The organism is Mesorhizobium sp. M0139 (assembly GCF_040322455.1).
Taxonomy (GTDB): Bacteria; Pseudomonadota; Alphaproteobacteria; order Rhizobiales; family Rhizobiaceae; genus Mesorhizobium.
Map to the genome: position 1 here is coordinate 1 of NZ_JAMYTN010000020.1, position 97,682 is coordinate 97,682.

The following is a 97,682-nucleotide window of genomic DNA, read 5'->3' on the forward strand; positions in this document are numbered from 1 at the left end:
CGCCACAGGATGCGTTCCTCGTCGGTCATCGCCGCGCGAAGCCTTTGCGCAGACTGCAGCTTGAATCGATCGAGTTTTGGCATGGAACGTCGCGCCGCCACCCCCACCCGCCGCTTCGCGGCGACCTCCCCCATCAAGGGGGAGGTAAAGGAGCTGCATGACCGACTACAAAACCCTCATCGACGCCGAGACCTGGGCCTTCATCGAGCGCACCAATTCCTATTATCCGCCGGACACGATCGACTACACCATCGCTCAACAGCGTGTGATCTATGACCGGATGTGCCGCGAGTTCTTTGCCGGCTATCCCGACGGCGTGACGGCGGAAACGACAATCATTGCGGCGCACGACATCCCGATCCGCATCTATCGCAGCGCAATCCCGAACCGGGCCGCGATCGTGCTCTACATTCATGGCGGCGGCTTCATTCTCGGCGGGCTCGACAGCCATGACGATGTCTGCGCCGAGCTATGCGCCCGGACCGGCTTCGATGTCGTCTCCGTCGACTACCGCCTGGCGCCGGAGCATCTGCACCCGGCCGCCTTCGACGATGCGCTGCACGCCTTCGAATGGGCGGCCAAAACCTACGATCAACCTGTCCTGCTCTGCGGTGACAGCGCCGGCGGCAATCTCTGCGCGGCCGTCGCCCACGCAACGCGCGGTCATGCCAAAAGACCGATCGGCCAGGTGCTGATCTATGCCGGCCTTTTCGGCGACCGTTCGAAGGGATCCTATGTGACGCATGCCGAGGCACCGATGCTGACGGTGCGCGATATCGAGTTCTACAAGCACATCCGCACCGGCGGTGTGGATCGGACCGGCGACGTCACCTTGTCGCCACTGGCCGACGCCGATTTCACCAATCTGCCGCCGACAGTGCTGATCACCGCGCAATGCGACCCGCTGTCATCCGACGGCGAGGCCTATCGCGACCGCCTTCTCGCTGCCGGCGGCCATGCCGCCTGGTTTGAGGAGCCGGGGCTGGTGCACGGCTATCTCAGGGCCAGGCACACGGTCGACCGGGCCCGCGCCTCCTTCAACCGCATCGTCGAGGCGGTCGCCGTGCTGGGCAAGGGCGACTGGATCTGGTGAGCCGCTCAGCCGCGGACAAAGGCGATCAGCGCCTCGGCCATGCGATCGTTGAACTCGCGGCGAAAGCGGTTTTTCTTCAGCCATTCAGGGTTTGAGCCGACGGTCTTGTTGGCATCCACGACAACGCCTTTGCCATCGACAATGAAATAGTCGATGGCGCCGAAGTCCAGGTTGAGCCGCTGCCGCACCGCCAGCACTTCCGGTGGCACGGCGCCGCCCACCTCATTGCTCAGGATTTTTGAGCCGGCGCACAACACATCGTCGTAGACCTGCCGCATGTTGATCTCGGCGCCGAGCAGGAACATGTAGCGGTGCTTGACGATGGGCAGGTCGAGGGTATCGAAGGCGAATTTCTCGACCATCAGGCGATTGTTACGCCATACATCCCGCGGAACCTCGCCGATCGTCTGGTAGACTTGATAGGGCGGGCACAGGCGGTCCTTGTAGCCGGGTTCAAAGAGCTTGCGGATGACATGCGCGCTCCTGGTCAGGCCGTTGCGATGCTGCCACCAGCGCTGCTCTGGCCGACCCCTGGAGTTGAGGACGGTCTTGACGACAACCGGCCCCTTGTGACTGTCGCCTGCCTCCAGCTTCAGCGTCGAATAAAGGTACCGGTGGATGGACAGCGCGCGACCATTGATGGTGCGGTCGTAGAGGTGGCCGAGCCCGCGGTACGTTGGCGGGACGACTGTCAGGTCGACATGCAGAAAGGCCGCCGGCGCCCTATCCTGGCCGGCTGGCCGGTCGAGCAGGCGCACTTTCAATCCGGCCTGTTCCAGGTAAGGCAGCAGCTGCGCGATGCTGTAGCTCCGCACCAAGCGGAAATTGCGCAGGCTCTCCACATAGACATCGAGATCGGCCGCTGACACCGAACGCTATTCCCTGATATCGACGCCCGAGAAATCATGGTGATCAAAGGGGTCCATGACATAGCCCGTCACCTGTTCGCGCATCGGCATCGAGACCACGGAGTGGGCGATAGCGACCCACGGCATCTGCTCCCTGAAGATCGCTTGCGCCTGCGAATAGAGTTTTGCGCGGGCAGCGGGATCGACGATCCCGGCTGCCTGCTTGAGCAGATCGTCGAAGGCCGGAAAACACCAGTTGGCACGATTGGTGGTGCCGACGCCGGCACAGCCAAGCGGCACCGACAGGAAGTTGTCGGGGTCGCCATTGTCGCCGGTGAAGCCGAACAGCATGGCGCCGTCGCGGTCGCGTGACTTCGAGCGGGCAAGGTATTCAGTCCACTCATACGTCACGACTTCCACGTTGACACCGATCTTTGCCAGGTCGGACTGGATCATTTCGGCCATACGCTGCGCATTCGGGTTATACGGACGCTGCACCGGCATCGCCCAGATCTTCATGTGCAGGTCTTTTACGCCGGCATCGGCGAGCCCCTGCCTGGCGGCAGCGGGGTCGAAGACATGATCGGGGCTCGTCTTGTCATAGGCCCAGGAGGTTGGCGGCAGCGGATTGCGTGCGACTTCGCCGGTGCCGCGGAATACGACGTCGACCAGCGCCTGCGTGTCGATGGCAATGGCGATCGCCTTCCTCACCCTTGGATCGTCGAAGGGCTTCTGCAAGGTGTTGAAGGCGAGGTATCCCGTATTGAGGCCCTCCTGCCGCATGACCTTGATGCCGGGTGTCGCCTTGATCGCCTCCAGGTCGGCCGGATTTGGATAGGGCATGAGATCGCATTCGCCGGCGCGCAGCTTTTCCATGCGAATGCTGGCATCGGTGGCAATGGCGAAGACGAGATCGTCGATCTTCGGCTTGCCGCGCCAGTAGTCCGGATTGGCCTTGTAGCGGATGACTGCATCCTGCTGGTAGTCGACAAGCTGGAATGGACCCGTCCCGACCGGCTTCAGCGCCAGGTCGAGCAGCCGCTTCTCGGCGACGAGCTTGTCGGCATATTCCTTGGAAACGAGCGAAGCGAAATCCATCGCCAGGTCGGCAAGCATCGGCGAATGCGGCGCCTTCAGCGTCATCACCACAGTATGGTCGTCAAGCTTGCGCCAACCGGCGACAAGATCCGGCATGCCGATGCCGTCGAAGTAAATGTACTGGCGTTTGGCGTAATTGTTGAACGGGTTCTGCGCGTTGGCCTGCCGGTCGAAGGTAAACAGCACATCATCGGCGTTGAAGTCGCGGCTCGGCGTAAAACCCTCGACGCTGTGGAACTTCACGCCGTGCCGCAGGTGGAATGTGTAGGTGAGGCCGTCGTCGGAAATCTCCCAGCTTTCGGCAAGGCCGGGGCGCACCTTGGTGGTGCCGGGATCGAACTCGACCATGCGGTTGTAGAGAGCGGTGGCCGAGGCGTCGCGGGATCCGGAGGCGAGTGCGGGATCGAACGTATCGGGGCTAACCTCGGTGCAGTAGACCAAGGTCTTGGCTACGGATTGATGGACCGGCAACGCACATGGAAAAAGCGCCGCCAGCAAGAGAACGAAGTGCCTGCGTGTCATGATCCCCCCAGGGTTGGGAAGACGCTAGCAGAAGCCGGCACTGACGGTAAGTAAGCCGGCCGGTCTTTCGCGCGCCAAGACTGTTTTCCACCTTGAGTTGACACAAGGAATTGGCCGCGCCTATGTGAAATGGCGGACAGACCCGGCCGCCGTTTTGCATGAACCTTTCCGCTTCAGCCTGCGACTGACGACCAGGCGCCGCATGGTGCGGGCCGGAAAGGATGCCCCCATGACCAGGACCCCAGAGGCTCCACGGTCTCCGGGACCAACGCAAGCTCAGCGCGACCACCGCCTTCGGGATGGAGTCGATGCGCTGGGCTTTCGGCTGATTCCGTTGACCCTGCGCAGGAGCAGGCGTATCGTGAAGATGAGGAAAGCAGACAATTCGATCAGGGACGAACGTGCCGGAACGCCGCGCCTTGCCCTGTTTCGCGCGGCCGGACCGGATGTTCCTCCCGAAAACTTCGGGGGGAGTTTTATGTCCTGCGATCGCGGCGCGTCCATGTCGTCTCCAAGCGGCGGTTTGCGCCGTTCGCTCCATCTGGCCGGCGGTTTGCTTGCCCTGGCGCTGAGCGCCACGCTCTGGTTGGACACAGCCGCCCAAGCGCAGGAAACCCAGATCATCTATCCCGGCTCGATGGCGGTCACTGGATTTTCCGGCACCGTCATTCCCAATTTCGACTCTGCCGATTCCGAAAGGGGGGGGCTGCCGCCCGGCGTCGACCCGGTCGACGAAACCTTCATCGACACGACGCGCGCCACCTTGCGCGTCTTCGACGTTTCGGCGCTCGGCGGACCGGCTTCCGGCCAGCTCGTCTACACGCCGCCGCCTTTCGAGGTGACGGCCGAACAGATCGGCCAGGTATTCGCCATCACCTATGATGACGGTGTGCGCGACGGCGTTCCCTCGGGCGTCCCCAACCTCTATGCCGGCGCTACCTCGCTGCACGGCATCCGTATCGTCACCCCGGACGAAGATGCCGACGGTCGGCCCGAGCGACAGCGCCGCGGAACCGCAGGCGCCGTCTTCATGGACGGCCAGTTCGGCACCGAAAGCGGTGGCGGTCCGGGCACGATCTGGAAGATCGACGGCATCACCGGCGCGGTCTCCAAATTCGCCGACATTGACACCAACAGCGGTTCCGGCATCGGCGACATCAGCTTCGACAGCAATCACCGCGAGTTCTTCGCCAGCGACCTCGACACGGGCTTCATCCACCGCTTCGACGCCAACGGCACGCTGATCGACACATTCGATCACGGCGTTGCCGGGCGGCCGGCGCATGGGCTGGCTCCCGTCGCCGATGACGGTGCGGTGATGGACATACAGGGTGCTGCCTTCGACTCGGAAGACCCCGACACATGGGGCTACACGCAGGACGAACGCCGCGTCTGGTCCGTCGCCTATCATGGCGGCCGGCTCTATTATTCGGTCGGCGAAAAGGCCGAGATCTGGTCGGTTGGCATTGCCCGCGATGGCAGCTTTGCCGGTGATCCGCGCTGGGAGCTGACGGTCAAGGCCGACAAGGACTACGCCGTCACCGACATCGCCTTCGACAACCAGGGCTTCATGTATCTGGCGCAGCGCGGCCCGGTCGAGAATCGCTACGATTACAGCCAGTTCGCCGATTCCGGCAAGGGCGAGGTCATCCGCTACTGGCGCGAAAACCCGGACGATCCGGCGACGGAATCGGTCTGGGTGGAAGAGCCGCAGGAATATGCAGTCGGCTTCCCGCAAGGCAACCGGCAGTCGGCCGGTGGGCTCGACCTGCAATATGGCTATGACGCCGACGGCAATCTCGACACCGGCGTGTGCACCGACACGCTGGTCAACACCGGCGACAAGCTGCGCGACAACCTGACACTTGCCGACCAGCTCGCCGCCGGCGGGCCGCTTGCCGTGCACGGCGTGCAGATCACGCCGACGCCGTTGGTCAAGCCGGCCAACGTGCCGCCTTTCGGCTCGTGGTTCGTCGACTTCGACGGCTATTTCGAAGACCCAGAAGTGGAAGGCCATGTCGGCGACGTCGAGGTCTGGCACCCCTGCGACGGCCGTGCCGGCTATTATGAAGAGATCCCAGGCGGTTATCTGCCGCCGTTCTATCCGCCGGGCTTCCCACCGCCCGGCGATCTGCCTCCGTGCATCGATGTCGAGGATGTTCAGTTCTACTGCACGCCTCGCGGCCTCCAGGCCGACCTCTATCTCCATGACCATGCCGGCTTTGGCGGCGATTCGATCAAGGTCCAGTCCATGACACCAGGCGTCGGGGTGACATCACCCCAGTCGCATGCTCCCGGTAAGCCTTACACGGTCGACATCACCGGCCATTCTCCGGGCGACAGAGTCGATGTTGGACTTTGCTTCTACAGGCAGTCCGACAAGGACAAGGGTGGCTACTACCCTTGCTGCAAGATGACTTTGCCGCTCAGAACCCCAGCCGTCAGCTGCGAACGTTGAGGAGGGGAAGATGAAAAATCTCGCACTTTGCCCGACCACGAACAGCAGTCAATCCAACGTCATGGAGACCATCATGAAACCCCTGTCATATGCCAGGCGCGGCGCGCGCTGGCTGATGGCGGCCGGTATCGCGGTCGCCATGTTCACCCCTGTGGCAAGCCACGCCGAAGATGCAGTCCCGATCACTCCGGAACTGCGGCTCGACCTCGACAATTCAAAAATCGTCAATCCGAGGCCGGAACGGATCGTGCCGTTCTTCACCAAAACAGGCACACAGAGGAGCTGCGACTACGTCGTCTACTCCCTGAGCTTTGGCCTGCGCGGCGACTCGCAAGGCTTTGCCGACCCAAGCTTTTCGGCCAGGCTGAAGAAACTCCAACTCGACTTCAAGGATCAGCTTCCGCACGGTCTTGCGATCGTCAACGTCAACGTGTCCGGCGACGGCACGGATGCGTCTGGCGGACCGCTGCCGGGTGCGACAATCAGCACCTCGGCTAATCCGAACGATACGGCAACGGTTTCCGATTTCCGGATTTCCACCACCGATCTCGACGGCGCTGGGGCTGGCAATGAACGCGTCATCAATTTCAAGATCACCGCCAAGATCGACCATGCGGCGTTTCCTTCGCCGACCATCGTCGACAACCAGGGCATGATCAAGGTGACGCCGGGCGTCGGCACGGGCGCCATCATCCCGTCGCAGGATCCGGGCAAGCCCGACGACGGCGACTACAAGACCGGGGCCAAGACCTCGATCAAGATCGACCTCACCAACTGTGACAAGCGGCCTCCGCCTCCCGACCGGGAATGTTTCAAGGTGGAGCGCGGCACGGTCGATTGCGTGCAAGGCGGCGGCGCGTTCATCTACCACATGCCTGTCGGCCCGGAGATGGGCGGCAAATGGGTGCAGGTATCGACGACGACCCCAGGCATCACCATCATCCCCGACACGCAATTGGTGCCGGCGGGCGGCGGTGTGCTGAACTGGAAGATCGTCGGTGCGTCGCCCGGCGACGTCATCCACCTCATCGTCACCGGCATCGAGACCTATGCCGGCCCGAAGGAGGGCTGGGGACTATGCTGCACGCAGACCATCGACATCGTCATCCCGCGTGACTTGAGATGTCCGCCCAAGGACAAGGAACCGGACCTCAAGGTCGAGAAACGCGCCGACGTGACGCGTTGCACGATGGGCGGCGGCTGCGACTTCACCATCAAGGTCACCAATGTCGGCGACGGGCCGTATCACGGCAAGATCGTGCTCGACGAGGTGACGCTGCCGGCCGGCTCGACTCTGGATTCAGGGCCCAATCCGCCCTGGGTATGCATGCCCGGCGTGACCCCGATGACGTGCACCTATCCGGTGACCACGCTCAATCCGGGGGCCTCCATCAACCTCAAGCTCGGCTTCAAGCCGGCGGGTGGTTGGCAAGGCAGCGCGCTGCGCAACTGCGCCACCTATAACTACGGCGCCAGCGGCAAGCCGCTGTTCGGCAGCCAGCAGAACGATCGCGGCTGTGCCTCGATCCCGATCTGCCGGCGTGGCGACCGCGACCGCGATTGCCGGCCCCCGGTCGACAAGAAGGTCGACCTGATCCTGAAGAAGCGTGCCCGCATCCCGGTCTGCACGCCCGACGGCATCTGCTACTTCGTGATCGACATCATCAACAATGGCAGCGTCCCCTATAATGGGCCGCTGACGGTTATCGACAATTACCCGGGCGGCGCGCCGGCCTCTTCGACCTTCGGCCCGTCTCCGCCCTGGACATGCGGACCGAACGGTCCCGGCCAGTTCCGCTGCGACAATGCAGGCATCGTGCTGATGCCGGGCGCCTCGACGCCGATCGTCGTCAAGGGGGTCATGCCGGCCGGCTACCAGTCGGATTCGGTCGAGAACTGCGCGGCGCTGAAGCCCGTCCCCGGTGAGGTCGACCTCACCAACAACAAGGCCTGCGCCAAGGAACGCTTCCGTCATCCCAATGGCGGCAAGCCGACCCTACGCATCACCAAGGTCTGCAATGGCTCGCTCGCCGGTGCGGCGGTGGTTTCCTGCCGCATCACCGTCATCAGCCTTGGCACCTCTGCCCCCACCGGTCCGGTGCGGGTCAACGATGCTGCCACGCTGATATCGGGTGGCGCGCCGGTCCAGATCCAGACCGTCACACCCGACGGTGCGGAATGGGCCTGCGGAGCGGTTCCGGCCAATGCGCTGTCATGCCAGATACCCGGCGCCGCGATGACGCCCGGAACCTCCAGGCACTTCGACGTGACGGTCTTGGCCAATGGCGCGTTCGAGAACTGCGCACGCGGCTCATACGGCCCGGCCCCTGGAGACGATATCGTCTACCCGATCGGCCATGCCTGCGCCAAGGGCGGCGGCACGTCCACCATTAGCGTCAAGAAGACCGGCGATGCCGAGTGCCAGCCGGGGCAACCCTGCTCGTTCGAGATCACCATCACCAATGATGGCCAGACCGCCTTCTCCGGTCCGGTCCGCATCGGCGATGCGATCGGGGTGGACGGGCTGGGGCGGCTGCAAGGCGTCGCGATCACCTCGATCGAACCGCCCTTTGGCTGCTCGCCCGAACCGACGACCTTGCCGTTGACCTGCATTGCCAACCTGACGCTCGGCGCCGGGGAAAGCCATGTGCACAAGGTCACCGTGGTCCTTCCCGACGCTCCCCTGGTCAATCTGCGGGGCAACGTCAGCGGCCAGAACTGCGTCGGCGTCTTGTCTCCCGACACCAGGGTGCAAGGCGGCGGCGACGTACTGCCCGGCGACCTGACCAACGTCCAGGGCGATCGCGGCAAGGCCTATGCCTGCCATCCGTTCACCATCAAGCGCGAGGTGAAGAAGGAATGCTCGCCAGGCTTCGTCATGAACGATGCCGGCCGGTGCGTGTGTCCGGAAGGCACGACGTTCCGCAACGGCCAGTGCTCGCCCGACGGCGGCGTCATCATCCAGCCGAAGGATCCGAGGCCCTGCGTGCTGCTCAAGGGCCAGATCCGCACCGAGGATGGACGCTGTGTCTGCCCGCGCGGAACCGAGCTTGAGAACGGCGCTTGCGTCAAGACCGACAAGCCTGGCTGCACCATCCCCGGTTCGGTCCCGACGTCGGACGGCAATGGCTGCTACTGCCCGGAAGGTACGCATCTCGACCGACAGGCAAATGCCTGCGTGCGCGACAAGCAGAAGCCCGAGCAGTGCGGCATACGCGGCCAGGTTCATGACGCCGATGGCGATTGTGTCTGCCCGCGTGGGACAGAGGTGCGCAATGGAGCCTGCCGGCCGATCCGGCCAAAGCCTGAACAATGCTCGATCCGTGGTCAGATCCAAAACGCCAATGGCGATTGCGTCTGCCCGGACGGCACAGAAGTCAGGGGCAAGGTCTGCCGGCCGATCCGGCCGAAGCCCGAGCAGTGCTCGATCCGCGGCCAGGTCCACGACGCCAACGGCAATTGTGTCTGCCCGCGGGGTACCGAGGTGCAAGGCAATGCCTGCCGGCAGAAGAAGCCTGTGCTGGAACAGTGCGACATACGCGGCCAGGTGCACAACAAGCGCGGCGAGTGTGTTTGCCCGCGCGGCACCCAGGTGATCGACGGCGCATGCCGCAAGCCGAGGCCGCAGGTGGGAGACTGCGCCCCGGGCTCGCAGATGGTCGGCGGCCAGTGCGTGCCGATCATCAAGCGGCGCTGCCCCGAAGGCACGGTTGGTCGGTTCCCGAACTGCAGGGCGATCCGGCAGCAGCCGTCGCTCGATCCGACTCTGTTGCTCAATCCAGGTGTCCTTCAGCAGTTCATACCGAAGCGCACGCCGCAGACGCAGGTACAGCCGCAAAGGGATCCGGCGGCCAACTTCAAGCCATAGGATCTGATACGAGTCAAAATTCAGAACCCCGCCGGAGCGATTCGGCGGGTTTTTTTCGTCAGCGCGATCGGGGTCCGCCGCATCTCGTCGTTGAATTGCCGGTGCAATCTTCCTCGGACACCAGCAAGCCGCTGTCGCCCGACGGTCCCTCGATAAAGCCGTCCAGCGACGTCAGCATGGAAGAGACGGTCTTTCCCGTCTGAGCTCTCCTTTCTGTTTTCGCCAATTGGGCCATAACCGGAAGCGAGGCCGAGCAGGTAAGGCATCAGCCGGGCCGCTCCTAGCACAACAAATACCGACTTTCCCTTTTCGGGATCATGGTCTAGGCAGACGTTTGGATCGCGCCCGCAAACAGGGCGCCCAAAGGGGCCGCATCATGAGCAGGAAGACCCTGATCGCGCCATCGGTGCTGGCGTCGGATTTCTCGAAGCTCGGCGACGAGGTCGAGGCGGTGACGGCGGCCGGCGCCGACTGGATCCATCTCGACGTGATGGACGGGCATTTCGTGCCCAACATCACCTTCGGCCCGCCGGTGATCAAGGCCATCCGCAACCGCACCAAGGCCTTTTTCGACTGCCATTTGATGATTGCGCCGGCCGATCCTTATCTGGCCGCCTTTGCCGATGCCGGCTGCGACGGCATGACCGTGCATGCCGAGGCCGGACCGCATCTCGACCGCTCGCTTCAGACCATCAAGGGTCTCGGCAAGAAGGCCGGCGTATCGCTCAATCCGGCGACGCCGGAAAGTGCGATCGAATATGTGCTCGACCGGCTCGACCTGATCCTGATCATGACCGTCAATCCGGGCTTTGGCGGCCAGGCCTTCATCCCGGCCATGGTCGACAAGGTCAAGCGGGTGAAAGCGCTGATCGGCAACCGGCCGATTCGCATCGAGATCGACGGCGGCGTGTCGCCGGAAACCGCCCCCCTGGTCACATCAGCCGGCGCCGATGTGCTGGTGGCAGGCGCCGCCATCTTCAAGGGCGGCAGCGTCGAAGCCTACCGGGCCAATATAGAAGCCATCCGAACCGCGGCCGACCGGGCTGCCGGCTGACATCAGTTCCAGGGCAAGTTCCCGGCTGGTCGGTTCTCCTCGGCCTGATCTCCCTGCCTGATCCTTCGATCTCCCAAAAAGCCGTCAACGGGTGGCAGCCGCAAGGGCATCGCGGCAAGCGACAGGATCGCGGCATCCGGCACTAGTTTTGGCCCATAAATCTAGTGGATAACTGCCGAAGGGATCTGCATGCGGGGAGAGGTCAATCCGGCGGCATGACGCGCGTTAAGAAAAAATTATCCGTATTCGGGATCTCGAAGCTGTTTCTCGAGGGCACCTGCCATGCTGGCAGACAAACTTTCTTCAGAAGAACAAGTTTTTCACGATTTTAGTTACTTCCGGCGGATAAGATGCGGTCAACCTTCCTCTTTAAGTCGAATATCGTGATCTTTCGCTTGAGGGGCGGATGCCTTAGGAGTTACAGTAAATTTACAGGGGAAATCGTTTGCTTCGCGAACGGGCTAGCGGAGCATGGGAGAGCTACAGGAGTCATATTGACCTACGGATCTGCCGATGTGAGCGAAGGCGCGGGACCCAAGAGCACACTCGCTAGTACGGTCTATCAACAGCTTCGCGACGATCTCCTGCGCGGCGTGTTTGAAAGTGAAAGCAAGCTTCGTGTCGAATGGGTGGTTTCCCGTTACGGCGCCGGCGCCTCACCGGTTCGCGAGGCCCTCAACCGACTTGCTTCGGAAGGCCTGCTCGGCCGCCACGACCAGCGCGGTTTCTTCATCATGCCGGTCAGTGCCCCGGAACTCGAGGAATTGACGCGCACTCGCTGCTGGCTGGAAGAGCGGGCGCTGCGTGAATCCATTGCCAACCGCACCGGCGAATGGGAAGAGCAGCTCGTGCTGGCCTTGCATCGCCTGGCGCGTGCCCCGCGCCGCTTGCCGGAGGATCCGTCCTCGAACAATCCGGAATGGGAAAAGCTGCACCGCGCCTTCCATCGGGCACTGATCGCAGGCTGCCGCTCGCATTGGCTGACCGGCTTTTGCGACCAGCTTTCGGATCAGGCCTCCCGTTACCGGCTGATCTCCCAGGACGGCAGCGAGCGCGACGAAATCAGTGAACATCGGCTGATTGCGGAGCGCACGGTGGATGGCGATGCCGATGGCGCCGTTGAAGCCCTCCTCAGCCACTACCGTCTGACGGCAGCCATGTGCATGGAGCGCTTCAACGACAGCGGCGATCCACGCGTGAGCGCCACCAAGGCGCTGCGCAGCCGCAGATAGAAGCGCTTCCGGTCCGCTATCCAAAATCCGCCCGCTATCCAAAATCGCCCGTTATCCAAGTCCGCTTGCCTCCATCTGATCGGCGGCAAACCCGATTTCACGTTTTTGCCGGACGGAGGCGAAATCGTTTCCTTTGTTCCAAGGCCATCCGGCTTTAAATCAAAGGGATAGAGCATGATGTCCTCCGAAACCGCTTCACACTTTTCGGCACCATCTCTAGGAAATGCGCATGACCAATCACCTGCTCGACGCGTTCCGCGGCCGGATTTCAGCCTCCAAGCGCATCCTGATGTCGACCGATGACGGACGCGCGATCGCCTATGGCGACACGCTGGCGCAATCGGCACAGCTGGCACATGCGCTGAGGCATTTCGGCCTCGAGCCGGGCGACCGCGTTGCCGTACAGGTCGAAAAAAGCCCCGAATGCATTTTCCTTTACCTAGCCTGCCTGCGCGCCGGCGCGGTCTTCCTGCCGCTCAACACCGCCTACACGCTGGCCGAACTCGGCTATTTCTTCGGTGATGCCGAGCCGCGGCTGGTCGTCTGCGACCCGGCCCGCGCCGGCGCTATCGAGCCGTTGGCGCACGCGTCGGGTGCTGCCACCTTCACGCTTGGCAGCAATGGTGAGGGCTCGCTGACCGAACTGGCGGCACAACAGCCCACGGATTTCGACGCCGTGGCGCGCGGGCCGAACGATCTGGCCGCAATCCTTTACACATCGGGCACCACCGGACGCTCCAAGGGCGCCATGCTCAGCCACGAAAACCTGGCCTCCAATGCGCGCGTGCTGGTCGAGCAATGGCGTTTCACCGGGGATGACGTGCTGATTCATGCCCTGCCGATCTTCCACACGCACGGCCTGTTCGTCGCCACCAACGTCACCCTGATGGCCGGCGCCTCGATGCTGTTCGAGCAGAAATTCGACGCCGGCCGCATCGTCTCGCTCTTGCCCCGCGCGACAGTGCTGATGGGGGTGCCGACCTTCTATACCAGGCTCCTGCAGCAGGACGGGCTGGATGCCCAGGCGGCGAAGAACATCCGCCTGTTCGTTTCCGGCTCGGCGCCGCTGCTCGCCGAAACGCACAACGCCTGGCGCGAGCGCACCGGCCACGCCATTCTCGAGCGCTACGGCATGACCGAGACCAACATGAACACGTCGAACCCCTATGAGGGCGAGCGTCGGGCCGGCACGGTCGGCTTCCCGCTGCCCGGCGTTTCGCTGCGCATCGCCGACCCTGACAGCGGCGATGCGCTTGGCCAGGGTGAAGTCGGCATGATCGAGGTCAAAGGTCCGAATGTCTTTTCCGGCTATTGGCGCATGCCGGAAAAAACCAAGGCGGAGTTTCGCAAGGACGGCTTCTTCATCACCGGCGACCTCGGCATCATCGACGCGGACGGCTACGTCCACATCGTCGGCCGCGGCAAGGATCTCATTATCTCCGGCGGCTACAACATCTATCCCAAGGAGATCGAGAGCGAGATCGACGCCGTTGCCGGCGTCTTGGAAAGTGCCGTCATCGGAATTGCCCATCCCGATTTCGGCGAAGGCGTCACCGCTGTCGTGGTGCGGGCGCCGGCATCGCAGATCACCGGGGCCGAGATCGTTGGCGCCATTGCCGGCCAGCTGGCCAAATACAAGCACCCGAAGCAGGTGATCTTCGTCGATGAGCTGCCGCGCAACACGATGGGCAAGGTGCAGAAGAACCTGCTGCGCGAGACCTACAAGGGTCTCTACGGCTAATCCATAGCCGGCTAATGTCTTTGCCCAAGCGCTTCGCCTGGACATCTGTTCGCGGTTCGGCAGTGGCGCCTTTTACCTGCGCGGCTTTTTCACCCGAGTGCTGGAACCCCACAAAGCGCGGTTCAGCAGGCTGCGTTTGCGCTTGCGCGGGATGAGGTCGACGTCGCTGACGAGCTTGGCGCCGCCCTCGCGCCGCTCCAGGGTGATCTTGCGGCTGTGGAAGGCTTCGAGCTCCGCACGATGCGCCACGCTGATGATGGTGACGTCAGGCAGTTCGCGGATCACCGTCAACATCATCGTGTCCTGGCTCTTCTCGTCGAGCGCCGAAGTCGCTTCATCCAGCACCACGATATCGGGGCGATGCAGCAGCAGGCGCGCGAAGGCGAGGCGTTGCTTTTCGCCGCCCGACAGCGTCTGGTCCCATGGCGCCTCTTCCTTGATCCTGCCGGTGAGATAGCCAAGCCCCACCTTGTCGAGGGCAGCCTTGATTTGCTTGATGGTCCACTTGTCCGCCGCCGCGGGATAGGCGACCGCGCGGCGAAGCGTTCCGGAAGGGATGTAGGGGCGTTGCGGCAGCATGAACAGGCGCCTGTCGGTGTGGAAATTGACGCTGCCGCCGCCCCATGGCCACAGGCCCGCGACGGCCCGCACCAGCGTCGACTTGCCTGAACCGGATTCGCCTGAAACCAGCACCCGCTCGCCCGGCTCGATCACGACCTCGGTTTCCTTGACCACGGAGGTGCCGTCGTCGAGTGTCACGGAAAGATTGTCGAGGCTGAGGATGGCGCCGTCTTCGGCTTCGCCTCGGTTGATGCGTCCGAGCGCATCGCTCTGCTCGGCGCGCTCGAGCCCGTCTAGCGACATCATCAGCGAGGCAATGCGCCGCGCGGAGGCGTTCCAGTCGGCAAGGCGCGGATAGTTGTCGACCAGCCAGCCGAACGCGCCTTGCACGATGCCAAAGGCAGACGCCGCCTGCATCACCTCGCCAAGCGTCATCGAGCCTTCGAGGAATTTTGGCGCGCACAAAAGGATCGGCACGACCGGCGCAAACAGGCTCGATCCCTGCGACACCGCCGCCGTGCGCATGTGCTGTCCGGTCAGCAGAGCCCATTGCCTCAGCACGTGGCCGAAATTTCTGTCGATGCCGCTGCGCTCCTCGTCCTCGCCTCCCAGCAAGGCGATGCTCTCGCCGTTTTCGCGCACGCGCGTCAGCGTGTAGCGCAGTTCGGCCTCCGCCTGGTTCTTCCGCTCGGAGAGCTGGACGAAATCGCGGCCGATGACCACCATCGAGGTCGAGGTGATGGCGGCATAGATGATCGCGGTGATGACCAGAAAGCCGGGAATGGTGATGCTCTCACGGCCGATCGGCAGGGTGAGCGCGCCGCCGATGGTCCACAGCACGACGATAAAGGTCGAGGCCGACAGGAACGCGTTGAGGACGCCGGCGGTGAAATCGACCGGCGACTCGGTGGCGATGCGCAGATCCTCGGTCATGCGGGCCTCGGGGTTCTGGTGGTCGCCGCCCACGAGGTTCAGCTGGTAGTAGCGGCCGTTTGCCAGCCAGCGCGCGACGACCCCGGTGGTCAGCCAGGAACGCCAGCGGCGCTGGATCGTCATGCGCAGGTAGACCTGCGCGACGACAAGGCTGCCGCTGCAGATCACCAGCGGCACGAATACGGCGCTGAGGAGATAGACCGTGCGGGCGTTGCGCTGCTCGAGGGCATCGAACATCGAGCGGTTCCAGACGTTGATGCCATACTGGAAACCGATGTTGATGCAGATCAGCAGCAGCACTCCGATCGTCAAAGGCCAGGCGAGCTTGTCGCCATGCCTCCCCCAATAGCCGCGCCCGCTGATCCAGAAACGCCGCAGCAGATATTTCTTGCGCGCCTGCTCGGCCTGCTCCGGCGTCAGCTTGGGATCGGGTTCGACGGCATCCGGCGGCGGCGCAGCCTCGCCAACGGGCTCGGACGCGGCTTCGGCGGCCGATGCTTTTTTCTCGCGCGGCGTGCCCTCGCGCGGTCCATCTCCGCGCGTTTGCCGTGACGGCTTTTCCCGACGCGACTTCGTGGCATCGCGCGCTTCGATGCCGTCGGCCGGTTTCGATTTGGGTTTTGCCTCGGACATATGCCCCGACAACGACCTCCATATCAAAAGGTTTCATGGTATGCGCCTGCCCGACGTTTCAGGAAACGCCCGTCATTGCTGATATAAAAGCCCAACGACATGTTCTGCGATGGCGAGGCTGGCGGTAAGGCCAGGGCTCTCGATGCCGAACAGATTCACGATCTGACCGCCCCCGTGGTCAGCCGGTCCCCGGATGACGAAGTCGGCGGCCGGCTGGCCTGGACCGGACAGTTTCGGCCTGACGCCGGCATAGGCCGGTTGCAGGGCGCCGTCCGCCAGGCCGGACCAGTAGCGCCTGATTTCGTCGTAGAAGGCATCGCCTCGTGCGGGATCGACGGTATAGTCGACGCGATCGATCCATTCGACATCCGGGCCAAAGCGCGCGCTCCCCGACATGTCGAGGGTCAGATGCACGCCGAGGCCGCCATGGACTGGCACCGGATAGATCAGCCGCGAAAAGGGCGAGCGACCGGAAAGCGCGAAATAATTGCCGCGCGCCAGCCACAGCGGCGGAACACGGTCTTGCGGGAGGCCTTCGATGCGGCCGGCGAGCGCCTGCGCGTCGAGGCCGGCGGCGTTGATGAAGGCGCCGGTCTTCAAGGTGAAACCCTCGCCATCGGCGTCGCGCGTGTCGATCCGGATGCCGTCGGCTTCGATGCTCGCGCCTGAGACAACGGTGAGCAAGGCGAAAGATGCGCCGGCCGCTTCCGCGTCTCCACGCAATGACAGCATCAGCGCCTGGCTGTCGACGATGCCGGTCGACGGCGACAGCAGCGCGCCGGCGCAGCTCAGCGCCGGTTCCAGGCTTTCGGCCTCTGCGCGCGTCAAAAGCTTGAGGTCACCGACTCCGCATTGCGCCGCGTTGATCTGGATCGCCTGCAGTTTGTCCAACTGGTCGGGTTCGACGGCAACGATCAGTTTGCCGGTGCGATGATGGGCGACGTCGTGCTCGCGGCAATAGGCATAGAGACGCTCGCGGCCGTTGACGCAGAGACGGGCCTTCAGGCTGCCCGGCGTATAATGAAGCCCGGCATGGATGACTTCCGAATTGCGCGAACTGGTGCCCGTGCCGATGGCTGCGGCCTTCTCGACCACCAGCACCTCGCGGCCCGACAGCGCCAGCGCGCGGGCAATGGCGAGGCCGACAACACCGGCTCCGGCGACAACGCAGTCGACATCATGCATGGGTGGACTTTAGCGCGGACTGTCCGCGCCTGCAAAAACCTTGTCGCCGCCGATCCAGACGCCGTTGACGTCGAGGGCGTCCGACAGAGCGACGATATCGGCAGCCGTGCCATTGGCGAAGCGGCCGAGCCGGTGGGCCTGGCCGACCGCCTGCGCCGGATAGAGCGAGGCCATGCGCAACGCTTCCGACAGGTCCAGCCCGACGATCCTGTGCATGTAGCGGACGGCCGAGATCATATCGAGATCGGCGCCGGCCAGCGTGCCGTCGGCCAGCCTCAGGCTGCCATCCTTGCGATAGATGATGCGGCCGTTAAGGGTGAACGACGTCATGTCGGTGCCGATCGTCGCCATGGCGTCGGTGACCAGCACGATCCTGCCCGGCCCCTGCTTGGCGCGCAGCGCGATTGCCATGGTGGCGGGATCGACATGGATGCCGTCGGCGATGATCCCGGCCGACAGACTGCCTATGTCGATGGCCGCACCCGCCAGCCCCGGCTCACGGTTGCCGATCTGGCTCATGGCGTTGAACAGATGTGTGACCACGCTGGCGCCGGCATCGGCAAAGGCTCTGGCCGTGGCGTAGCCGGTGTCGGAATGGCCGAGGCTGACAATCACACCGGCCTTGGCCAAGGCCGCAACGCGGGCAGGCTCGACGGATTCAGGCGCTATCGTCGTCAGCAGCACCGGCAGGTTTTGGCGTGCCGCGACCAGCGCCGCTTCATCCGCATCCGTCATCGGCCGGATCAGCGCCGGTTCATGCGCGCCCTTGCGAGCGACGGAGAGATGCGGCCCTTCGAGATGCAGGCCGAGAAATCCCGGCAGTTTTTGCCGTGCCGCCCCGGTGCCGGCGGCAATGGCCGCGGCGGTGATGTCAGGCGTATCTGTGATCAGCGTCGGCAGCAGTGCGGTCGTGCCGAACGGCGCATGCGCCCGGCAGATTGTTGCCAGCGAGGCGACATCGGGATGGTCGTTGAGCATGACGCCGCCGCCGCCATTGACCTGCAGGTCGACAAAACCCGGCACCAGCATGCCGCCCCCGGCGTCGATGCGGGCAACGCCCGACGGAATGGCGCCGACGGGATGAATGCCTTCGACCACATCGCCGTGCACGACAAGGGCGGCGTTGTCATGCCAGTCGTCGCCATCGAAAATTCGGGCGCCAGTCAGGGCAAAACGGTCGCTCATACGGTTTCCGTCACCTTGCGCAGATTGCGCGGTACATCCGGATCGAGGCCGCGATGGCGGGCGAAGGCTTCGACGAAGCCGTAGAAGGAGACGATCAGCGTCAGCGGGTCAGTCAAGGGATGACCGGTGGCGACATGCGGCAGCCGCGCCGCGCTCTTGGCTTTGTCCGAGGTTACAAAAACTGCTGCACCCTTGCCGGCAAGGTTGTCGGCAGCCTCTGCCACGGACGGCTCGGAGGCATCGCGGGCGGCGAGCGCCAGCACCGGGAAGCCTGGCCCGACCAGGGCCAGCGGGCCGTGCATGACTTCGGCGGCGCTATAGGCCTCTGCATGCATGCCGCAGGTCTCCTTGAATTTCAGCGCCGCCTCGTTGGCCATCGCCGCCGACGGGCCACGTCCCAGGATGAACAGCGATTGCGGCGTCTCCAATGCGCCGGCCAGCGCCATCCAGTCGCAGGCGATCGCCTTGCTGAAATGCTCGGGCAGGCGGGCAAGGGCGGCCAGCAGTCTGTCGTCGCCGGTGCAATGCGCCATCAGCGCCAGGCCGGCGACCGCCGAATTGACGAATGTCTTGGTCGCCGCGACGCTGCGCTCGGGGCCGGCCAGAATGTCGATGGCAAAATCCGAAGCCCGCGCCAGCGGCGAATCGGCGGTGTTGGTGATGGCGACGGTGAGCGCACCGCCGGCTCGTGCCGTCTCGGCCATGGCGACGATATCAGGGCTTTTGCCGGATTGCGAGATGGCGAGGCAAGCCGAACCGGCGAGCTTGAGCTTGGCGCCGTAGATCGAGGCGACCGATGGGCCGACCGAAGCGACGGCCAGGCCGGCGGTCAGTTCGACGGCATATTTCATGAAGGTGGCGGCATGGTCGGACGAACCGCGCGCGACGGTAACGACGAAGCTCGGATCGCGCTCGCGAATGCCGCGTCCGGCCTCGGTCAGCACCGCCGCCGAGCCATCGAGCAGGCGAGCGACGGCTTGCGGAATTTCGTCGATCTCGCGCCGCATATGGGTGGTCTTGGGGATCATGGTCGGCCCTCTTCGCTCGGCCCTGTCAGGCGCAATTCGGCGACGAAATCATAGGCATCGCCGCGGTAGATGGAGCGGGTGAACTCGATCACCTTGCCGCTCGCGAGATAGGAAATGCGTTCGATGTGCAGGCCGGCAATGCCGGATGGCACTTCGAGCAGACGCGCATCGGCGTCGCCGAGATTGGCGGCCGATATGCGCTGCACCGCCCGCACCGGCCGGTTACCGGTCAGTTGCAGCGCCGCATAGAGTGACGAGCCTATCCCGGCCGGATCCGGCAGCACGCTGGCCGACAACGAGGCGCGCTCGATGGCCAGCGGCGTGTCGTTTGCGATGCGCAGGCGCGCCACGCGCGCCACCAGCTCGTTCGACGACAGGCCGAGCACCATCATCTCGTCGGGCGAGGGCGGGTAGAGGTCGCGATCGAGCCAGGCTGAACGCACCGCCATGCCGCGCCTTGCCATGTCCTCGGTAAATGAAGTGAGCCTGGAGAGCGACTGCTCGACGCGCTCCATGCGCGGCGCGACGAAGGTGCCGGAGCCGTGGCGCTGCACGAGGATGCCGCCCTTGACCAGATCCTGCACCGCCTTGCGCACGGTGACGCGCGAAATGTCGGCCTTGGTGGCGATGTCGCGCTCGGAAGGCAGCGCATCGCCCGGCCCGATCAGGCCGCGATTGACGGCGTCCTCGATGCTTTTCCTGAGCTGCAGATAGAGCGGGGCGCCGCTCTGCGACGACTGCTTCAGCGTGGCGAAGATCTGGTCGGCGGCGTCGCTCATCGCGTCGCCTCCGCTTTGGCGAAGATGCGGGCCGCCATCTGCACGGCGCCGCCCAGCGCATCGTCGAGCGGCGCTTTCACCAGCGCCTGGTAGCGCTGGGAAAGGCGCGGCCCATAGAGCGGCGCCAGCCCGCCGAGCAGGCAGAGCGGGGCGTCATCAGAGAGGTCGAGCGCGTGGAGCGACTCCTCGACATCGGCAACCGACTTGTCCACGATCCAGTTGGCGACGCTGTCGCCCTTCTCGGCATGCTCGAAAACCTTGGGCGCGAAGCCGCCGAAATCGCCGGGCTTGGCATTGGTGGTGAACTCGACCACGTCTTCGGGATTGTTGCGGAAAATGCCCATCATGCTGTCGGTCAGGACTGAGCGCGGCCGGACGCCGTCATGGGCGAGCAGCGTCTGCTCCAGCAGGTCGCGGCCGATCCGGGCGCCGCTGCCTTGATCACCGACCTGAAAGCCCCAGCCGCCGATGGCGCGCGACGTGCCGCCCTTGCGCGCCATATAGGCGGTGCCGGTGCCGAGGATGGCCATGGCGCCGTCACCAGAGCCGACTGCCCCTTCGAGCGCGATCTCGGCGTCCGTCTCGACGCGGCTGATGCTGAACGGCAGGATTGCTTCAAGCTGCTGGCGGTAGGTGCCGACATTGGCGCCGGCAAGGCCGAGAATGGCTGGTGTCTGCGGGATCAGGTCCGGATCTTGCCCGGCGGCGATGAAGGCCTGACGAGCAGCCTCGACGATGTGGGTGCGAGCGCCGGTGAGATCGGTGCGGATGTTGGCGGCGCCGCTTTTGGCACGGCCAATGACAACGCCATCGCCTGTCGCAAGGGCTGCCCTGCAGCTGGTGCCGCCGCCGTCGATACCGAGCACGAATTTCACGCGATGTCTCCTCCGGGCGGATAATACCAATAAAATACCAATAGCCAAGGGATTAATTTCCGTTTCAAAAAGATTAAGGCGTATCAGGTTGAAAAACCCGGGAATTTTGCCGGCTCAACGATTTCCAGTTCGCAATTTCGTTAATGCGTGTGGACAAGTGGTATTTTTTTGGTATTGTTCTTCCATCGGAGGGACAGGGATGACCGAACCGCGCACCGAAGCGCTTCACAGCAATGCCGAGGGACTGGACATCCAGGCCCCGGACGCCATCCTTTCTTCTTTGGTCAATGCGCAGATCGAGGCCGCCAAGGCTGTGCGCGACGCCATTCCCGCCATCGCCGCCGCAGCCGAAATCATCGCCGAGCGGCTGAACGGCGGCGGCAAGCTCGCCTATGCTGCGGCCGGCAGCTCCGGCCTGATGGCGCTGGCCGACGCGCTGGAGTTGCCCGGCACCTTCGGCATCAAGCGCGAACGCATCGCCATCCTCATCGCCGGTGGCGACGACGCTTTCAAGACCCTGGCCGGCGGACCGGAAGACGACACCGACGAAGCCTCGACGGCAATTGCCGGCGCCGGCATCGGCAAGGGCGACTGCCTGATCACGATTTCGGCCAGCGGCTCGACGCCCTATGCGGTGCAGGCGCTGAAGGATGCGCGCAGCCGGGGCGCGGCAACCATCGCCATTGCCAACAACAAGGACACGCCCCTGCTCAGGCTGGCCGACGTCGCCATCCTGCTCGAGACGCCACCGGAGGTGATTGCCGGCTCGACGCGCATGGGCGCCGGCACTGCCCAGAAGATCGCGCTCAACATGCTGTCGACGCTTACCGCCATTCATCTCGGCCATGTCCATGACGGCTACATGGTCAATCTCACCGCCGACAACATCAAGCTGCGCGACCGCGCGGCTCGCATCGTCGCCGCTATCAGCGGCCGCGACCGGCAAGACGCCGTGCGGCTGCTCGAAGCGAGCGGCGGCGTCGTCAAGACAGCCATTCTGCTCGCCGCCGGCGCTGCCAACGCCGTTGCGGCCGAGAAGATACTGGAAGGGACCGGCCAGAAGCTGCGGCCGGCCCTTTCCGCGATCGAGGGGAACAAGGGCGCGAAGGCCCCTGTTCTCAAAACCGAACCTGAAAAAGGTCAACAGGGAGACTAGCATGACAACGAAATTACTGACGGCACTGCTTCTCGGCACCAGCATTCTCGGCACCGCCGGGTTGGCTCACGCCGATGACGTAACGCTCAATATCGAAAGCTGGCGCGGCGACGACCTTGCCATCTGGAAGGACAAGCTGATCCCGGCTTTTGAGGCCAAGAACCCGGGCATCAAAGTGGTGTTCGCACCGTCGGCGCCGACCGAGTATGACGCCGCACTCGGCGCCAAGCTCGCCGCCGGCTCGGCTGGCGACCTGATCACCTGCCGCCCGTTCGACAAATCGCTCGAACTGTTCAAGAAGGGCAACCTTGCCGATCTGTCTTCGCTGCCCGGCATGGAGAACTTCTCACCGGTCGCCAAGGCCGCCTGGCAGACCGACGACGGCAAGGCGAGCTTCTGCGTGCCGATGGCCTCGGTCATTCACGGCTTCATCTACAACAAGGACGCCTTCGACAAGCTCGGCCTCAAGGTGCCGACGACGCGTGACGAGTTCTTCGCCGCGCTCGACAAGATCAAGGCCGACGGCACCTACATCCCGATGGCCATGGGCACCAAGGACCTATGGGAAGCCGCGACCATGGGCTATCAGAACATCGGTCCGAACTACTGGAAGGGCGAAGAGGGCCGCGCAGCGCTGATCAAGGGCGACCAGAAGCTGACCGACAAGGACTGGGTTGCTCCCTATGAGGAACTGGCCAAGTGGAAGCCTTATCTCGGCGACGGCTTCGAGGCCCAGACCTATCCGGACAGCCAGAACCTGTTCACGCTTGGCCGCGCCGCCATCTACCCGGCGGGATCGTGGGAGATCGGCCTGTTCAACACCCAGGCGCAGTTCAAGATGGGCGCCTTCCCGCCGCCGGTCGAGAAGGCCGGCGACACCTGCTACATCTCCGACCATACCGATATCGGCATGGGCCTGAATGCGGCGTCGAAGAATGCCGACGCGGCCAAGACCTTCCTGTCCTGGGTCGCCTCGCCGGACTTCGCCACCATCTACGCCAACGCACTGCCGGGCTTCTTCAGCCTGAATTCCACCCCGGTGAAGATGGAAGACCCGCTGGCGCAGGAATTCGTCTCCTGGCGCGACAAGTGCAAGTCGACGATCCGCTCGACCTACCAGATCCTGTCGCGCGGCACGCCGAACCTCGAGAACGAAACCTGGGTTGAATCGGCCAACGTCATCAATGGCACCGACACGCCGGAAGCTGCCGCCAAGAAGCTGCAGGACGGCCTCGACAGCTGGTACAAGCCGGGCAAGTAAGAGCTCAGACAACAGACAGGGCCCCAAGTGGACGGCCCTGCGTTTTTCGACAGCATCATCGACTGCGAACGACGGCGCCGCCCCTCATCCGCCTGCCGGCACCTTCTCCCCGTATAGTGACGGGGAGAAGGATCAGCCGAAACGCAGGCGCCCCCTCTCCCCGTCCTTCACGGGGAGAGCGTGAGGGTGAGGGGCAGCGCTGCCGTCGAAGGCATTGCTAAACCTGATCGGCGGGGACCGCACTCATGGCCGCACAAACACGACCGAAACGACCGTTCCGCTGGCATATCGGCGTCTTCCTGGCGCCGGCGCTGTTGGTCTATACGGCGATCATGATCCTGCCGCTGGCCGGCACCTTGCAGCTGTCGCTGTTCCGCAACGTCGAGCAGCATCAGGTGTTCGTCGGTTTCACCAACTTCCGTACGTTGTTCGGCGACCCCAACTGGTCGGTGGGTTTCTGGAACGCGCTGAGGAACAACACCTGGTTCTTCATCATCCACATGGTGGTGCAGAACCCGATCGGCGTGCTTCTGGCCGCACTTCTTTCCAGCCCGAGGCTGAGGTTCGCCGCCTTCTACCGCACCGCGATCTTCGTGCCGACCATCCTGTCCTTCGTCATCGTCGGCTTCGCCTGGAAACTGATCCTGTCGCCGTTATGGGGCGTGGCGCCGCATCTGATGGATCTGGTCGGCCTGAAAAGCCTGTTCACGCCGTGGCTGGGCAAGGAACGATATGCCCTGACCGCGCTCAGCCTGATCTCGGTGTGGCAGTTCGTCGGCATTCCGATGATGCTGATCTATGCGGCGCTGCTGTCGATCCCCGAAGAGGTGATCGAGGCGGCCGAGTGTGACGGCATCACCGGCATGTCGCAGTTCTGGAAGATCAAGCTGCCGCTGATCCTGCCCTCGATCGGCATCATCTCGATCCTGACCTTCGTCGGCAATTTCAACGCCTTCGACCTGATCTACACCGCGCAAGGGGCGCTGGCCGGCCCGAACTATTCGACCGATATTCTGGGCACTTTCCTCTACCGCGCCTTCTTCGGCTTCCAGCTGCAGACCGGCGATCCCAATATGGGTGCGGCGATCGCCACGATGATGTTCCTGATCATCCTCGGCGGCGTCTGCGTCTACCTCTTCTTCGTCCAGACGCGCCTGCGTCGCTACCAGTTCTGAGAGGCAGACATGTTACGGCTAAACACCCCCCTCTGCCTTGCCAGGCATCTCCCCCTCAAGGGGGGAGATCAGATGTCATCGTCGCTTTCGCCAATCACCAGCGTTGCAAGGTGGACGGCAAGGTCAACGCTGCCAATCTCTCCCCTTGAGGGGGAGATGTCCGGCAGGACAGAGGGGGGTGCCTTGGTGCCGACCTCAACAGTCATCGCTCGTCAGGAGACCTTCCAATGAGCACCGCCACCCGTTCGCTGCCCCGCACCATCGGCGCCCACGCGATCCTGTTGACCTACACGGCGATCGCGCTGTTTCCGGTGATCCTGGTCATCATGAACTCGTTCAAATCGCGCGCCGGCATCTTCAGCGAGCCGCTGACGCCGCCGACGCCAAAAACCTTCGACCTGATCGGCTACACCACGGTGATCGGCCAGGGCGACTTCATCCATTATTTCCGGAACAGCCTGGTCGTCACCGTCGCCTCGCTGTTCTTCGTGCTTCTGTTCGGCGCGATGGCGGCGTTCGCGCTCTCGGAATACCGCTTCCGCGGCAACACGCTGATGGGGCTTTACCTCGCGCTCGGCATCATGATCCCGATCCGGCTCGGCACCGTCGCCATCCTGCAATTGATGGTGGCGAGCGGGCTGGTCAACACGCTGACGGCGCTGATCCTGGTCTACACCGCGCAGGGGCTGCCGCTGGCCGTCTTCATCCTGTCGGAATTCATGAAGCAGGTGTCCGACGATCTGAAGAATGCCGGCCGCATCGACGGCCTGTCGGAATACACCATCTTCTTCCGGCTGGTGCTGCCGCTGGTGCGGCCCTCGATGGCGACGGTCGCCGTCTTCACCATGATCCCGATCTGGAACGATCTGTGGTTCCCGCTGATCCTGGCGCCGTCGGAAGAGACCAAGACGGTGACGCTCGGCGCGCAGCTTTTCCTCGGCCAGTTCGTCACCAACTGGAACGCCATCCTGGCGGCACTCTCGCTGGCGATCATGCCTGTGCTGACCCTCTACGTCATCTTCTCGCGGCAGCTGATCCGCGGCATCACATCCGGAGCCGTCAAGTGAGCGGAGCCCTACAAATCTCTGCTGGAGCCTTCACCCCACCCGGCGCTGCGCGCCGACCTCCCCATCAAGGGGAGGTAAAAGGTCGTGGCTTCATTCACGACCGCCAAAGGGCGACTTTCGGAGAAGCTTCTTTGGCAGTGAGGGTGTTCGCGCCAACGTCCTACCTCCCCTCGATGGGGAGGTCGGCGCGAAGCGCCGGGTGGGGTGACACCCTCTCAGAAGGAACAACTGGAACATCTGGAGTAGTTAGGTGACCTCTAAATCGCCCCTTCGCGTCGTCGTCGCAGGCCTCGGTAATATGGGGCGTAGCCATGCGCTGGCCTACCACACTAATCCGGGCTTCGAGATCGCGGCCCTGATCAACCGCTCCGACGTGCCGTTACCGGACGGGCTGTCGGGCTATGGCATCAGGCGCTCCTTCGACGACGCGTTGCGCGATGAAAAGCCGGACGTCGCCTGCATCGCCACCTATTCCGACAGCCATGCCGACTATGCGGTGAAGGCATTCGAGGCGGGCTGCCATGTCTTTGTCGAAAAGCCGCTGGCAACGACGGTCGCCGACGCCAAGCGCGTCGTCGCGGCGGCCAAGGCCAACGGCCGAAAATTGGTGATCGGCTACATCCTGCGCCACCACCCCTCCTGGGTCAGGCTGATCGCCGAGGCGCGCAAGCTCGGCGGCCCTTACGTGTTTCGCATGAACCTCAACCAGCAATCGTCAGGCCCGACCTGGCAGACGCATAAGCAACTGATGCAGACGACCTCGCCGATCGTCGATTGCGGCGTGCACTATCTCGACGTGATGCTGCAGATCACCGACGCCAGGCCGGTCGAGGTGCGCGGCATGGGGCTGCGGCTGACCGAGGAAATCGCGCCGACCATGTACAATTACGGCCATCTGCAGGTGCTGTTCGACGACGGCTCGGTCGGCTGGTACGAAGCGGCCTGGGGACCGATGATTTCGGAAACGGCGTTCTTCGTGAAGGACGTGATGTCGCCCAATGGCTGCGTGTCGATCGTCATGAAGGAAGGTGTGAGGTCGGACGACATCGACACCCACACCAAGACCTCGACCATCCGCCTGCACAGTGCGGCGACCGGCGCGGACGGCAAGTTCGCCAGGCCGGACGAGATGCTGTCCATGGACGGCGAACCCGGCCACCAGGACCTCTGCGATCTCGAACAGGCCTTCGTGCTGAAGGCGATCCGGGAAGACATCGACCTGACCCGCCACATGGACGACGCGGTGAAATCGCTCGCCGTCTGCCTTGCCGCCGATGAGAGCGTGCGCAGCGGCGCCCCAGTTAAGCTCTAGTAGGGCAAACTCTAGAACAAGGACGAAGCCGTGGGCTCGCTGGTAATCGAGAATGTGAAGAAGGCCTTCGGGCCGGTCGAGGTGCTGAAAGGCATCAACCTCGAAGTGACCGACGGCGAATTCGTCGTCTTCGTCGGCCCATCTGGCTGCGGCAAGTCAACCTTGCTCAGGGTCATCGCCGGGCTGGAGGATTCGACCTCCGGCAGGGTGGTGATCGACGGCGCCGATGTCTCGGCCACGCCCCCGGCAAAACGCGGTATTGCCATGGTGTTCCAGACGTACGCGCTCTACCCGCATCTGACGGTGAAGAACAATATGGGCCTCGGCCTCAAGCAGGCCGGCACGCCCGCCCCGGAGATCGAACGCCGCATCGGCGTCGCCTCGTCGATGCTGTCGCTGGAACCGTATCTCGAGCGGCGGCCGGCGGAACTGTCGGGCGGCCAGCGCCAGCGCGTCGCCATCGGCCGCGCCGTGGTGCGTGAGCCAAAACTGTTTCTCTTCGACGAGCCCTTGTCGAACCTCGATGCAGCGCTTCGCGTCAACACGCGACTGGAGATCGCTCAGCTGCATCGCCGGCTGAAGGCAACGATGATCTACGTCACCCATGATCAGGTCGAGGCGATGACGCTGGCCGACAAGATCGTCGTGCTCAACGCCGGCCAGATCGAGCAGATCGGCGGCCCGATGGAGCTTTACAATTCGCCGGCAAACGAGTTCGTCGCCGGCTTTATCGGCTCGCCGAAGATGAATTTCATCGACGGCGCCAGATTGGGCGAGACGGCCAAGACGATCGGCGTGCGGCCGGAGCATCTGACCGTGGATCCAAGGTCCGGCGCCTGGAAGGGAACGGTGGTGCATGCCGAACATCTCGGCGCCGACACCAACCTCTATCTCGACTGCGAAAAGGCCGGGCTGATCACGGTGCGCATTTTCGGTGTCTACGACGCGGAGCCGGGCGCGACGCTGTATGCGACGCCCGAGCCGGGGAAGACTTATCGATTCGGGGCGGACGGCAAGACGATCAAGTAATCCGCTGCGGGCAGTACCGCGATCATACCGTACCGAGCAGCACCGCGCCGTGGATCGCCGCCTGCCAGCCCAGGGCCGCCCAGCGTATGTCCAGAGGCTCTACAACAAGCGAATGCGGCAGGCTGTCCGCGATGCGCTGCTTGAGCGTCTGGCGGGGATAGGACTTCATGTCGACAATGCCGCCACCGATCAGGATCGCCTGCGGGGAAAACAAAGCGGCTGCCGTTGCGATGGTCACCGCCTGCTGCCAGACGATCTCATCGAGCCATTCGCGCAGCGATGGCGGCTGCCCGGCCGCCGAAAACAGATCGGCCACCGGGATATCGTAGTCTGTCGCGAGTTCGACAAGCGTTGCCCCTGAGGCGTAGGTCTCGACCCGGTTTGGCGGTCCGCTTTCGTCAGGCCGGTAGATCGGCATATGGCCGATTTCCAGCGCCCAGCCGCCGCCCCTGAAAATGCCGTCCTTGCCGAGATAGGCCGCACCGATGCCGGTGCCGAGATAGACCGCCAGCACCTCCTTTTGCCGCTTCACCGCGCCGGCAACGCTTTCGCCCAGCAATTGCAGCACGACGTCGCGTTCGAGCCGCACGGGAACGCGGAGCCGCGATGCCAGTTCCGTACCCAGCCGGATACCGTTCAGTTCGGGAATGTTGGCCGTGTGCAGCACCGTGTCGAAGTCGCGGTCGATGAACCCAGGCACCGTCGCAACGACCCGTGCAGGTTTGAGCCCGGCATCGCGGCAGGCTGCGGTGACCGCATCGGCCAACCCCGCCACAGGCGCGCCCTTGCGCAGTTGCGCGGTCGGGTAGGTGCGGGCGAAATCCACCGGGATGCCGTGGTCGGCAAAGCCAACTTTGACCGACGTGCCGCCGATCTCGACCACGGCGATGGTCTCATCCGTCGTTTTGTCGGTCATGCGAGCGGTTCCAGGAATTCCGAAAGACAGGCGCGGAATTCCAGCCGGTAGGCGGCGCGATCCTGCGATTTGGCTGTGATGGTGCAAAGCCGGGCCGACGGAATGAGTCCGGCCAGCGTCTGTGCGTCCTCCAGTCGATGGACGAGGTCATGGTCATGGCCGATGACAAGAGTCGGCACCGCGATAGCGCGGATGTCCGCCTCGCTCACGCCGGGACCATCGCCGGCGATCGCCGAAAGCAGCCTGCCGAACAGAACCGGGTCCGGGCGAGTGAAGAAGCCTTGCAGGCTGCCGAGATTGTCCGGCGCCAATCTGGCCAGTTCGCCGGCAACAGCGCTGTCATCGAACAGACGCCTGGCGTCTTGGGGCGAATGCCGCATCAAGAGATCGCCGACCACGGCATAGGGCCTCATATTGGCCGGTGCAGCCTGGGATACCCACGCAGGCCGGGCGAGCACCAGCGCCCGCACCCGCGCCGGCCTGTGCACCGCCAGGCGAAGCGCCAGCGCCGCGCCCATCGAGATGCCGCCGACGACGGCCGGGCCGAGGCCGAGATCGTCGGCCAGTGCATCGACGTCCTCGGCAAACGTCGCGATCGAAAGCTGCTCGACAGGCCCGTAGCCGGATCCGCCCTGGCCACGGCATTCGAGCGTCACGCGCCGCGTCACCGGCAGATCGGGAAACACGTCGGCCACCTGCGCCTCATCGCCGCCCAGCCCATGCTGGAAGATGACGGGAAGGCCCGTGCCGACCTCCCGGTAGGCAAGGTCGACGCCATCTCGGCTGAAGGTCTTTTTCACGTGTCGTCGCTCGCTTCCAGGACATTGCGCAGGAACGCGCCGACGCCGGGCGCCTCGGCCTCTGTCAGGCCATGCGTGATCAGGGGGCCGTCGAACCCGGCGGCTCTTAGGCAGCCGATGAAATGCGGGAAATCGACGACGCCCTGTCCGGCGGCGGCAAAACTGCCATCGGCATTGCGGTCCTTGGCATGGGCCATGCCGATCTCCGCAGCCAGCAGATCGACGGCCTCGTCGATCAGGCGGTGACGCTCCGCGCTGTCCGCCACTTCGAATAGATTGGCCGGGTCGAGCACAATGCGCAGCCGCGCGCTGTTCATCTCGTCGAGCAGCCGGCGAGCGGCCCGCGCGCTGGAGACGACATTGGCCAGTTCCGGTTCGATGCCGAGCTCGATGTCGAAGCGCTCGGCAATCGCGATCGCCGCTTCCATCTCCGTCCGCAGATCGCTCCATGCCGCCTCGCTTGCATTGTCGGGATGCCAGCGCCACGGATCCTGTGCATCCCTTGTGCCGGTGCACAGCGTGATCAGGCGCGTGCCCATGTCAGCGCATGACGCAGCCAGCACCTCCAGCCGAGCAAGACCTGACACACGAACCGAGCGATCCGGGTGGATCATATTGTAGGTTCCAGACACGGCCGCGATCGAAACGCCGGCCTCGCCGCTCGCCTTAGCGACGGACCGGGCCGCGCCGAGCTCAATGCTGTCCGGCATCGACGGCAGTCCAAGGCACGCCATGTTGAACTGCGCCGCCGTGTAGCCGCCGTCCGCGACCGCGCGCAGCACCGGCAAGGCGCCGGTGGTGGCGAAGGTCTTGGCGAAAATCCCAAGCTGCATCACACGACCCCGTCGACATCGGCCAGACGGACGGCGCGGCCGCCGGCAGCGGCCGAGCGGGCGATGGCCGCCATGCCCCTGACCGAGGCGATGCCGTCCTCGATGCTGGCGCCGATCATGGGCGCGCCATTCAGCACGACATCGGCAAAGCCTTCGAGCTGCCGGCGATAGAAGTGGCCATCCGCGCCAAGCGTGCGATGCCAACTGCCATCGGCCTCGCGGAAAATGTCGACCTCGCTGCTCTTGTAGTACCAGGGGTTATACGTCTTCGCGAGAACGCTGCCGTTCTGGCCATAGATCTGGAACCCTTCGTGCCAGTCCATGCGCACGGCGACCGTCAGGTCGAGATGGCCGATCGTGCCGTCGGCGAAGATGGTGGTGATGAACCAGCAATAGGCGCCATAGCGCTCGGTGAGCCGGGCCTCGACCGCCTCGATCGGCCTGTGCAGATGGCGCGCCGTATCGAGGAGATGGCTGCCATGCGCCAGCATGTAGTATTGGCGCAGATCCGCCTTGGGATTGACGGCAGGCTTGCGCGCCTTGGCGCTGGTGATGATCAGCGGTTGCACCGCATCGGTCATCGGGTAGCGGTGGGTGCTGTCGCAGTACCAGCCCTTGAACGCCAGCCGCTCGCCCATTTCGTCGTCGACGAAAGCCTTGGCCGCCTGGATGCCGGGATCGAAGCGCTTCATATGGCCGACCTGAAGCACCTTGCCGCTCTTGTCGAGCGTGGCCCGCAAGCCTTCGACCTCCTCGACCGAAACGCCCAGCGGCTTTTCGCAAAGCACATGCTTGCCGGCATCGAGCGCCAGTTCCGCGGCCTTGACGTGAAAAATGTCCGATGTCGCGATGATGACGGCATCGAGATCGGGATCGGCCAGCATCAGTCCGTAGTCGGCATAGGATTTTTCAGGCGCGTAGGTCGCCGCCATCCTGTCGCGCAGATCGTCGGCGACATCGCAGATGGCATAGAGATCGGTATTGCGTGCCTTGGTGCAGGATTCGAAATGCGCCGCCTGGGCAATCGGACCGCAGCCGAGCACGCCGACACGCAGCCGCTTTTCGTCTTTGCGAGGCATGGAATCTCTCCTGATTAGCGCGCGGCGAGGCCGCGAAGTTGAAATTGCGGATCGCCCGACAAAGCTGCCTGATGCAGCAGACAGGCAGCGCCCAATGCCGGACCGTCGGCCCCGACGCGCGACAGTTCGACCGTAGGAACGGGGTAACCTTCAGCCAGGAACTCCAGCAAGAAAGCTTCCACCTGCTCGGCGACAAAGGGATAGACAGCATTGACGGAGCCGGAGAGGATGATGCGCTCCGGCTGCAAGGTGCAGGCAAGTGTCGCCAGGCCGCGGCCGAACCAGAGCGCCCAGTCGCGCGCGGTGGCAACGGCTGCCGGATCGCCGGCGGCCAGCGCTGCGACAAACTCATCCACGCCGGCGCGCAGTCCGCTTATGTGCAAATAGCGAGCCAGTAAAGCATCCTTGCCGACATAGGATTCCAGTCGGCCCGGGCGCTTCGCGTCGAAGACAAAACCTTCGTCGCCGATGCGCAGATGCCCGATTTCGCCGGCGCCGCCGAGCCGGCCGCGATGCAGCCTGCCGGCATTGATGATGCCGCCGCCAACGCCGTTCTCGATCAGGATGACCAGAGCATCCTCATGGTCCTTGCCCGGCTGCGCCCGGTATGTCTCGGCCACCGCCACGGCATTGGCATCGTTTTCCAAGAGGATTGGAAAGTCCGCGCCAAAGGCAGTGCGCAAAAGCTCCGCCAGATTGACCCCGTGCCAGCCAAGGATGGTGGCATGGTATGAAATCCCGTCGGCGGCGGGGAAGCCGGGCACGGCGACATTGAGCCCGTAGGGGCGCGTGCCCGCAGGCAATTGTGAGCGGATCTCGGCGACGAGTTCCCCGATGATGTCGACCGCGGCTTCGGGCGTGCTACCGGGGCCGGCAAATGCCCTAGAGGCGCTCGCACGCCGCGCGCCGGCAAGGTCGACAGTCACGACTGCGATCCAGTTGACGCCGATATAAGCGCCAAGGAAGAAGCCGCCATTGCCGTCGATCTCGACCAGGATACCGGGACGGCCGACCCGACCCTCGCTATCCTGCTCGTCATCCGCTCCATCCGACCGCTCGCGCGCCAGACCGGCTTCCGTCAGCCCCAGCACCAGGGCGCCGGTGGTCGACCGGGTCAGGCCGAGATCGCGTGCGAGCGCTGCCCGGCTCGACGCGCCGGCACGAAACAGCGCCGCAAGTGCCCGCGTTTCGTTCGGCCGAAGATCGGTCGACACCAGCACGTCGTTCTCCACAATTTGTTTGCTCGACATACTAATAGAATTTCTAGGCGGTTTGAAAGAACTAGGTTGGGTGCATTGCAATAAATCTTCAGCATCTCCAAGCCCATTGACCCAAGTTTCAAACGATGATTTGTATCAGAAACTTACAAATTGGCATGGGAAGATGCGATGACGGTTCTAGCGCGTCTCGAACATATCGTGAAGGATTTCGGTGCCGTTCGCGCGCTGGACAATGTCTCGCTCGACATCAATGAGGGCCAGGTTCTCGGCCTGACGGGCGACAATGGCGCCGGCAAATCGACGCTGGTCAAAACCATCGCCGGAAATTTCCAGCCGACGTCAGGCGCCTCCCAAGCCTGTCCTCCGGCCGCATCGGCCGGGGGACATCTCCTCGAAAGAAGGCTTGTCAGTTGCCCGCTTCGCAATCAGAGACTGCTTGCGTCTCTCCAGCAGGCGATCAGATGACCGTCGCCGGCCTGCCTGACGGGTGGTTGCGCCTTTCGGCAATCGGGCAGCGCGACAGGACAGCGGGCGGCAAAGGAGCATCCGGAGGTCTCGGCATCGTGTGCCGCGACGTGGAGCTGAGCCGGAGCCCTCGGCGCCGTCTCATCCGAGGACGCGGCCAGAAGCAGCTTCGTGTAGGGGTGGTTGGGGCCACGGAAAATCTGCTCGGATGACCCCGTCTCGACCAGCCGGCCGCGATAGAGCACGCCGATCCTGTCGGCCATATAGCGCACCACCCTGAGGTCGTGGCTGATGAACAGATAGGTGGTGTCCTTGTCGCGCTGCAGGTCGTTGAGCAAATTGAGCACGGTCGCCTGCACGGAAACGTCGAGCGCAGAGGTCGGCTCGTCCAACACCACGAGCTTCGGCACGCCGGCAAAGGCGCGCGCAATCGCCGCCCGTTGGCGCTGGCCACCAGACAGCGATCTCGGCTTCTGGTCCACGGTCGTAGCGGCAAGACGAACCGAGGCCAGGAGATCGGCGACACGCTGCTTCACCTCGCTGCGGCCAAAGCCGGCGAGCCGCCGCAGCGGACGGCCGAGGATCCTGCCGATCCGCTGGCGCGGATTGAGCGTGCGGTCGGGTGACTGGAACACCATCTGCACGTCGCGCCGTTCGCTCAGGCTTCTTTTCTCGACGCGCGGCGCGACAGTGCTGCCGAACAGCTCGACCGACCCAGCGTCCGGCGTCTGCAGGCCGGCCACGATCCTGGCCAATGTCGACTTGCCGGAGCCGGATTCGCCGATCAGCCCGAATGTCTCGCCCTGGGCTATCTCCAGGCCGATATCGTGCAGGACGGGCTGGGGGCCGAAGGCGTGGCTGACGCCTTTGCAGGCGACGGCGATCGGACGCGCGGCTTCCGGTTGATCGCTGCGGACAGGCTTCGACGGGCCGGTTGTGTGCATCTCAGCCAGCCTGCCGTCGCGCTTGGTAAAGTTGAGCGCCGGGATCGAGGCGATCAGCGCCTTGGTGTAGGCATGAACAGGGTTTTCGAAGACATCGTTGGCGACGCCGCTTTCGACGACTGTTCCCGACTGCATCACGGCCACCCGGTCGCAGGCGCGGCGGACCATGTTGATGTCGTGGCTGATCAGCAAGACGCTGGTTTTGTGGTCGCGGCGCAAATCCTGCAGGATGGCGATGATCTCGGACTGGACGCTGGCGTCGAGCGCCGTCGTCGGCTCGTCCAGCACCAGCAGCGACGGGTCGAGCGCAATCGCGATGGCAATGTTGGCGCGCTGCTGCATGCCGCCGGAGAGTTCATGCGGGTAGAGGTCGAGCACTCGTTCCGGATTGCTCACCCTGACGCGGCCAAGCAGCTCGGCGGCGCGGGTGCGTGCTTCGTCCTGCCGAACCGGGCGATGCCGCATGATCGTTTCGGTGATCTGCCGGCCGATCGTCATGGCCGGATTGAGTGCGGCGCCCGGATGCTGGTAGACGGCGGCGATGCGGTCACCCCTTAGCCGGCGAAGCTGCTCGCTGGAAAGATCGCGGATCTCGCGGCCCTGGAATTCGAGCGCCGACGCGGCGATCCGGGCGTTACTCGGCAGATAGCGCAGAATAGCGAGAGCCACCGAGCTCTTGCCCGATCCGGACTCGCCGACAAGGCCGAGCGCTTCGCCTTCGCCGATGGCGAGCGACACGCCGTTGACGGCCGGATGCGATCCCCGGCGTCCATCATAGGCGACGGTGAGCTGCTCGACGTTCAGAACCGATGACGACATGTCTTGCTGAAACCACTTTCTTTCGGCGCGGTCTTCGAGGGCAATCGCTTCCGCTTTCGCGCCGCACAATCTCTATAAAATTACTCGAATTAAGCTGGAGCGCAATCTACCTTTCACCGCTCAGGAGAGATTGTCGCAGCCGGTCGAGGCATCGCGACGGTCGCCTGAAGCAGTTCTGCAAGGAGACCGGCATGGCACGCGACCACATGATCCTCAGCGCGTTTTTCTTCAATCCGCAGGGCGATCATCGCATGTCGTGGCGCCATCCGCGCGCGCCGGGCCGCGAAGTGCTCGACTTCGACTTCTACCGCGATCTCGTCCAGTCTGCCGAGCGCGCCAGGATCGATACGATCTTCGTCGCCGACCATGTCGCGATCTGGGATTCCGTACAGAGCGGCGTAGCCCATTACGCCAATGCCCGCTTGGAACCGCTGACGCTGTTGTCGGCGCTTGCCGGCGTGACCAGGCATATCGGCCTCATCACCACCGCCTCAAGCTCCTACAGCGAGCCCTACAATGTCGCCCGCATGTTTGCCTCGCTCGACCATATCAGCAAGGGCAGGGCGTCTTGGAATGTGGTGACGTCGGCCATGGACGAGGAGGCCCGCAATTTCGGCCGCGACGGCAATATCGAGCACGCCTTTCGCTATGAGCGCGCCACCGAATTCCTCGATATCGTCAAGGCACTGTGGGACAGCTGGGAAGACGAAGCTCTGCTTATCGACAAGGCATCGGGCTATTTCGCCGATCCCGACAAGGTCCATGCGATCAACCACAAGGGCCCGCACTTCAAGGTGCGCGGACCGCTCAATGTCTCGCGCCCGCCGCAGGGCCATCCGCTGATCGTCCAGGCCGGCTCGTCCGAAGACGGCAAGAATTTCGCTACCGCGCACGCCGATGCGCACTTTGCCATCTACAGCACCAAGGAAGACGGCACCAAATATAGGCAGGACATCGACGAGCGCCTCGCCCGTTATGGCCGCAAGCCCGAGAGCTTCAAGATTCTGCCGGGCATCCTGCCGATCGTCGCAGCTTCCGAAGCGGAGGGACGCGAGCGGCAGGACTATCTGCAGAGCTTGCTTCCCGATCGGGTCGGCATCGACCTTCTCTCGAGCTGGAGCGGCGTCGATCTCTCCGTATATCCGCCGGACGGCCCGCTGCCGCCGCTGCCGGACGAGAGCACCTTCAATGGCGGCCGCACCTCGCTCAATCGCGTCAAGGAATGGTCGAAGCAGAACCTCACTCTGCGCGAGATCGCTCGCAAGCTCGCCAACAGCGGTTCGGTGCCGACCGTCGTCGGCACGCCCAACCAGATCGCCGATCAGCTGCAGGACTGGTTCGAGGCAGGTGCCGCCGACGGCTTCAACCTGATGTTCCCGCTGCTCCCGGAGGATTGGGTGAATTTTGCCGAGCAGGTCGTGCCGGAACTGCAGCGCCGCGGCGTATTCCCCACCGAATATGCGCCGGGGACGCTGCGTGACCGTTTCGGCCTGGCTCGGCCGGCCAACCGCTTCGCCGAACAGCGCGACAATGTGCGCGCCGTATCCTGACTTGGGGCAACTGATATGACCGCAGCGCCAAAACTTCAGCCCCGCGAAGCCACGGCTCCGCAGCTCATCAATGTTCTGCACAGCCCCAAGCGCATTCGGGTCAAATTCGCCGGCCGCACCATCGCCGACAGCCGCAACGTCCTGGTGCTACGCTCCAACCATTTTCTGCCGATCTATTTCTTCCCGGCCTCCTCGGTGGACCGCTCGCTCTTGAAGCCGTCCGAGCATCGCCAGCCGCATCCAGTCGGCGGCGAAACCACCTATTGGGACCTGGAGACGGGATCGAAAGCTTCTCCCAATGCGGCCTGGTCGCTTGTCGCGCCGCCGGATGAAAGCCTGTCGCCACTGGCCGGCCGCATCGCCTTCACCTGGAAAGCGGTCGACCAATGGTTCGAGGAGGAGGAAGAAGTCTTCGTCCACGCCCGCGATCCATACGCACGCATCGATGTGCTGCAGAGTTCAAGCCACGTCCAGATCTGGTTCGACGGCGAACTGATCGCCGACAGCCATCGCCCGGTGCTTCTGTTCGAAACGCATCTGCCGACGCGTTTCTATTTGCACCCGGACGATGTCAGGCTCGACCGGCTGACCGCTTCGGACAGCACGACGCGCTGTCCCTACAAGGGCATCGCCTCCTACTGGTCGGGCCGGCGCGCCGACGGCTCGGTAAGCCCCGATGTCGCCTGGAGCTACCGCGATCCCATTGCCGAAATGCCCAAGATCAGGGGCCTCATCGCCTTTTACCCGCAAGCCGTCGACCGCATCCATCTCGACGGCGAACCAGTCGCTTAAGCCATTCAACAGTCATTTCAGACAGGGGTTTCAAAATGACCAAACGCAACGACATCGATACGCTTCGCAATCTGTCCGGCGACATCTGGAACGTCGCCGTCGATGAGCACCAGGCCGGCTTCCTCAAGCGCCGCGATCTGCTGAAATACGCAGCCTTGATCGGCCTCACCGGCTTTGCCGCCTCGCAGGGACTTGCTGGTTTCGGCACGGCGCGCGCTGCCGGCGCCGGCGGCACGGTCCGCGTTGGGCTCGGACAGCCGACCAAGGCGATCGATCCCGTCTCCATCACCGATCCGGCCAGCATCGGCGTCATCAGCCAGGTCGGCGAATATCTCATCCTCGACGATCCCAAGGACGGTCTGCAGCCCAAGCTCGCTCTGTCGTGGGAGGCCGACGAGACCGCCAGCCGCTGGACCTTCAAATTGCGGCCGGGCGTGAAATTCCACGACGGCCGCACCGTCACCGCCAAGGATGTGGTGGCGAGCTTCGAGCGGCTGGTCGATCCGGCCAGCGGTTCGTCCGCTTTGTCGGCCTATAAGGGCATCCTGTCCAAGGGCGGCGCCAAGGTCGTCGACGACCAGACAGTCGCCTTCGACCTCGACGGGCCCAACAGCAACTTCCCCTTTTATGTCTCCTCCGACGTCTACAATGCCGTCATCCTGCCGGCCGACTATGCCGGCGATTTCGAGAAGAATTTCAACGGCACCGGCCCGTTCAAGCTCGAATCCTTCCGCCCCAAGCAGGGCGCCAGCTTCGTGCGCAACCCTGACTATTGGGGCGACAAGGCGCTGCCCGACCGCGTCGAAATCAAGTTCTTCGACGACGAGCAGGCGCAGGTGCTGGCGCTGCAGGCCGGCCAGCTCGACGTCATCCCGAGCACGACCCGGCTGGAATTGGCGATCGAGGGCAATCCCAACTTCAAGCTGCTCAGCGTCCAGGCAAGTTCGCATGACGAGGTGCATCTGAGGACCGACCAGGCGCCGTTCACCGACAAGCGCATCCGCCGCGCCTTGGCGCTCACCATCGACCGCGAGGCGGTGGTCAAGGGCTTGCTCAAGGGCCGCGCCATCGTCGGCAACGACACCCCGTTCGCGCCGATCTTCCCCTCGGCCGATCCGTCGGTACCGCAGCGCAAGCAGGACATCGCCGAGGCCAAGCGCCTGCTTGGCGAGGCCGGCGTGCCGAACGGCTTCCCGGTGACGCTGACCACCGAGCGCGCCTATGACATTCCCGATTATGCCGTGCTGATCCAGAATTTTGCCAAGAAGGCCGGCATCGACATCAAGCTCAACGTGCTGCCGCAGGACGCCTATTATGGCTCGGCGAAGTTCGGCTCGTCGCCATGGCTCGATTCCAATCTCGGCATTACCGATTTTGGCCATCGCGGCACGCCCGACATCTTCCTCAACGCGACGCTGAAGAGTTCGGGCGCCTGGAACGCCGCGCATTTCAACAACCCGGCCTATGACGGGCTGCTGCTCGAATACGGCAAGGCCCGCGACCTTCAGGCGCAACGCCTTGCCGCGGGCAAGATCCAGACCTTGCTGCTGGACGAGACGCCGCTGATCATCAGCTACTTCTCGCAATACAGCCGCATCGTCTCGTCGAAGGTCGAGGGCGTCCGCTTCACGGCAATCTCGCATCTGCTGCTCGATCGCGTGACGTTCGCCCAGGCATGATTGCGAGACGTCCAGCCACTCCGGGCACCAAAATCCGATGCTGACCGGCCGCACTGTGTCGGTGCGGGCAGCCTCGCTTCTGCTCACGCTGTGGCTGGTCAGCATGCTGGTGTTCTTCGCCGGGCAGGTTCTGCCCGGCGATGTCGCCCGCCTCATGCTCGGGCCGTTCGCCGATGCCGAGGCCGTCGCGGCGCTGAACAGGCAGCTCGGCGCCGACCAGCCGGTGCTCGTGCAATACTGGCACTGGTTCAGCAGCGTGCTGTCAGGCGACTTCGGCACCTCCCTGTCGTTGCGTTTGCCGGTGGCGCCCTTCGTTCTGGAAAGCCTCAAGCGCTCGGCGGCCCTTGCCGGAATTATCCTCGTCTTTCTGTTGCCGCTGGGCATCGGCGCCGGCATCGTCGCCGGTCTCAACCAGGGCCGCTTTGTCGACCGCCTGATCGTACTCGCCGGCGTGTCCTTCGGCATCGTCCCGGACTTCGTCTCCGGCCTGCTGTTGCTCATCGTCTTCGGCCTGTGGCTGAACTGGTTCCCGATCACCGGCGCTGCTCCCGATGGCGCCGGGCTGTGGGTCAGTGGCTATTATCTGATCCTGCCGGCGCTGCCGCTGGTGCTGAACCTTGCCGGCTACATCGCCCGCATGACGCGGGCCGGTGTGATCGAGGCGCTGGCCGCCGACTATACGCGCACCGCCGTCCTGAAAGGCCTTGAGCGTCGCGAAATCCTCATCCGGCACGTGCTGCGTAATGCGCTGACGCCGACCATCGCCGTGCTGGCGACGCAGACCGGTTACATGCTTGGCGGGCTGGTGGTGATCGAAGCGCTGTTCGGCATACAGGGTCTCGGCAATCTGGTGCTCAACGCCGCCAAGTCGCGTGACTTCCCGATGCTCGAAGCCGGCGTGCTGGTCATGGCGACCATCTTCGTGCTGTCGGCCGCGGCAGGCGATCTCGTGAATGCCTTGCTCGATCCGCGGCAGCGCCGCCGTGTTTCGCCATGATGGAACTGATGGAATTGCCGGAGCGCCGTACGCTGGGCTGGCGGGCAGCAAGTCGCATCCGCGAGACTGTTTCGCAGCTGCCGCCCTCGGTGATCGTTGGATCGCTGATCCTGCTGTTCTGGGTCGGCTGCGCCGTGTTAGGCAGCCTGTTTGTGCCCTACGATCCCTATGCCGAGGATTTCCTCGTCATGCTGGCGCCGCCTGATGCCGCGCACTGGTTCGGCACCGACCAACTTGGCCGCGACGTGCTGTCGCGCATCGTCGTCGGCTCGCGTGACATCCTGCTGGTCGCGCCGGCAGCAACACTGCTCGGCGTTGCCGCCGGCAGCGTGCTTGGCCTCGTGCTCGGCTATTTCGACGGGCTGATCGACGCCATCGGCGCCAGGCTGCTCGACACGCTGATGGCCTTTCCCTTCATCGTCCTCGTCACCATGGCGCTGGTCGCGCTTGGGCCATCGAACCTCACCGTCATCCTTGTGATCGGCATCGCCTATGCCCCGCTGGTGGCACGGACGGTGCGTGCCGCCGTGCGCGAGCAGCGCGAACGCGACTATGTCAGCGCCGCTCGTCTCGGCGGCGAGAGCGCTCTTTCCATCATGTTCCTCGAGATCCTGCCTAATGTCAGGGAAACCATCCTCATCGAGCTGGTCACAAGGCTTGGCTACGCCTTCTTTTCGATCGCCACGCTGAGCTTCCTCGGCCTCGGCATCCAGCCTCCCTCAGCCGATTGGGGACTGGCGGTCGCCGACGGCTACGGCTTCCTGACCGGCGGCAAATGGTGGGTGGTGATCTTCAACTCCGCAGCCATCGTTTCGCTTGTCATGGCAACCAATCTGATCGCGCAAGGCATGGGGGCCTTCGAAAACAGCGACCGGTGAAGAGCGGAACGCTCAGCAAAGCTGACGCGCAATCGCGGACCGTGCGCTAAAATCGTTCCTCGTGATTCGGCTCTGACAGGGCCTCAAAGCAAGGAACGGCATGAGCAAGGCCCTCATTACATTCGCATTGGTCGCGGTGCTCACCGCATTGCTCATGGCGCTCAGCCTGGCGGTCGCCAGGCACGGCTATCCCTATGGCGCGATCGGGGTGAGGCGGCTGGACGGCATCGCCGATGCCGGGTCGTTCCTGCCGCTCGCCGCCGTCTATTTTTTCGGCGCCATGCTGATGATGATCCTGCCGATCCGCGCCGCCGGCATCGTCTTGACCCATGCTGCGGATGCGCTGTTCTGGGCGGTGATTGCCCTGTTCGCCACAATTGTCGGCTGTCTCGTCGCCCGCTGGGCTTTCGGCCAGAGCAGCGTGCTGTGGGCGCTCCTGAACTGGCGTTTCCTGTTCGCCGCGGCCATCGTTGGCAGCCATTTCACCATGAACGAGCTGCGCCGCAACATCCTGCTCAGGAGCTTGTTCTTCGTCATCTTCGCCGCGGCGACGCTGGCTTGCCTGTTCTGGACTTTTCCGACCTGACAGGGCCGCTTCATATTGTCCATCTTGAGGTCGCGGCTTTCATAGCCGCGCGCCATCGGCTATCCAGTCCGCAGCTAGATTTCAGCCCTCACAGTGTCGTCATTTGTCTGATAAATGATTCAGGCATACGGCACCCCCAGCGAACCAATACAAGGAAACCGCGACATGAGCCTGTTTCGTAAAAATCTGATCGATGGCGAGTGGGTGGGCGAGGCCGGCTCGCGCAACATCAATCCCTCGAACACGGGCGATGTCGTTGGCGAATATGCCTCGGCCGGCGCCGAGCAGGCAAAGCAGGCCATCGCGGCGGCCAAAGCCGCCTTCCCGGCCTGGTCGCGTTCGGCGCCGCTGGTGCGCCACGCCGTGCTGAAAAAGGCGTCGGACGAGATCATGGCGCGCAAGGACGAGATCGGCCGCGCGCTGTCGCGCGAAGAGGGCAAGACGCTGGCCGAGGGCATTGGCGAGACCATCCGCGCCGCCCAGATCTTCGACTTCTTCGCCGGCGAGACGCTGCGCCTGTCGGGTGAATTGGTGCCCAGCGTGCGCCCGGGCGTCGGCGTCGAGATCACCCGCGAAGCCGTCGGCGTGGTAGGCATCATCACCCCGTGGAATTTCCCGATCGCCATCCCCACCTGGAAGATCGCGCCGGCGTTGGCCCACGGCAACACCATCGTCTTCAAGCCGGCCGAATTGGTGCCGGAGAGCGCCTGGACCATCGTCGACATCCTGCACCGCGCCGGCCTGCCGAAAGGCGTGCTCAATTTGGTCATGGGCAAGGGCTCGGTGGTCGGCCAGGCCATGCTTGACAGCCCCGACCTCAACGCCATCACCTTCACCGGCTCGGTCGGCACCGGCAAACGCGTCGCCGCCGCAAGCGTCGAGCATATGCGCAAGTTCCAGCTCGAAATGGGCGGCAAGAACCCGATGGTCGTGCTTGATGACGCCGACCTCGCCACGGCGGTCGAATGCGCCATCAACGGCGCCTATTTCTCGACCGGCCAGCGTTGCACGGCCTCTTCTCGCCTGGTGGTGACCGAGGGCATTCACGACCGCTTCGTCGCCGCGCTCAAGGAGCGCCTGGAAAAGCTCGTCATCGGCGATGCGCTCGACACCAAGACCCAGATAGGACCGGTCGTCGATGCGAGCCAGCTCAAGCAGGACGAGGATTACATCGCCATCGGCAGCAAGGAAGGCGCCAACCTCGCTTTCGGCGGCGAGCGGCTCGATCGCGAAACGCCCGGCTTCTACCTCAGGCCGGCACTGTTCACCGAGAGCACCAACGCCATGCGCATTTCGCGCGAAGAAATCTTCGGGCCGGTCGCCAATGTCATCCGTGTCAAGGATTATGACGAGGCGCTGGCGGTTGCCAATGACACCCCCTTCGGCCTGACGTCCGGCATCTGCACCTCGAGCCTCAAGCATGCCACGCATTTCCGGCGCAACTCCGAAGCCGGCATGGTGATGGTCAATCTGCCGACGGCGGGCGTCGATTTCCACGTCCCGTTCGGTGGTCGCAAGGGCTCGAGCTACGGCCCGCGCGAGCAGGGCCGCTATGCCGCGGAGTTCTACACCACGGTAAAGACGGCCTATACATTTGCCGGCTGATCGCGGGGGAACCGATGACGGCGGCGAAAGAGGACCTGACCTGGCTCAACCCGCCGCCGCATCATGTTGTCGGCGACGACACGGTGCATGTGCGCACCGGCAAGGAAACCGACTTCTGGCGCGAAACCTTTTACGGTTTCTGGCGTGACAATGGCCATTTCCTGTATCGGCCGGTCGAGGGTGACTTCAGCGCCGAAGTCACCGTCAAGGGCGACTACAAGGTGCTCTACGACCAGGCCGGGCTGATGCTGCGGCTGAGCGAAACGCACTGGATCAAGGCCGGCATCGAATACACCGACGGGCTGGCGTATTTCTCTGTCGTCGTCACCAACGACACCTCCGATTGGTCCCTTGTAGCCATCGCGGCCGGCCCCGACGGCGTCCGCATCCGCCTGACCCGCCACGCCGAGGCGATCCGCGTCCAGTATCTGGACTCCACCGATAGTCACTGGAAGCCGGTGCGGCTGGCCTATTTCCCGGTCTCGAAATCCGTCGATGTCGGCATGATGTGCTGCTCGCCGCAGCGCGAGGGTTTCGAAGTCACCTTTTCGGGCTTTACGGTCGGCCCGCCGATTTCCAGGCAGTTGCACGACTGAGGGCGATACCTAGCCGTCCGCGCGGTGCTGGAAGAACTGTAAAAACAGTTCTCTTTCGGTGGTGATGTCGAGCTTCTCATAGATGCGGCGGCGGTGGTTCTTCACCGTGCCAACGGTGATGCCGAGCCGCTCGGCGATGTTGGCGGTCGGGTGACCCGCGAGGATCAGCTGCACCAGTTCGCGCTCGCGCAAGGAAAGCTCCGGCCACAGGCTCGCAGGAATAGTCGGCTCTTGCCGGGGCGAGGCGCCGGGGCCGGTCGGCGCCGATGTGCGGGAGAATTCCGTCCCCCGCGCCTCAATGTCGAGTGCATGCAGCGCCTCGAACACCGGCAGCCGCTCGTCCAGCAGGGCGATCTCGCTCTCCTTGAAGGTGGAGGTCGAGCGGTCGAGGAAGATGCCGAGGCACCAGTCGCCGCCATCGGCCAGCATGATGCCGACCTCGTCGCAGATTTCCGACTGCGCCAGGAAGCCCGCTATGTACTGGCCGCGCTTGGCCTCGTCGTCGGCAAGCCGCTTCAGCGGCAGGATGCCCAGCCGGCGTTCACGCCGCCACGAGGCATAGAACGGGTCGAAGACGTAGTAATTGTCGAGATAGCGCCGGACCATCTCGTCGGAGAAGCGCCGGTGCTTGATGAATTCCGGCGTCTGCGTCGCCGAATATCGGGTCACGGTGACGAGATCGTGCTCGATATCGGCGCCGATCAGGTCGATCAGGCAGTCGACATGCCTGTCCGTACCGGTGGCGGCAATCGCCCTGGCGAGCGGCCCCCAGATATTGCCCATGCGCATGCCCTTTTCTCGGCGATCCCGGTCCGGCGGACATTGTGTCTTTTGGCATATGGCGCAAGGCCGCCCAAGGAATCTAGCTTGAGCCATCCTACAGCAATCCTGAGGCGACCGTGACCCAACCCAACCTCACCAGCCCCATCGTCGGCAATCCAATCGTCATCGGCATCGACGCCGGCGGCACCATGACCGACACGATCCTTGTCGACCAGGACGGCCACTTCAAGATCGGCAAGTCGGCAACCACGCCGAAGAACGAGGCCGAAGGCTTCCTCGCATCGGCCGAAGACGCGGCCGACGCCTGGGGCATCTCGCTGGAGCAGCTGTTCTCCGGCGTCAACGTCGTGCTCTATTCCGGCACCGGCATGCTCAACACCCTGTTGTCGCGCACCGGGCGCCGGCTTGGCCTGATCACCACCAAGGGTCTGGAAGACATGATCCTGATGGGTCGCGGCCTGCAGGCCTGGGCCGACTATTCCTATGCCGACCGGCTGCATGCGGTGACCCACCATCATCCCGATCCGCTGGTGCCGCGCCGTCGCACCCATGGCGTCACCGAGCGCATCGACCAGTTCGGCGACATCGTGCTGCCGCTCTACGACCATGAGGTCTCGGCTGCGGCCAAAAAGCTGATCGCCGACAAGGTCGAAGCGATCTGCATCATGACCATCTTCTCGCACGTCAATCCGGTGCACGAAAAGCGCATCGCCGAGATCTGCCGCGAGGAGGTGCTGAAAGCCGGCGCCGACATCCTCATCTACACCAGCCACGAGGTCCGCCCGGTCATCCGCGAACAGTCGCGGCTGAACTCGGTGCTGATCGAAGCCTACGCGACGTCGCGCGGCCGCAAGCAGCTCAAGAGCATCGAGGACGTTTCGAAAAAATACGGCTTCAAATACGGCGTGCAGACGCTGCTGTCCTTTGGCGGCCTGACCTCGATCAACCATCCGCGCCTGCACGAAACCATGATTTCCGGCCCGATCGGCGGTATTCTCGGCGCGGCCTATGTCGGCAAGCTGATCGGCAACGACTCGCTGATCTGCTCGGACATGGGCGGCACCTCCTTCGACATGGGCGTCATCTCGCGCGGCCAGACGCGGATCGAGAACGAGCCGCTGATGGACCGTTTCAAGCTCAACGTGCCGACGCTGCATCTCGACACGATCGGCGCCGGCGCCGGCATGATCCTCAAGGTCGACCCGCTGACCAAGAAGGTCTCGCTCGGGCCGGAAAGTGCCGGATCCGATCCCGGCCCCATCTGCTTTGCCAAGGGCGGCACCGAACCCACCATCGCCGATTGCGACGCCATCCTCGGGCGCCTCAACCCCTATTATTTCCTCGGCGGCAAGGTCGTCTTGCACGTCGAGAAGGCGCGCAAAGCGTTTGAGGAAAAATGCTCCAGCATCCTTGGCGTCGGGGTCGAGGAGGCTGCCGAAGGCATGATCGACATGCTGGAAGCCGATGCCAACAACGCGCTGCGCCGGGTCATTTCCGGCCAGGGCATCCATCCCTCGGAATTCACGCTGCTGTCCTATGGCGGCTCGGGTCCGCTGCATCTGGCCGGCTGCTCCAGGGGCATCGGCTTCAAGGACATCATCACCTTTCAGTTTGCCGCCGCCTTCTCGGCCTTCGGCTGCACCACCGCCGATTTCATGCGTCGGCATTCGGTGTCGACGCAGCACGACATTGGCGCCCGCGCAAGCGATGACGAGCTGCTCGCTTTCGGCAAGAAGGTCACCGACGTCTGGAATGATCTCACCAAGGCGGCGGTCGACGAGATGATCAGCGACGGCCATATCAGAGACAAGATCAAGACCGTGCCGTTCCTGATGATGCGCTACACCGGCCAGCTCGAGGATGTCGAGGTCATGGCACCGCTTGCCGAGGTCAATTCGGCTGACGACATGCGCAGGGTCATCGACGAGTTCGAGGCGGGCTACGCCAAGGTCAACCATCGCGTTTCGCGCTATGGCGAAGCCGGCTTCACCATCACCGAGCTCGGATTGATCGCCACCGCCGACAAGGTCAAGCCGGTGCTCTTGAAGCGCCCGCTCGGCAAGTCGGCCCCGGCAGCAGCGCACAAGGGCGTGCGCGAGGCCTATATCGGGGGACGCTGGCACAAGGCCAATCTCTACGAGATGGACCTACTGCAGCCCGGCCATGAGGTGATCGGTCCGGCCATCATCGAACATCCCGCGACGACGCTCGTCGTTCATCCGCAGGACCGTGTCCATGTCGATGAATGGACGCTGCTGCACTACACCCATTCTTGAGAGGGCACCGCCATGTTGGACAAACCTGCCTCGGCCCTGCGCCTTCGCGAACGATTGCTCGATTCAGAACGGCTGATGGAAGAGACCGGCTGCTATGACGGCATCACCGAGCTCACCTTGCGCAACCAGGACCCGCTGAAATTCGAGACGCTGCACACCAAGCTGCGCGCCTATTGCGTCTCGGCCCGCGAAATGGCCCGCCGCATCTCGGCCTCGCCCGGCGTGCGCGAAGTCGGCGAAATGGTGGTGGCGATCTATACGCCCGAGGGCGATGCGATCGCGCTGTCCAACGGCATCATGGTCCACGTCCACACGATGAGCCGCTTCATCAAATGGATGATCAAGAACAATTACGAGGAAAACCCGAAGATCCGCGAAGGCGACATCTTTGCCAACAACGATGCCTTCATCGGCACCGTGCAGGTGCCCGACGTCATGGACGTGGTGCCGATCTTCCATCAAGGCACGCTGGTCGGCTGGGCCGGTGCGGTCTGCCACGAGCTCGAAGCCGGCGGCATCACGCCCGGCGGCGACGTCTGCTTGGCGCAGGAGCGCTTCACCGAAGGCCTGTTCGTCTGCGCCGAGAAGATCGGCGAGAATGACGAGATCCGCCGCGACTACGTCATCCGCTGCGAGCGCAATCTACGCATGCCGATCTACTGGGTGCTCGACGAGAAGGCCAAGGTCGCCTCCTGCATCGACATGCGCGAAAGCGTCAAGCAGCTGATCTCCGAGATCGGCCTCGACTACTGGATGAAGGTGTCGAAGGAGTTCATCGAGGAGGGCCGTCGCGCCCAGCTCGCCCGCACCCGCCAGCTCACCGTGCCCGGCATTTATCGTGGCCACACCTTCTACGGCCATGTCACGGCGGGCAAGCCCGGCTTCCAGCTGCTTGGCGATCCCGACTGGCTCTACAACATCCCGATCGAGATGGAGATCACCACCGACGGCAAGATCACCATGGACTTCGAGGGCACGCAGCCCTGGGGCTACCATTCGATGAACTGCACGCCGGCCGGCATGGATGGCGGCATGTTCGTCACCTTGACCCAGCACATGAATTTCGAGGGCCTGGTCAATGACGGCGCCTGGATGGCGACCGAGCTGAAGCTGCCGCACGGCACCTGGACCAACCCCGACAATGAGATGGTGGCGACCGCCACATCCTGGGCGCTGCTGCTGCCGGCCTATGGCGTGTTCCAGCGCCTTTTGTCGCGCGGCTTCGTCGCGCGCGGCTTCGTCGAGGAGGCCTTCGTTGGCCAGGTCAACAGCCCGATGATCGAGATGGGCGGCGAAAGCCAGTACGGTACGCCGTTCGGCATGGCGCATTTCGAATGCGCCGCCGCCGGCTCCGGCGCGCTGGCCATCGCCGATGGCCTCGACACCGCCTATGTCGGCTGGAATCCGGAATCCGACATGGGCAACATCGAGGTCTGGGAACAATCGATGCCGATGGTCTATATCGGCCGCTCGATCGTCCCCAATTCAGGGGGCGCCGGCAAATATCGCGGCGGCTGTTCCTTCGTCTCGACCTGGCTGATCAACAAGACCTCGCACCTGCGACTGCACACCTCGGAACACTCCTCGCGGGTATTCGACAATGGCGGCATGTGTGGCGGCTATCCCGCGCCGACCTGCCAGAAGCATCGCGCGGTACGCAATTCCAACATCCATGAACTGGCGGCAAAAGGCGAACCGCTCGCGCATGCCCCAGGTATCGATCCGCATGTCTCCGACTACGAGAAGAACATCGGCGGCGACCATGCCGTGGTCGAAGGCCCCTACATCACCTCGCCGCACAAGTCGGGGGACATCTTCAGCCATTCCTACAATGGTGGCGGCGGTTACGGCGACGTGCTGGAGCGCGATCCGGTCAAGACCGCCTGGGATGTCGAGAACGGTTTTCTCACCCGCCAGGCGGCGATCCAGATTTTCGGCATCGTGCTGAAGGACGACGCCGAGGGTTATCCGGTTGCCGATATCGACGCCACCGTCGAACGTCGTGCCGCCATGCGCAGAGAGCGTCTGGCCAAGGCGATCCCGGTTTCCGACTGGATCGCTGCCGAACGCGGCCGTGTCGAGAAGGCCGACTTCGCGCCCGAGGTGAAGAAAATGTATGCCAGCGCGATCAAGCTGTCGTCGCGCTTCACCAGGGATTTCAGCGATTTCTGGACCGTCGACGCCAGATCGATCTTCATGCCGGGAGCAAAGCCATGACCTCGTACAGCAAGGAAGTCCTCGGCGATCTCTCAGCCGGCAAGCTCCCCTGGCCTCAGACAAAGCGCATCATGAGCGCCTACAAGGACGACGACCGCTTCTTCAAGATGCTCGCCGTCTATCAGGACCGTGTCACCTGGAAGGACCCGATCCTGCTGCCGGTCTCGGATCACCTGTTCATCTGCCAGAGCGGCGACGAGCGCATCACCCGTTGCGAATGCGGCCACTCCTTCGGCGACTACCGCAAGAACTGGAAGCTCAAGGCCGCGATCAACGTGCGCAACACCGAGGCAGCGCTGCGCGAGATCTATCCCAACAGCGATATCCCCGATCCGCAATGGATGGAAATCCGCGAATTCATCTGCCCGCAATGCGGCACCATGCACGAGGTCGAGGCGGCAGCACCCGGCTATCCGATCGTGCATGATTTCGAACCCGATCTCGAAGGCTTCTATCGCGAGTGGCTGGGCAAACCGCTTTAGCGACGTGGTGACCAGCGCTGCAGGCAAGGTAGCGCTCGTCACCGGGCTGGGTCTAAGACTATGGCATCAAACGTCGGCATCGGAGATTCACTGCCCATGACAGACCTTTCCGGCCGCAGTGCGATCGTCACCGGCGGGTTTTCCGGCATGGGCTTCGCCATTGCGACGGCGTTGGCGCAGGCCGGCGCAAATGTAGCGGTCGGCTCCTACATCGCCCCCGCCGGCGCCGACAGAACCGACGCCGCCTACTATCCCGGCGCCGATGAAATCGAGCGCGTGCGGTTGGCCCTGTCGGCACACGGCACCAGGGTTTATGCCGCCCATCTCGATGTCCGCGACAGCGATGTGACCAACCGGTTTGCGGCTGACGCGCAGGCCGCCATCGGCCCGGGAGACATACTGGTCAATGCCGCGGGCACCACCGCCGAACAGCCGGTCTGCGGCCATTCCGACGCACTGTGGGACAAGATCGTCGACACCAATCTGAGCGGAGCGTTCCGCGTCACCCGAGCTGTGCTGCCCGGCATGATCGAGCGCGGCTGGGGCCGTATCGTCAACATCGGCTCGACAGCGGCTTCCGTCGGCTGGAAGGACAACCCGGCCTACTGCGCCTCGAAGGCCGGGCTGCTCGGTCTTACCCGCTGCGTGGCGCTGGAAGGCGCCCCGCACGGTGTCACCTGCGTCATGATCAGCCCGACCTGGGTCGAGACCGAACTGATGCGCCGCAACGTGGCGCAGGTGGTCGAGCGTGAGGGCAACGGCAGAACCGCCGAGGAAGCGATGGCCGAGATCGCCAAGGGCAATCCCCAGCAGCGCATGCTGCAGCCGCAGGAAATCGCGGCTCTAGCCGTGTTCCTGTGCTCGGATCTGGCCAAGGGCATCACCATGGAAAACATCCAGATCACCGGCGGGGCGCTGTGGTAGTGTGTTCTCCTCGCCTGATCAGAGCTGCCGTGCTGGGTGGGCTACCGGCTGACCTCTCCCTGTTCGCTGGAGCAATTCCACGAAAAGTGTGAACGGGTTCCAACAGGAATTGCATCAAAACAAAGGGTTAGAGCAGTTCGTCGTTCCCGCAAAACGGTGAACGGCTCCGATGTAAGACAAGGTGACCGGATTTGCCATTGAGCATGGCGTGCGATAGGTTATATTGCACTGCACAATGGAGATGCCGTTTATTGCACGCCCCTGTTTGCGGACATGCCGGCTGGCTTGCGGCCGGTCTGGCTTGCCGACCTTGGGCCGCGTCGCCGGGACTCTGAGATGAAAATTCCAAAGGCCCTGCTGGTCGACCCCGAGAAGAACTCGGTCTATGGCGCCTTTGCAGTGGCCGTATCGGTCTGGGCGTTCTCCTATTCCGTCATTTTCGGCCAGGTGCTGATCCTGGCCTACTACGCCGTCTGGCTTCCGCTTATCCTCGTCGACTACCGGCGCTTCCTGCGGCAGTTGTCTAGCGCCTGGCTGCCGTTGCTGTTCGCGGCCTATGTCTGCTTCTCCGTCTTCTGGTCGCAGGCGCCCGGCATCACCGCCAGAACCGCGGTCCAGTACTTTTCCCACATTGCCTGCGCCTATGTCGCGGCGCGCACCGTCAGCGTACGCACCCTGACGCTCGGCGCCCTGATCGGGATATTCTTCGTCCTGCTCTATTCGCTCAAGGTCGGGGCTTATTCCGAGGACGTGCTTGACGGCACCTACAACTTCGTCGGCGCCTTCGCCTCCAAGAACCAGGTCGGCTTCGTCGGCTCGCTTGGCATCTATTTCTCCGTCGTTTTTCTTACTTTCCTGCGGCGTGGTCGGCTGAGCTTCATACTAACGGTGCCTGTGGTGCTGTTGTCGGCCTTTGTGCTGGTGGTCTCGCATTCCGCCACCTCGATGGCCTCGATACCGGCGGTCCTGGCGCTGATTGCGCTTCTTGCTATGACCAAGCTTTTGTCGCGGCGCTATCGCCGGGTGATCTTCGTGGTCGGCGCTGGTCTGGTCGTCGTGGTGGCCGTTGTTGCGCTCAATCTCGGGCTCATGGACTTCGTGCTTGGCCTCTTTGGTAAGGATTCGACACTCACCGGGCGGACATATCTTTGGGAGCAGGGCTGGAACGCTGCGCAGCGCTCGCCGATCCTCGGCGTCGGTTATGCCGCCTATTGGGTGCAGGGCTTTGCCGAAGCCGAGCGGCTGTGGAACGAATTCTACATCACCACTCGCACCGGCTTCCATTTCCACAACACCTATGTCGAGGCGCTTGTCGAGCTCGGCTTCACCGGCGCGATAATGGTGTCGCTGATCTTGCTGCGCACGCTTTATGGTCACGTTTCGACGGTGATCTTCAAGGCATGGCAGGCCGAATCGGTGGTGCTCTTCGGCGTGATGGTGCTGCTGCTCATCCGCTCCTTCGTCGAGGTCGAGATCCTCAACCCTTACATCATGGGCTCGTTCCTGATGTATTTCAGCTACTTCAAGCTGGCGCGGCTGCCGGTCACCCGCACGCGCTGGTCGCCGGCCTTCGAGCCGGCGGAGGCGGCAAGGGGCGAACCAGCCTGGCCCGGGCATGCCGGCCGTCCGGCCGCCGATCAAGCAAGCCCATGCGTGTCACCCAAAACTGCATAGCGGCTTTGGAGCAGCGACATCCGCGTGAATTCCTTCAAAGCAGCGCGCCGTATCGGTTCGCGGCCTAAAATCGCACATAGCAAAATCTCCGCCAGGCGGGCCTGACGGAGATTGGAATTCTTTGCTCTGGATGGATAGAAAGCGCTGGATCGCGACGTAGTCCCACAGCCTACTGACTGGCCGTCGGCGCCAGCTTCACCTTGATGACGTCGCCCGGCAGCACCGGCGTATCTTCCTTAGCGTCGATCTCGCTGGTCTTGCCGTCCGTCACGCGCACCAGCGAATAGATGAGCGCCGGCTCTTCATTGTTGTTTGTGATGGCGGCGGTCGTGGCCGGGTCCGATGCCTGGGCCATCAGGCCCTGTTGCATGTTGACCCTGAGTGCGGCTTCGTTGAGGTCTGCTTCGACCTGCTGCCGGTCGGCGGCAAGTCTCGAGTTCAACGTGTTCTGGGCATCGATGGCATCCTGCGTCGCCTTGCTGACCGACTGCTTGGCGGTGAGGATCGCCGTCTCATAGTCCAGGATCTTGCCCTGCAGATCGGTGACCGACTGTTGCGAGGAAAGCAGGCGTGCGTTGGCGACCAGGCCCTTTTGCGCCAGCGGACCGATACTGTCCGCCTGCTGCTGCGCCAGGTCGACCTGCTTTTGCTGGTTGACGATCTTTTTCTGCAGCGCCTCGATTTCGGACTGCAGGACCCCTTTCAGATCGTCAAGCGCCTGCAGCTTCAGCTTCAACGCTTTCTGGTCGGAGATCAGGATCTGCATTTCGTCGGCGACGATTGTCGCCAGGCGCGGGTCGCCCTCGACTTCCTTAGGCGCCTCGAAACTCTCCTTGCCGGCGAGATCGGCATCGATGCGGGCACGCTTGACGATCAACCGCACGCGCTGGTCGTCATAAATGTCGAAATTGCCCTTGGCGGTGATCAGGTCCTTGCCGAGCTGGGTGCCCAAATCGGCGTTGCGCCGGATGCCGCCGGCGATGCTGATCGCCTTAAGCACGGTCAGCTCCGGCACATAGGGAAATTGGCCAGGCGTCTGGATCTCGCCCGAGATGTAGAACGGCCGGAACTGCACCATTTCCACCGAGGCTTCCGGCTTGTCCGATAAGGCAAGCTTGCGCTGCAGGGCGACGCTGATGGCAGCCGCAACCTCCGACGTGGTCTTGCCGGCGGCCGGCAGTTCGCCGACGAACGGCACCGACAAATTGCCGGCGGGACCGACCGAATATTCGCCGTTTACCGCCGACCAGTCACGGAACGTGCCTTCCACCGTCTGCCACTCGGCGACGCGGATGTTGAGCTTGTCCTGCGAGCCGAGCCGGTACTCGTCGGCCATGGCTGGAACCGCGAGCGACAGAGCGAGGCACGTGGCGACAAGCCGTGCCGGCCGCATCGGGCCGGCAAGGCGAAAATACGCTGATATGTCTGTTTTCAACTGAACGTTTCCGATCCGTTTTGGCCCCATCCGCCCGATAGGCCTGCTGCCGAGTGCCTCCTTCGGAACCTGGCAGAATACTATGGCTGCAATGCGAGACCGGCCCATCGCCGAATAGCTTTGGACCGGATTGGCTTCGGGCCGTACCGGCCCGATTGCTGACCAGTTGCGGTCGGTCAGTAGGAACCGCGCGACATCCACACCGCAGGCACGGTCTTGAGGATGATGCGAACGTCTTCGAACAGCGACCAGTTCTCGACATAGTGACGGTCGAACGCGACGCGACTGTCATAGGAGACATCGTTGCGTCCGCTCACCTGCCAGAGCCCGGTCAGGCCCGGCCGCGACTTCAAATAATAGACCGCGGCGCTGCCGTAGATCTCAAGCTCGTCACGCACCACCGGGCGAGGCCCGACAAGGCTCATATCGCCCTGCAGGATGTTGATGATCTGCGGCAGCTCGTCGAGGCTGAGCTTGCGCAGAACGGCGCCGACGCGGGTGACGCGCGGATCGTTCTTCAGCTTGCGGGTCGCGATCCATTCGGCGTTGGCTTCCGGGTTGGCCGCGAGATAGGCGGCCAGCACACGTTCGCCGTCTTCGACCATGGTGCGGAACTTGAGGCAGGGGAAAATCCGCCCACCGCGTCCGATGCGCTTGTGGCCGTAGAAGATCGAGCCGCCGTCGGAAAGCTTGACCAGAAGGGCCACCATCAGGAACAGCGGGCTAAGCGCCACCAGGCCGACAAGTGAACCGAAAATATCGAAACTGCGCTTCAGCAGCCCGCCGATGGGTGGCGGAAAATCTACGCCGACATGCGAAAATGCCGCATTGGCCGACTTGGCAACGTCCCTCATGCAAAAGCTCCATACGTTGAACGGATGGTTTATGCCACGATACCAAAAAAATGCTGCAGCGCAACACACAATTTCCCATATGGCTGAAATAGTCACGTCAGGAATTGACTAAATAATAAACCGTCCTTGCCCAAATTTTGCCCTTTATGGCGGGTTTGTGACGAATAATTAGCAACCGTAGGAAATGTAATGCCTTTTTTCGGCGGGTTTTGGGCAAATCGTCCTTTGCCGCAGAGGGAACGGCTTTAACTGATTTTCGAATCACTGGCTTTGCTAAATTAATCAAGTAAAATACTAATCAACATTGTAGATTCTACTGTAGTATAAAGCGCATGACGAGTTAGGCCACCACCCCTGCGTGTGCATCGCAGCATGGCGGAGTCCAGGCCGCCGCCAAGCCGAAAATTATTGCTGGTTGCCCTTGCCGTCAGTTTCGCGCCTTAATAGAGTCGCAAATTATTCCTGATAGAGTCTGGATGGGTTGGGAAGGCCGGAAGCAACCGGCCGAAAAAGAGCAGCTAAATAAGCTCGCATGGCGAATGGGGAGATACTCGGGTGGGTAAGTCATCGCTTTTGCATGCTCGGGCCGGTTGACGGGCCGCCGAACATGTCATTACCAAAATTCGTCATTGGAATGGTTTTCGCCCTCGCGATCGTGGTCGCGTGGTCCTATGTCGACGGCGCGACGGTCACCACAACGGTGCTTCGCGTCATCGGCTGCGCTGTCCTCATCCAAGTCGGTTATTTCCTGTTGGTGTATGTTATGATCGCCAGGAGCGCGCCGACATCGGCCGACAGGGCTCGCGACGCCGAAAGAAGCCTCGGCGCCGACAAGGCGGTTGAAGGCGAGAAGCTCTCGGCGAGGCGCAGCGTGCATTGAGCAGTCTGAAGCCGCAAGGTCGGCCTCGGATCATCTTGCTGCCGGACTCAGCCTGCTTCGGCCGGCTCGGGTTCCGATTGCTCGCCTGAAAGCATTTTCGACAGGCGGCTGCCGGCCTTCGCTTTCAACCTCTGATATTGCCCGACTTCGACGATTCGTCCGTTTTCGACTGCAACCACCCAGTCGGCGAAGGCGATCATCGATGGCCTGTGCGCAATGGTCAGGATCGTCATCGATCCGCGCAAGCCGTCGATCGACTTGGCGATCAGGGATTGGTTCTGCCAGTCGAGCGCGCTGGTCGCCTCGTCGAGAATGAGCAGCGAAGGTTTGCGCAGCAGCGCGCGCGCCAGCGCGATGCGCTGGCGTTCGCCGCCCGAGAGCCGGACGCCGCGGTCGCCGACCACCGTGTCGAGCCGCAACTCCAGCCGCTCGACGAAGTCGGCGCCATGCGCAGCGCGCAGTGCAGTCCACAGCTCCGCGTCAGTGGCTTGCGGCGCGGCAAGGCGCAGATTGGCGGCGATCGTATCGTGCAGCAGGAACACGTCTTGCGGCACATACGCCACCTGGTCGCGCCAGCGCCGGCGGTTGGCCGCGCCGATCTCGACGCCATCGGCCAGGATTTTGCCCTCGCTCGGTTCGAGCAGGCCAAGCAGCATGTCGGCAAGCGTGCTCTTGCCCGAGCCTGACGGACCGATCAGCGCCGTTACCTTGCCGGCGGGAAGGCCAAACGTCACATCGCTCACCACCGGCTTGCCGCCGGCCTCATAGGCAAAGGAGACATTGCGGATGTTGAGCCCGACATCGAGCGACAGCTTGGCATCCGATTCGAGGTTTGCCGGCTCGCGTTCGGCATCGAAACGCGCCTGCATGTCGCGCATCGAGGCATAGGCCGGCAGGTTGATCAGCACCTGCTGCGCCTGCATCTGCATGTCCATGAAACGCGGCGCGATGCGCATGAACACCAGAAGCAGGACAACGATCTCGGCCAGCGAGAGGTTGAAGCGGACCAAAGCGACATAGATGAACAGGCTCAGACCAATGACGCTGGCGACCTGGAACAGAGCGGTGCCGATGGTGCTGTTGCGCACATAGTTGATGTTGTCGGCCTTCATCTTCTCCAGCGTCGCGCGAAGCTGCGCGTAATAGGTCGCCTCGACATTCAGGCTCTTGGCCACCTTGATGCCGCCGAGGAACTCCGAGACCGTTCGGTACTGCTCCTGGCGATTGCTGGTCAAAACCCGGCCGAAGGCGCTGGCTCGTGCCCGAAACGGCTGCAGTGCCAGGAAGGTGACGATGCCGACGACAATGGCAAACGCCGTCATCACTGTCGAAATGAACAGCGAGACAACGAGATAACCCGCCAGAAGCACGGCGATCTGCACCAGCATCAGCAGCGAGAACGCCGCCGACTGCACGCGGTCGATATCGCCGGTCAGCGCATGGTCGAGATCCGAGATGCGCATGCGCGCGAATATCCCCCACCGCGCCTTGCCGATGCTCTCGAACAGGTTCATGCGCAGGCGATTGATGAAGTCGAGCAGCAGCCGCGCCATGTAGACGGATTTATAACGGTTGAACGCCGCCTGCAGCGCGACAAGCCCGACCAGCAGGCAAAGCACCGTGGTCAATTGCAGCGTTCCGTCCGGCGCCAGCCAGCGCACCCAGTCGCGGTCAGGCAACCTGACCGCGAAATTCTGCTCGGGTCGCCCGACCAGATGCAGCAGCGGCACCAGAAGCAGGATCGAGATGCCTTCGGTCAGGCTTCCCAGGATCAGGAACAGCAATGCCGTGAAGGTCCTGCGCCCGCCGATCCGGGCCATGGCGGCGCCGAAGCCGGCGACATCGCGGTAAAACGAAAAGCGCAGGATCTGCGATGCGGACATGTCAGTCACCGCGGCCCTTTGTCGGCCGCCAGATCGTTTTCGATCAGGGCGACGGCTTCGCCGATACGGTCGAGCCCGGTGGGCACTTCGAGGCGACAGACGCCGATCTGGCTGGCCAGGGCCGCGCATTGGCGAAGATGTGTCGTGGCAAAATCGCCGACCAGGGCTGGACGGCCGAAACGCGTCACATAGGAAAATTTGATGATGGCCGGCAGGGCGCCGATGCCTGGCAGCGGCGTGATCGCTGCCTTGTCGCCGCGCTCGAGGATATAGATCCGGGTCGCCGGCACCGCGTCTGCCGCAAATCCGGCGTGCAGGCGATGCTGCATCTTGTCGATCGCCGCATGCACCTGCGGGCGTATTTCTGCCTGGCGGATGGGAAACGCGGCGGCGGCATCGGCGGCGAGCTTCAACTGCGGAAAACCCGGAACGATCATCGGCCGGTCCGTGAGATCGAGCGCCACGACATCGTCGGTCAGCAATCGATGCCCGGCACGGATCATCGCGCTCGCCGTCGTCGATTTGCCGGCGCCCTTGTCGCCCATGAAGACAGCGCTCTTGCCGCCGACCGCAATGGCGCTGGCGTGCAGGATGAGCAGGCCGCGCTGGTGCAGGAGCAGTGCCATGACCGGACCGAGCAGCGGAAACGCCAGCAGCGCATCGTCGACATCGGGCGCCGGCTCCACCTCGATCCGGCAGGCATCGGTGATCAGGAAGGCGCCGACCGTCTGCCATGCCAAATATTGCTGCCGCGGCTCGAAACGGAAAGCGGTTCCGGTCTCGGGCGAGGGTTTTGGCAGGTCGATCGGGCCGACCGTGATCAGCACATCGACGCAAGCTGGTTCGCTCGGCTCTAGCTCAGGCAGTTCGACCTGCGAAGCGATCGTCAGCCCATAGGCTTTGTACAAGTGCTGTGCGCGAGCAGCAATTGCATGGCGGTCATCAGCGGCAAGAGGCATGTTGGCCGGCATCATCAGTGGCTCCCGCGCTGTTGCACCTGCCGCAGCCACAACGATAGCGAAATCGAACGCCATACATACTGGACATCGGGCAAGGTCGCGGCCTCGGGTTGGCTGGAAATGCGGCCATAGGCGGCGGTCACCTCAGGCAGGTTGACGTAAGGGGCAATCCGCGCCGCATCTTTCACCAGCACCTTGTCCAGGAGATCGCGGTGGTTGCCCAGCATGCCTTTGACCAAATTGGAGGTGAAATCGATCTTGTCGCGCCGCCACTGCACCGCCGGGGGCAAAATTCCTTCCATGGCACGGCGCAACACCGAGCGGCCAAAGCCCTGGTTCAGCTTTTCCGCGCCGGGCAGTGCCAGGCAGAACTCGACCAGAGGCTTGTCCCAGAAGGGGTAGCGCGGCTCGACGCCGAAATTCGCCGCCGCCTTGTCGAGTACCTCGAAGGCGTGCGGCACCATGCCGTTCGACAGCAGCCAGCGATGGGTCAAGGTCTCGCTGGCGCTGACCGCGGGCGACATGTAGCCGGCCCTGCGGAACCGTTCGACGAGGTCGGTACGCATCGCCAGGTCCGGATTGATCAGGGCGCGCCAGCTCGTCGCCGGCCGCCCAGTGGGATGGCGCCGCAATTTGCCAAGCACGCGGTTCGCGAACCGCTTGATTCTCGCGATGCGCCAGGCCGGCCCGTAAAGGGTAAGGAACTGGTAGTAGAGGCCGAGCATGCCATCGCCATAGGTGTTGGAGGCGCTGCGCAGCTCGCGCCACAGCTCCATCCATTTGCCGGCATAGGCGAGTTCGTGCAGATGGCCGTGGCCCTGCGAAACCACCTCGTCGCCTCCATGGCCGTCGAGCAGAACCTTCATGCCCTTGCCGCCGGCGGTCCTGTAGATGTCGCGGGTCAGCGACAGGCCGGGCGCAAGAAACGTTTCTTCCTGCTCCTCCAGGATGCGGTCGAATTCGGCGAAGGGGGCATAATTGCCGACCGAAATCAAAGTGCCGTCGACCTTCTGCTGGCCCAGCACCGCCTCGATGAACGGACGCTCATCCATCGGCGAGCCCTTTTCGAACACCAGCGAGAAGGTCGGCAGCCTCGATCTTTGCTGGGCGGCATTCTGCAGGCCCGCCACGCAGGCGATCGAGGAGGAATCGAGGCCTCCGCTCAGCATAGCACCGACCGCAGGCGTGCCGCGCATGCGGTTGCGGACCGATTGCGAGAACAGATGCCGGAATTCCTCGGCCGTGTCCGATCGCATCGGCCTTGGCGAGGGTTCGATCTGCCAGTAGCGGCGCAGCACCACCTGGTTCCCGGTCACCGTCAGGCTGTGGCGCGCCGGCAGGCGGAAGATATCGGCATAGGCTGTCGACTGCGGATCGTCGGGCAGCCCGGCCAGGAATCCCGAAATCTGGTGTTCGCTGATGCGCATGTCGACGCCGCCGGCATCGAGGATCGGCCCAATCTCCGAGGCAAAGACGAAGCGCCGGTCGCTCGAATGATAGTAGAACGGTTTGACGCCGAAATGGTCGCGCACGCAAAACAGCTGCCGGCGCTCGCCATCCCAGATGGCAAAGGCGAAGTCGCCTTGCAGATGCTCGGGGCAGGCTTCGCCCCAGCGCAGATAGGCGCGCATCACAAGCACGGCGTCGGCAACCGAATTGTCCCGGATGCCGAGCCTGGCCAAGAGTTCGTCGCGGTTGTCCAGCCGGCAATCCGCGGTGATTGCGAGCTTGCCGCCGGCCATGGTCAGCGGGCCGGGGCCGGCTTCATCGGTGGTGTTGAGCCAGGCGTGGCCAAGAACGACGCCCTCGTCGATCCACCACGAACTGCCGTCAGGCGCGCGATGCTGCATGCGGGCAAGCATGCGCTGGATGTCGGCCGCGGCGGCCTGCCTGCCTTCCTGCCTCAGCAGAATTCCGGCGACGCCGCTCATCGCTCACTGGCCGTGGTCGACGAGATGGTTAAACCTGCCAAGCGAGCCGCCGAGCACGATGTGGTCGCCGCTGACCAGCCAGGCATGCGCCTTCAACTCGGTGCCGGTATCGCGCTCGATGCCGATGCGGATTTTTGAGGCGTTGCCCTGGCGGGCAAGCAAATATTGGCCGGAAAGCGCTTGGGTCAGACAGCTTGCGCCAGGCACCAGGCGGGCAGCCGCAGCCACGCCCCAGGCGACACGCCTGAGATCGCCGATGTCGGCTGGTTCGCGCGCGTCGAGCCGGGTCACCATGCGGCGCACTTTGTTGTAGGAAAGCAGCGTCAGCCCCAGCCGCACCGACACGACCACCGCAAGGCAGTGGGCGAGAAAGAGCATCTCCGGCCCGCTCAGTGAGAAAGCTCTAGACAAGTTCCTCATCATGGAGCCTCGCAAGCCCGGCGTCCGCCAAGCCCTTCAACAATCCATCGACATCGGCCTTGCAGCGTTCCGGATCGACATTGTAGCGATCCAGCACGGCGCTGCGGATTTCGGAAATCGGCCGCGGCTCCTGGATCAGCTCCCAGATATAGGCGCCGACGCCGTTCAGGCTGTAATAGATGTTGGACCTCATATCGAGCAGCGCCAGGCCGTTGCCGAATTCGCAGGCCACGGCATCCTTGCTCGCGCTCATCCGATCATGGTCCGTTGGGTTCCAGTCCATTCCTAAACCTCGCTCACAACCAACGCTTCGGCAATTCCGGACAAAGACGCGAGAGCCGGGGTTTGACCCCCGACTCTCCTTAGTGCGCTCTGTTTGCAGAGTCCGGACTTTGTCACCCCAACGAGAGAATACTCAGGAGAAGGTGAGTTCGCCGACCGGCGTATGTGCCGGAAACGAGGCGTCGAGTGCCGTAGTACCGCTACCGCCTTGCGTGATGGTCTCGATCGAGCCGTGGACCGTCAGGCTAGGGGTTTCGTACTCATGCTTTTCAACATTCTGTTCTAATTTACTCTCCACTTGTGGACTGGAAGCGGCCTGTCGATTGCCGGCAGCGAGCTATTGCTGCACCGCAATAGCTGCATGGCAGCATTTATGAGTCAAGCCTGATTTACCAGCCGTTAATCAATTCTCGGTTGCGACTCCCTTCAATGGTGATCAAAGCGCTTTGCATTTCACATCTCAGGAGAATTCAGCAGAGTGTCCGAGGCCGTCAACTAAGTATCTGATTTAATTACGTTAAAGTTTCCTTCGAATGCTCCTCACTTGGGCGCTGGCGCATTCCCACAAAAATTGTTGCTGACGTACCCGCCACAAGCCCCGATCAGGCGGCGCCTTGCATCTCGTTGTAGGACTGTGTTGCGAAACGTTCAGGTTGCAGGAAAATTGGCGCCAAAGGAAAAACTGGACGCGGCGCATGAATTTGGCGATGCTTTGCTTCGCAGTTGCAATATAACGCGCCTGGCGAATTTTTTGCGGAGATGCTGCAGCATATGGCATTGCAGGAAGGGACCTTCGAAAGGTTGCGCGCCGCTGGCTGCGCCGACGAAGTGGCCTATGTGCAGGCTTGCCTGCGGCTGTTCTTCGCCTCCAGGGCGAGCCCCAGCGCCGCGCCTGCACCGGCCATCTCCGTTGCCGATGTTTGCGATATCGCCAGGCTGAACAAGGTCGCCACCTTCATGCTGAAGGCGCTGTCGCGCCCACCGGCGGGCGAGACGCCGCCGGGATTGCTCGAGTGGCTCGACACTTATCGCCGGCGCACGATTGCGATGAACTCGTCCGGCATCATGGATTCGATGGCCATCGACAAGGCGCTGCGCGGCAGCAGCATCGATTTCGTCTTCCTGAAGGGCCCCCTCCAGCAGCAACTGCTCTATGGCGACCATTTCATGAAGCCGTCCGGAGATGTCGACATATTGGTGTCGCCGGCCGGCTTCTTTAGAGCTCGCGATGCGCTGCGCTCGATCGGCTACGAGGTCGCCGGCAAGTCCCGCTCCGTCTGGTGGGTGCGCTTTCTGGGCGAGCAGCACATGGTTCGCAGCCAGGGTCGGAAATTGTCCACCGTCGATCTCCATTACCGGCTCCAGCAGCCGGGATCGCCCAGCCCGCGCGATACGGAAGGGTTCCTGCGCCGCAAGCGCGCGCTTGCGATCGCCGGCTCCAGCGTGCCGTTCATCTCGGCCTCCGACACTTTGCTTCTGTCCTGCATCAGTGTCGCAAAGGCGCTGTTCAACCGCGAGCCATGCGCGGGCTATGTCTGCGATATCCGGGCCGCTGCCAGTCGGCTGAGCGAGGCCGAGCAGCAGACTGTGCTCGACTACGCGGCCGAGCAGGGGCTGGCCGACACCCTGCTGCTGGGCCTGCGCGCCGCCGATGTGCTGCTTGGTGGCGCCGGCACGCTGCTGTCGGATCGGGCCACCAGGATCCTGTCACGCATCGGCAATGAAGACCTGTTCCACATGGTCATCGCGCCGTGGCTGTCGTCGCTCAGATGGCCGCAACGGCGCACCGTTTTGTGGGAATTGTGCGGCCGCGAACCTGTCCGCTATCTGACCGAGGCCGGCTGGGCCGCGTCAGCCGACCTCAGCCGGCGGATTTTCGAGCGGGAAAGCCGGTGACGATGAGGGTCGTCATGCAGCAGGCAGATAACGTTCCGTCCCGATCCGCTGGGGATGGATCGGGGGATGGATCGGGGTCCGGCGCCGCGCGCCGGGAGGGCGAGGGGCCTCGCGACACTTTATGCAATCGAAAGGCCACCCTATGTCCATGACAGAATCCCGGGTCTGCGTGATCATCGCGGCGCGCAACGGGGCCCGGACCATTCCCGCAGCCATCGCCTCGGCGCTGCGCGAGCCGGAGGTGGCGGAAGTCGTCGTCGTCGACGACGCCTCCACCGATGACACCGCAAAGGTGGCCAGCGCTGCCGACGATGGCAGCGGCCGGCTTTCGGTCATCCGGCTCGACGCCAATCGCGGCCCGTCCTTCGCCCGCAATACCGCCATTGCCGGGTCGAAATCACCTTTCATCAGCATTCTCGACGCCGACGATTTCTTCCTTCAGGGACGGTTTCGCCAGCTGTTTGCCAGCGCCGACTGGGATTTCGCCGCCGACAACATCATGCTGATCCGTGACGATACGGCGACCGATGTCTCGAAGATCGTCGCCCCGTCCTTTTCGGCGGACCCGGAATTCCTCGACTTCGAGCGATTCATCGAGGGCAACATCTCCAGACGGCGTGTCCAGCGCGGCGAACTCGGCTTTCTCAAGCCGGTGATATCAAGAGCTTTCCTCGACAGGCATGGGCTGCGTTACGACGAGAACCTGCGTCTCGGCGAAGATTACGAACTCTACGCTCGCGCCTTTGCCCTTGGCGCACGCTTCAAGGTCATCCGTTCCTGCGGCTATGGCGCGATCGTGCGCGCCGATTCGTTGAGCGGGCGCCACAAGACACAGGATCTGAAGCGCCTCGCCGATGCGGATCTGGCACTGCTCGAGATCGACAGCCTGCCGGAAGGCTCCAAGGCCCTGCTGCGCAAGCACGAGCGGCATGTGCGTGACAAATACCGGCTGCGCAATTTCCTCGATGTGAAGGCCGAGCGCGGCATGGCGTCTGCCGCCGCCTATGCGCTGGCCAGCCAGTCGAACTTCATTCCCATCGTTGTCGGCGTGGCCGCCGACAAGCTCGATGCGTTGTTTCGCCACGCCGGTCTGTCCCCGCGGCAGCAGCCGGTGCCGCCTTTGCGCTTCCTCATGGCCGCTACCAACACGGCGGCGCAAAAGTAGGCTCCGCCAAGTCCGGGACGGCGGCCGCAAGGCTGAAAAAATTGCCTTTCTGAAACTCGGAGGTTGCCTACACGCCCCGACGATGGCACTGTATGTTGCGGTGCAGCAATTTTGGAAGGCCAACCGGATGGCTTCAATTTTCGGCTTCAGGTCCAGGGACCCAGCGCGCGACAAGCAGACCGATCTGGCGCGTTTCGACCGTCTGGCAAAGCTGTTGGATCAGATCACGGCCGAGATTGCGGCCGAGAAGACCGGGTTGGAGGCCCGCTACCGGTCGAAGTCCACCAACGCGGCCTTCCTGGTCGAGTCGATGGAGAACGGCTCGGCGTCGGCACGCAAGCTGTCGGAAGTCGGCGAGCTGACGAAGTCCATCCTGAACTGCGAACAGCGCATCGCCGAGCTGGTGCGCCAGACGAGCCGGATGAAGGAACTGCGTCATTCACTCGACGCGATCGTCGGCGAGGATGGCCAGAGTTCTGATTCGCACGGGGAATATGTCAAACCCGCGCGTCGCTTCGGCTGAACACGGTCACACGAGACACAGAAGAGAAAGTTCGGGGACGGAGGATCGGGATCGGCCCGTTAGCAATGTGGGCCAATCGGTGACTTTGGGTTGGGGCGGAACAGCACAAAGGTGAATTGATATGAACGCAGATCCGAAGACGACGCCCATGGCGGCAATCGATGCCATGATTTCGACGCGGCCAAATCGGCCAATGCGTCTTGTAAACCCAACGCGTCTTCTATCCGTTGGTGCGCTTCTGTTGGCGGCAGCCGCAGCTCTGCTCGGCGCCGCCCACCCCTCCCGCGCCCAGGACGCCTCCCCGGAGATGCAAAGCGCACCGTCCTTCGTCGACGATTTCAAGAGTTTCGATCGTTCGCGCTGGTATGTCTCCGACGGTTGGTCGAACGGCAATCACCAGAACTGCACCTGGTCGAAAAGCTTGGTAAAATTTTCCGACAACATGCTGACGCTCGGCTTCGAAAAGCGCAAACTGAAGGACCGCGAGTTCGCCTGCGCCGAGATCCAGACCAAGCAGCGCTTCGGCTATGGGACCTATGAAGCACGGATGAAGACCGACACCGGATCCGGTCTCAACGCCGCTTTCTTCACCTATATCGGCCCTGCCGACAAACAGCCCTGGTATGAGATCGACTTCGAGGTGCTGACCAAGGATACATCCAAGGTGCAGGTCAACAGCTACATCGCCGGCAAGCCCAAGAACGAGAAGCTGGCCGAGGTCGAAGGCGGCGCCGACAAGGGCTTCAACGACTATGCCTTTATCTGGGAAAAGGACCGGCTGCGCTGGTACGTCAACGGCAAGCTGGTCCAGGAAGTGACCAATCCCGAGCAATTGCCGACCCACTCGCAGAAGATATTCTTCAGCCTCTGGGGCAGCGACACGCTGAAAAACTGGATGGGCGCCTTTTCCGACCCCGGCCGCCAGGTGACGATGCAGGTGCAGCGCGTCGCCTTCACCGCGCTCGGCCAGCCGTGCCAGTTTCCGGAATCGCTGGCATGCAGTGTAAGCAGCATAAAGTAGATCTGAACCGGCCCGGCTATATAAGGCCAAAGGGCGTGAACAGGAATTAACCCGAATGAATTTGACGGTCTTTGGAATTGGCTATGTCGGTCTCGTGCAGGCCGCGGTGCTGGCGGAGGTCGGGCACCAGGTGGTGTGCGTCGATGTCGATGAAAAGAAGGTCGAGCGGCTCAACCAGGGCCTGGTGCCGATTTTCGAACCGGGACTGGAGGCCCTGGTCAAGGAGAACCACGCCGCCGGCCGCATCAAGTTCACCACCGATGCCGCCGCCGGCGTCAAGCATGGCGAGATCCAGATGATTGCGGTCGGCACGCCACCCGGCGAAGATGGTTCGGCCGACCTCAAATATGTGCTGGCGGTGGCCGAGACCATCGGCCGCGAGATGGACGGTCCCAAGATCGTCGTCGGCAAGTCGACCGTGCCGGTCGGCACCTGCGAAAAGGTGAAGGCCAAAATCGCCGCGACGCTGAAGGCGCGCGGGCGCCAGGACCTGGCTTTCGACGTCGCTTCCAATCCTGAGTTCCTCAAGGAGGGTTCCGCCGTCGCCGACTGCATGAAGCCTGACCGCATCATTGTCGGCACCAACAGCGAGGGCACCGAGGCGGTGATGCGGGAGCTCTACGCGCCGTTCAACCGCAACCACGAGAAGATGATCGTGATGGACGTGCGCAGCGCCGAATTCACGAAGTACGCCGCCAACTGCATGCTGGCGACCAAGATCTCCTTCATGAACGAAATGGCCAATTTGGCCGAGCAGCTCGGCGCCGACATCGAGGAGGTACGCAAGGGCATCGGCTCGGATCCGCGCATCGGCTACCACTTCATCTATCCCGGCCTCGGCTATGGCGGTTCGTGCTTTCCCAAGGATGTCCGCGCGCTGATCAAGACCGCCGAAGGTGTCAAGTTCGACGCCAAGCTGCTGCGCGCCGTGGAGGAGCGCAACAATGCCCAGAAGTCGGTGCTGTTCGACAAGGTGCACCGTTATTTCAAGGGCAGTCTCAAGGGCAAGACCTTCGCGCTCTGGGGCCTCGCCTTCAAGCCCAACACCGACGACATGCGCGAGGCGCCGGCGCGCGTCCTGATGGAGGCGCTGTGGCAGGCCGGCGCCAATGTGCAGGCCTACGACCCCGAGGCGATGCAGGAATGCCAGGCCATCTACGGCCTGCGCGACGACCTTTTGTTGTGCGGCACCAAGGAGGCGGCACTGCGCGGCGCCGACGCGTTGCTGATCGCCACCGAATGGAAGAGTTTCCGCGCCCCGTCCTTCGACGCGGTGAAGGATGCCCTGACCACGCCGGTCATCTTCGATGGCCGTAACCTCTATGATCCCAAGGTCATCGCCCGTCACGGCATCGAGTATTTCTCGATCGGCAGGATGGCGGCGTGAAGGCAGGGCGGCACAACGCGGAGCCAGGTTCATGAAAGTTCTGTTTGCAGGCGGCACCGGCTACACGCCGCAATTCAGCGGGGGCGTCCAGTCGAGCACCCACCACCTGGTCGAGCAATTGCGCGAAAACGGTCACGAGGCATCCGTTCTGGCAGCGCTGTTCGGCGACGGCATGTTCGGCTTCAGGGCGCGCGCCAAGATGAAGCTCCTTCGTCAGCGCGCGGTCATCGACAATTTCCCGGGCTATCCGGTTGTACGGGCGTGGTTCCCCTGGGAAGCGGCCGACTTCGCCGTCAAAAAGTTGAGGCCGGATGTCGCGGTCGTGCAGTGCCACAATTCGGTGCCGATCGGCAGAGAGCTGCAGAGGCTTGGCGTGCCGCTGACCGTCTATCTGAGGAATGTCGAATTCGACGAATTGGCCGGCGATCTGCGTGAGCTCCATTCGGCGGTCTATATCGCCAACTCCGAGTTCACCGCGCGCGCCTATAAGGCAAAATTCGATATCGATTCGACGGTTATTCCGCCGACCATCAATCCCGCGTTCTACAGCACACCGACGACCGGTGAATTTGTCACGCTCATCAATCCATATGAGGAAAAAGGCTTCGATCTTGCGGTGCGCATTGCCGCCGCCTGTCCCGAGATCCCGTTCCTGTTCGTCGAAAGCTGGAAGCTCGACGACGATCATCGAGCCCGGATCGAAGCAACAATCTCTCCCCTCCAGAACGTCAAGCTGGAAAGCCGCACCAGCGACATGAAGACGGTCTACGGCCGCACGAAAATCCTGCTTGCGCCCAGCAAATGGGAAGAAGCCTGGGGCCGGGTGGCCTCGGAAGCGCATTGTAGTGGCATTCCCGTGGTCGGCTCGCGGCGCGGCGGTCTGCCGGAAGCGATCGGCGCCGGCGGCGTGGTACTGGACTACGACGCCCCGCTCGCCGACTGGGTCGCAACGATCAGGCGGCTGTGGAGCGATGAGGCCGAGTACAAGCGGCTGTCAGCGACAGCACGTCAGTTTTCGGAGCGGCGGCAGATGAACCCCGACAGCCAGTTCGCAACGTTCATGGGCGTTCTCGACCGCGCAAGACGTGTCGGTTTGGAGCGCGCAGCCTAAACGCGTCGTGTTGCATTTCAGCTGAGACGCTGCACGACCGTGGTCGCGCTAAGATCCCGTTAGCCAGGTCCAGGCGTCGTGCGCCCGTCCGGATCACTTTTAATTGCTGCAGTGCAATATTTTGTGGCACTGCAGCAATCAACGTGTATTCTGCCTGTCTACATTAGGGCTTGTGCGATATGGACCGCTTGGTCCGAGCAAGCCCCAACCTTATGGGCGGGTCATGCGCGTGGGCTTTGTCGTCGGCGAATTCCCTCTGCTTTCGGAAACCTTCGTCGTGGACCAGATGGCTGGGCTGCTGGCGCGGGGCTTTCAGGTCGAAGTGGTCTGCGAAAAGATGCAAGGTGACCACCGAATTGACCGGCAAAGCGAGCCGATGGCGACGCTGCTCGCCAGAACCCGACATTGGTGGCGATGGGCCGCTGTAATCAGCAAATTTGTACAGCGTCTGCCGCCGCGTCTGCGATACAAGGCCTCGACCGTTCTCGACATCGCCTTTGCACGCCGCCTGAACCGCTGCGACGTGATTGTCGCCCACTTCGGACAGAACGGCGAGAGAGCAGCCGCACTGAAGAAATGGAAGGTGCTCAAACCACCGATCATAACCATCTTTCACGGCGCGGACGTGGCGATCCCGGCGCGGCAGGCAGTGCTCGCGACACAATATGCCGGGCTGACCAAGCATGGGACCCTGAACCTGCCCGTCAACGATTACTTCCGCACGATGCTGCTGGAAGCCGGCCTGTCCCAGGCGAGCACGACGGTCCACCATATGGGAATTGACACCCGCGAAATCGGCTATCGCTGGGAATCGTGGGAAGGCACCCAACTGGTCGTGACGACGGTTTGCCGCCTGGTCGAAAAGAAAGGCGTCGAGTTCGCCTTGCGAGCCCTGGCCTCCCTCAAGGCCTCCCAGCCGCAGCTAGACTGGCGTTACGACATTGTTGGCGACGGTCCTCTGCGGATGAATCTGGAGAAGCTGGCCGTAGAGCTGGGCTTGGCTGGTCGCGTAACATTCCTCGGCAGCCTCCCTCACGCAGAGGTGAAAAGACGGCTTCGCATGGCGCATCTCTTTTTGCTGCCAAGTATCACTGCCAGCGACGGGGATATGGAAGGCATTCCGGTCGCGCTCATGGAGGCCATGGCCGCCGGATTGATTGCGGTCAGCACGTATCATTCGGGAATCCCGGAGCTCATCAAGGATGGGGAGACGGGGTTGCTTGCGCCCGAGCGAGATATTTCAGCGCTTGCCGGCAAGCTTGCCTGGGCCGCGGAGCACCCGACCGAATGCGAGCGTATCGCGCTTGCCGCACGCCGCAAAGTCGAGGAGGACTTCAACGCAGATGTTCTGAATGAACGTTTTGCGCAGATCGTTACCCAACTGGCCACATCGAGCCCTGCGCATGCACCCACCGGTCATGTCGGCGTTTCCGAGGGCTTGGCGGATCCTTCATCTGCCGGCTGACACTGCTCCTCTGCGTTTGATCGGCAGGCACGCCAAGCTGAGGGAAATCTTGCTACACTGCACCAAAAATGTTGCAGTGCAGCAAGACCTGTACTAACGTTCCTGCGGGTGGGCCAACAGCGGTAGAGTTCCATGCTGCATGTCTTGTGCTTCCGCCACCCTGTCTTCGGCCCGGCTTTTGTCAAAGGGACACCGGCTCCCCGGACGAGCGCATCCTGCCGATGAAGATCTGCTTTGTAGTCGACAAGTTTCCCTCATTGTCCGAAACCTTTGTTCTCGACCAGATAGCCGGATGCCTTGAGCGCGGCATGGAAGTCGGCGTCGTCTGCAACGAGACGTCCTTCGGCAGGGACAGCAACATCGATGATCCGCGCTGGCAGGCGTTGCCAGGAAAGGTCGTATGCTGGTGGGGTGGCCTGGGTCGCTATCGCCCGCTGCTCAGGAAGTGGTCCGGCAGGTTCTGGGACAAGCTCTCGACCGCCATCGACATTGCTCATGCGCGAAAACTGCAGGGCGCCGACGTCATCGTTGCCCATTTCGGCAACAACGGCATGCGCGTGGCCCGCGCGATCAAGCGCGGGAGGATTTCCGCTCCCCTGGTGACGATATTTCACGGCCGTGATGTCGGCGAACCGCTGCATGACAATACGCTCGCGCGCTACAAGATTGTGTTCGAAAAGGGCGTTCTTCAACTGCCGGTGAATGCGTTTTTCCGCGATGCCTTGATTGAGGTCGGTGCATCGCCGGAGCAGGTTGTGGTTCACCATATGGGGGTGCGGCCGAGTGACATCGACTATCGGTGGCGTTCATGGGAGCAGGCTACGCTCTCTTTCATCTCGGTCTGCCGCCTGACTGAAAAGAAGGGCATCGAATATGCGCTTCGCGCGCTTGCTGGCCTGCCGCGGCGAGACTGGATCTACTCGGTGATCGGCGGCGGAGAACTTCTCGAGCAGCTGAACGGGATCGCCGCAGAGCTTGGCATTGCCGACAGGGTGAATTTTCTTGGGCCCCGGCCGCACAGCGAAGTCAAACAGCGTCTGCGCGATGCGCATGTGTTCCTGCTGCCCAGCGTCGGCGCCCGCGATGGCGATCTGGAAGGCATTCCGGTTTCGCTGATGGAAGCGATGGCCGCCGGCCTGACGGTGGTCAGCACATATCATTCCGGGATCCCTGAACTGATCGATGATCACAAGACGGGTTTTCTCGTGGCTGAGCGGGACGTTGCGGCGCTGACCGGCAAGCTTGCCTGGATCGCCGAGAATCCGAAGCCGTGTGAAGGGATCGCTCTCGCGGCGCGCAAGAAGATCGAGGCGGAGTTCAACTCCGATCTGCTGAACCAACATTTCGTGGAAATCGCCATGCGGCTTGGCGAAACGAGGTCGCTTGCATGAACGCCAATCCGCCCCCCCAGTTCGGTCGTGTCGCCCTGCGCGGCGGGCTGGTAACCATCGGCGCCCAGGGCTTCAAGATGGCGATCCAGTTTCTCTCCGTCATCGTGCTGGCCCGTCTGCTCGTCCCCGAGGATTTCGGTCTGGTGGCTTCCGTCGGGCCGATCGTGGCCTTCGTCGGGCTGCTTCAGAATCTGGGCCTGCAGCAGGCTGTGGTTCAGCGCAAGGACATCAGCAACCAGCAGCTCAACCAGGTGTTCTGGATCAGCGCGCTCGTCGGGCTGGGTAGTGCCGTGGTAGTGGCCGGCCTGGCGCCTGCCATCGCCGCGTTCTATGGCGATCAACGTATGTCCGGCATCACCCTTGGCTCCGCCCTGCCGCTGCTTCTCGGCAGTCTCGCCGCAGTGCCGCTGGCGTTGATGAACCGGCACCTGCAGTTCGGCCAGCTCGCACTGAACGACGTGATAAGCGCCGCCGCCGGACTTCTGGCCGCCGCGATCGCGGCCTATGCGGGGTTGGGCTACTGGTCGCTGGTCATCGGCCCGGCGGTTTCGGCAGCTATCGCCCTGGCTGCCGCCTGGCTGGTGGCGCGTTGGACGCCTTTGCGGCCGGACCTGAAGGTCGATGCCGATATATTGTCGTTCGGCGCCAACCTGACCGGCTTCAACCTCGCCAACTTCTTCTCGCGCAATCTCGACAACATTCTCATCGGCAAATATTCCGGTGCGATCGAACTCGGCTATTACGACCGCGCCTACAAGCTCCTGTTGTTCCCGCTGCAGAACATCAACCAGCCGCTGACACGGGTCATGGTGCCGCTGCTCAGCCGCATCCACGATGACAAGGCCCGCTTTCGCGATATCTATGTGCGCACCAACTGGATGCTGGCGGCCGTTACCATGCCGGGCATCGCGGCGCTGACGCTGACCTCCAATCAGATCGTCGGACTTCTCTTCGGCGCGGGCTGGGCACCGGTCGCACCGATCTTTGCCTGGCTGGGCATCGCCAGCCTGGTCCAGTCCGTTTCAAGCACGACGGGATGGATATTCATCTGTCAGGGCAAGACGAAGACCATGTTCCATTGGGGCATCTATTCGTCGCTGACGACCGTCGCTGCCTTCGTCGTCGGCCTGCACTGGGGCGCCGTCGGCGTTGCCGCGGCCTATGCCATCAGCGGTTACGTGCTGCGCGTTCCCGTGCTGGCGCTACTGGTCCATCGCGTCGGTCCGGTGACCGCCGCCGACTTCCTGCTCATGCAGGGGCTTTTCATCGCCTCGTCCCTGCTTGCCTGGTTCCTGTACCTGTGGTTACCGGCGTCTCTAACGGGCCAGTCAGACCTGCTCGCGGTCTTTTTGGCGCTTGCCCTCAACTACGGCATCGGTCTCGTTTTCATGCTTGCCGTCCCGCAGTCGCGACGCGCCTTGTTCACCACCCTGTCCAACGCCGCGCGCAATATCCGCTGAGCGGCCGGCGATCAGCGGCGCCAGCAGGTTTGTGGCCGACATTGCCGAAGCATGTTCTTCGAGCACGGCCTGAAGGCTTGTCTTGCGATAGCGGTCGAGATTTCCCGCAAATCGGCCGAGCTTTTCGCGCGCCTCTTCGGGCGTCACGGTGTCGATGTCGAGCAGCACATCGTCGACACCGATTCGCTTGGCCACTTCCTTGGTTTTGAACTCGTAGGCGATCGGCAGCACCGGCGTGCCGACGCAAAGCGACATGATCATCATATGCATGCGCGTCGCGACGACGAAGTCGAAGCCCTTCACCAGCGCCATCAACTGGTCCGGCGTGTGGAACGAAGCGTCCACTGTCACGTGGCTGGCGATCTCAGGATCGAGCTCGGCAACGATGGCCTGTGCGGTCTTGGAATCGTCATGGGCATATTCCGGCACGCCCTGACACGTGGAGACGAAGGTCACCTCCTTGCCAAGGTCCCTGACAAGAATTGTGGCGATCTCGCGGACCGAATCCAGATAGCGGCGCATGCCGCCCTCACCGTCGCTGACGTAGTTCCAGTGGCGGACCGAAATAGCGACGCGGCCCGTCGACGCCGGCGGCTGGCTGGAAGCGAGACGCTTGCCGATCCTGTCGGTATCGGCCAAGGCGAATACGGCATCGGCCACCACGTGGCACTTGCCGAGATCCTTCACCAAGTCCCGGATATGGGTCCGCGACCGTTCGTCGCGCAACAGGATGAGCGGACTGCGGTCAAAGATCGGGCCGAGCTCCTGGCGGTTGTAACTTTTGTCGAACGGACCGAGGGATTGCGTGAAGAAGACCGGATCTTTGCCAAATACGGCATCGAGCCTGAACTGATTGAGGCGTCGTTCGAGATTGTAGTTCTCGACGAGATAGGTTCCCCCTGTGGTGACCACCATGTCCGCGTCGGCGTAGATATCGAGACCGCGCCGGTCGCGATGGCTGAAAAAATTGCCTAGCGCGCTGCTGCCAAACCAGCGCAGGGCCTGGAGAACGAGCCGATTGTAGATCGGCTTGAACCGGTCCCTCAGCCCGCTGCCATTCTTGTATCGGAACAGGGATTCCGACAGCAGCTTATGGAATTCGAGGTCGGGATAATCCGTCTTCGGATAGAGTCGTTCCGCAACCTCGGGCTGGCTGTCGAAGACGGCAAACCGCACGTCGCCTTGCACGATCGTCTTGAGAATGTGGCGGATCGCCAGCAGAATCGCCGCATCCCCGGTATTCAGGCAGACTGTGTTTTCAACGACGATCTTCATGGGATACCTCATTTCGTCAGCAGATTCCGCGGCGTGGCCTGCGGTGCCTAGGACGGGCATGGTGACCGAAAATACCCACGCCAGGACGATCCCGATGCGGCTCGCGTCACAATCCATCGCTGCATCGGGCTGGGTGACCAGCCAGAGCGGCGCTCAAGCCCGACGGAGGGTAACGCATCAATTTTGCAGTGCAACAAAAAAGGTGCACTTATGCTACGGCGCACCAAAAATGTTGCGATGCAGCAAAAGCTGGGTTAGCATTCCCGTGGGTGGGCCAACAGCGGTCGAGTTTTCATGCTGCATGTCTTGTACCTTGTGCACGATGTTTCCGACCCGGCGGTGCGCCGGCGGATCATAATGCTCAAGGCAGGCGGCGCGCGGGTCACGTTGGCCGGCTTCCGTCGGACCACAAATGCTGTTCCCGACGTCGAGGGGCTGCAGCCGGTCGACCTCGGCGCGACGCGTGACGGCCGATTCGGCCAGCGTCTGGCGGCGGTCGCCAAGGCGGCGCTGTCGATAGGCTCAAAGCTTGCGGCGATGCCGAAGCCCGACCTCATCATCGCGCGCAATCTGGAAATGCTGGCGCTGGCCAGGCGCGCCAAGGCCGCCTTTCGCGGCGGCGTGCCGATCGTCTACGAATGCCTCGACATCCATCGCCTGGTGCTGCGCAATGACATGCTGGGCAAAGCACTGCGCACAGCGGAGCGTTATCTCGCCCGCGACGTGAAGCTTCTGGTGACGAGCTCACCGGCCTTCATCGCCAATTATTTCAAGCCGTTCGGGCAGGTCGCCGCACCGGTGGAACTGGTCGAAAACAAATACTTCGAAACCGCGCCGATCGCCTTGGATGACAGGTCAAAGGCCGAAAACCCTGCAGCACCCCCGTGGCGCATCGGCTGGTTCGGCGCGCTGCGCTGCCGCCGCTCGCTGGAGCTGCTGGCCGACTTCACGCGCCGTCAGGGCGGGCGCTTCGAGGTCGTCCTCCGGGGCCGTCCGGCACTCTCGGAATTCCCGGATTTCCACGCTTTTGTCGAGGCCGAACCCTATCTCTCCTTTCGTGGCCCCTACCGCAACCCGGAAGACATGGCCGCGATCTACGGCGAAGTGCATTTTTCCTGGGCGATCGATTTCTTCGAGGAAGGGCAGAATTCGGAATGGCTGCTGCCCAACCGCCTCTATGAGGGCTGCCGCTTCGGCGCCGTGCCGATCTCGATGGGCAATACCGAGACCGGGCGCTTTCTCGACCAGCAGGACATTGGCGTCCTGCTTTCCGATGCCACGCCCGAAATCCTGGAAACCGCGCTCGGCCGCATGGACCAGGAGCACTTCGGCAAGGCCAAGGCGCGTGTGCTGGCCCGCAACCCACGAACCTGGAGCTACGACCGCAGCGACTGCCGCGCCTTTGTCGACAGGCTGCGCGGTCTGGCGGCGGTCCCAGGTCCCTTCGTCACCGAAGCGCTGGCTTAGCGATGGCTGATGATGGGAAAAGTACAGAGCATGGGAAGGCGCCGATGACGCAAACCGAAGCGCTGCCGCCAAGCCTGATCGTCATTCCGTGCCTGAATGAGGCAGCCCATATCGGCGCGTTGCTCGAGCAGCTCAGGCCGGCAGCTCTAAGGCTCGGCGCCCGCATCGTCGTTGCCGATGGCGGCAGCACCGATGGTACTTTGGCCATTGTCGAAGCGGTTGCGGCCAAGGACCCTCAGGTCGTCCTCCTGCACAACCCAAAACGTATCCAGAGCGCGGCGATCAATCTCGCCGTCGCCAGCCTCGGTGACCGCGCCGAATACCTGATCCGCATTGATGCCCATGGCGGCTATCCCGCCGATTATTGCGACCGGCTGGTCGAGGAGGCGCTCGCCACTTCAGCCGATTCGGTCGTCGTCTCGATGCTGACCAGCGGCAGCGGCGCGGTGCAGAAAGCGGTCGCGGCGGCGCAGAATTCCAAGCTCGGCACCGGCGGCTCCAAGCACCGGCACCTCTCGGCCGGCGAATGGGTCGACCACGGCCATCACGCGCTGATCCGGATCTCGGCCTTCACCGCGGTCGGCGGCTATGACGAGAGCTTCAGCCACAATGAGGATGCCGAACTCGACTACCGGCTGCGCCAGGCTGGCTACCGCATCTGGATGAGCGGCAAGACGCAGATGGTCTACTATCCGCGTTCGTCGCTGAAGGGCCTGTATTTCCAATATCTCGGCTATGGCCGCGGCCGCGCCAAGAATGTGCTCAAGCACCGCATGATCCCGAAAGTTCGGCAGATGATCCCGCTGCTGGTGGCGCCGGTCGTCCTTCTCGCCGCATTTTCCTTTATCCACTGGCTGGCGGCGGTGCCGCTGCTGGTCTGGACTTCGGTCTGTCTGGGCTACGGCGCTGTGACCGCCATCAGCCAGCGCAATCCCAACAATGTGCTGGCGGGCATTTCGGCGATGGTCATGCATTTCGGCTGGTCGCTCGGGTTTTGGCTGCAACTGCTCGGCTCGCGATCGCAGCGCGGGGTGGCATGATGGTCGCCGACAGCCGCCAGATCGACATCTGCGTCTGCACGTTCCGGCGGCCGGAACTGGCCGACACGCTGCGGTCGCTCGCTGCCATGGATATGCCTGCCGGTTTCGGCATCGGCGTCATCGTCGCCGACAATGACGACGAGCCGACCGCCGAGCCGCTGGTGACCGCGCTGGCGAGCGAATTGAAGCTCGTGGCCCGCTACCGGCACGCTCCGGCGCGCAACATCTCGGTTGCCCGCAACGCCTGTCTTGATGCCAGCACGGCCGATTTTGTCGCCTTCATCGACGACGATGAAACCGCTTCCCGGCAATGGCTGGCCGAACTGATTGCTATCGCGGAGACAAGCGGCGCCGAGGCCGTGCTCGGTCCGGTGCGGGCGCTCTACCGCCCGGATGCGCCGGACTGGATGCGCAAGGGCGATTTCCATTCGACCTTGCCGGTCTGGGTGCAGGGCGAAATCCGCACCGGCTACACCTGCAACGTCCTTTTGAGGATGAGCGCCGACAGCTTGCGCGACCGTCGTTTCAGCCTGGCGCGCGGCCAGAGCGGCGGCGAGGACACCGAATTCTTCAACCGCATGGTCAAGGCAGGCGGTCGCATCGCCTTTGCGCCGGAGGCGTGGGTCGAGGAAGTCGTGCCGCGTTCGCGAGCCGCTTTCGACTGGCTGCGCCGCCGCCGCTTCCGCTTCGGCCAGACGCACGGCCACCTCATCGGCCATGACGCAGGCGTGATAGAGCGTGCGAAGGCTGTCGGCCTTGCCTCGGCCAAGGCCGTCTATTGCTTCGGCATGGCGGCGTTGACCGCGATTAGCCCGGTCCGCCGCAACCGCAGCGTGCTGCGCGGCATCATGCATGTCGGCGTCGTCAGCGGCCTGGTCGGTATCAGCGAAATTCGCCAATACGGACTGTCTTCCCCGCAGCAAGGAGGCAAGCGTGCAGCCTGACGTCTCCTTTGTCATCGCAGCCTACAATGCCGCGGCCACGCTCGACCGGGCGATCGCAAGCGCCATGGCCCAGCGCGATGTCAGCGTCGAAATCATCGTCGCCGACGACCAGTCGCGCGACAACACGCTCGACGTCGCAAGAGCCTATCCAAAAAATGTCGTCAAAGTGGTTGCGCTGCCGGCAAATCGTGGCCCTGGCGGCGCCAGGAATGCCGGGCTCGAACTGGCTTCCGGCCGCTGGGTCGCGGTGCTCGATTCCGACGATGCCGTCCTGCCCGGGCGGCTTTCTGCCATGATCGCGCGGGCCGAAAGCGCGGGCGCTGTGATCGCCGTCGACAACCTCCAGGTGGTGCGCGAGGACGGCATTGCCGAAGCGACGATGTTTCCTGCCGAATATCTGGAGGGCCTGCGTGAAATCACGCTCGCCGACTACATCGCTGGCAACATCGTTTTCGAATCCACGTTCAACCTTGGCTATCTCAAGCCGATCTTCCAGCGCCGTTTCCTGATCGAAAACGGGCTGCGCTATGATGAAAGTCTGAGCATAGGCGAGGATTACATCCTGCTCGCCAACGCGCTGGCCAAGGGCGGAAAATGCGTCGTCGAGCCGACGACCGGCTATATCTACCACATCCGCACGGGCTCGATCTCGCGCGTGCTCGAGCTTCACCATATCGAGGCGATGCGCAAGGCCGACGCGGTCTTCGCCGAGACCAATTCCATGGACGCTGCTGCTGCGGCCGCCTTCGCCAAACGCGCCCGCAGCCTGCGCAAGGCGGCATCGTTCCTGTCGCTGGTCCAGCACATCAAGGCGCGTTCGCCGTTGAAAGCGATACGCACCGCGCTAAGTGATCCGGCGGCTGTCAGGCACATGTCGATGCCGATCGCCGTCCGCCTCAAAAGGGTGGCGGCGCAGTTTGCTGTCGGCGCGGAGTAAGGAGGGCGAGTACATGAAGACGTTTGTTCGTGGCCTGCAACAGGCTGAAATCGATCTGCTCAGAAGGAATTTGCGATGAAGAAAATCAGGAAGGCAGTCATCCCTGTGGCGGGGCTTGGAACACGGTTCCTGCCGGCAACCAAGTCGATTCCGAAGGAGATGCTGCCCGTGGTCGACCGGCCGGTCGTCCAATATGCGGTGGACGAGGCCTTCGAAGCCGGCATCGAGCACATCGTGTTCGTCACCGGCCGCAACAAGGCTGTCATCGAGGACTACTTCGACCTGCACCCCGAACTGATTGGAACGCTCGAACAAACCGGCAAGAAGACCCAGCTGGAGGCGCTCGAAAGCATGCTGCCCGTGGCCGGCGCCACCAGCTTCATCCGCCAGCAGTCGCCACATGGTCTCGGCCATGCGGTGTGGTGCGCACGCGAAGTCATCGGCGACGAGCCCTTCGCCCTGCTGCTCCCCGATATGGTGTCGTTCGGTCGCCGAGGTTGCCTGGCTGAAACAGTCGATCTCTATCAGCAGACCGGCGGCAATGTGATCGCCGTCGAGCGCTGTGATCCCAGCGAGACCAGCAAATACGGCATCGTCGGGCGCGGCGCCGAGACAGGCAGCGGCTTCGAGGTGACGGCCATGGTCGAAAAGCCGGCGCCGGCCAATGCGCCGTCGAACTATTACATCAACGGCCGCTACATCCTGCAGCCCGAGATCTTCTCGCTGCTGGGCAACCAGCAGCGCGGCGCCGGCAACGAAATCCAGCTTACCGATGCCATGGTGCGGCTGGCGAAAAGCCAGTCTTTCTTTGCCCAGCCTTTCGATGGCCGCATGTTCGACTGCGGCTCCAAGGAAGGCTTCATAGAGGCGACCATCGCCTTCGCGCTGGCGCGCGACGACATGAAGGGACCTGTGCTGGAAATGCTGCAGGCGTTCGTGCGGTCGCATGAGCGTCAGGAAGTGGCCGCATAATGCCCATCTTTCGAGGGCATATGCGTTTGGACGATGGCGCGGCTCGTGCATGCACGCCAGGCCGCTCAGGCCCGGCGCCAGATGGCATGAAGCTTGCGTTGCATATCTTGCCCCCGATCTCCGCAGCTCCGGGCGAGGTGCCCCGTCTCGCTCCGGCGCCTGTAACCTAGAATTGGATCGAAGATGAATTATGCCAGCTTTCCTCTCGACAAGAGGATGCCGTTGCCCAACCCCGATCAGGAAAAGGGTGAAGACTTCATCGACGTCGAGCGCCTGCTTGGCATGGCGGCGCGTCAGGTCAAGGTGGTGGCGGTCTGCGCCATCATCGGCCTGTTCCTGGGGTTGCTCTATCTGCAGACCACGCCCAAGCAATACATGTCGGTCGCCAGCGTGCTGATCGACGAAGGCCTGAACAAGGTCATCGACGACATCTCGGCTGCTTCCGTCACCATGCAGACCGACGCCGCCCTGCTCAGCCAGATCGAAATCATCACCTCGGCGCGGCTGGCCTCGGTGGTGGTCGACAAGCTGAAACTCGACCAGAACGCAGAGTTCATGAACCCGCCGCAATCGGCGCTGGTCAAGGGCATCGGCTTCGTGCGCGGCGTGATCGGCTATTTCCGCTCAAGTTCCGCCGAGCAGATTCCCGGCATGGAAAACGTCGATGAGGCGACACGCCAGGCCATGATGCAGACGGCGCGCCACGACTATGCCGTGCTGAAGCTGCAGAGCGAGGTGCTGGCGCAGCGCAACGGCCGCTCCTATGTGCTCGCCATCGGTTACCAGTCGACCAATCCGGCGCTCGCCACCGCCATCACCAAGGCCTATGCCGACGCCTATCTCGCCGACCAGCTCAACGCCAGCTTCGACGCCACCGAACGCGCTGCGGTCTGGCTGCAGGGCCGGCTGACCGAGCTTCGTCAGAACTCACAGGCGGCCGCTATGGCGGTCGAGAAATTCAGGGCCGAGCATGGTCTGGCCGCCAACAGCGACGGCCAGCTGATCAGCGACAAGCAGATTGCCGATCTCACCGCGCAACTGATCGTCGCGCAGGCCGATACGGCGCGCGCCAGCGCCCGCTATCAGCAATACAAGACCATCGTCGAAAGCGGCTCGGACAATGCCTTCAACGATTCCGCCATCTCAAGCGATCAGCCGGCAAGCTCCGTCATTGCAACGCTCAAGACCCGCTATCTCACAGTGGCCAAGCGGCTGCAGGACGTGACGGCCAATTTCGGCGCCGACCATCCGCAGGCGGTGGCGCTGGCCAAGGAAAAGGCCGACCTGTCGACCCAGATTTTCGGCGAGTTGAAGCAACTGACCGAAAGTTATCGCAACGAATATGAAGTCGCGCTTTCACGCGAGACCTCACTGAGGCAGAAGATCGCCGACGCGGCCGGCAAGAGCTCCATCGACAACCAGAGCCAGGTCAAACTGCGCGAACTCGACCAGCAGGCGCAGGCGCTGACCACGCTCTACCAGACCTTCCTTAGCCGCTACGAGGAGGCCTCGCAGCAGCAATCCTTCCCGGTCGGCAAGGTCCGCATCATCTCGGATGCCTCAACGCCGCTTTCCGCCTCAAGCCCGCGCACCTCCAGGGTGCTGGCGCTGTCGCTGGTGCTTGGCGTGCTGCTTGGCGCCGGCTTTGGTGGCCTGAATGAGTTCAACGAGCGCTTCTTCAGGACCGGCGAGGACATTCGCGATCGCGTCGGCCTCAAATTCCTCGGCTATTTGCCGATGATCGGCGGCAGGCTCGGCAAGGACGCCGACGACGGTGCGGCGGATGCCAAAGGCGCCAACACATTGTCGGCGGTCGAGAAACGCGCGCGCATGCGGGTCAGCGTCGATGCGCCGGCATCGATGTTCTCCGAAACGCTGCGCAACGCCAAGATCGCCTTCGACGTCGTCATGGAAGGGCAAGGCAGCCGGGTCATAGGCGTGGTCTCGGTCCTGCCCGGCGAGGGCAAGTCTACGGTCGCCGCCAATCTCGCCGGATTGCTGGCCGCCAACGGCTCGAAGACGCTTTTGATCGACGCCGATCTGCGCAATCCTGGCCTCAGCCGCAACCTCGGCATGGAGGCCGAGCAGGGGCTGATGGAGGCCGTGGTCAACGGCCAGACCTGGCAGTCGGTCGGCAAAGTCGACCGCCAGACCAAGCTGGCGATCATCCCGGCCGTGCTGCGTGGGCAGTTCTCGCATACCAGCGAGCTGCTGTCGTCGGCCGGCATGCGGCGCTTCATCGACAACGCCAAGGAGACGTTCGAGTACATCATCGTCGACCTGCCGCCGCTCGGCCCCGTGGTCGACGCCAAGGCGTTTGCGCCGCTGGTCGACGGCTTCGTGCTGGTTGCCGAATGGGGCCGCACGCCGCGCGCCATGGTGCGCTCGCTGCTGGAGCAGGAACCCTACGTCGCAAGCAAGGTCGTCGGCGCCGTGCTCAACAAGGTCGATCTGAAGAAGCTGCCGAAATACGGCTCGCTCGGCGGCTCGGAAAAGTTCTTCGACCGCTATTCGACCTACTATCTGGAGAAATCGGACGTGCGGGCCAAGACCGCCGCCTGAACGGAGCGCGATCCTGAAAAGGAGCGTGATCCGGAAAAGCGGATCCGGTTTTCGGAAAGGATCACGCTCAAACGAAGAAGCACGGCAGGTCAGGAAAAGATCAGCTTGCCGAATTTACCCGCGATCCTGAGCGCTGTCAGCCGGCCGCTTTGAAAGGCGCCGGTGTCGATCCCGAGCCTTCGCCCGTCAAGCCTGGGGATATCGACCGGCGTGTGCCCATGCACCACAAAGCGGTCGAGCAGATGGGCGGTGTTGAAGAACTCGTCGCGGATGTTGAGCAGGTCCTGCTCATCCTGTGCGACCAGGTCGATACCCGGCCTGATGCCGGCATGGACGAAAACGAATTTATCCGAACAGAGCAGCACCGGCAGGCTGCGCAGAAAGTCGATATGGCTGGCCGGAATGACTTCCTTCACGCGCCGGTCGACCTCGTCGCTCGAGGCATAGAGGCTGGCAAGCCGCGCCGGATCGACCCCATAGGAAAACAGCGTCTCGCGGCCGCCGACCGCCAGCCAGCGGTCCCGCGACAGATATCCGTCGAGATAGTTCAGCATCGCCACTTCGTGGTTTCCCGCCAGGCAGACGCGCAGGAACCCTGTTGGCGGTAGCGCCAAGACATGATCGAGCACGCGCGCCGATTGCGGCCCGCGATCGATATAGTCGCCGAGCATGACGATAATCTTGCGGCCGCGAAATTGCAGCGCGTCGAGCTGGATCTTCTGCTCCAGCGACAGCAATTCCTTGTAGCAGCCATGCACGTCGCCGATCGCGTAGACGACGGTGTCGTCCATATCCATTTCCAGGCGCTCGCGCGGCGCCGGCCGGGGAGGTCTGGACCGCTGAAACAACGCCACTGGGGCTGTCAGACCCCGATGCCGCGGGCTTTGAGCGCCGCGGTGATCTCGTCAAGAATGGCGGGATCGTCGATGGTCGCCGGCATCGTCCATTCTTCCTTGTCGGCGATCTTCTGCATGGTGCCGCGCAGGATCTTGCCGGAGCGCGTTTTAGGCAGGCGCTTGATCGTCACCACCGTCTTGAAGGCGGCGACCGGGCCGATCCGTTCGCGCACCAGCCCCACCACTTCGCCTTCGATGGCAGCGGTATCGCGCGACACACCGGCATTGAGCACGACGAAGCCGAGCGGGACCTGGCCCTTCATAGCGTCAGCGACGCCGATGACGGCGCATTCGGCAACATCGGGATGCGCTGAAAGCACCTCCTCCATGGCTCCGGTCGACAGCCGGTGTCCGGCGACATTGATGATGTCGTCTGTGCGCGCCATGACATAGAGGTAGCCGTCCTCGTCGATCATGCCGGCATCGGCCGTCTTGTAGAAGCCGGGAAATTCCTCGAGATAGGCTTGCCGGAAACGCTCGTCGGCATTCCACAGCGTCGGCAGGCAGCCGGCCGGCAGCGGCAGTTTCACCACCACATTGCCAAGTGTGCCGCGCGGCACTTCATGGCCGGCATCGTCGAGCACGCGAATGTCGTAGCCCGGCATCGGCACGCCGGGCGAGCCGTATTTCACCGGCAGCAGGCCGAGGCCCGCCGGGTTGATGGTCATCGGCGAGCCGGTCTCGGTCTGCCACCAATGATCGACCACCGGCACGTTGAGTTTCTGCTCCGCCCATTTGATGGTTTCCGGGTCTGCGCGTTCGCCGGCCAGGAACAGAGTGCGGAATTTCGACAGATCGTAGTTCGGCACGAATTCGCCCTTGGGGTCCTGCCCCTTGATGGCGCGGAAGGCTGTCGGCGCGGTGAACAGCGCGACCACGCCGTGTTCGGCGATCACCCGCCAATAGGTGCCGGCGTCGGGTGTGCCGATCGGCTTGCCCTCGAACAGCACGCTTGTCGCACCATGCAGCAGCGGTCCGTAAACGATGTAGGAATGGCCGACCACCCAGCCGACATCGGAGGCCGCCCAGAACACTTCGCCCGGTCTGACGCCGAATTCGTTTTCCATCGTCCATTTGAGCGCGACCATGTGGCCGCCATTGTCGCGCACGATGCCCTTAGGCTGGCCGGTCGTGCCGGAGGTGTAGATGATGTAGAGCGGGTCGGTGGCGAGCACCGGAACGCAATCGACGTTGGCGCCCGCGGCGCGCTCGCGGGCAACGGCGTCGGCAAAATCGATATCGTAATGCTCCCTCAGATCGCAGCGCAGCTGGTCGCGCTGCAGGATCAGGCAGGCGTCCGGCTTGTGGCGGGACATTTCGATCGCCTTGTCGAGCAGCGGCTTGTAGGCCACGACACGTCCAGGCTCCAGGCCGCAGGACGCGGAGATGACCAGCTTCGGCTTGGCGTCGTCGATGCGGGTGGCGAGCTCGTGCGAGGCAAAGCCGCCGAACACCACCGAATGCACCGCGCCGATGCGGGCACAGGCAAGCATCGCGACCGCCGCTTCGGCCACCATCGGCATGTAGATGATGACGCGGTCGCCTTTGCGAATGCCGCGGTTCTTGAGCACCGAAGTCAGCGCTACCACTTCGCGCTTCAATTCGGCATAGGTGAATTTCTTGACCGTGCCGGTAATCGCGCTGTCGTAGATAAGTGCGATCTGGTCGGCGCGGCCGCCTGCGACATGGCGATCGAGAGCGTTGAAGCAGGTGTTGCAGCTGGCGCCGTTGAACCAGCGCCCGTAAACGCCCGCCTTGGCATCGAAGACGCTGGCCCACGGCGAATACCAGTCGATCGCCTCGGCCGCATCGGCCCAGAATTGTTCCGGGTCGCGTTTCCAGCCGTCATAGACCTCGTGGTAGCGTGACGCCATTCATCCCTCCTCGGGAAAACTCTCTATCTTGCAATAGCCTATGCGGGTTTTCCCGGCCACGTCTTTCCCCAAATGCCATGTCTTTCCCGAAATTTGGGGCTTGGCCGATCTCGCCTTGGCCATAAATTGCAGGCACCATGGCCGGGTTTGAAATCGGGGCAGGGCGCGCAATGACGGTACGATACGGGGTTGGATCTGCCGTTGGAGCAGCGCTGCTGTTGACGATCGTTTTCGCCGCCCAGGCCGGCGATGCCGCCGCGCGGCGCATCATCGGCTTTTCCCCCGACGGCAAATATTTCGCCTTCGAGCAATATGGCGAGCTCGACGCTGCCGTTTCCGGCTGGTCGCAGATCGACATCATCGACACAAGCACAGACGAGTTCGTCGGCGGCAAGCCGATCCTTGTCCTCGATGAATCGGAAGAGGCGACCACGACGGTGGAGCAGGCACGGGCGCAGGCCGCAAAGCAGGCCGCGCCAATCCTGGCCAAATATGCCATCGCCGAGCGCGGCACGCGCACGGCCTCCGACAGGTTCACCTTCCCGGACGACACGGTCGACTACAACGACATCCGTCGCCTCGATCAGGCCGCGCAGAAATGGCTGTCGCCGTTCTATGGCGAAACACAGATTTCGACCATCCAACTCGATGAGATCCTTGCCGACAGCAAGGAGGATTGCTCGGCAAGCTTTGATGACGCGAAGCCAAGCGACCAAGTTCTTCCGGGCGACAAGACACTTCAAGGCGACAAGACACTTGAAGGGGACAAGACGGGCAAGGCCCGCGGCTTCCGCCTGTCGCTGCAGGGGCAGGACGGCAAGCCGTTCAAGGTGCTGCACGAGGACAAGGCCGTGCCGGGCTCGCGCAACTGCCCGACTTCCTACAGCCTGTCGGAATCCTACGAATACACCCCGCCCGGCAGGCCGGCGGTAGTGGCGGTGCTGGTGCAGCGCTTCAGCCAGGGCTTCGAAGGACGCGACCGCCGCTTCATCGCCGTAACCGGCCATGCACGCTAAGCCGCGGCCCGTCTTGTGGCAGGCAGAAAAAGCTCATGCGCCCGGAGAAAGCAGGGCGTTCGTGTCGGATATCAGTCTTAAAGCGGCAAGGCCGCCAGCATCAGCCCGACGCCACCCGCAATCAATATGGCGGCTGCCAACGCTTTTCGATGACGTTCGAACGCGGTCGGCGCCCGCTCCCAGTTGTAACGCATACCCAATGCTCTCCCAAAACCCCGCGACTCCATAGCTTACTTTAGGTAAGAAAAGCAACACCTTGACCCTGCGAGATAGCTGGCTTGACCGTTTGCGGCGGTGATTCCCAGCCGCAATCACCGACTATTTCTGGGGTGCTTCCCCGTTCTCAGGCTCTGAATGATGTGGAAGTTACCACAATCTGAAATTGGATGTCTCCATTAGGCTTCGGTTGCCTGTGTCGTGAGGATGGTGGCGTTGCCGGATTGCCACAGAACGGTCAGGCCGGCTTGTTCTCCCTCTCGTCCGCGCAATGGACAGACCCGCATCGCCGCGCTATCTGCTCTCCAGGAAAATGGTGGAGGGGCTCCATGGCCCAAATCGGTTCTGAAATGGTTCTGCGGCTGGCGGACGACGCCTCGGTCCAGCATGTCGGCGATGGCGCCGTCGTGCTCTTGGCGCGCAGCGGCCAGCTTTACACCTGCAACGGCACCACCGAAGCCTTTCTCGACAAGGTGGACGGCGCCCGCAGCCTTGACCAGATCGTCGTCCTGTTGTCTGACGAGTTCGAGGTCGACAAGGGCACGCTCGACCAGGACATGGCGGCGCTGGCCGCCGAACTGGTGAGCGAAGGCATTCTCGCCGACCCGGCTCCCTGATGGTGGACGGCGTTCTCCTGCGCGCTTTGTTTCGTGTCCATTTATGGGCAAGCGCGCGGCTGATGCCGACCCTGATCGGCCGCCGCAGCTTCGAATCGGTGCTGAAATGGGCGCCGCTCAGCGCACCCACCCCTTATCGCGGCCTGTCGTCAGCCTACATCGTCGCTGCCGTCAACCGGACCGTCCGGCACCCCTGGCTGATGCGCGACCGCAGATGCCTGCGCGAGGGCCTGCTCGCCCACCGCTTCCTGCGCTTTGCCGGCTTCGATCCGGATCTGCGCTTCGGCGTCGATCCGAAGTCGATGCAGGCGCCGCGTATGTCTGCCCATTGCTGGGTCTGTCTCGATGGCCGCCCGGTGGTCTCGGACAGCCTCCCCGGCATGGTGCAGATCTATCGCCATCACGCCGATGCCGGAAAGGCGCACGCTGCTTGACCGGTCCGGCGACCACCTTCTGCTATGATCTCCAGGGCCAGGTCATCAGCATATCGGCCTCGCGGGCCGATCTCTGGCCGAGCTTCGACCTCTTGCTCGGCACGTTGCGCGTGAGCGGGCCGGTCGAGCCCGATTTCCGCGTCGACATCGTCGAGACGCGGGAGTTACCGGAATCGCCTGCCGGAAAACTCGCTTTCGACGGCGAGGTGCCGGAGGACGGCCATTGCCGGCTGATCGACGGTGGCGGCACCGTTCATCTGGTCTTTCCCGGCCTGCAGACCGTCTCGATCAATGCCGATGGAGGCTGGGCCGAGATACGAGTCCATCCCGATGCCAAGGTCAAATGGACGGTGCTGATGATGGTGCTGGATGCAGCACTTGATGCCGGCGACCAGCACATGCTGCACACCGCCGGCCTGACATTGCCCGGCCGCGAGGCGCTCGTGCTGATCCATGCGCCGAGCGGCACCGGCAAGTCAACGACGTCGCTGGCGCTGGCGTCGCAAGGTTTCGGCCTGTGCTCGGATGACGCCATGATCCTCAAGGTTTTGGCCGGTGGCGGCATCACGGCCTGGGGCTTGCCGCGCAAGGTGAAGGTCCACCGCCACACCGCGGCAATGCTGCCCTTCGTGGCGCCTTGCCTTGGCGACAAATGGGACGCCAATGGCGAGCAGGCCGTCTCGCTGGAACGTCTCGCCGAGATCATCCGCATCGAGGAAACTGTCGGCAGACCGGTTGCGGCACTGTTTCATCTCGCCCGCTCGGCGGACGCGCAAACCCGGCTCGTGCCCATGACCAGGACAGACGCCATGGTGGCGCTTGCCACCGACAATGTCAGGACCGGCATGACCGGCCTTTTGCCGGCGCAGAAGCGCCGCATGGCAACCATCGCAACGCTGGTCAAAGCCGTCCCGACATTTACCCTGGAAGTCGGCGCGAACCCGGCCGAGGCGGCCCCGCTGATCCGCTCGGCGCTGGCGGCGCGGGACTAAAGCACACTTCAGGCAGAATGCGGCTTTGGCCTGGCGAGGCGCTGGATCCAGCGGAAGGCGTCGCGGCGCAGGCGCGAATGCATCTTGTCCCTGGAATTGACGCCGAGCAGCGTATCGCCGGTGATCAGCCATTTGGCCAAAAATATCGAGAGGTCGGGCTTGATGCGGTCGGCCAGTTCGATCGCGCGCGGTGCATCAAACAGCCGCCCCGTCACATTGAGAACCGTCGCCAGTTCGAGCTCGATGCCGCTGATGCGCGCCGCCTCGAAAAGCCGGTCTTCATCCGCGGGCGACCGCAGCGCGCGCACGCCCTGCAGCACATCGACGCAAAGCTGCAGCCGGTGGAACTTGTGCCCGCCGGCGGCGTGGACAATGGCGATGGTCAGCAGCGCGGCCGGCGTGTCGGCCTCGCTGCCGTCGATGATCTGCAATTCGCGAAAGCCCAGCGACAGCCGCCGCCGCATGCCGGAATCATGCACCAGGTTGCCGTGCAGTTCGATCAGCAGGCTGGTATTCTCCTTCTCCAGCCACTTGAACTCCTGCAGATCCTGCGACTGCGCCTCGCCGCTCCAGAGCTCGAAGCCGCATCCGGCAATCACCGTGTTGGCTTCAATGATGCTGGCCGGCTCGACCAGAATGTCGATGTCGGTGAACGGCCGGTCAGCGGCGTGGCGGTAAAGTTTGCGTGCGAAGACCGGACCCTTGACGATGCGGGCCGGAACATTTTTCGCCGCCAATGCCTTCATGATGCGGTCGCCATGATATTGCAGCAGCATCGATTGGCCGGTCGCCAGCGTCGAGCGATCACGCAGTTCCGACAGCTTTTGCCGCAAGGCTGCGTCCGCAGGCAGTTGGGCGTCGCCGATCTCGCTGAGCTTGCGCAGCATGATCGGCAGCACGCCGTGGAACTCGGCATTGGCGAGCAGTGCCAGCAAGCTTTCGGCAGCAACGTCACGGCCAATGGCAACCGTCGCCTCCGGGTCGGCGAAGGTCAGCAGCAGTTTTTCATCGGCAGGCGCAAGAGATGGCAGCATCAAACCCGGATTGCGTTCGCCCACATCAGCAATTCCCGTCCGGAATTGCGTCAAACAACCAACTCAGAGGAGCGTATGTTGCAGAAAAGCATGCATGAAGCCAGCGTGTGGTGGCAGAACCAGCTCATGAATTGACTTTCCACGGTTTCGGTCCATTCTTTTGCACTTGACTGAAAAGGGTGTTTGGAATGGCCAAGAAAAAGTATGAAGCGCCCGTGCTGCGCAAGGCAGGAAAGTTGTCCAGCGTGGTGGCCGGGCCGTCGCTGCCGATACCGCGATAAGACTTCTACGGCTTCGGTTTGGATGAAGCCGGAGCGGTCGGCCGCAAGGCAAGCCGCGCTGCAGGCGGGCAATCTGTCGGCGTGACTGCGGGTAACGGTCCGTCCGGTCCCGCAGGCTAAGGCAAGTTCATAAGCCGCCTGTTCGGGATATGGGCAAGGCCCCTCCGTTACAGTCCCCAGCGCAGCGCGGCTGTGTGCACCGGCGCGTCCCACATTGACGTTACCTCGTCATCCAGCATGGTCAGCGTGATCGAGCAGCCGGCCATGTCGAGCGATGTCACGTAGGACCCGACCAGCGAGCGGGTCACCGTCACGCCCTGTTTTTCGAAGATGTTTCGGGCGCTGTTGTACATCAGATAGAGCTCCATCAGCGGCGTGCCGCCAAAGCCGTTGATGAACAACAGTGCCGGGCCTTTCGCCCTGTCGCCGAGATCGCCCAGGATCGCGGCGCAAATCTCTTCGGCGATCGCATCGGCGCTTTTCAACGTGTCGCGACGCCGGCCGGGCTCGCCATGAATGCCGACGCCGAATTCCATCTCGCCATCACCAATCTCGAAGGTCGGCCTGCCGGCCGCCGGCACCGTGCAACTGGTCAGCGCCACGCCCATCGAACGCGTCGCGCTGTTGATGCGACCGCCGAGCGCCTTGAGATCCGCCAGCGCCATGCCTTGCTCGGCGGCGGCGCCGACGATCTTCTCCACCACCAGCGTGCCGGCGACGCCGCGCCGGCCGGTCGTAAAGGACGAATTCTCGACGGCGACGTCATCATTGATCACCACCTGCAGGACGCCGTCGGCCATTTCGCCGGCCATGTCGAAATTCATCACGTCGCCTTCATAGTTCTTGACGATGAACAGGCAGCCGGCGCCGGTATCGACGGCGGCGGCCGCCGCCAGTATCTGGTCCGGCGTTGGCGAGGTGAAGACCTGGCCGGGGCAGGCGGCGTCCAGCATGCCGTGACCGACAAAGCCGGCATGCAACGGCTCGTGGCCGGAACCGCCGCCCGAGATCAGCGCCACCTTCCCCGGCTTCATCACCTTGCGGCGAATGAATTTGTGCTCCTCGCCCAGCACCAGGATGTCGGCATGAGCTGCAACGAAGCCGTTGAGGCTTTCGGTCAGCACCGTGTCGACGGAATTCATAAACTTCTTCATGTGTCCTCCCGACACAACACGATCAGCCACCACTCCTGCCGGTGATGCTGGTGATCTTCTGGATGAATTCGTTGATCGCCTTGTCGAGCGCTGCATTCTGCTTGTCGTCGCCGAAATCGGGCACGATCAGCGAGACATGCCGGGTCTTGCGCATGCCTGCCGCAACCGACATCTTGCCGGGATGCGCCAGATGATAGGCAGCCAGAAACTGATCGCGCTCGGCCGGACTGAAATGGCAGACCGAAAAAATAGCCGGCAGATGTTTTGACGGGATCGGGGTCGAATAGGCCGCGCTGGAAATCTGGGTGACGAAGCTGCGGTGCTTGCCAAGCGCGTCGGCAAGGCGTTGTCGCATACCCGACGGTCGCTGGTCGATGACCTGCGACAGGATCGTCTTGTAGGCGCGGATCGCCTCTTCGGAGCCGGCTTCTGGTGTCTTGTCGGCCATCTCAGTCATCCTAGACCGATGCATCCGAGATGGCCGCCTTGGCCATGGCGAGTTGGGCGGGAGCCACCGAGAGATCCCGCAGGCCGGCCTCGAGCAGTGCCGGGATCGATGCCGGATCGCCGCCGGCATCGCCGCACAGGCTGACTGGGATTTTCGCGCGCAGGCCAAAAGCGGCAACCGAGCCGATCAGCCGCAACACGGCGGGATGGCGGACAGAATTAAGATGCGCCACGGCTGCGTTATCGCGGGCAGCCGCCATTACATATTGGGTCAGATCGTTCGAACCGATCGAGAAGAAGGCGACATCGGCGAACGCCTCCGGCGCGATCGCCACCGAAGGCACCTCGACCATGATGCCGAGCGGCGGCATTTTTTGCGCGATGCCGCGCGCGGCAAGCCCGGCCTGCTCCTCCACGAACAGAGCGGCGGCGCGTTGGTATTCCTCCGCGACGGCGATCATCGGAAACATCACCTTCAGATTGCCGTGCACCGCCGCGCGCAGCAGCGCCCGGATCTGTACGCGAAACACCTCCGGCCTTGCCAGCGACAGCCTGATGCCACGCAGCCCGAGGAACGGGTTGCTCTCCTCGACGGTGAAGCCCGGCACCGGCTTGTCGCCGCCGGCGTCGACGGTACGGATGGTCACCGGCTTGTCGCCTGCCCATTCCAGCACCTTGCGATAGGCCTGGTATTGCGTCTCCTCGTCCGGCGGCGCCTTGCCGAACAGGAATTCGGTGCGCATCAGCCCGACCCCGTCGCAGGTCGAAATGTCGATGCCGTCGACCTCGGACGGATCGGCGATGTTGACCTGCACGCGCACTGTCGTCCCGGCCCGGGTTACCGCCGGTTTCGCGAGATAGACTCCGGCCTTGTCTCGATGTGCCACAAACGAGGACGAGGACCGGTGGAACGCTTCGATCTCGGTCGTGGTCGGCGAAAGCACGATACCGCCATGCTCCGCATCGAGCAGAGCCAGACCGACGGGATTAGCCGGCGAAGCGCCAAGCCCCACAACCATCGGCACGCCGCGCGAGCGCGCCAGCATGGCGACGTGGCTGGCGGCGCTGCCGGCCTTCAGCGCGATGCCGCCGCCGGTGCTCCAGTCGGTCTCGAGAAAGCGCGTCGGCGCGATGTCCTCGCCATAGAGAATGGCGCCCGCTGGTGGAGCGCTCTCCTGCTCCTCGGTAAGGGCGCGCAGCACGCGGTCGCGGATATCGCTGATATCGGCGGCGCGAGCCCGGAAATAGTCCTGGTCTGACGTTTCGTAGCCGGAGATCTCGGCGTCCAGCGCCTGTCGCCAGGCCATGTCAGCCGGCATGCCGGACGCGATCGCGGCAAAAGCCGGGCCGGTCAGTGCCTCGTCCCCAAGCATGGCGAGCTGGAATTCGAGAATGCCGGCGGCCTCGTCATCGGCGGTTTCGATCAGGGTCGCGAGCCGGTCCGTCGCGCTGGCGATAGCTGCTTCCAATGCGGCCTTCTCGTCCGCGGCGCTCGCCTTGCCCGTGTAGTGCGCGGTGCCGTTGTCGAGATTGAACAGCGGCCCCTCGGCGTAGCCGGCGGAGGCCGAAATGCCTTGCAGCCTAAGCGGTTCGGGCATGGCCCGCGCCTTCGTCGAAACCGCGCCGCACCAGCTCGACCAGCGCTCTCACGGCATCATCGGCGCCGTCGCCTGTGGCCCGGATGTGCAGCATGGTGCCTTTCGGCGCCCTGGCCGCCATCACCTTGACGATGCTCTTGGCGTCGAACCATGGGCCGTTGGCGGCAAGCGCAATCTCCACCTCGGCGGCAAAGCTCTTGGCAAGCTTGGTGAACTTCACCGAAGGGCGCGCGTGCAGACCTACCTCGTGGGTGATCAGGACGGTGGCCTCGGCAAATGCGGACATCAGGTCAAAATTCCCGTTCGCTCACGACGGCGACAATTCATGCGCCGTCGCCACCACTTCCTTCAGCGAGGCCCCGCCGGACGCCTCCGTCGCAGCCATCACCGCGCCTTCGACGATCGGCGCGTTGCAGACGATAATCCTGAGCGCCCGCGGCTCGCCGATCATTTCCACCGCCATTTCCGAATTGGTCTCGGCGCCGCCGAGATCGACCAGTATGGCGACGCCCGCCTCCGACCACGCCTTGTCGATGGCGCCCATGATCGCTTCGACGCTGGTGCCGAGCCCGCCATGGCCGTTTCCGCCGCACCATGCAAGCGGCACTTCGTCGCCCACCATCTGCCGCACCATGTCGGCCGTGCCTTCGGCAACCAGCGGCGAATGCGAGACGATGACGATGCCGACATTGCTCATGCTTGGCCCTCGACGGTTTCGGCGACGGTCCGCACCAGCAGCGCCACAGAGCGTCCGCCGGCATCCATATGACCGATTGAGCGGTCGCCGAGGAATGAGGCGCGACCGCGTGTTGCCTTCATCGGCACGGTCGCCTCGGCAGCCATGTCGGCGATATCTGCAATTTCCATGGCCGTCTTTCCTTCGACCAACGCGTCCTGCACAGGTTGCAGCACATCGAGCATGGTCTTTTGACCGACCTGGGATTTGCCTCTGGCGGCCACAGCTTCGATTGCCTTGCCGAAAGCAGCCGCCAGATTGGCACGATCCGGCTCTCCCGAAATCTCCTTGCCCAGCGCCAGGAACAATGTACCGAAGAGCGGCCCGGATGCACCGCCAACCGTCATCACCAGCTTGGTGCCGATCGCCTTCAGCGCCTCGGGCAGCGGCTTGGCCGAAAACGCCTCGGCATCGGCACGCAAGGCCTCAAACCCGCGCTTCATGTTCAGCCCATGGTCACCGTCGCCGATCGCCTGGTCGAGCGCGGTCAACTCTTCCGAGTGAGCGGCGATCGTGTCCGCGGCGGCGGTGATCAGCCTGGCAAGGTCGAACGCTGCCATGTCCAGATTCCCGGTTTCGATCCTGCCGGCAGTATCGCAAGAGTTTTCATTCGACAATCTAAGCATGCCGTCAGGCCGTTGCATGCAGCGCGGCGGCCGCGAACACTTCGGCCACGGCATGGGCGCCAGGGTCGACTACGCCCTGCAATTTGGTGCCGACATAGGCGGAGCGCCCGGCCTTCGCCTTCTCCATGGCCGCGGTCGCCTCGGCGCCGTGCCGTGCCGCTGTAGCCGCGGCATCCAGCCCCTTGGCATCGAGCGCCTTCAGCCCCGGCTCCAAGGCATCGACCATGGTGCGGTCGCCGACCCTCGCGCCGCCATAGAAGGTCATCCGGTCAAGCCCGGCAAGCAGCGCCTTGGACAGGGTTGCTCCGCCGTTCGAAGCCTGAGCCGCCGCCGTGAAGAAGATCGACAGCAAGACGCCTGAGGAGCCGCCCATTGCGACGCCCAGACTATCGCCTATAGCCGCAAGCGTGGCGGCAGGGTCGGCCAGCGGCAGCGCATCGAGCCGTTCCAGCACGCTGCGCGCGCCGGTCGCAACCGTCGAACCGGTATCGCCATCGCCCGCCTTGGCGTCGAGCCCGTTCAGTGTCTCTTCGAGCGCGATCAGCCGTTCGCAGACCGTGATGATCAAACGCCTGGTGCCGGAATCCTGGCTGGCCCTTTGGGCTGCGCTGTTTCCAGCCGCTTTCGCCATAGGCACGATAGCCGGCGCGACGACGGTTTTGGCCGGCATCCAGGCATGTGGGCCGACAGGCGCCAGCAAGGCTGCCTCGCGCGCCGCATCGAGCTTGATCAGCGACAGCGAAAAACCGTTCATGTTGAGCGCCGTCATCAGCGGTCCGGGGCCGATCGCAAGCTTCACGGTCTTGGCCAGCGGCGAGGCCAGCACGGCATTGGCGACCAGCGACATCTCAAGCGGCGGCACCGAGCCGAGATTGTTGATGAGCAACGCGTGGCTGGCGTTCGGGTCGAGCCGCGCGGCCAGCCGCTCCGCCATGATCGCCACCAGCTTGTCGGCGCTTTGCACCGCGATGCGCTCGACGCCCGGCTCGCCATGGATGCCGAGGCCGAGTTCGCCGTCATTTTCGCCGAACCGCTCTTCATGTGGCTGGCCGGGGATCGAGCAGGACGACAGCGACATGCCGAGCGAGACGATGTCCTTCGCCGCCGCGCGAGCGGCTGTAGCAACGGCTGCCAAGTCCTGACCGGTCTCCGCCAAATGGCCGGCGATCTTGTGCACGAACAAGGTGCCGGCGACGCCGCGCGGCTGGTTGATACCCGGCAGGGCGATGTCGTCGGCAACGATCGCCATCTCGACGCGAAACCCCTCGGCGCGCGCCTTCTCGGCCGCCAGGCCGAAATTGAGCCGGTCGCCGGTGTAGTTCTTGACGATCAGCAGGCAGCCGGCGGGGCCGGTCACCGCGCGGATGGCCGCCAGCACCGCCTCGACGCTGGGCGAGGCAAAGATCTCGCCCGAAACCGCCGCCGTCAGCATGCCCTTGCCGACAAAGCCGGCATGAGACGGTTCGTGTCCGGCGCCGCCACCGGAGACGACGGCAACTTTCGCCTTGTCCCAGTCGGCGCGCAGCACGACCTTGATCTCGGGGTAACCGTCGAGGCGCGCGAGATCGCCGGAACCGATAGTCCGCAACAGCCCGTCCAGCGCCTCGGTGACGATCGTTTCCCTGCGGCTGAAAAAGTGCTTCATCGAATTCGTCCTGTATTCGTCAATCAGAAGCCGGTGCCGTGCCCTTGGCGAGACACCGAAAACCTCACATCAGTCTTTGTCCGTCGGCGCCGAAATAAAGTGGCGAGCGGTAGCGGATCACCACTTTGTCGCCCTCGGCCAGATCCGTATCGGGGTCGGTGAGCGTCACCAGTTTCTTCGGGCCGACCGTAACATGCAGATGGTTCTGGTCCCCGAGATGTTCGACCCAGTCGACGACGCCGTCGGCATGGCCGTTTGCGGCCTTCTCGATCGACAGATGCTCGGTGCGCGCGCCGATGGTCTTGGTTCCGGTCGGCGCCCCACCATCAGGCAGCAGCCCGGCCGGCAGCAGGTTGATCGCCGGCTGGCCGAGGCGGGCCGCGACATGAAGGTTTGCCGGCTCCGAATAGATCATGCGCGGCGTGCCGATCTGCACCAGCACGCCGTCATTGAGGATGCCGATGCGGTCGGCCATGGTCATCGCCTCGATCTGATCGTGGGTGACGTACAGCATGGTGGCGCCGAGTTCGGCCTGGATACGCTTGAGTTCGAGCCTGAGATCGGCGCGCAATTTGGCATCCAGCGACGACAGCGGTTCGTCCATCAGATAGATCGATGGCTTCCGCACTAGGGCGCGACCGATGGCGACGCGCTGCATTTCACCGCCCGACAGCTTGGTCGAGCGGTTGTTCAGCTTGTGGTGGATGCGCACCATCTTCGCCACCTCTTCGACGCGGCGGCGAATCTGGTCCTCCGGTACTTTCCGCGCCGGCGAGCGCAGCGGGAAGGCGAGGTTGTCGTAGACTGACAGATGCGGGTAGAGCGAATATTGCTGGAAGACGAAAGCGGTGTCGCGCTCGGCCGGCGACAGCGTCGTCGCATCGTGGCCGCCAATATCGATCCTGCCGCCATCCGGCCGCTCCAGTCCGGCGATCAATCTCAGCGTCGTCGTCTTGCCGGCGCCGGTCGGGCCGAGCAGCACGACGAATTCGCCATCGGCGATGTTGAGGTCGAGGCCATTGACGGCGACATGATCGCCAAAGCTTTTGGTCACGCCCTTGATGTGCACGTCAGCCATGCTGCGCTCTCCCTTGAGAGGCGGTATCGTGGATCGCGGTGCGCACCGCCCGACCCGAGCCCTTGTCGAACAGCGACAGCCGCGCGCTGTTCAACGTCAGCCCGACATGATCGCCGGAAGCGAGCCGGATTTCGGCCGGCACCCGCGCCTTGATGATGCCGTCCGCCGTCTCCACCGCCACGATCTGCGTCGTGCCGAGATATTCGGTGCCGTAGATGGCGCCGCGCAGTTTCGACGCATCGTCGAAACGGATGTGCTCGGGACGGATGCCGAGCGCCATGTCGGCGGGCGCAATTTCCTCGCGCACTTCCGGCACCGCCACCTTGGCGCCCTGGACGACGATTTCCTTCGCCCCCTTCGCCAGCCCGCCACCGAAGCCCAGGAAATTCATCGGCGGCGAGCCGATGAAGTCGGCGACGAACATGGTTGCCGGGCGGTCGTAGATTTCGCGCGGGCTGCCGAACTGTTCGATGACGCCATGGTTCATGACGGCGATCTTGTCGGCCATCGACATCGCTTCCATCTGGTCGTGCGTGACATAGACGGTGGTGGCATGGATGCGGTTGTGCAGCTCGCGCAGCTCATGCACCATCAGATCGCGGAATTCGGTGTCGAGCGTGCCGAGCGGCTCGTCCATCAGGAAGCATTTTGGCCGTCGCACGATGGCGCGACCGAGCGCCACGCGCTGGCGGTCGCCGCCGGCAAGGCCCGAGACCGATTTGTTGAGCAGATGGTCGATGCGCAGCAGCTTCGCCGTTTCCTCGACACGGCTTCGAATCTCGGCCGAGGGCATGCCTTGCGCGAGAAGCGGGAAGCCAATGTTCTTGCGCACATTCATATGCGGATAGAGCGCGAACAGCTGGAACACGAAGGCGATGTCCCGCTCCCGCGCCCGGCGCATGGTGACATCCTCGCCGCCGAGCAGGATCTGGCCGCCCGTAGGCAGTTCCAGCCCGGCGATCATGCGCAGCGTCGTGGTCTTGCCGCAGCCCGACGGGCCAAGCATGACGAAGAACTCGCCATCCTCGACGATGAAGCTGGAGTCCTGCACGGCGACGAAATCGCCGAAGGCCTTTCTCAAATGTTGGACGCGGATTTCGGCCATGATTATTCCGGGAATTTCGAGACGATGATGAACATCACTGTGCCGGCGAGCATGGTGATGAAGGAGTAGGTGTAGAGCGCGAGCGCGAAAGGCTGGAACAGCATCAGGAAGCCGACGGCGATGAGCGCCGTCGCAATGTTTTCCATGAGGCCGCGCCGGGCCCAGCGAGGCCAGGATGACTTTTTGGAGATGGCTGGGCGCGTCATGCGTAGCTGCCTTCCTTCTGCCCGGCAACGGGGCGAGACGGTTGCCAGGTGGTTCCCCCACTCCGTCGCTGCTTCGCAGCGCCACCTCTCCCCCCTCCGGAGGGAGAGGAAGGGAGCCTGGCTGAATGAAGTTCGCGTCCTTCCTCTACCCCGTCGATCGGGGGAGAGGTGTAGCGCGAAGCTAGCCAGGGGTGGTGTGTATTTTTCAAAAAAAAGAGCCCACGCCACAAAAGCGGATGCGGGGTGGCGGGTTGTGGGG

The 97,682-nt window shown here is 63.3% G+C and carries 81 protein-coding genes and 2 pseudogenes; 46 read left to right on the forward strand and 37 right to left on the reverse strand.

From position 1 onward, the window contains the following. Positions 1-157: 157 nt before the first annotated feature. Positions 158-1,093, forward strand: coding sequence for an alpha/beta hydrolase (locus NKJ58_RS27025; protein WP_023684272.1), 936 nt, complete (start codon positions 158-160; stop codon positions 1,091-1,093). A 5-nt stretch (positions 1,094-1,098) separates the two neighbouring features. On the opposite strand, the gene NKJ58_RS27030 is transcribed toward NKJ58_RS27025, so the two are convergent. After that, complete coding sequence (locus NKJ58_RS27030) at positions 1,099-1,962, reverse strand: hypothetical protein (protein ID WP_023684271.1); 864 nt, start codon at positions 1,960-1,962, stop codon at positions 1,099-1,101. 6 nt (positions 1,963-1,968) lie between these two features. Beyond that, positions 1,969-3,561, reverse strand: coding sequence for an ABC transporter substrate-binding protein (locus NKJ58_RS27035; RefSeq protein ID WP_023819479.1), 1,593 nt, complete (start codon positions 3,559-3,561; stop codon positions 1,969-1,971). 202 nt (positions 3,562-3,763) lie between these two features. Between NKJ58_RS27035 and NKJ58_RS27040 the strand changes: the two genes are divergently transcribed. The 5 genes from NKJ58_RS27040 (at position 3,764) to NKJ58_RS27060 (ending at position 13,914) form a co-directional block, all read left to right on the forward strand. Continuing rightward, entirely contained in the window at positions 3,764-6,019 is a 2,256-nt protein-coding gene (locus tag NKJ58_RS27040; protein WP_352854189.1) for a hypothetical protein, read from the forward strand. Between the two features lie 10 nt (positions 6,020-6,029). Continuing rightward, on the forward strand, positions 6,030-9,887 hold the full coding sequence (locus NKJ58_RS27045; RefSeq protein ID WP_352854192.1) for a DUF7929 domain-containing protein: 3,858 nt from the start codon (positions 6,030-6,032) through the stop codon (positions 9,885-9,887). A 376-nt stretch (positions 9,888-10,263) separates the two neighbouring features. Further along, positions 10,264-10,941: a ribulose-phosphate 3-epimerase gene (gene rpe, locus NKJ58_RS27050; RefSeq protein ID WP_023668852.1), complete on the forward strand. Its 678-nt coding sequence runs from the start codon at positions 10,264-10,266 to the stop codon at positions 10,939-10,941. Between the two features lie 494 nt (positions 10,942-11,435). Continuing rightward, on the forward strand, positions 11,436-12,173 hold the full coding sequence (locus NKJ58_RS27055; protein ID WP_023668851.1) for a GntR family transcriptional regulator: 738 nt from the start codon (positions 11,436-11,438) through the stop codon (positions 12,171-12,173). Positions 12,174-12,402: 229 nt separating this feature from the next. Next, a complete protein-coding gene (locus tag NKJ58_RS27060) occupies positions 12,403-13,914 on the forward strand; it encodes a malonate--CoA ligase (protein ID WP_352854194.1) in 1,512 nt (503 codons plus the stop codon). Positions 13,915-13,986: 72 nt separating this feature from the next. Here NKJ58_RS27060 and NKJ58_RS27065 read toward each other — a convergent pair whose 3' ends face one another. The 6 genes from NKJ58_RS27065 to NKJ58_RS27090 all read right to left on the reverse strand — a co-directional run bounded on the left by NKJ58_RS27065 (position 13,987) and on the right by NKJ58_RS27090 (position 21,093). Beyond that, positions 13,987-16,041: an ABC transporter ATP-binding protein/permease gene (locus NKJ58_RS27065; RefSeq protein ID WP_023816378.1), complete on the reverse strand. Its 2,055-nt coding sequence runs from the start codon at positions 16,039-16,041 to the stop codon at positions 13,987-13,989. 72 nt (positions 16,042-16,113) lie between these two features. Beyond that, on the reverse strand, positions 16,114-17,226 hold the full coding sequence (locus NKJ58_RS27070; RefSeq protein WP_023746600.1) for an NAD(P)/FAD-dependent oxidoreductase: 1,113 nt from the start codon (positions 17,224-17,226) through the stop codon (positions 16,114-16,116). A gap of 9 nt (positions 17,227-17,235) precedes the next feature. Next, complete coding sequence (gene nagA / locus NKJ58_RS27075) at positions 17,236-18,411, reverse strand: N-acetylglucosamine-6-phosphate deacetylase (protein ID WP_352854199.1); 1,176 nt, start codon at positions 18,409-18,411, stop codon at positions 17,236-17,238. After that, positions 18,408-19,439 carry an SIS domain-containing protein gene (locus NKJ58_RS27080; protein ID WP_023684262.1) on the reverse strand — a complete coding sequence of 344 codons (1,032 nt, stop codon included), beginning with the start codon at positions 19,437-19,439 and terminating at the stop codon, positions 18,408-18,410. The genes nagA and NKJ58_RS27080 overlap by 4 nt, the downstream gene beginning before the upstream one ends. Next, positions 19,436-20,218 carry a GntR family transcriptional regulator gene (locus tag NKJ58_RS27085; RefSeq protein ID WP_023696933.1) on the reverse strand — a complete coding sequence of 261 codons (783 nt, stop codon included), beginning with the start codon at positions 20,216-20,218 and terminating at the stop codon, positions 19,436-19,438. The genes NKJ58_RS27080 and NKJ58_RS27085 overlap by 4 nt, the downstream gene beginning before the upstream one ends. Further along, positions 20,215-21,093, reverse strand: a complete 879-nt coding sequence (locus tag NKJ58_RS27090; RefSeq protein ID WP_023702502.1) for a glucosamine kinase nucleotide-binding domain-containing protein — start codon at positions 21,091-21,093, stop codon at positions 20,215-20,217. The genes NKJ58_RS27085 and NKJ58_RS27090 overlap by 4 nt, the downstream gene beginning before the upstream one ends. A 199-nt stretch (positions 21,094-21,292) precedes the next feature. Between NKJ58_RS27090 and NKJ58_RS27095 the strand changes: the two genes are divergently transcribed. The 6 genes from NKJ58_RS27095 to NKJ58_RS27120 all read left to right on the forward strand — a co-directional run bounded on the left by NKJ58_RS27095 (position 21,293) and on the right by NKJ58_RS27120 (position 28,093). Then, on the forward strand, positions 21,293-22,249 hold the full coding sequence (locus NKJ58_RS27095) for an N-acetylmuramic acid 6-phosphate etherase (RefSeq protein WP_023702501.1): 957 nt from the start codon (positions 21,293-21,295) through the stop codon (positions 22,247-22,249). A 1-nt stretch (position 22,250) separates the two neighbouring features. Continuing rightward, on the forward strand, positions 22,251-23,510 hold the full coding sequence (locus NKJ58_RS27100; protein ID WP_023711281.1) for an ABC transporter substrate-binding protein: 1,260 nt from the start codon (positions 22,251-22,253) through the stop codon (positions 23,508-23,510). 245 nt (positions 23,511-23,755) lie between these two features. Further along, positions 23,756-24,685, forward strand: a complete 930-nt coding sequence (locus NKJ58_RS27105; RefSeq protein ID WP_352518586.1) for a carbohydrate ABC transporter permease — start codon at positions 23,756-23,758, stop codon at positions 24,683-24,685. Between the two features lie 227 nt (positions 24,686-24,912). Further along, the gene (locus NKJ58_RS27110; protein ID WP_352518585.1) at positions 24,913-25,752 is read left to right on the forward strand and encodes a carbohydrate ABC transporter permease; all 840 of its coding nucleotides are present in this window, start codon (positions 24,913-24,915) and stop codon (positions 25,750-25,752) included. Positions 25,753-26,002: 250 nt separating this feature from the next. After that, a complete protein-coding gene (locus NKJ58_RS27115; protein WP_023745183.1) occupies positions 26,003-27,064 on the forward strand; it encodes a Gfo/Idh/MocA family protein in 1,062 nt (353 codons plus the stop codon). Positions 27,065-27,094: 30 nt separating this feature from the next. Further along, complete coding sequence (locus NKJ58_RS27120; RefSeq protein ID WP_023668840.1) at positions 27,095-28,093, forward strand: ABC transporter ATP-binding protein; 999 nt, start codon at positions 27,095-27,097, stop codon at positions 28,091-28,093. Between the two features lie 22 nt (positions 28,094-28,115). Here NKJ58_RS27120 and NKJ58_RS27125 read toward each other — a convergent pair whose 3' ends face one another. Genes NKJ58_RS27125 through NKJ58_RS27145 form a run of 5 tightly spaced genes read right to left on the reverse strand, consistent with a single transcriptional unit; the run spans position 28,116 to position 32,971 of the window. Next, positions 28,116-29,009, reverse strand: coding sequence for an ROK family protein (locus NKJ58_RS27125; protein WP_352518584.1), 894 nt, complete (start codon positions 29,007-29,009; stop codon positions 28,116-28,118). Further along, positions 29,006-29,809, reverse strand: coding sequence for an alpha/beta fold hydrolase (locus NKJ58_RS27130; protein ID WP_023715544.1), 804 nt, complete (start codon positions 29,807-29,809; stop codon positions 29,006-29,008). Before NKJ58_RS27130 ends, NKJ58_RS27125 begins: the two co-directional genes overlap by 4 nt. Beyond that, positions 29,806-30,642: a sugar phosphate isomerase/epimerase family protein gene (locus tag NKJ58_RS27135; RefSeq protein ID WP_023668837.1), complete on the reverse strand. Its 837-nt coding sequence runs from the start codon at positions 30,640-30,642 to the stop codon at positions 29,806-29,808. The genes NKJ58_RS27130 and NKJ58_RS27135 overlap by 4 nt, the downstream gene beginning before the upstream one ends. Next, positions 30,642-31,721: a Gfo/Idh/MocA family protein gene (locus NKJ58_RS27140; protein ID WP_023668836.1), complete on the reverse strand. Its 1,080-nt coding sequence runs from the start codon at positions 31,719-31,721 to the stop codon at positions 30,642-30,644. The genes NKJ58_RS27135 and NKJ58_RS27140 overlap by 1 nt, the downstream gene beginning before the upstream one ends. A 14-nt stretch (positions 31,722-31,735) precedes the next feature. Continuing rightward, positions 31,736-32,971, reverse strand: coding sequence for an ROK family transcriptional regulator (locus NKJ58_RS27145; RefSeq protein ID WP_352518583.1), 1,236 nt, complete (start codon positions 32,969-32,971; stop codon positions 31,736-31,738). A 138-nt stretch (positions 32,972-33,109) separates the two neighbouring features. Between NKJ58_RS27145 and NKJ58_RS27150 the strand changes: the two are divergent. Beyond that, positions 33,110-33,289, forward strand: a pseudogene (locus NKJ58_RS27150) (ATP-binding cassette domain-containing protein); the annotation flags it as partial. Between the two features lie 77 nt (positions 33,290-33,366). Here the strand turns inward: NKJ58_RS27150 and NKJ58_RS27155 are convergent. Then, entirely contained in the window at positions 33,367-35,169 is a 1,803-nt protein-coding gene (locus tag NKJ58_RS27155; protein ID WP_352518582.1) for a dipeptide ABC transporter ATP-binding protein, read from the reverse strand. Positions 35,170-35,360: 191 nt separating this feature from the next. Here NKJ58_RS27155 and NKJ58_RS27160 point away from each other — a divergent pair, with 191 nt between their 5' ends. The 8 genes from NKJ58_RS27160 (at position 35,361) to NKJ58_RS27195 (ending at position 43,852) form a co-directional block, all read left to right on the forward strand. Beyond that, on the forward strand, positions 35,361-36,719 hold the full coding sequence (locus NKJ58_RS27160) for an LLM class flavin-dependent oxidoreductase (protein WP_023819494.1): 1,359 nt from the start codon (positions 35,361-35,363) through the stop codon (positions 36,717-36,719). Between the two features lie 15 nt (positions 36,720-36,734). Beyond that, positions 36,735-37,511, forward strand: a complete 777-nt coding sequence (locus NKJ58_RS27165; RefSeq protein ID WP_023715545.1) for a DUF427 domain-containing protein — start codon at positions 36,735-36,737, stop codon at positions 37,509-37,511. A gap of 35 nt (positions 37,512-37,546) precedes the next feature. After that, positions 37,547-39,190, forward strand: a complete 1,644-nt coding sequence (locus NKJ58_RS27170; RefSeq protein WP_023738076.1) for an ABC transporter substrate-binding protein — start codon at positions 37,547-37,549, stop codon at positions 39,188-39,190. 37 nt (positions 39,191-39,227) lie between these two features. Continuing rightward, positions 39,228-40,187, forward strand: coding sequence for an ABC transporter permease (locus NKJ58_RS27175; protein ID WP_031196280.1), 960 nt, complete (start codon positions 39,228-39,230; stop codon positions 40,185-40,187). Further along, the gene (locus tag NKJ58_RS27180; RefSeq protein WP_023707792.1) at positions 40,184-41,065 is read left to right on the forward strand and encodes an ABC transporter permease; all 882 of its coding nucleotides are present in this window, start codon (positions 40,184-40,186) and stop codon (positions 41,063-41,065) included. Before NKJ58_RS27175 ends, NKJ58_RS27180 begins: the two co-directional genes overlap by 4 nt. 100 nt (positions 41,066-41,165) lie before the next feature. Further along, entirely contained in the window at positions 41,166-41,651 is a 486-nt protein-coding gene (locus NKJ58_RS27185) for a hypothetical protein (protein ID WP_023694218.1), read from the forward strand. Between the two features lie 165 nt (positions 41,652-41,816). Continuing rightward, the gene (locus NKJ58_RS27190; RefSeq protein WP_023684246.1) at positions 41,817-43,256 is read left to right on the forward strand and encodes an aldehyde dehydrogenase family protein; all 1,440 of its coding nucleotides are present in this window, start codon (positions 41,817-41,819) and stop codon (positions 43,254-43,256) included. A gap of 14 nt (positions 43,257-43,270) precedes the next feature. Further along, the gene (locus NKJ58_RS27195; protein WP_023755594.1) at positions 43,271-43,852 is read left to right on the forward strand and encodes a DUF1349 domain-containing protein; all 582 of its coding nucleotides are present in this window, start codon (positions 43,271-43,273) and stop codon (positions 43,850-43,852) included. A 9-nt stretch (positions 43,853-43,861) separates the two neighbouring features. On the opposite strand, the gene NKJ58_RS27200 is transcribed toward NKJ58_RS27195, so the two are convergent. After that, the gene (locus NKJ58_RS27200) at positions 43,862-44,641 is read right to left on the reverse strand and encodes a helix-turn-helix transcriptional regulator (protein ID WP_023806175.1); all 780 of its coding nucleotides are present in this window, start codon (positions 44,639-44,641) and stop codon (positions 43,862-43,864) included. 110 nt (positions 44,642-44,751) lie between these two features. On the opposite strand from NKJ58_RS27200, the gene NKJ58_RS27205 reads away from it, so the two are divergent. From NKJ58_RS27205 to NKJ58_RS27225, 5 genes are all read left to right on the forward strand, one after another. Beyond that, the gene (locus NKJ58_RS27205; RefSeq protein WP_352854204.1) at positions 44,752-46,911 is read left to right on the forward strand and encodes a hydantoinase/oxoprolinase family protein; all 2,160 of its coding nucleotides are present in this window, start codon (positions 44,752-44,754) and stop codon (positions 46,909-46,911) included. Positions 46,912-46,923: 12 nt separating this feature from the next. Continuing rightward, positions 46,924-49,128: a hydantoinase B/oxoprolinase family protein gene (locus NKJ58_RS27210; protein ID WP_352854206.1), complete on the forward strand. Its 2,205-nt coding sequence runs from the start codon at positions 46,924-46,926 to the stop codon at positions 49,126-49,128. Continuing rightward, positions 49,125-49,610: an acetone carboxylase subunit gamma gene (locus NKJ58_RS27215; RefSeq protein WP_023729650.1), complete on the forward strand. Its 486-nt coding sequence runs from the start codon at positions 49,125-49,127 to the stop codon at positions 49,608-49,610. The genes NKJ58_RS27210 and NKJ58_RS27215 overlap by 4 nt, the downstream gene beginning before the upstream one ends. A gap of 96 nt (positions 49,611-49,706) precedes the next feature. Further along, positions 49,707-50,534 carry an SDR family NAD(P)-dependent oxidoreductase gene (locus tag NKJ58_RS27220; RefSeq protein WP_023746614.1) on the forward strand — a complete coding sequence of 276 codons (828 nt, stop codon included), beginning with the start codon at positions 49,707-49,709 and terminating at the stop codon, positions 50,532-50,534. Positions 50,535-50,870: 336 nt separating this feature from the next. Further along, positions 50,871-52,208, forward strand: a complete 1,338-nt coding sequence (locus NKJ58_RS27225) for an O-antigen ligase family protein (RefSeq protein WP_023684240.1) — start codon at positions 50,871-50,873, stop codon at positions 52,206-52,208. A gap of 169 nt (positions 52,209-52,377) precedes the next feature. Here NKJ58_RS27225 and NKJ58_RS27230 read toward each other — a convergent pair whose 3' ends face one another. Continuing rightward, positions 52,378-53,601: a polysaccharide biosynthesis/export family protein gene (locus NKJ58_RS27230; RefSeq protein WP_032885928.1), complete on the reverse strand. Its 1,224-nt coding sequence runs from the start codon at positions 53,599-53,601 to the stop codon at positions 52,378-52,380. Positions 53,602-53,819: 218 nt separating this feature from the next. Continuing rightward, complete coding sequence (locus NKJ58_RS27235) at positions 53,820-54,497, reverse strand: sugar transferase (RefSeq protein ID WP_023668816.1); 678 nt, start codon at positions 54,495-54,497, stop codon at positions 53,820-53,822. A gap of 607 nt (positions 54,498-55,104) precedes the next feature. On the opposite strand from NKJ58_RS27235, the gene NKJ58_RS27240 reads away from it, so the two are divergent. Beyond that, positions 55,105-55,377 (forward strand): exopolysaccharide production repressor protein, encoded by a 273-nt coding sequence (locus NKJ58_RS27240; RefSeq protein ID WP_023711266.1) that lies wholly within the window; start codon positions 55,105-55,107, stop codon positions 55,375-55,377. Positions 55,378-55,424: 47 nt separating this feature from the next. On the opposite strand, the gene NKJ58_RS27245 is transcribed toward NKJ58_RS27240, so the two are convergent. The 6 genes from NKJ58_RS27245 to NKJ58_RS27270 all read right to left on the reverse strand — a co-directional run bounded on the left by NKJ58_RS27245 (position 55,425) and on the right by NKJ58_RS27270 (position 61,150). Beyond that, complete coding sequence (locus NKJ58_RS27245; protein ID WP_352763980.1) at positions 55,425-57,260, reverse strand: ABC transporter ATP-binding protein; 1,836 nt, start codon at positions 57,258-57,260, stop codon at positions 55,425-55,427. Positions 57,261-57,265: 5 nt separating this feature from the next. Beyond that, positions 57,266-58,234: a phosphoenolpyruvate carboxykinase (ATP) gene (locus NKJ58_RS27250; RefSeq protein WP_352459278.1), complete on the reverse strand. Its 969-nt coding sequence runs from the start codon at positions 58,232-58,234 to the stop codon at positions 57,266-57,268. Beyond that, entirely contained in the window at positions 58,234-60,150 is a 1,917-nt protein-coding gene (locus NKJ58_RS27255; protein WP_352560072.1) for a lasso peptide isopeptide bond-forming cyclase, read from the reverse strand. Before NKJ58_RS27255 ends, NKJ58_RS27250 begins: the two co-directional genes overlap by 1 nt. A gap of 3 nt (positions 60,151-60,153) precedes the next feature. Beyond that, positions 60,154-60,528 (reverse strand): lasso peptide biosynthesis B2 protein, encoded by a 375-nt coding sequence (locus NKJ58_RS27260; protein WP_245263585.1) that lies wholly within the window; start codon positions 60,526-60,528, stop codon positions 60,154-60,156. A 25-nt stretch (positions 60,529-60,553) separates the two neighbouring features. Further along, positions 60,554-60,823 (reverse strand): PqqD family protein, encoded by a 270-nt coding sequence (locus NKJ58_RS27265; RefSeq protein WP_245261370.1) that lies wholly within the window; start codon positions 60,821-60,823, stop codon positions 60,554-60,556. Positions 60,824-60,985: 162 nt separating this feature from the next. Beyond that, a complete protein-coding gene (locus NKJ58_RS27270) occupies positions 60,986-61,150 on the reverse strand; it encodes a lasso RiPP family leader peptide-containing protein (protein ID WP_352854209.1) in 165 nt (54 codons plus the stop codon). 473 nt (positions 61,151-61,623) lie between these two features. Between NKJ58_RS27270 and NKJ58_RS27275 the strand changes: the two genes are divergently transcribed. From NKJ58_RS27275 to NKJ58_RS27315, 9 genes are all read left to right on the forward strand, one after another. Next, positions 61,624-62,748, forward strand: coding sequence for a nucleotidyltransferase family protein (locus tag NKJ58_RS27275; RefSeq protein ID WP_023831204.1), 1,125 nt, complete (start codon positions 61,624-61,626; stop codon positions 62,746-62,748). 142 nt (positions 62,749-62,890) lie between these two features. After that, positions 62,891-63,913 carry a glycosyltransferase family 2 protein gene (locus NKJ58_RS27280; protein ID WP_023668808.1) on the forward strand — a complete coding sequence of 341 codons (1,023 nt, stop codon included), beginning with the start codon at positions 62,891-62,893 and terminating at the stop codon, positions 63,911-63,913. A gap of 127 nt (positions 63,914-64,040) precedes the next feature. Next, positions 64,041-64,436, forward strand: coding sequence for a cytochrome P450 family protein (locus NKJ58_RS27285; RefSeq protein ID WP_352854231.1), 396 nt, complete (start codon positions 64,041-64,043; stop codon positions 64,434-64,436). Positions 64,437-64,557: 121 nt separating this feature from the next. Then, complete coding sequence (gene exoK, locus NKJ58_RS27290) at positions 64,558-65,457, forward strand: endo-1,3-1,4-beta-glycanase ExoK (RefSeq protein WP_023668806.1); 900 nt, start codon at positions 64,558-64,560, stop codon at positions 65,455-65,457. Between the two features lie 55 nt (positions 65,458-65,512). Further along, a complete protein-coding gene (locus tag NKJ58_RS27295; protein ID WP_023668805.1) occupies positions 65,513-66,844 on the forward strand; it encodes a UDP-glucose dehydrogenase family protein in 1,332 nt (443 codons plus the stop codon). 31 nt (positions 66,845-66,875) lie between these two features. Beyond that, positions 66,876-67,955: a glycosyltransferase gene (locus NKJ58_RS27300; RefSeq protein ID WP_023668804.1), complete on the forward strand. Its 1,080-nt coding sequence runs from the start codon at positions 66,876-66,878 to the stop codon at positions 67,953-67,955. Between the two features lie 223 nt (positions 67,956-68,178). After that, positions 68,179-69,420, forward strand: a complete 1,242-nt coding sequence (locus NKJ58_RS27305) for a glycosyltransferase (protein ID WP_023689989.1) — start codon at positions 68,179-68,181, stop codon at positions 69,418-69,420. 221 nt (positions 69,421-69,641) lie between these two features. Beyond that, the gene (locus NKJ58_RS27310; RefSeq protein WP_352518573.1) at positions 69,642-70,811 is read left to right on the forward strand and encodes a glycosyltransferase; all 1,170 of its coding nucleotides are present in this window, start codon (positions 69,642-69,644) and stop codon (positions 70,809-70,811) included. Continuing rightward, the gene (locus tag NKJ58_RS27315; protein WP_023684224.1) at positions 70,808-72,271 is read left to right on the forward strand and encodes a lipopolysaccharide biosynthesis protein; all 1,464 of its coding nucleotides are present in this window, start codon (positions 70,808-70,810) and stop codon (positions 72,269-72,271) included. Before NKJ58_RS27310 ends, NKJ58_RS27315 begins: the two co-directional genes overlap by 4 nt. 225 nt (positions 72,272-72,496) lie before the next feature. Here the strand turns inward: NKJ58_RS27315 and NKJ58_RS27320 are convergent. Then, a pseudogene (locus tag NKJ58_RS27320) lies at positions 72,497-73,663 on the reverse strand (polysaccharide pyruvyl transferase family protein); the annotation flags it as partial. Positions 73,664-73,840: 177 nt separating this feature from the next. Here NKJ58_RS27320 and NKJ58_RS27325 point away from each other — a divergent pair. From NKJ58_RS27325 to NKJ58_RS27350, 6 genes are all read left to right on the forward strand, one after another. After that, on the forward strand, positions 73,841-75,013 hold the full coding sequence (locus tag NKJ58_RS27325; protein ID WP_023684222.1) for a glycosyltransferase: 1,173 nt from the start codon (positions 73,841-73,843) through the stop codon (positions 75,011-75,013). A 44-nt stretch (positions 75,014-75,057) separates the two neighbouring features. Further along, positions 75,058-76,053 carry a glycosyltransferase family 2 protein gene (locus NKJ58_RS27330; RefSeq protein ID WP_352854212.1) on the forward strand — a complete coding sequence of 332 codons (996 nt, stop codon included), beginning with the start codon at positions 75,058-75,060 and terminating at the stop codon, positions 76,051-76,053. Continuing rightward, positions 76,053-76,997, forward strand: a complete 945-nt coding sequence (locus NKJ58_RS27335) for a glycosyltransferase family 2 protein (protein WP_502902345.1) — start codon at positions 76,053-76,055, stop codon at positions 76,995-76,997. The genes NKJ58_RS27330 and NKJ58_RS27335 overlap by 1 nt, the downstream gene beginning before the upstream one ends. Then, a complete protein-coding gene (locus NKJ58_RS27340) occupies positions 76,987-77,934 on the forward strand; it encodes a glycosyltransferase family 2 protein (protein ID WP_352854216.1) in 948 nt (315 codons plus the stop codon). Before NKJ58_RS27335 ends, NKJ58_RS27340 begins: the two co-directional genes overlap by 11 nt. Before the next feature lie 75 nt (positions 77,935-78,009). Then, positions 78,010-78,906 carry a UTP--glucose-1-phosphate uridylyltransferase GalU gene (gene galU / locus NKJ58_RS27345; RefSeq protein WP_023684219.1) on the forward strand — a complete coding sequence of 299 codons (897 nt, stop codon included), beginning with the start codon at positions 78,010-78,012 and terminating at the stop codon, positions 78,904-78,906. A gap of 183 nt (positions 78,907-79,089) precedes the next feature. Further along, entirely contained in the window at positions 79,090-81,468 is a 2,379-nt protein-coding gene (locus NKJ58_RS27350) for a polysaccharide biosynthesis tyrosine autokinase (protein WP_023684218.1), read from the forward strand. Positions 81,469-81,557: 89 nt separating this feature from the next. On the opposite strand, the gene NKJ58_RS27355 is transcribed toward NKJ58_RS27350, so the two are convergent. Both NKJ58_RS27355 and NKJ58_RS27360 read right to left on the reverse strand, forming a co-directional pair. Beyond that, positions 81,558-82,259, reverse strand: a complete 702-nt coding sequence (locus NKJ58_RS27355; protein WP_245266110.1) for a metallophosphoesterase family protein — start codon at positions 82,257-82,259, stop codon at positions 81,558-81,560. 71 nt (positions 82,260-82,330) lie between these two features. Next, positions 82,331-84,238, reverse strand: coding sequence for a propionyl-CoA synthetase (locus NKJ58_RS27360; RefSeq protein ID WP_023732537.1), 1,908 nt, complete (start codon positions 84,236-84,238; stop codon positions 82,331-82,333). Positions 84,239-84,456: 218 nt separating this feature from the next. Here NKJ58_RS27360 and NKJ58_RS27365 point away from each other — a divergent pair, with 218 nt between their 5' ends. The 4 genes from NKJ58_RS27365 (at position 84,457) to NKJ58_RS27380 (ending at position 87,513) form a co-directional block, all read left to right on the forward strand. Then, complete coding sequence (locus tag NKJ58_RS27365; RefSeq protein ID WP_352518572.1) at positions 84,457-85,254, forward strand: DUF2259 domain-containing protein; 798 nt, start codon at positions 84,457-84,459, stop codon at positions 85,252-85,254. Between the two features lie 545 nt (positions 85,255-85,799). Next, complete coding sequence (locus NKJ58_RS27370; RefSeq protein WP_023684213.1) at positions 85,800-86,087, forward strand: PqqD family protein; 288 nt, start codon at positions 85,800-85,802, stop codon at positions 86,085-86,087. After that, positions 86,087-86,521 (forward strand): lasso peptide biosynthesis B2 protein, encoded by a 435-nt coding sequence (locus NKJ58_RS27375; protein ID WP_023668789.1) that lies wholly within the window; start codon positions 86,087-86,089, stop codon positions 86,519-86,521. The genes NKJ58_RS27370 and NKJ58_RS27375 overlap by 1 nt, the downstream gene beginning before the upstream one ends. Continuing rightward, positions 86,518-87,513, forward strand: a complete 996-nt coding sequence (locus NKJ58_RS27380) for a phosphoenolpyruvate carboxykinase (ATP) (protein ID WP_023694189.1) — start codon at positions 86,518-86,520, stop codon at positions 87,511-87,513. Before NKJ58_RS27375 ends, NKJ58_RS27380 begins: the two co-directional genes overlap by 4 nt. Before the next feature lie 8 nt (positions 87,514-87,521). Here the strand turns inward: NKJ58_RS27380 and NKJ58_RS27385 are convergent, their stop codons facing one another. The 11 genes from NKJ58_RS27385 to NKJ58_RS27435 form a co-directional block, all read right to left on the reverse strand. After that, on the reverse strand, positions 87,522-88,547 hold the full coding sequence (locus NKJ58_RS27385) for a nucleotidyltransferase family protein (protein WP_023668787.1): 1,026 nt from the start codon (positions 88,545-88,547) through the stop codon (positions 87,522-87,524). A gap of 448 nt (positions 88,548-88,995) precedes the next feature. Further along, positions 88,996-89,982 carry a dihydroxyacetone kinase subunit DhaK gene (dhaK, locus tag NKJ58_RS27390; RefSeq protein ID WP_023694188.1) on the reverse strand — a complete coding sequence of 329 codons (987 nt, stop codon included), beginning with the start codon at positions 89,980-89,982 and terminating at the stop codon, positions 88,996-88,998. A 22-nt stretch (positions 89,983-90,004) separates the two neighbouring features. Further along, positions 90,005-90,430, reverse strand: a complete 426-nt coding sequence (locus NKJ58_RS27395; RefSeq protein ID WP_023668784.1) for a hypothetical protein — start codon at positions 90,428-90,430, stop codon at positions 90,005-90,007. Positions 90,431-90,440: 10 nt separating this feature from the next. Continuing rightward, on the reverse strand, positions 90,441-92,027 hold the full coding sequence (gene ptsP, locus NKJ58_RS27400) for a phosphoenolpyruvate--protein phosphotransferase (protein WP_352854219.1): 1,587 nt from the start codon (positions 92,025-92,027) through the stop codon (positions 90,441-90,443). Beyond that, on the reverse strand, positions 92,011-92,313 hold the full coding sequence (locus NKJ58_RS27405; RefSeq protein WP_352854222.1) for an HPr family phosphocarrier protein: 303 nt from the start codon (positions 92,311-92,313) through the stop codon (positions 92,011-92,013). Before NKJ58_RS27405 ends, ptsP begins: the two co-directional genes overlap by 17 nt. A gap of 21 nt (positions 92,314-92,334) precedes the next feature. Beyond that, the gene (gene dhaM, locus NKJ58_RS27410) at positions 92,335-92,724 is read right to left on the reverse strand and encodes a dihydroxyacetone kinase phosphoryl donor subunit DhaM (RefSeq protein WP_023725850.1); all 390 of its coding nucleotides are present in this window, start codon (positions 92,722-92,724) and stop codon (positions 92,335-92,337) included. After that, positions 92,721-93,323: a dihydroxyacetone kinase subunit DhaL gene (gene dhaL, locus NKJ58_RS27415; protein ID WP_023668780.1), complete on the reverse strand. Its 603-nt coding sequence runs from the start codon at positions 93,321-93,323 to the stop codon at positions 92,721-92,723. Before dhaL ends, dhaM begins: the two co-directional genes overlap by 4 nt. A 70-nt stretch (positions 93,324-93,393) precedes the next feature. Continuing rightward, complete coding sequence (locus NKJ58_RS27420; protein ID WP_352854224.1) at positions 93,394-95,034, reverse strand: dihydroxyacetone kinase subunit DhaK; 1,641 nt, start codon at positions 95,032-95,034, stop codon at positions 93,394-93,396. 64 nt (positions 95,035-95,098) lie between these two features. After that, positions 95,099-96,112, reverse strand: a complete 1,014-nt coding sequence (locus NKJ58_RS27425; RefSeq protein ID WP_352854226.1) for an ABC transporter ATP-binding protein — start codon at positions 96,110-96,112, stop codon at positions 95,099-95,101. Further along, on the reverse strand, positions 96,105-97,217 hold the full coding sequence (locus tag NKJ58_RS27430) for an ABC transporter ATP-binding protein (RefSeq protein WP_352854229.1): 1,113 nt from the start codon (positions 97,215-97,217) through the stop codon (positions 96,105-96,107). The genes NKJ58_RS27425 and NKJ58_RS27430 overlap by 8 nt, the downstream gene beginning before the upstream one ends. A 2-nt stretch (positions 97,218-97,219) precedes the next feature. Next, positions 97,220-97,423 carry a hypothetical protein gene (locus tag NKJ58_RS27435; RefSeq protein WP_023694181.1) on the reverse strand — a complete coding sequence of 68 codons (204 nt, stop codon included), beginning with the start codon at positions 97,421-97,423 and terminating at the stop codon, positions 97,220-97,222. Between the last annotated feature and the right edge of the window lie 259 nt (positions 97,424-97,682).

What these genes read in the sequence shown, in the direction of transcription:
- exoK (WP_023668806.1), top strand. Translation starts at nt 64,558, where the DNA reads ATGAACGCAGATCCGAAGACGACGCCCATGGCGGCAATCGATGCCATG.
- NKJ58_RS27280 (WP_023668808.1), top strand. Translation starts at nt 62,891, where the DNA reads ATGTCCATGACAGAATCCCGGGTCTGCGTGATCATCGCGGCGCGCAAC.
- NKJ58_RS27310 (WP_352518573.1), top strand. Translation starts at nt 69,642, where the DNA reads ATGAAGATCTGCTTTGTAGTCGACAAGTTTCCCTCATTGTCCGAAACC.
- NKJ58_RS27355 (WP_245266110.1), bottom strand. Translation starts at nt 82,259, where the DNA reads ATGGACGACACCGTCGTCTACGCGATCGGCGACGTGCATGGCTGCTAC.
- NKJ58_RS27425 (WP_352854226.1), bottom strand. Translation starts at nt 96,112, where the DNA reads ATGGCTGACGTGCACATCAAGGGCGTGACCAAAAGCTTTGGCGATCAT.
- NKJ58_RS27025 (WP_023684272.1), top strand. Translation starts at nt 158, where the DNA reads ATGACCGACTACAAAACCCTCATCGACGCCGAGACCTGGGCCTTCATC.
- NKJ58_RS27420 (WP_352854224.1), bottom strand. Translation starts at nt 95,034, where the DNA reads ATGAAGCACTTTTTCAGCCGCAGGGAAACGATCGTCACCGAGGCGCTG.
- NKJ58_RS27395 (WP_023668784.1), bottom strand. Translation starts at nt 90,430, where the DNA reads ATGGCCGACAAGACACCAGAAGCCGGCTCCGAAGAGGCGATCCGCGCC.
- NKJ58_RS27250 (WP_352459278.1), bottom strand. Translation starts at nt 58,234, where the DNA reads ATGATGCCGGCCAACATGCCTCTTGCCGCTGATGACCGCCATGCAATT.
- NKJ58_RS27185 (WP_023694218.1), top strand. Translation starts at nt 41,166, where the DNA reads ATGAGCAAGGCCCTCATTACATTCGCATTGGTCGCGGTGCTCACCGCA.
- dhaK (WP_023694188.1), bottom strand. Translation starts at nt 89,982, where the DNA reads ATGAAGAAGTTTATGAATTCCGTCGACACGGTGCTGACCGAAAGCCTC.
- NKJ58_RS27175 (WP_031196280.1), top strand. Translation starts at nt 39,228, where the DNA reads ATGCTGACCGGCCGCACTGTGTCGGTGCGGGCAGCCTCGCTTCTGCTC.
- NKJ58_RS27245 (WP_352763980.1), bottom strand. Translation starts at nt 57,260, where the DNA reads ATGTCCGCATCGCAGATCCTGCGCTTTTCGTTTTACCGCGATGTCGCC.
- NKJ58_RS27200 (WP_023806175.1), bottom strand. Translation starts at nt 44,641, where the DNA reads ATGCGCATGGGCAATATCTGGGGGCCGCTCGCCAGGGCGATTGCCGCC.
- dhaL (WP_023668780.1), bottom strand. Translation starts at nt 93,323, where the DNA reads ATGGCAGCGTTCGACCTTGCCAGGCTGATCACCGCCGCCGCGGACACG.
- NKJ58_RS27140 (WP_023668836.1), bottom strand. Translation starts at nt 31,721, where the DNA reads ATGCCTCGCAAAGACGAAAAGCGGCTGCGTGTCGGCGTGCTCGGCTGC.
- NKJ58_RS27385 (WP_023668787.1), bottom strand. Translation starts at nt 88,547, where the DNA reads ATGCTGCCATCTCTTGCGCCTGCCGATGAAAAACTGCTGCTGACCTTC.
- NKJ58_RS27375 (WP_023668789.1), top strand. Translation starts at nt 86,087, where the DNA reads ATGGTGGACGGCGTTCTCCTGCGCGCTTTGTTTCGTGTCCATTTATGG.
- NKJ58_RS27315 (WP_023684224.1), top strand. Translation starts at nt 70,808, where the DNA reads ATGAACGCCAATCCGCCCCCCCAGTTCGGTCGTGTCGCCCTGCGCGGC.
- NKJ58_RS27105 (WP_352518586.1), top strand. Translation starts at nt 23,756, where the DNA reads ATGGCCGCACAAACACGACCGAAACGACCGTTCCGCTGGCATATCGGC.
- NKJ58_RS27065 (WP_023816378.1), bottom strand. Translation starts at nt 16,041, where the DNA reads ATGTCCGAGGCAAAACCCAAATCGAAACCGGCCGACGGCATCGAAGCG.
- NKJ58_RS27180 (WP_023707792.1), top strand. Translation starts at nt 40,184, where the DNA reads ATGATGGAACTGATGGAATTGCCGGAGCGCCGTACGCTGGGCTGGCGG.
- NKJ58_RS27100 (WP_023711281.1), top strand. Translation starts at nt 22,251, where the DNA reads ATGACAACGAAATTACTGACGGCACTGCTTCTCGGCACCAGCATTCTC.
- NKJ58_RS27230 (WP_032885928.1), bottom strand. Translation starts at nt 53,601, where the DNA reads ATGCGGCCGGCACGGCTTGTCGCCACGTGCCTCGCTCTGTCGCTCGCG.
- NKJ58_RS27300 (WP_023668804.1), top strand. Translation starts at nt 66,876, where the DNA reads ATGAAAGTTCTGTTTGCAGGCGGCACCGGCTACACGCCGCAATTCAGC.
- NKJ58_RS27240 (WP_023711266.1), top strand. Translation starts at nt 55,105, where the DNA reads ATGTCATTACCAAAATTCGTCATTGGAATGGTTTTCGCCCTCGCGATC.
- NKJ58_RS27080 (WP_023684262.1), bottom strand. Translation starts at nt 19,439, where the DNA reads ATGATCCCCAAGACCACCCATATGCGGCGCGAGATCGACGAAATTCCG.
- nagA (WP_352854199.1), bottom strand. Translation starts at nt 18,411, where the DNA reads ATGAGCGACCGTTTTGCCCTGACTGGCGCCCGAATTTTCGATGGCGAC.
- NKJ58_RS27070 (WP_023746600.1), bottom strand. Translation starts at nt 17,226, where the DNA reads ATGCATGATGTCGACTGCGTTGTCGCCGGAGCCGGTGTTGTCGGCCTC.
- NKJ58_RS27040 (WP_352854189.1), top strand. Translation starts at nt 3,764, where the DNA reads ATGGTGCGGGCCGGAAAGGATGCCCCCATGACCAGGACCCCAGAGGCT.
- NKJ58_RS27350 (WP_023684218.1), top strand. Translation starts at nt 79,090, where the DNA reads ATGAATTATGCCAGCTTTCCTCTCGACAAGAGGATGCCGTTGCCCAAC.
- NKJ58_RS27295 (WP_023668805.1), top strand. Translation starts at nt 65,513, where the DNA reads ATGAATTTGACGGTCTTTGGAATTGGCTATGTCGGTCTCGTGCAGGCC.
- NKJ58_RS27210 (WP_352854206.1), top strand. Translation starts at nt 46,924, where the DNA reads ATGTTGGACAAACCTGCCTCGGCCCTGCGCCTTCGCGAACGATTGCTC.
- NKJ58_RS27330 (WP_352854212.1), top strand. Translation starts at nt 75,058, where the DNA reads ATGACGCAAACCGAAGCGCTGCCGCCAAGCCTGATCGTCATTCCGTGC.
- NKJ58_RS27135 (WP_023668837.1), bottom strand. Translation starts at nt 30,642, where the DNA reads ATGCAGCTTGGGATTTTCGCCAAGACCTTCGCCACCACCGGCGCCTTG.
- NKJ58_RS27360 (WP_023732537.1), bottom strand. Translation starts at nt 84,238, where the DNA reads ATGGCGTCACGCTACCACGAGGTCTATGACGGCTGGAAACGCGACCCG.
- NKJ58_RS27275 (WP_023831204.1), top strand. Translation starts at nt 61,624, where the DNA reads ATGGCATTGCAGGAAGGGACCTTCGAAAGGTTGCGCGCCGCTGGCTGC.
- NKJ58_RS27095 (WP_023702501.1), top strand. Translation starts at nt 21,293, where the DNA reads ATGACCGAACCGCGCACCGAAGCGCTTCACAGCAATGCCGAGGGACTG.
- NKJ58_RS27285 (WP_352854231.1), top strand. Translation starts at nt 64,041, where the DNA reads ATGGCTTCAATTTTCGGCTTCAGGTCCAGGGACCCAGCGCGCGACAAG.
- NKJ58_RS27125 (WP_352518584.1), bottom strand. Translation starts at nt 29,009, where the DNA reads ATGACCGACAAAACGACGGATGAGACCATCGCCGTGGTCGAGATCGGC.
- NKJ58_RS27335 (WP_502902345.1), top strand. Translation starts at nt 76,053, where the DNA reads ATGGTCGCCGACAGCCGCCAGATCGACATCTGCGTCTGCACGTTCCGG.
- NKJ58_RS27190 (WP_023684246.1), top strand. Translation starts at nt 41,817, where the DNA reads ATGAGCCTGTTTCGTAAAAATCTGATCGATGGCGAGTGGGTGGGCGAG.
- NKJ58_RS27225 (WP_023684240.1), top strand. Translation starts at nt 50,871, where the DNA reads ATGAAAATTCCAAAGGCCCTGCTGGTCGACCCCGAGAAGAACTCGGTC.
- NKJ58_RS27215 (WP_023729650.1), top strand. Translation starts at nt 49,125, where the DNA reads ATGACCTCGTACAGCAAGGAAGTCCTCGGCGATCTCTCAGCCGGCAAG.
- NKJ58_RS27435 (WP_023694181.1), bottom strand. Translation starts at nt 97,423, where the DNA reads ATGACGCGCCCAGCCATCTCCAAAAAGTCATCCTGGCCTCGCTGGGCC.
- ptsP (WP_352854219.1), bottom strand. Translation starts at nt 92,027, where the DNA reads ATGCCCGAACCGCTTAGGCTGCAAGGCATTTCGGCCTCCGCCGGCTAC.
- NKJ58_RS27255 (WP_352560072.1), bottom strand. Translation starts at nt 60,150, where the DNA reads ATGAGCGGCGTCGCCGGAATTCTGCTGAGGCAGGAAGGCAGGCAGGCC.
- NKJ58_RS27260 (WP_245263585.1), bottom strand. Translation starts at nt 60,528, where the DNA reads ATGCTCTTTCTCGCCCACTGCCTTGCGGTGGTCGTGTCGGTGCGGCTG.
- NKJ58_RS27430 (WP_352854229.1), bottom strand. Translation starts at nt 97,217, where the DNA reads ATGGCCGAAATCCGCGTCCAACATTTGAGAAAGGCCTTCGGCGATTTC.
- NKJ58_RS27110 (WP_352518585.1), top strand. Translation starts at nt 24,913, where the DNA reads ATGAGCACCGCCACCCGTTCGCTGCCCCGCACCATCGGCGCCCACGCG.
- NKJ58_RS27060 (WP_352854194.1), top strand. Translation starts at nt 12,403, where the DNA reads ATGACCAATCACCTGCTCGACGCGTTCCGCGGCCGGATTTCAGCCTCC.
- NKJ58_RS27035 (WP_023819479.1), bottom strand. Translation starts at nt 3,561, where the DNA reads ATGACACGCAGGCACTTCGTTCTCTTGCTGGCGGCGCTTTTTCCATGT.
- NKJ58_RS27325 (WP_023684222.1), top strand. Translation starts at nt 73,841, where the DNA reads ATGCTGCATGTCTTGTACCTTGTGCACGATGTTTCCGACCCGGCGGTG.
- NKJ58_RS27165 (WP_023715545.1), top strand. Translation starts at nt 36,735, where the DNA reads ATGACCGCAGCGCCAAAACTTCAGCCCCGCGAAGCCACGGCTCCGCAG.
- NKJ58_RS27085 (WP_023696933.1), bottom strand. Translation starts at nt 20,218, where the DNA reads ATGAGCGACGCCGCCGACCAGATCTTCGCCACGCTGAAGCAGTCGTCG.
- NKJ58_RS27220 (WP_023746614.1), top strand. Translation starts at nt 49,707, where the DNA reads ATGACAGACCTTTCCGGCCGCAGTGCGATCGTCACCGGCGGGTTTTCC.
- NKJ58_RS27155 (WP_352518582.1), bottom strand. Translation starts at nt 35,169, where the DNA reads ATGTCGTCATCGGTTCTGAACGTCGAGCAGCTCACCGTCGCCTATGAT.
- NKJ58_RS27405 (WP_352854222.1), bottom strand. Translation starts at nt 92,313, where the DNA reads ATGTCCGCATTTGCCGAGGCCACCGTCCTGATCACCCACGAGGTAGGT.
- NKJ58_RS27160 (WP_023819494.1), top strand. Translation starts at nt 35,361, where the DNA reads ATGGCACGCGACCACATGATCCTCAGCGCGTTTTTCTTCAATCCGCAG.
- galU (WP_023684219.1), top strand. Translation starts at nt 78,010, where the DNA reads ATGAAGAAAATCAGGAAGGCAGTCATCCCTGTGGCGGGGCTTGGAACA.
- NKJ58_RS27235 (WP_023668816.1), bottom strand. Translation starts at nt 54,497, where the DNA reads ATGAGGGACGTTGCCAAGTCGGCCAATGCGGCATTTTCGCATGTCGGC.
- NKJ58_RS27045 (WP_352854192.1), top strand. Translation starts at nt 6,030, where the DNA reads ATGAAAAATCTCGCACTTTGCCCGACCACGAACAGCAGTCAATCCAAC.
- rpe (WP_023668852.1), top strand. Translation starts at nt 10,264, where the DNA reads ATGAGCAGGAAGACCCTGATCGCGCCATCGGTGCTGGCGTCGGATTTC.
- NKJ58_RS27145 (WP_352518583.1), bottom strand. Translation starts at nt 32,971, where the DNA reads ATGTCGAGCAAACAAATTGTGGAGAACGACGTGCTGGTGTCGACCGAT.
- NKJ58_RS27305 (WP_023689989.1), top strand. Translation starts at nt 68,179, where the DNA reads ATGCGCGTGGGCTTTGTCGTCGGCGAATTCCCTCTGCTTTCGGAAACC.
- NKJ58_RS27170 (WP_023738076.1), top strand. Translation starts at nt 37,547, where the DNA reads ATGACCAAACGCAACGACATCGATACGCTTCGCAATCTGTCCGGCGAC.
- NKJ58_RS27370 (WP_023684213.1), top strand. Translation starts at nt 85,800, where the DNA reads ATGGCCCAAATCGGTTCTGAAATGGTTCTGCGGCTGGCGGACGACGCC.
- dhaM (WP_023725850.1), bottom strand. Translation starts at nt 92,724, where the DNA reads ATGAGCAATGTCGGCATCGTCATCGTCTCGCATTCGCCGCTGGTTGCC.
- NKJ58_RS27195 (WP_023755594.1), top strand. Translation starts at nt 43,271, where the DNA reads ATGACGGCGGCGAAAGAGGACCTGACCTGGCTCAACCCGCCGCCGCAT.
- NKJ58_RS27265 (WP_245261370.1), bottom strand. Translation starts at nt 60,823, where the DNA reads ATGAGCGCGAGCAAGGATGCCGTGGCCTGCGAATTCGGCAACGGCCTG.